This window comes from Mycobacterium sp. NGS69, assembly GCF_059812165.1.
This window is the reverse complement of sequence record NZ_JCALCD010000011.1, coordinates 1-114131: the sequence shown is the minus strand read 5'-3', so window position 1 is coordinate 114131 and position 114131 is coordinate 1. Positions and strand designations below refer to the sequence as shown.

The window sequence follows — 114131 nt, the reverse complement described above, 5'->3', positions numbered from 1 at the left end:
CGAGCGGTCACGCTGCCCTTTTCGCGGCTGACCCCGCCGCGCACCGTTTCGGGTAGACCCCAGTTTCTTCAACCGAGCACTCCTGTCCGTCTAGGTCTAGCGCCGGCTCATCGGATGAAATAGATCACGGTGAACAGCGCGATCCACACGATGTCGACGAAATGCCAGTAATAGGAGACGACGATGCTGGCCGTCGCCTGCGCGGGCGTGAACTTGCTCATCGCGGTACGGGCCAGCAGGAAGATGAACGCGATCAAACCGCCCGTGACGTGCAGGCCGTGGAAGCCCGTCGCCAGGTAGAAGACAGTGCCGTAGGCGCTGCCGGGGATGGTCGTCCCGTGCGACATCAGGTGGTAGTACTCGTACGCCTGGCCGAGGACGAAGAACAGGCCCATCAGGAACGTGATCACGTACCAGCGGCGCAGCCCGAAGACGTCGCCGCGTTCGGCCGCGAACACGCCCATCTGACACGTGAACGACGACGCGATCAGCACGAGCGTCACCGGCACGGCCTGATAGAGGTTCAACTCGGTGGGCGGCGGCGGCCACTTCCCGCCGGCCTGCGCCCGCGCGGTGAAGTACATCGCGAACAGGCCAGCAAAGAACATGAGTTCGCTGGAAAGCCAGACTATGGTGCCGACGGCGACCATGTTGGGCCGATTCAGCGAATGCACTCGCGAAGTGATCGCAGTACCCGAGGTCCCCACAGCGCTGGTCACATCCGCAAGTATGACGCTTTGTAGTTGTCGAACTCTACCCGGGTCGGAAATTTCGCGAATCGGCGTTTCCGGCGCCGCCACCGGCCCCGCGTCCGGCAACGGTTGGGAGCCCGCTGATCCTCGTGGGACCATCGGCGCGTGCCCGCGTCATCCGAACCCGCGTCCGGCCCTCTCGCCGAGGCGCCGAAGTGGTCGCAGGTCCTCGCGCGCCTGACGGGCGGGCGGGAACTGGCGCGGGGCCAGGCCGGCTGGGCCATGGACCAGATCATGTCCGGCGCCGCCAGCCCGGCCCAGATCGCCGCGTTCGCCGTGGCGATGACGATGAAGGTCCCCACCGCCGCCGAAGTAAGTGAGCTGGCCGACGTCATGCTCAGCCACGCCCGCCCGTTGCCCGCCGCGGGGATCCCCGACGACGCGGTCGACATCGTGGGTACCGGCGGCGACGGCGTCAACACGGTCAACCTGTCCACCATGGCGTCGATCGTGGTGGCCGCCGCGGGGGTGCCGGTGGTCAAGCACGGCAACCGGGCGGCGTCGTCGCTGTCGGGGGGCGCCGACACCCTGGAGGCGCTCGGGGTGCGCATCGACTCCGAACCCGACGAGGTCGCGCGCAGCGTCGCGGAGGTCGGGATCGGGTTCTGCTTCGCGCCGCTGTTTCACCCGTCCTACCGGCACGCCTCCGTCGTGCGCCGCGAGATCGGGGTGCCGACGGTGTTCAATCTCCTTGGGCCGCTTACGAATCCGGCGAAGCCGCGGGCGGGTTTGATCGGCTGCGCGTTCGCCGACCTCGCCGAGGTGATGGCCGGGGTGTTCGCGTCGCGCCGGTCCAGCGTGCTGGTGGTGCACGGCGACGACGGGCTCGACGAGCTGACCACCACCACCACGAGCACGATCTGGCGCGTGCAGGCGGGCACGGTGGACCGGCTGACGTTCGATCCGGCCGGCTTCGGGTTCCACCGCGCCGAGCTGGGCGAGCTGGTGGGCGGCGACGCCCAGGCCAACGCCGCGGAGGCTCGTGCGGTGCTGGGCGGGGCCAAGGGCCCGGTCCGCGACGCCGTCGTGCTCAACGCCGCCGGGGCGATCGTCGCCCACGCCGGCCTATCCAGCCGCGCCGAATGGCTGCCGGCTTGGGAGGACGGGCTGCGCCGGGCCTGCGCGGCCATCGACTCCGGGGCGGCCGAAAAGCTGCTCGCGCGATGGGTGCGGTTCGGCCAGCAGCTCTGACTCGACCTGCGCCGGATCCTGTTGCGAGGCCAGCCGCGCAGAGCGGGCCAGCGCGGCCCATGCCGACCACGCGCCGGCCGACCGCAGCGGCGAGGCCCATCCCTCGTCGGAGAGGCCCGAAACCCGGACGATGCGCACCCCGGGCGCCGCCAGCCAGCGTGCGATCAGCGCCGTCTCCTCCACCAGCGCGCCGCCGAGCGGGGCCGCCGCCCGCAGGATCGCCTGTGCGCCAGCGTGAATGGCGTCGATCACCGGCATCGGCGGCACCCCCCGCTTGGCGGTGCCGGCCGCCGCGAGCTGGCCGTAGCGGACGACGGCGAGGTGGTAGCCGCCCTGACCGTCGGGCGCGGCGGCGATCAGCTCGGGCAGCGCGGCCAGCGCCCGCAGCCGCTGGCCGCGCCACAGCGTCTCGATGGCGGCGGCGACGCGGTCGCGCAGCCGCGCCGCGCTCTCGAAGTGACGTTGCTCGGCGAGCGCCGTGACCTGGCGCACGGCGGCGGCCAGAGCGCCGTCATCCAGCCCGTCGAGCAGCGCCGCGACCCGCGCCACCGCCGCCGCGTACTGGGTGGCCGTGACGCCGCGCGGCGCGGGGCAGGGCGACACTTCGACCTCCGGGCAGGCCGGCCCGTGCAGCGCCGAGCGCGCGAGCCGCGCGGTGCACGTCCGGGCGCCAGTGAACCGCGCCAGCACGGCCGCGGTGTCGGCGGCGTCGGCGCGGGACCGGAACGGGCCGACGGCGCGGTCGTGGCGCGGCGCGCGCACCGCCGCCAGCCGCGGAAACGCCTCGTCGGTGAGCGCCAGCCACCACCACCGCTGCGGGAACCTCGACCGCCGGTTGTACGGCGGGGCGTGCGCGGCCAGCATCCGCAGCTCCCGCACCCCGGCCTCCAGCGCATGCGCGCATTCGACGTGGTCGACGGCGCTGGCCAGGGCGACCATTTCCTTCATACGGCCGCGGGGATCGGCGCCGGTGAAGTACTGGCCCACGCGCCGCCGCAGGTCGACGGCGGTCCCGACGTAGAGCACTCCCCAGCTGCGCGGGGGCCCGACACCCGCCGGACCGCGGAACAGGTAGACCCCGGGCCGGTGCGGCAGCCCTTCGGCCAGCACCTTCTTGCGCCGCTGGGCCGGCGTCACGTCGGGCAGGTACGAACGCAGGTCGGCGTAGGTGTGCACGCCCTGGTTGCCGACCCGCTCGATCAGCGCATGCAACACCTCGACGGTGGCGCGGGCGTCGTCGAGGGCGCGGTGCGTCGGCTGGGCGGCGACGGCGAACAGCCGCGCCAACTCGGCCAGCCGCACGCTGGGGGCTTCCTCGCGGCCCAGGACCCGCCTCGCCAGCCGGACCGTGCACAGCACCGGCGGCCGCGGCCAGTCGATGTCGCAGCTGCGCGCGGCGGCCCGCAGGAATCCGACGTCGAACCCGGCGTTGTGCGCGACGAGCACCGCCCCCCGGTCCAAGTCGGCGAACTCCAAAAACATCGGCAGCACGGCGCCGATGGTCGGGGCGTCGCACACCATCGCCGTCGTGATGCCGGTGAGCTGCACGATCTGGGGCGGGATGCTGCGCTGCGGATCGACGAGGGTGGCGAACTCGCCCAGCACGACGCCGCCGCGGACCTTGACCGCCCCGATCTCGGTGATGGCGTCGCACGGCGCGCCGTCGGCGCTCTTGGTGCGCCCGCCGGTGGTCTCGAGGTCCACCACGACGAAAGTGGTCTCGCGCAAGGGGAGTTCGTCGACGGGGGAGGCGGCCGGGCCCAAGCCGGCGAAACTCAGCTGAGTCGCACCGCTCGCACCCATGGCCGCGACGTTAGGCACGTGCACCGACAGCCGCCGGGTTCCCACGCCGGGAGCGGCCGATGGATGTCGGTGGTCGCCGTTAGCGTGCGGGCAAGAGCTTCCCAACGCCAGACCGAGAGGACGGCAACCTGATGGCATACCGCGACGACACGGCGCACCCCGACGGTGCGGCGCCGGTGGTGATCGACTGCGACGATTGCGCGGTGCGCGGCCCGGGCTGCCGCGACTGCGTGGTCAGCGTCCTACTCGGGGTCCCCGAGACGTTGTTGCAGGACGAACGGGCCGCGCTCGAAGTCCTCGCGGACGCCGGGCTGGCGCCGCGCCTTCGGCTCGTGCCGATTCATCGCGGCCGGGGGGCCGGTGTAGCCTAATTGCCTTGTGCGCCAAAACCGCTGGACCGTCTTAGGGGATTGCCATCATTCACAGACGAATGACAGAAATCTTTCTGATTTCTTAACGGTCCCGCTTGGACAAACGTCGATATCGTTTCGTAACCTGTTTGAGACCTAAACTAGCTCGACGGCGCCCCGGCAGTGCCAGGCATAAGCCGTCCTAGGCCCCGTTTAAGGATGCAATTTTGAGGTTCGCTTGTATGTACCCGCGCGCGCGTGTCATTACACGGTCTGCCCTCGGGACGTTAGCGGGCTTGACTATCTTCGCGGGGGCTTTTGCCACGAATTCCGGCGCCGATCCGGCCGAAGACGCGCTGGCGAAACTCAACCAGCTGTCTCGTCAGGCCGAGCAGACCACCGAGGCGATGCACACCGCGCAGCTCGACCTGAACGAGAAGCTCAAGGTCCAGCAGGCGGCGGAGAAGAAACACGCCGATGACCAGGCAGCGGTGGATTCCGCCAAGGCCCGGCTGGCCGCCTTCCAGGGCGCCGTCAACAAGCTGGCCGCCGCCCAGTACATGGGCGGACGCGTTGACGGCATGGAGGCCATGCTGACCGCGGGATCGCCGCAGGGCCTGATCGACAAGCTGGCCGTGCAGCGGCTGATGGCGACCCAGATGCGCACGCAGATGGCGAGTTACCGTATCGCGGGTGAGCAGGCCGCCAAGGCCGAGCAGGCATCCGCCAAGTCCGCCGCCGACGCGAAGAGCGCGGCCGAGCAGGCCGCGGCGGTACGGGCGAGCCTGCAGTCCAAGCAGAGCCAGCTGCAGGTGCAGATCGCGGTCGTCAAGTCGCAGTACGTCTCCCTGACGCCGCAGCAGCGCACCGCGCTGGCCGACCCCGGGCAGCCCCCCGCGGCCGCCCCGCCGCCCGGCGCACCGGCACCGGACGCGTTGCCGCCCGGCGCCCCGCCGCCCGGCGACGGTCCGCCCATCAGCGCGATGATGCCCGGCATGCCCGGAATGCTGCCGCCCGGCGGCCCCGGCGGAGTGGGCGGCGGTGACCGCGCGACCGTCGTGCAGGCGGCGTTGACGCAGGTCGGATCGTCCTATGTATGGGGCGGCGCCTCGCCCGGCGCGTTCGACTGCTCAGGCCTGGTGATGTGGGCGTTCCAGCAGGCTGGCATCTCGCTGCCGCACTCCAGCCAGGCGCAGGCCCAGGGCGGTCAGCCGGTGGCGCTGTCGGACCTGCAGCCCGGCGACGTGATCACGTTCTATAACGACGCGTCACACAGCGGCATCTACGTCGGCGACGGCATGGTGATCCATTCCTCCACCTACGGCGTGCCGGTCCGGGTGGTGCCGATGAATGCCGCAGGTCCGATCCACGACGCGCGTCGCTACTGATCGTTCCGGTTGGCGGCGGCGGTTGCCGATCCTGCTGGCCTGGGTGTTCGCCCTCGAGCTGATCGTGGCCGCGGCCGTGCCCTTCGACGAGGCCAGCGACAGCAAGGCGCGACACGCGCAGCTGGTCACCCCCGCGCGCAGCCAGGCCGGCGCCGCGGCGAAGTCGCTGGTGGTCGGCGATCGCACCGTCCGGTTGGTGGGCCTCGGCGGCCCGGCCGGCGACCGGCTGCTGTCCCGGGTGGCGGCCGACATCGGCGCCGCGATCAAGGCGGTGGAGGCCTTCTGGGGTGTCGAGTGGACGCGCGAGATCACGGTGCTCGCCGCCGGCTCCGACGAACAGTTTCGCGCCGCCGCCGGCGGGGGACCGCCGTCGCAGTGGGCCGACATCGCGGCCGTTACGGTCGCCGAGCGCGTCGACCCCGTGCACCGGGTGGCGCTCGGGCAACGGATCGTGTTCGCGCCGGGCGCCGCCAACATGAATGAGTCCGCGCTGCGAATTGTCTTGACGCACGAGCTTTTTCACTACGCCGCGCGTCCCTACACCGCATCGGACGCGCCCCAGTGGCTCACCGAGGGCGTGGCCGATTTCGTCGCCCGCCCACACACCCCGGTGCCCGCCGACGCGGTGCCGGTGCCGCTGACGCTGCCGACCGACGGTGATCTGGAAGCGCCGGGGCCGCAGCGCTCGTTGGCGTATGACCGCGCGTGGTGGTTCGCCCGCTTCGTCGCCGACACCTACGGGGCACCCAAGCTGCGCGAGCTCTACCTGGCCAGCTGCGGTGTGGGGCACACCGACGTGCCCACCGCCGCCCACCAGGTCCTCGACATCGACCCCGCCGGGCTGCTGGTGCACTGGCACCAGTGGCTGGCCCGCTAGCCTGACGCAGGTGAGCCGGGTCCTGCTGGTAACCAACGACTTTCCACCCCGCCCCGGCGGCATCCAGTCCTACCTGGGCGAGTTCGTCGGCCGGCTAGCCGGCGCGGGCTCGCATTCCGTGCTGGTGTACGCACCGCAATGGAAGGGCGCCGACGCCTTCGACGACGCGGCCGCGGCGGCCGGATACCGCGTGGTGCGCCACCCGGGCACGCTGATGCTGCCCGGCCCGGCGGTGGACGGGCGGATGCGCCGGCTGATCGGCGAGCACGGGATCGACACCGTCTGGTTCGGCGCGGCCGCGCCGCTGGCGTTGTTGGCGCCGCGCGCCCGGCAGGCCGGGGCGACCCGGGTGCTGGCCAGCACGCACGGCCACGAGGTCGGCTGGTCGATGCTTCCGGTCGCGCGGTCAGTGCTGCGGCGCATCGGCGACGGCACCGACGTCGTCACCTTCGTCAGCCGCTACACCCGGTCGCGCTTCGCGTCGGCGTTCGGGCCCGAGGCGAGGCTGGAATACCTGCCGCCCGGCGTGGACACCGACCGGTTCCGGCCCGACCCGGCCGCCCGGGCCGAGCTGCGGGCCCGTTACGGGCTGGGCGAGCGGCCGACGGTGCTGTGCCTGTCGCGGCTGGTGCCGCGCAAGGGTCAGGACGCGTTGATCAAGGCGCTGCCATCGATCCGGCGGCGGGTGGACGGGGCGGCACTGGTCATCGTCGGCGGCGGGCCGTACCTGGACGCGCTGCGCAAGCTGGCCTCCGATTGCGGTGTGGCCGAGCATGTCACATTCACCGGTGGCGTGCAGGCCGCCGAACTGCCCGCCCACCACGCGCTGGCCGACGTCTTCGCGATGCCATGCCGCACCCGCGGCGCCGGCATGGACGTCGAGGGCCTGGGCATCGTCTTCCTGGAGGCCTCGGCGACGGGCGTGCCCGTCATCGCCGGCCAATCGGGCGGGGCCCCGGAAACCGTGCGGCACAACAAGACCGGGCTGGTGGTCGACGGCCGGTCGGTGGACGAGGTCGCCGAGGCCGTCGCCGAGTTGCTGGGCGATCCCGGGCGGGCCGCCGCGATGGGCGTGGCCGGCCGCGAATGGGTGACGTCCCAATGGCGCTGGGACACGCTGGCCGCCCGGCTGGCCGACCTGCTGCGGGGCTAGGCGCGGCTAAGCGAGCGGTCAGTCCTTCTGGTAGATCGATTCGATGTCGGCGGCGAATTTCTCGGCCACCACGTTGCGCTTGACCTTCATTGTCGGCGTCAGCTCGCCGGTGTCCTCGGTGAAGTCGACCGGCAGGATGCGGAACTTGCGGATCGACTCGGCGTGCGAGACGGCCTGGTTGGCGTTCTTGACGGCGGCGTCGATCTCGGCGAACAGGTCGGGGTCGGTGGCCAGATCGCCGACGGACGCGTCGGCCTGTTTGTGGTTGCGTTCCTTCCAGGGGCCGAAGGCCTCGGGGTCGATGGTGATCAGCGCGCCGATGAACGGCTTGGCGTCGCCGACCACCATGGCCTGGCTGATCAGCGGGTGCGCCCGCAGCTGATCCTCGAGCACCGCGGGGGCGACGTTCTTGCCGCCGGCGGTGACGATGATCTCCTTCTTGCGGCCGGTGATCTTCAAAAAGCCGTCCTCGTCGAGCGCGCCGAGGTCGCCGGTCTTGAACCAGCCGTCGGTGAACGCGTCGCGGGTGGCCTGCTCGTTGTGCCAGTAGCCGCTGAACACCACGCCGCCGCGCACCAACAGCTCGCCGTCCTCGGCGATGCGCATGCTGTTGCCGGGCAACAACGTTCCGACGGTCCCGATCTTGACGTGGCCGACCTGGTTGACCGTGATGGCAGAGCTGGTCTCGGTCAGGCCGTAGCCCTCGTGGATGGTCAGGCCCACGCCGCGGTAGAAGTGGCCCAGCCGGGCGCCCAGCGGCGCGCCACCCGAGACGGACGCGTGGCAGTCGCCGCCCAGCGCCGCGCGCAGCTTGTGGTAGACCAGCCGGTCGAACAGCGCGTGCCGGGCCCGCAGCAGCAGGCCCGGTCGCCCGCCGTCGGCGTGGGCCTGGCTCCAGTCGACCGCGGTCTGCACGGCCATCGCGAAGATCCGGCCGTTGCCGTCGTTGGCCGCGTTCTGCTCGGCGGTGTTGTACACCTTCTCGAACACCCGCGGCACCGACACCACCACGGTCGGCTTGAACACCGCGAGCATCGGCAGCAGGTTCTTGATGTCGCTGGTGAATCCCACCGTCACCTTGTTCGCGCACGCGGACAAGGTCAGCGACCGGGCCAGCACGTGGGCCAGCGGCAGGAAGACCAGCAGCCGCTGCCCCTCGTTCAGCAGGGTCGGCAGGCATTCCTTGGCGCCCCGGCGCTCGTAGAGCAGGTTGGAATGGGTGAGCTGGCAGCCCTTGGGCCGCCCGGTGGTGCCCGAGGTGTAGATCAGGGTGGCCGGGTCGGCGGCGCGCAGCGCCTCGAGTCGGGCGGTCAGCTCGGCCGGCTCCACTTCGGCGCCGGCCTCGGCGAGCTGCTCGAGCGCCTTGGGGCCCGACCCGTCGATGTGCAGCACCCGGCGCAGCTCGGGCAGCTCGGCGGTGAGCTCGGTGACCATCGCGGCGTGCGCGTCGGTTTCGGCGAAGGCCACCACCGCCCCCGAGTCCTGCAGCACCCAGCGCACCTGCTCGGCCGAGGACGTCTCGTAGATCGGCACGGTGACCGCCCCCACCGACAGGATCGCCAGGTCCAGGATCGCCCACTCGTAGCGGGTGGCCGAAAAGATGGACACCCGGTCGCCGGCCTGTACGCCGAGCGAGATCAGGCCCAGCGCCGCGGCGCGCACCTGCTTGGCCGCCTCGGCGCAGGTGACGTCGGTCCAAACCCCGTCGATCTGCCGTTGGTAGATGACGAAGCCGGGGTCGTCGCGCTCGTGCTCGAAGACCATGGCCGCGACGTTTTCGTGGTCGCCGACCGTGAACCGGGCGGGGACGCTGTACTCACGCACTGAAAGACCTCGATTGGATTCGTGATGTTGCCTGCCGGCTTGCTGTGGCCCAGCCTAATCCGCGAATTCGCGCAGCATGGCGGAGGTCTGTCGGGCGGTGGCCGCGGTTGCGGCCCGAGCGCCTGCGTACCGGTGATCCGGATCCGTGTGTGAAGCTATGGCGGTGAACAGCATTCAGATCGCCGACCAGACGTTTGTCGCCGCCGACGGTGCGCGGGTGGGCGCGGTGGTCGCCGACCCGTCGAGCTGGCGCCGGTGGTGGCCGGACCTGCGGCTGCAGGTCGTCGAGGACCGCGCCGACAAGGGGATCCGGTGGACGGTCACCGGCGCGTTGACCGGCACCATGGAGATCTGGCTGGAGCCGTCGCTGGACGGGGTGGTGCTGCATTACTTCCTGCACGCCGAGCCCAGCGGCGTGGCGGCCTGGCAGCTGGCAAAGTTGAATTTGGCGAAGATGACGCACCGCCGTCGGGTGGCGGGCAAGAAAATGGCGTTCGAGGTCAAACGGACGGCGGAACGGTCGCGTCCGGTCGGCGTTTCTCCGGTAGCTTAACCGGATCAAGGTCGGGCGGTAGGAGTACCGTTTCGCCCCGAAGGCCGGGGTAGTCCTGCGCATGGCGGGCCTACCCGCTCGCGGGAGAGAGGGCATCAGCCAGGTGGCGGAGAAGACGACGCAGACCATCCACATCGACGCCGATCCGGGCACCGTCCTGGAGGTGATTGCCGACATCGATTCGTACCCGGAGTGGATCTCGGAATACAAGGAAGCCGAGGTGCAGGAGCGGGGCGCCGACGGCTACCCGAAGACGGTGCGATTCGTGATGGACGCGGGCGTCATCAAGGACACCATGGTGATGTCGTATCAGTGGCCCAAGGACCGTCAGTCGCTGAGCTGGACCCTGGTCTCCAGCTCGTTGCTGCGTTCGCTCGAAGGCTCGTATCGCTTGGCGCCCAAGGGATCCGGCACCGACGTCACCTACGAGCTGTCGGTCGACCTGGCCATCCCCATGATCGGCTTGCTCAAGCGCAAGGCCGAGCGGCGCCTGACCGACACCGCTTTGAAGGATCTGAAGAAACGAGTCGAGGCTGAATGAGTCCAGCGCCACCCCGGCCCGGATCAGCCTGTTCGTTGGGAAGGGCGGGGTAGGTAAGTCCACCCTGGCAGCTGCCACCGCGGTCTGCGACGCGGGCACGGGCCAGCGGGTGCTGGTGGTCTCGACCGACCAGGCGCACTCCCTGGGCGACGTGCTGGGCGTGCCGGTCCCGCCCAGCGGCCGGGGCGAACTGGTCCGGGTGCTCGCCGATGACGCGGAGGCGGGCGGAGGCTTCCTCGACGCGCTGGCGCTGGACACCCTGGCCCTGCTGGAGACCCGGTGGCACGACGTCGTCACCACGCTGGACGGGCGGTTTCCCGATTCCGAGTTGAGCACCATTGCGCCCGAAGAACTTTCGGCGTTGCCGGGCGTCCAGGAGGTGCTGGGCCTCTACGCCGTCGGCGAGCTGGCCGCCTCGGGACGCTGGGATCGCATCGTCGTCGATTGCGCCTCGACGGCGGATGCGTTGCGCATGTTGACCTTGCCCGCCACCTTCGGGCTCTACGTGGAACGCGCGTGGCCACGGCATCGCCGGCTGTCCATCGCCGCCGACGACGCCCGCTCGGGCGCGATGGTGGAGCTGCTGGAGCGCATCAGCGCCAGCGTCGACCGCCTCAGCGAACTGCTGACCGACGGCGAGCTCGTCACCGCGCATCTGGTGCTGACCCCCGAGCGGGTGGTGGCGGCCGAGGCGGTGCGGACGCTGGGTTCGCTGGCGCTGATGGGGGTGCGGGTCGAGGAGCTGATCGTCAACCAGGTCCTGACCGAGGACGAGTCTTACGAGTACCGCAACCTGCCCGAGCACCCGGCGTTCTATTGGTACGCCGAGCGCATCGCCGAACAACGCGTCGTGCTCGACGAACTCGACGCGACCATCGGTGACGTGGCGCTGGTGCTTACCCCGCACCTGTCCGGCGAGCCGATCGGCCCCAAGGCGCTGGGCGCACTGCTCGACAGCGCCCGCCGGCGCGGCGGGACGGCGCCGCCGGGTCCGCTGCGGCCCGTCGTGGACCTCGAATCCGGATCGGGGCTTGGGTCGATATACCGTATGCGGCTAACGTTGCCCCAACTTGATCCCGGAGGACTTTCGTTGGGCCGAGTCGACGACGACCTGATCATCAGCGCCGGAGGGCTGCGGCGCAGGGTTCGGTTGGCGTCCGTGCTGCGGCGCTGCACGGTGCTCGACGCGCACCTGCGGGGCGGTGAGCTGACTGTTCGTTTTCGACCGGATCCGGAGGTGTGGCCTAAGTGAGTGGGGCTCATTCCGATATCGGTCCGGAGCTGCGCCGGCTCGCCCAGGCGATCCTGGACGGGATCGACCCGGCGGTGCGAACGGCGGCGGCTTTGACGGCCGGCGGCGGCGTCGGGACCGGCAAGTGCCAGCAGGTGTGGTGCCCGGTGTGCGCGCTGGCCGCCTTGGCCACCGGTGAGCAGCACCCGTTGCTCACCGTGATCGCCGACCACAGCATCGCCCTGCTGGAGGTGATCCGCGGCATCGTCAACGACATCGACCGCTCGACCGAATCGCCACCGGACGGGCCGCCCGGCGGCGGTGGCGGCGCCGAGTCCGGCGCCGGGGCTCCCGACGGTGACGGCACCGTGCGGACCCGATACCAGCCCATCCCGGTCACCGTGGAGGAATGACCCGCCCGGTGTGAAGGTGGTCGGTTGCCCCGGGGATCGGTACAGTTGGCCAGAACACTGCGGGTGGCGGGCGAGAGGGAGGGCCATGTGGTACTGGCTATTCAAGTACATCCTGCTGGGCCCGTTGCTGTCCCTGCTTGGCCGGCCGAAAGTTGAAGGGCTGGAATACGTTCCGACGTCGGGGCCGGTGATCCTGGCGAGTAATCACCTCGCCGTGATGGACAGCTTCTTCCTGCCGCTGGTGGTCCGGCGCCGGATCACCTTCCTCGCGAAGTCCGAATATTTCACCGGCACCGGTCTGAAGGGCTGGTTCAGCCGGTGGTTCTTCACCGCCGTCGGGCAGGTGCCGATCGACCGCACCGACGCCGACGCCGCCCAGGCCGCGCTCAACACCGCCGAGCAGGTGCTGAAGCAGGGCAAGCTGCTGGGCATGTACCCCGAGGGCACCCGCTCGCCCGACGGCCGGTTGTACAAGGGCAAGACCGGGCTGGCGCGGCTGGCGCTGCACACCGGTGTCCCGGTGATCCCGGTGGCGATGATCGGCACCAACGTGGTCAATCCGCCGGGCACCACGATGCTGCGTTTCGGGCGCGTCACCGTCCGGTTCGGCAAGCCGATGGACTTCTCCCGGTTCGAGGGAATGGCCGGCAACCGCTTCATCGAGCGGGCCGTCACCGACGAGGTGATCTACGAGCTGATGGGGCTCTCCGGGCAGGAGTACGTCGACATCTACGCCGCCAGCCTCAAGGAACGCGGCGCCGAATCGGAGGGCGCCGACCCGACGGATGAGGCCGCCGCGCGGATTCCCGAGACGGCCGTCGGCTAGCTGGAAGCAGCGACCGGCGTCGGCGTGGCCGTGGCCGGCGCGGACCGGCTCGTTCGGGCCGAGATCGTCAGCCCCGCCGCGACGATGACCGCCAACGCCCACCACACGTAGGACGCGCCGACGAGCTGGCGCCACCAGTTGGCGGTGGTCTCGTGGTGCTTGGGCAGCAGGTCGATCGGCGTCCACCTCATCAGCGCCACCCCGCCGGCGCTGAGCACGCCCAGCGCGATGTTGCGGCGCCGCCAGGCCAGCACCCCCGTCACCAGCACCGTCGGCAGCGCCCAGACCCAGTGGTGTGACCAGGACACCGGGGAGACCACCAAACCGAACAGGGCGACGCAGATCACCGCCATGATCGGCTCGCCGGCCCGCAGCACCCGCCGCATCGCCCAGATCGTCGCCGCCAGCACCAGCAGGCACGCGGCGACCCACAACGGGAACCGCGCGTGCTCGTCGAGCCCCAGGCGGGCCAGGGCGCCCGCGATGTTCTGGTCGGTGTTCAGCGCGGCCTCACCGATGCGGTCGGTGTGGTGGACCGTGCGCGTCCAGTACTCCCACGAATCGCTCCACGCCAGCGCGAAGCCCAGCAGGGTCATCGCCGCGAACGATGCCATCGCCGTCAGCGCCGCGCGGTTGTCCCGGCGCAGCAGGAAATAGAGCAGGAAAACCGCCGGGGTGAGCTTCAGCGCGATCCCCAGGCCCAGCAGCAGGCCGCGCGGCCACGGCGTGCGGCGCGGCACGCAGTCCGCGATCACCAGCGTCATCAGCACGACGTTGATCTGGCCGAAGGCGAAGTTGGAAACGATCGGCTCCAGCCAGGTCGCCGCGGCGGCCGTGATGAGCACCGCCAACCACAGCCGGCGCAGCCACGCCGGGCCGCCCAGCACGGAAGACGTGTTCCACACGTCGAGGCCGGTCAGCAGGATCGTCGTCGAGACGATCAAAAGGACCAGCGTCAACACCGTGATCGCCACGCTGGCGGCGGGCATGTGCAGCCAGGAGAACGGGCAGAACACGATGGCCGCCAGCGGGGGATAGGTGAACGGCAGGTTCAGCCCGATGGGTGTGTGGAACTTCACGTCGCCGCGGTAGAGGGGATGGTTGTCCAGCCAGGCCTGGCCGCCCATCTGATAGATGTCGATGTCGATGCGGTATGGGGTGTGCCCGAACAGGCCCGAGGCCACGTAGTAGATGGCCGCGGCCGCGACCAGCCAAAGCAGGCACCACAGCACCACCCGCCCGGGTTGACTGCCCACGCCGGGCGCCCGCCATCTACTCATGTCGGATAACAGCGTAATCGGTAGCGGCACCGGCGACGTGTCGCAGCGCGGCTCCCGCGCTGCCCGGAAATGCAGGCGTACGTTTCTAGCGTGCTGCACTGGTTCGTGTTCGGGGTGGCCCACTGGTTCGCGCACGACATCATCGACCGCGGCCGGCTGCCGCTGCTGTGCTGCCTGGTCGCCTTCATCCTGACCTTCTTCGTCACGCGAACGTGCGTGCGGCTTATCCGCCACCGCGCCCGAACCGGGCGTCCGGCCCGGTGGTGGCAACCGCGCAACGTCCACATCGGAGAGGTGCACATCCACCATGTGGCGTTCGGCGTGGTCCTGGTGATGCTCTCCGGGTTGATGCTGGTGACCCTGTCCATCAGTGGGCAGGAGCCCGAGTTCACCTTGGCGGCAAGCCTTTTCGGGATCGGGGCCGCGCTGGTCCTCGACGAGTACGCGTTGATCCTGCACCTGTCGGACGTGTACTGGGAAGAGGACGGCCGCACCTCGGTGGACGCGGTGTTCGCCGCGGTGGCGGTGGCCGGGCTGTTGATGATGGGCCTGCACCCACTGATGTTCTTCCTGCCGTTCTGGCACGGCGCCGACGCGGTGGCGCTGCGCGCCGGGGTGGCCGGTGAGCTGGTGTTCACTCTGCCGCTGGCCGTGGTGGTGCTGCTCAAGGGCAAGGTGTGGACCGGATTGCTGGGCATGTTCATCGTCGTGCTGCTGGTCATCGGCGCGATCCGGCTGTCGCGCCCGCACGCCCCATGGGCCCGCTGGCGCTACACCACCCAGCCCGACAAGATGCGACGCGCGCTGCAGCGGGAACGCAGGCTGCGCCGCCCGGTCGTGCGGGTCAAGCTGTGGGTGCAGTGCGCGATCGCCGGCACCCCGCGCCTGCCCGACGAGCGCCTGATCGACGCCCAGCTCGACCATGACGTGCACGCGGCGCCGCCGCCGACGGGGCCCATCCTGATCAGCCGATAGTGGCGTTCCCCTAGGCTTTTCAGGTGCGGTACTTCTATGACACGGAATTCATCGAGGACGGCCGCACCATCGAGCTGATCTCGATCGGGGTGGTCGCCGAGGACGGCCGCGAGTACTACGCCGTGTCCACCGAATTCGATCCCGAGCGCGCCGGTAGCTGGGTGCGCGCCAACGTGCTGCCCAAGCTGCCGCCGCCGTCGTCGCAGCTGTGGCGCTCGCGCAAGCAGATCCGCCTGGACCTGGAGGAGTTTTTCGGGGTGGGCGGCACCGAGCCGATCGAGCTGTGGGCCTGGGTGGGGGCCTACGACCACGTGGCGCTGTGCCAGTTGTGGGGCGCGATGCCAGCACTTCCCCAGGCGATACCCCGCTTCACCAGGGAAGTTCGGCAGCTGTGGGAGGAGCGCGGATCCCCGCGGATGCCGCCGCGGCCGCGCGACGCCCACGACGCGCTGGTCGACGCCCGCGATCAGCTCCGCCGATTCCGGCTGATCACCTCGGCCGAAGGCGCGGGCGTTCGCCCTGATCAGGCGTGACCGAGCGGTGCCGCGCCCCGGTTACCATGGACCGATGAACTGGACCGTCGACATACCGATCGAGCAGCTGCCGCCGCTGCCGCCGCTCTCGACCGAGCTGCGGGCGCGACTGGACGCCGCGCTGGCCAAGCCGGCCGCCCAGCAGCCCAGCTGGGACGCCGAACAGGCCGCCGCGATGCGCACGGTCCTCGAGAGCGTGCCGCCGGTGACCGTGCCGTCCGAGATCGTGCGGCTGCAGGATCAGCTGGCGCAGGTCGCCCGGGGCGAGGCATTCCTGCTGCAGGGCGGCGACTGCGCGGAGACGTTCGTCGACAACACCGAACCCCACATCCGCGGCAACATCCGGACCCTGCTGCAGATGGCCGTGGTACTGACCTACGGCGCCAGCATGCCGGTGGTCAAGGTCGCCCGCATCGCCGGCCAGTACGCCAAGCCCCGCTCGGCCGACCTCGACGCGCTGGGCCTGCGCTCCTACCGCGGCGACATGATCAACGGCTTCGCCCCCGACGCCGCGGCCCGCGAGCACGACCCGTCGCGGCTGGTGCGCGCCTACGCCAACGCCAGCGCCGCGATGAACCTGGTGCGCGCCCTGACCTCCTCGGGCCTGGCTTCGCTGCACCTGGTGCACGACTGGAACCGGGAATTCGTCCGGACCTCGCCGGCGGGTGCGCGTTACGAGGCGCTGGCCAGCGAGATCGACCGGGGTTTGAAGTTCATGAGCGCCTGCGGGGTCGCCGACCGCAACCTGCAAACCGCCGAAATCTACGCCAGCCACGAGGCTTTGGTGCTCGACTACGAGCGGGCGATGTTGCGCCTGTCCGACGTCGAGGGCGGCGAGCCGCAGCTGTATGACCTGTCGGCGCACACGGTGTGGATCGGCGAGCGGACCCGCCAGCTCGACGGCGCCCACATCGCGTTCGCGGAGGTGATCGCCAACCCGATCGGCGTGAAGATCGGCCCGACGATGACCCCCGAGCTGGCCGTCGAATACGTCGAGCGCCTCGACCCGCACAACAAGCCCGGGCGGCTGACGCTGGTGAGCCGGCTGGGCAACAACAAGGTGCGCGACCTGCTGCCGCCGATCGTGGAGAAGGTGCAGGCCACCGGGCACCAGGTGATCTGGCAGTGCGACCCGATGCACGGCAACACGCACGAGTCGTCCAACGGCTACAAGACCCGCCACTTCGACCGCATCGTGGACGAGGTGCAGGGGTTCTTCGAGGTGCACCGCGCGCTGGGCACCCACCCCGGCGGCATCCACGTCGAGATCACCGGCGAGAACGTCACCGAGTGTTTGGGTGGGGCGCAAGACATTTCGGACACCGACCTGGCCGGGCGCTACGAGACGGCCTGCGACCCGCGGCTGAACACCCAGCAGTCGCTGGAGCTGGCGTTCCTGGTCGCGGAGATGCTGCGCGACTGAGTAAAGGGGCTCAGAGCAGGCCGCTGAGATTGCTTCCGAGAGTCCAGGCCACGGTGGCGACCAGCCCTGTGAGCGCCAGCACGACGGCCACCCACACCAGCACCATCCGCCGCGCGTGCTGGCGGGCCCAGACGAATTCGCTCATCGCGATGCCGGCGAATTCGCCTGCGACGGGCTGGTATTCGCTTACCCGGTCGTCGGTTTCGCGCGGGAGCTGCCGGGTGGGATTGCGAACCGGTGCCGCGGCCGGCGCCGGGGGGCGCGATTGCGGGGCGGCGGGCTGGCGCTGGCTCATCCGGCTGTGGTGCAGCGCCGCCGATCGGTGTTGGGCGGAGTTGCGCGGCGCGGGCACCCGGAAGTCCGGCAGCGCGAGTTCTTCGGCGATCGCCGCGAGGTCGGCGCCCATCTCGATGGCGTCGGCGTACCGGTCGGCGGGGTCGCGCGCGGTCGCCCGCGCCACCAATTCGTCGAATTGCGCTGGCACGCCGTCGATCGCGGCGCTGGGCGGCGGCACGTCGGCGTCCAGGCGGCGGTAGGCGATCGACAACGCCGAGTCGCCGGTGAACGGCGTGCTCCCGGTCAGCAGCTCATAGGTGAGGATCCCGGCGGAGTAGACATCGCTGCGCGGGCCGGCGTTGCCGTCGCGCACCTGTTCGGGCGACAGGTAGGCGGCGGTGCCGAGAATGACGCTGGTGGAGGTGATTCCGGCGGCGGCGACAGCGCGGACCAGCCCGAAATCGGCGATCTTGACGTCGCCGTCGTCGGAGATCAGGACGTTCTCGGGCTTGACGTCGCGATGCACCAGCCCGGCCCGGTGCGCGGCGGCCAGCCCGCCCAACACCGGGCGAAGCACCGCCGCGACGGCGTGGGGCGGCATCGGACCGCGCTCGGCCAGCAGCTCGCGCAGCGTTCCGCCCTCGATGAGCTCCATCACCAAAAACGGATGCCGGGCGTCCATGCCCTGGTCATAGACCGCGACCAGGCCGGGATTTTTCAGGCGGGCGACGGTGCGCGCCTCGAGCTGGAAGCGGATCAGGAATTGGTCGTCGCCGGCATAGCGGGTGTCCATCACCTTCACCGCGACCGGGCGGTCGAGCCGGACGTCGAGGCCGCGATACACCGTCGAGGTGCCGCCGCTGGCGATCCGGGACTCCACGCGGTAGCGGCCGTCCAGCAACGTCCCCTCCAGCGGGTCGCGCGCCCCAGCTCCGGTCACGGGGCCATCGTAGGTGCGGGACGCGAAAACGTAGGCCCGAGGCGCTAAGCAGGGCCTACACTGGCGCCGTGAGCAGTGTTCCGGCCGGCGACGACGTCCTGGATCCCGACGAGCCGACCTACGATCTGCCGGGGGTGGCCGCAATACTCGGCGTGTCGGTGAGCAAGGTGCAGCAGCAGCTGCGGGAGGGTCACCTGGTCGCGGTCAAGCGCGGCGGCGGTGTGGTGGTGCCCCAGGTGTTCTTCACCAACTCCGGTGAGGTGGTCAAGAGCCTGCCGGGGCTGTTGACGATCCTGCACGACGGTGGCTATCACGAGACGGAGATCGTGCGCTGGCTGTTCACCCCCGACCCGTCGCTGACGATCACGCGCGACGGCACCCGCGACGCGATCGCCAATGCCCGCCCCGTCGACGCATTGCACTGCCACCAGGCGCGGGAAGTGGTGCGGCGCGCGCAGGCTATGGCGTACTGACGGATTCCGGCGCCCGGTACAGCGCGTACCAGGCGGCCAGCGCGCAGGCGGTGGCCAGCGAGAACTGCAGCCACGAGTACATGCCGTGCGATCCGTCGGGTTTGAAGATCACCATGACCCAGGTCGACAGGCCGGCGATGGCCGCGACCGCGCGCCGTGACTGGGTCAGCGGGGCCGCCACCGCCAGCGGCCAGGAGTAGTACCAGGGCAGCGCGGCCGGGACGAACAGCACCACGATCAGCATCGACCACGCGATCCCGGTCAGCGCGGCCCGGTCGTCGCGGCGGAACCGCCACCACAACAGCGGCAACGACACGGCGATGATCGCGATGCCGATGAACCGGGTGACGCGCAGCGTCGCGTAGAAGTCGACGTGGAAGAAGCCGCTGCCCAGGGCGTGGATCAGGTTGGCGACCGCGGTCGGCACGGTCAGCCAGTTGATGATCTTCACCGACCCGGCCAACGCGGTCAGCCACCCCAGCCCGACACCGGCGGCCGCCGACAGGATCGCGAACACCACCGCGAAGACCGCCACGGAGGTCGCGGTGGCCGCCAAAAACGCCCGGACCGCCCGGTATCCCCGCCGGTCGCGGAGGTGGCGCATCCACACCCACACCAGGAACGGCAACGAGATTCCGGCGGTGGCCTTGACCGCGATCGCCGCCGTGATCAGCACGACGCCCAGGACGTGGCGGCCCTGGAAGGTGAGCGCGATCCCGGCGGCCATCAGGCCCACCATCAGCATCTCGTTGTGGACGCCGCCCATCAGGTGGATGAGCACGAGCGGGTTGAGAACGCAGATCCACAGCGCCAGTGCGCCGTTGGTGCCCAGGTGATGGGCGAGCCGGGGAGTGGCCCAGATCAGCAGCGCCAACCCGGGCAGCATGCACAGCCGCAGCAGCATCGTGCCGGCGATCACGTGGTTGCCCACCACCATCGTGACCAGCTTGGCGATCAGGATGAACGCCGGCCCGTAGGGCGCCGTGGTGATGGTCCAGATCGGACTCACGTTGTCCAGCAAGGTGTTTGGATTGGCGACCGGGCCGACGGCGTAGGGGTCGAAGCCGTCGCGCAGTAGCGCGCCCTGCGCCAGGTAGGAATAGGTGTCGCGGCTGAAGACGGGCACCGACAACAGCAGCGGCGCCAGCCAGAAGGCGGTGGTCGCCCGCATGGTGAACTCGGTGGCGTTCCCGGCCAGCGCGCGCCGGCCCAGCATCACCCACGCGATCAGCATGACGCCCACGCCCGCCCACAACACGATCGACGACAGCACCAGACCGTGGCCGAAGCGCAGCCAGGACAGGTGCAGCACTTCCAGCAGGGGGTCGTGCGGTTTGGTGCTGCCGGCGCCCAGCCCGCCCAGGGTGATCAGCACGGAGCCCAGGAAGCCGAGCTTCGCCGGTCGCGCGTCGGGGGTGGCGGCGAACGCGACGAGCCGTGAAAGGTATTGCGCCACCCATCCTTTGGTCGCCGACGGCTCGGCGGCGGTGCTCGTGGGACTTGTCATCGGACTAGGCGGACCGATTCGTGGCCATCCTGGCGAGCTCGGCCAGCCCCGCTTTGGCCGCCGCGTTGATCGGTGCCGCCGCGAGCGTGCCGAGCGCGCGTTCGGTCAACGCGGCGATGCGTCGCTCCGCCGCGGCCAGCGCGCCCACCGACTCGATGACGTCGCGCAGTCCGGCGACCTGCGCGTCGGTCAGCTGCGCACCGATCGAGCCGCGTAACCGGTTGGCCGCCAACGGGTCCGACTTGTCCGCCAGCTCCACCGCCTCGGCCAGCAGCACGGTTCGCTTGCCGGACCTCAGATCGTCGCCGGACGGCTTGCCCGTCACCGCGGGGTCGCCGAACACGCCCAGCACGTCGTCGCGCAGCTGGAACGCCACACCCAGGTCGGTCCCGAATTCTTTGAAGGCGGCCTGCACGTCGGGCCGGTCGGCGGCGGCCGCCACGCCCAGCTGCAGCGGCCGCGCCACGGTGTAGCAGGCGGTCTTGAAGGTGTCGACGTTCATCGCCGACGCGATCGACTCGGCGGCGCTGTTCTCGGCGACGATGTCGAGGTATTGCCCGCCGAGCACCTCGGTGCGGATGTCGGCCCACACGTGCTGGACGCGCCCCCGCGCGTCGGGCGGCAATCCCACCCCGAAGACGATGTCGTCGGCCCAGGCCAGTGCCAGGTCGCCGAGCAGGATGGCCGCCGACGTCCCGAACCGCTCCGGCGAGCCGCGCCAGCCCCGGTCGCGGTGCAGCGCCGCGAAGCGGACATGCGCGGTCGGCTTGCCGCGGCGGGTGGAGGAGTCGTCGATCACGTCGTCGTGCACCAGCGCGCAGGCGTGCAGCAGTTCGAGCGCGGAAAACAGCAGCAACACTTCGGGTTCGGGCTCGCCGGTGGCCACCGACCGCCAGCCCCAGTAGGCGAAGGCGGGCCGCAGCCGTTTGCCGCCGTTGAGCACGAAGTCCTCCAGGGCGGCGACCAGGACGTCGTAGTCGGCGCCGATGTAGGCCGTCCGGTCGCGCCGGTCGCGCAGGTATCGCCGAAGTTGCTCGGTGATCGCGCCGGTCAACTCGACGGTTGCCGCTGCCTCCGAAGCTTTCAAGCTCAGCGCGGCGCCCCTTTCTGCTCGTCAGTCCCTGGGCCGACAGTGTATGTCGCTTCCGGGCCCCAGTTGCTTCGACTGCCTCACTATTGCGCCCCTATGCTGGCGATCTGGGAAACAAGTCGTCTGATGGATCCGACCGATAGGAGCCGCGTGACCCTCAACACCATCGCGCTCGAGTTGGTGCCCCCCAACGTCGAAGACGGCAAGGAGCGGGCGCTCGAAGACGCGCGAAAAGTGGTGCGGTACTCGCGCGAGTTCGGCCTCGAGGGCCGGATCCGGCACGTGATGATCCCCGGGATGATCGCGGAGGACGACGATCGGCCCGTGGCCATGAAGCCGAAATTCGACGTGCTGGACTTCTGGTCGATCATCAAGCCCGAATTGCCCGGCTTCCAGGGCCTGTGCACCCAGGTGACCGCGTTCATGGACGAGGTGTCGCTGCGCCAGCGGCTGACCGACCTGTGCGCCGCCGGGATGGAGGGCGTCGTCTTCGTCGGCGTCCCGCGCACCATGAACGACGGCGAGGGTTCCGGCGTCGCACCGACCGACGCCCTGTCGATCTATCGCGACCTGGTGACCAACCGCGGCGTGATCGTGATCCCCACCCGCGAGGGGGAGCAGGGCCGGCTGAACTTCAAATGCAACCAGGGCGCGACGTACGGGATGACGCAGCTGCTGTATTCCGACGCGATCGTGGGCTTTCTGACCGACTTCGCCAAGAACACCGATCACCGGCCCGAGATCCTGCTGTCCTTCGGGTTCGTGCCGAAGGTGGAGAGCCGCGTCGGCCTGATCAACTGGCTGATTCAGGATCCCGGCAACGCCGCCGTGGCCGGCGAACAGGAGTTCGTCCGACGGTTGGCCGGCAGCGAACCGGAGCAGAAGCGCCGGCTGATGGTCGACCTGTACAAGCGCGTGATCGACGGCGTGGCCGGGCTCGGCTTCCCGCTGAGCATCCATTTCGAGGCGACCTACGGGGTTTCCGGGCCCGCGTTCCAGACCTTCGCGGAGATGCTGGACTACTGGTCGCCCTAGGCTGCCTTCGGGCGACCCGCTTCGCCCGGCGAAACGCCGCGCTCGCGATCGCCCTAGCTGGGCGGCTGGTCGCGCGGCGCGGTGAGCCGCGGCGAACGGTCGCGGCTCATCCAGGCCAGCAGCGCCACCACGCCGGCCGCCGCGAAGGACGCGATGCCCAGCCAGACGCCCGCGCCGGTGAAGTTACGGGTGTTCGGATCGGTGTAGCGGGCGTTGGCGCTCATGGCGGTCACCACGCCCGGTTTGAGCTTCCACGACACCACGTCCGGCTCGACGCGGTCGCCGTTGGTGGAGGTCACGACGCCGGGAAACGCGACCGTCAACTCGACGTCGGCGTCGTTGTCGGTCACAGATGTCAGGTCCGCCCGGCCCTCGAGGATCACCAGGTTGCCGTTGCGGCGCAGCGACAGGCTCACCCCCTGGGCGTCGGAGTTCATGTTCGCCAGCTGCGGCAACTCGGCGAACGTCAGGTCGGAGAACACCGCCTGCGAACCCACGTAGCCGTCGCTGTCGTAGTTCGACACCGCCACTTTCTGGCCGAACGGCAGGTTGTTGGTGTCGAGCTGCGGGCCGGTGTCCTTCGGCGTCTTTGGTTTGGCCGCCGCGATGATCTCCCCGGACACCAGGTCGTCGGGCGAGACGGTGAGCGACGCCCGGACCCGCAGGCACCCGCTGGCCAGGGGCACGATCAGCAGCAGCATCGCGATGGCCAGGACGCGGCGCCGGCGGGGCGTGAAGCCGCGGGGCCGGACCGGGGCGGGACTGGCGTGCACGAGGTCATCGTGCCAGATCCGGCGCCCCGGGTGCGCCGCCCCGGGCGGTGTCGCTACAGCGGAAGGGAGCGGCCCAGGATCGCGAACGCGCGTGGGTCCCCGGCGAAGTGATAGCCGCGGATGACGTCGGTGAAGCCCAGTCGCCGGTATAACCGCCACGCGCGGTTGGGCTCTCCGTTGATTTCCGGCGTGGAGAGCAGGACGTTCTTCTCTGGGCGCGCGGCGAGCAGCCGGCGGGCCAACGCCTCGCCGAGGCCGCGGCCCTGCGCACGGGGGTGGATGTGCAGTTCGGTCAGCTCGAAGTAGCTGTTCATCAGCTGGGCGATCTCCTGCGGCGGCGAGCCGCCGCGTTGCAAGCCCAGGACCACCTGCTGCTGCCACCACTGCCCGGGCGCCCCGGGATAGCCGTAGGCCACGCCGAGCAGCGGCGCGTCGCTCAGTTCTGCGGCCGACGGCGCCTGGGCGCCGGGGTCCCCGGGCGCCTCGGCCTCGACGGCGGCCACCCCCTGCCAGCCGTGCCGACGGATGTGTTCGAGCCACATGGCGGCGCGCTGGTTCTCGGTGCCCCGCGGGTATCGCATCGCTTCGACGTACACCCCGAGGGCGTCAGCCAGGCGGCGCTCCATATCGTTCGGCGGCAGATCGATGAGGAATATCGCCAACTCGCGGTGTCCTCCTCATCGGGTGGCTTCAGGTGGGGCTCCGGCCCCGTGCGGCTGTCGCCATTATCCGACCCCCGCGGCTCCGCGCGCCCGGCGGCCGCAGCTAGGAGCCTGCCATGACGGGGCGAAGCGCGCCCCATCGGCAAGCGGGTTGCGGCGCACCGTCGTTGCCGGGTGTGCGGGCGTGGGAGCGCGCCCGGGATAGAATCGCTGCCGAACCAGTGGTACGGCGCAGGTTGACCTCGTATCATTTGTGGTAGTTGCCCTTACACCGGGCATCCGCGTGCTATCGATAGTTACGTGTCAAACTGTCGGCAAGGAGGGACGAATGCCACTCTCCGATCATGAACAGCGGATGCTCGATCAGATCGAGAGCGCCCTCTACGCGGAGGATCCCAAGTTCGCGTCGAGCGTCCGCGGCGGAGGGTTGCGCGCACCGACCGCGCGGCGGCGCCTGCAGGGCGCGGCGTTGTTCGTCGTCGGCCTGGCGATGTTGGTGTCCGGGGTGGCGTTCAAAGCCACGATGATCGGAAGTTTCCCGATCCTGAGCGTCTTTGGCTTCATCGTGATGTTCGGCGGCGTGGTCTACGCGATCACCGGCCCGCGGCTGGCGAGCAGGCCGGATCGTTCCGGATCCGCGCCCGGATCGTCGCGCCAGCGGCGCAACAAGGGCGGCGGCTCGTTCACCAGTCGCATGGAGGATCGCTTCCGCCGGCGCTTCGACGAGTAGCGGAGACGACGAGGCGTCACCAGGGGTAGCCATCACGGCTACCTCTTTTTTTGCGCCCGGGCGAGTGGGTACGCCGGGTGGAGTTCATTTCGACTCCCAATCGAGCCCAAACCGAGCCTTCCCGCGCCCGAGATGCCCCACCGGGCCCCACCGAGACGCCCCACTGCGCCCCACCCGGCGATTCCATGGCCCTGAGGTGCGGTTTTCCGGCGGGAAGATCGGGCGGCAACGGGACGTCCGGAGCCACCGGCCGGCGCCAGGGCCGGGCTCGGTGGCGGACAACGGGGAAAACGCGCCCACGACACCCGAATAATGGGGCGAAGTGGGGGATGGTGGGGTATGGTGGCTGAAGCGTTTGGGTGAGGCGAGAGCCGGGTCTCCATGGGAGGTGAGCTGGTGTTTCTCGGCACCTACACGCCCAAGCTCGACGACAAGGGGCGGCTGACGTTGCCCGCCAAGTTCCGCGACACGTTGGCAGGGGGGTTGATGGTCACCAAGAGCCAGGACCACAGCCTCGCGGTCTACCCCCGGACGGAATTCGAGCAGCTGGCACGCCGGGCCAGCAAGACCTCGCGCAGCAACCCCGAGGCCCGGGCCTTCCTGCGCAATCTCGCCGCCGGCACCGACGAGCAGCATCCCGACGCGCAGGGCCGCATCACCCTGTCGGCCGACCACCGCCGTTACGCGAACCTGACCAAGGACTGCGTGGTGATCGGGGCGGTCGACTACCTCGAGATCTGGGATGCGCAGGCCTGGCACGACTACCAGCAGACCCACGAAGAGAACTTCTCCGCGGCCAGCGATGAAGCACTCGGCGACATTATCTGAGGCGCATGCCCGTGCATCGTGGCCTCTGCCCGAACCGACCCTGGCGTACTTCCCCAACGCCAGGTTCGTACCTTCGGACAGAGACCAGGATGCAAGGGCGGTTCTCAGGGGAGGCGTTGCGGTGGCTGAGAATTCGGACGATTTCGGGCACGTGCCCGTCCTGCTGCACCGCTGCGTCGAGCTGCTCACCCCCGCCCTGACGCGCCGGCACCCCGACGGGAGCGGCGCGGTCCTCGTCGACGCCACGCTCGGCGCCGGCGGTCACGCCGAGCGATTCCTGACCGACCTGCCCGGTCTGCGTCTGATCGGACTCGACCGCGATCCCAGCGCCCTCGACATCGCCCGGGACCGACTGGACCGGTTCGCCGACCGGGTCACCCTGGTCCGGACCCGGTACGACGGTCTCGCCGAAGCGCTGGCCGAATCCGGCTGTGCCGCAACTGAATCCGTCGATGGGATCCTTTTCGACCTCGGCGTTTCCTCCATGCAGCTCGATCGCGCCGAACGGGGCTTCGCCTATGCCCAGGACGCGCCGCTGGACATGCGGATGGACCCGTCGTCGCCGCTGACCGCGGCCGACATCGTCAACACCTACGACGAGGGCGCGCTGGCGGACATCCTGCACCGCTACGGCGAGGAGCGGTTCGCCCGCCGCATCGCCGGCCACATCGTCCGCCGGCGCCGCAGCGCCCCGTTCACCTCGACCGCGCAGTTGGTAGAGCTGCTGTACCAAGCGATTCCGGCACCCGCCCGGCGCACCGGCGGACATCCGGCCAAGCGCACCTTCCAGGCGCTGCGGATCGCCGTCAACGACGAACTGACCTCGCTGCGCGACGCCCTTCCCGCCGCGCTGGACGCGCTGACCGTCGGCGGGCGCATCGCGGTGATGGCCTACCAATCGCTGGAGGACCGGATCGTCAAGCGCGTGTTCGCCGACGCGGTCGCGTCACGCACGCCGGTGGATCTGCCCTTCGAACTTCCCGGCCACGAGCCGAGATTCCGGTCGTTGACGCGCGGCGCCGAACGCGCGGACGCGGCCGAGGTCGAACGCAATCCCCGCAGCGCCGCCGTGCGATTGCGGGCGCTGCAACGGCTGGGACCGAACGCGAAATCACAGCAGGCTAGCGGGAAAGGCGACTCATGAAGGTAACGCGCGAGACGCCCAAGCGCCGCGGCGGCTCGGCCCGCAAGAACAGGCGCGCCGTCGCCGACGGGGCGTCTTCGCGTCGCACGCGGCCCGGGACCGCCTCGTCCACCGCCCGCGAAAGCCGGTCGCACAGTTCGGGACCGCAAACCAGCCCGATTGCCCGGCCGGTCGAACGCTCGGGCCGCCCCAAGAATGCGAGCCAGGCCAAAGCGCGGGCCAAAGCGCGGAAAGCCAAGGCGCCCAAGGCCGTCCGGCCCCGCCTGACCGAGCGGTTGGCCGCCCGGCTCGCGTCGATCGATCTGCGCCCGCGGACGCTGGCGAGCAAGGTTCCGTTTGTCGTGCTGATCATCGGCGCCCTCGGCCTGGGGTTGGGCCTGACGCTGTGGTTGTCCACCGACTCCGCCGAGCGCTCCTATCAGTTGAGCCACGCCCGCGAGAAGAACCGGATGCTGCAGCAGCAGAAGGAGTCGCTGGAACGCGATGTGCGCGAGGCGGAGTCGGCGCCGGCGCTGGCCGAAGCGGCGCGCAAGCAGGGCATGATCCCGACGCGGGACACCGCACACCTGGTCCAGGACCCGACCGGTAACTGGGTGGTCGTCGGCAGCCCGAAGCCGGCCGACGGCGTCCCGCCGCCACCGCTGAACAGCAAGATCTCCGACGCGCCCCCACCGGCTCCGCCGCCGCCCGCGCTGCCGCCGGAGGTCCCGGTCCGGGTGCTGCCGGCGCCCGGGGGCCTGCCGGTGCCGGCGCGGCCGGGGCCGGAGGCGCTGTTGCGCGCCCCGGACGGTTCGTCGACCGTGGGCGGCCAGCACCTGCCCGCGCAAATCCCTTCGCAGGCCATAGCCCCGTTGCCGGGGATGCCGGGCGGCCCGGCCACGGGGCACTTCCAGGGGGTGGTGCCGGTGCTGCCGACGCCTGGTCTGCCGTCCCCGGCGGGCCCCGCGCAGCCTCCGGCGCCCGCCGAGGTCTCGATTCCCATGGGCGGGCTGCCGATCCCGGCTCCCGGACCGGTGCCCGCCCCGCTGCCCGCGGAGGTGCCGGTCCCGGTGCGGCCGGGGTTGCCCGGCCCGGCTGCCCAGGTCCCCCAGGTGCCTCAGGCCGGCGTGCCGGCTAACGGCCAACAGCCCGGCCCGCTGGCCGCCGCGACGCCGGGTGCCCCCCGATGAGCCGCGGCGAGGACGGGCGGGGACGCCGATCGCCGGCGCGACCGACGCGCCGGCCCCGTAAGCCGCAAGAGCCCAAGGACGTGCGGCAACCGAAGAAGCCCCGTAACGCCAAGCAGGCCAAGCAAGCTCGTCCGGCCGAAGCGATGGCGGTCGGACACTCGGCGCGCGACCGGCGCACCCGCCAGATCGTGGAAATGGGCTCGCGCGGCGCGTCGTTCGTCTTCCGGCATCGGGCCGGCAACGTGGTGATCGTGGCGCTGATGGCGGTCGCGGCGGCGCAGCTGTTCGTCCTGCAGGTGACGGACGCGCCGAAGCTGCGCGCGCAGGCGGCCGGGCAGCTCAAGGTCACCGACGTCGAGAAGGCCATCCGCGGCAGCATCGTGGACCGCAACAACCAACAGCTGGCGTTCACCATCGAGTCGCGCGCACTGACGTTCCAGCCCAAGCGGATTCACCAGCAGCTGGAGGAGGCGAAAAAGAAGAACCCCGCGGCACCCGATCCGCAGGAGCGGCTGCGTGACATGGCCAAGGAAGTCTCGGCGCGGCTGAACAACAAGCCGGATTTTGCGACCGTGCTGAAGAAGCTGCAGAGCAACGAGAATTTCGTGTATCTGGCCCGCGCCGTCGACCCCGCGGTCGCCAGCGCGATCTCGGAGAAGTTCCCCGAGGTCGGCTCCGAGCGCCAGGACCTGCGCCAGTATCCGGGCGGATCGCTGGCCGCCAACATCGTCGGCGGCATCGACTGGGACGGCCACGGACTGCTCGGGCTGGAGGACTCCCTGGACTCCGTCCTGTCCGGAACCGACGGCTCCGTCACCTATGACCGCGGATCCGACGGGGTCGTCATCCCCGGCAGCTACCGCAACCGGCACCGGGCGGTCAACGGCTCGACCGTCCAGCTGACCCTGGACGACGACATCCAGTTCTACGTCCAGCAGCAGGTCCAGCAGGCGAAGAATCTGTCTGGGGCGCACAATGTTTCGGCCGTCGTGCTGGACTCCAAGACGGGCGAGGTGCTGGCCATGGCCAACGACAACACCTTCGACCCGTCCCAGGACATCGGGCGCCAGGGCGACCGGCAACTGGGCAACCTGACGGTGTCCTCGCCCTTCGAACCGGGGTCGGTGAACAAGGTCATCACCGCGTCCTCGGTCATCGAGTACGGCCTGTCCAACCCCGACGAGGTGTTGCAGGTGCCCGGCCAGATCCAGATGGGCGGCGTCACCATCCACGACGCCTGGGACCACGGCGTGATGCCCTACACCACCACCGGCGTGTTCGGGAAGTCGTCGAACGTCGGCACCCTGATGCTCGCGCAGCGCGTCGGCCCGGAACGCTTCTACGACATGGTCCGCAAGTTCGGGCTCGGCCAGCGCACCAACGTCGGGCTGCCCGGTGAGAGCGCCGGGCTGGTGCCGCCCATCGACCAATGGTCGGGCAGCACCTTCTCGAACCTGCCCATCGGCCAAGGGCTTTCGATGACCCTGCTGCAGATGACCGACATGTACCAGACGATCGCCAACGACGGCCTGCGGGTACCGCCGCGGATCATCAAGGCCACCATCGCCCCCGACGGCACTCGGACCGAGGAACCGCACCCGGACGGGGTTCGGGTGGTGTCGCCGCAGACCGCCCAGACGGTCCGGGGCATGCTGCGCGCCGTCGTGCAGCACGACCCGATGGGCTACCAGCAGGGCACCGGGCCGGCCGCCGCGGTGTCCGGCTATCAGATGGCGGGCAAGACCGGCACCGCCCAGCAGATCAACCCCGGCTGCGGTTGCTACTTCGACGACGTCTACTGGATCACCTTTGCCGGCATGGCCACCGTCGACAATCCCCGCTACGTCATCGGCATCATGATGGACAACCCCCAGCGCAACGCCGACGGCACACCCGGGCACTCGGCGGCCCCGCTGTTCCACAACATCGCCGGCTGGCTGATGCAGCGCGAGAACGTGCCGCTGTCGCCGGATCCGGGACCGCCGCTCACCCTGCAGGCCACGTAGCCCTCTCCACCGCGCCCTCTTCACCGCGACGGTGCGTGTCTGTACGTCGGCACGCGGGGGAGGTGTACAACTGCGCACGCTCGCCCGGGAACGCCGGCCGGCCGGTGCTCCTCGGTAGGGTGTCATGGCCGATCAAAAGGACCACGCGGGTGGGACGGGAGGTGTGTCGGTGTCCACTGATTTGCGCCCAAGCGCCGGCGCCGGCGCCCGGTTACCTGAGCTGGCGGCCCAGGTTGGTGCGGTGATGGCCGACGGCGTGGCCGTGCCCGACGTCCCGGTCACCGGCGTCACGCTGCGCGCCCAGGACGTGCGGCCCGGGGACCTGTTCGCCGCGCTGCCCGGCTCGGCCACGCACGGCGCCCGCTATGCCGGCGACGCGATCCAAAGCGGTGCCGTCGCGGTGCTGACCGACGCCGCCGGCGTCGCGGAGATGGGCCCGCGCGCCGTCCCGATCCTGGTGCACCCGGCGCCCCGCGGCGTGCTCGGCGGCCTCGCCGCCGCGGTGTACGGAAACCCGTCGGAGCGCCTCACGGTCATCGGGATCACCGGAACGTCGGGCAAGACCACCACGACGTACCTCGTCGAGTCGGGTCTGCGCGCCGGCGGCCGGACGGCGGGGTTGATCGGAACCATCGGCATCCGCGTCGACGGCGCCGACATCCCCAGCGCGCTGACGACACCTGAGGCGCCCGCGCTGCAGGCGATGCTCGCGGCGATGGCCGAACAAGGGGTGGACACGGTGGTCATGGAGGTGTCCAGTCATGCGCTGGCGTTGGGCCGGGTGGACGGCACCGGGTTCGCGGTGGGCGCCTTCACCAACCTGTCCCGCGACCACCTCGACTTCCACCCGACCATGGCCGACTATTTCGAGGCCAAGGCGCTGCTGTTCGACCCCGATTCGCCGCTGTGCGCCCGACGGGCCATCGTGTGCGTCGACGACGACGCCGGGCGCGCGATGGCCACCAGGGCCGGTGACGCCGTGACCGTCAGCGCCACCGGCCAACCGGCCGACTGGCGCGCCACGGACCTGGCGCCGATGGGCGCGGGCGGACAGCAGTTCACCGCCGTGGACCCCGCGGGCGTACACCACCGCGTCGGCATCCGGCTGCCCGGCCACTACAACGTCGCCAATGCCCTTGTGGCGCTGGCGATCCTGGACGCGGTGGGCGTCTCGCCGGAGCAGGCGGCCCCGGGGTTGCAGAACACGCGCGTCCCCGGGCGGCTCGAAGAGATCGACCGCGGCCAGGATTTCCTGGCGCTGGTCGACTACGCCCACAAGCCGGGCGCGTTGCGCGCGGTGCTCGGCGCCCTGACGCGCCCGCAGCGCCGGCTGGCCGTGGTGTTCGGCGCCGGGGGCGATCGCGATCCGGGCAAGCGGGCCGCCATGGGCGCCGTCGCCGCCGAGCTCGCCGACCTGGTCGTCGTCACCGACGACAATCCGCGCAGTGAAGACCCCGCGGCGATCCGGCGCGAAATCCTCAGCGGCGCAGCCGAAGCGGGCACCAAGGCGGAGGTCGTCGAGATCGGCGACCGGCGCGAGGCGATCCGGCATGCGGTCAACTGGGCGGGCCCCGGCGACGTCGTGCTGATCGCCGGCAAGGGCCACGAAACCGGCCAGCGCACCGGCGACGTGGTCCGCCCGTTCGACGATCGCGTGGAGCTCGCCCGGGCCCTGGAGGATCGCGCGTGATCGAGCTGACCGTCGCGCAGATCGCCGAAATCGTCGGCGGCACCCTGGCGGACATCGCACCGCAAGACGCCGCCGAACTGCGCGTCACCGGCACCGTCGAGTTCGACTCGCGGGCCGTGGGCCCGGGCGGGCTGTTCCTGGCGCTGCCGGGGGCCCGCTCCGACGGCCACGACCACGCGGCCTCGGCGGTCGCGGCCGGCGCGGTCGCGGTGCTGGCGGCCCGTCCGGTCGGCGTCCCCGCCATCGTGGTCGCCCCCGAAGGCGCCTCCGGATCGCGGGCCGGCGTGCTGGAGCACGACGCCGACGGCTCCGGCGCCGCGGTCCTGGCGGCGCTGGCCAGGCTGGCCCGGGCGGTGGCGGCCGAACTGGTGGCGGGCGGGCTGACCATTGTCGGGATCACCGGCTCGTCGGGAAAGACCTCGACCAAGGATCTGGTGGCCGCCGTGCTGGCGCCCCTCGGGGAGGTGGTCGCCCCGCCCGGGTCGTTCAACAACGAGTTGGGTCACCCCTGGACGGTGCTGCGCGCGACGCGGCGCACCGACTACCTGATCCTCGAGATGTCGGCGCGCCACCCCGGCAACATCGCCGCGCTGGCCGAGATCGCCCCGCCCTCGATCGGGGTGGTCCTCAACGTCGGGACCGCCCACCTGGGCGAATTCGGCTCCCGGGAGGCCATCGCGCGAACCAAATCCGAACTGGCCCAAGCCGTTCCGCCGTCCGGCGTCGTCATTCTCAACGTCGACGACCCGGCCGTGGCGGCAATGGCCGACGTCACCAGCGCCCGGGTGGTCCGGGTCAGCCGCGCCGGCCGCACGGATGCGGGGCCAAGCGACGTGTGGGCCGATGGAGTGTCGCTGGACGAACTGGCCCGGCCGCGCTTTACCCTGCACGCGATGGACAGCGCTGTTGAGGTGCAACTCAGCGTGTTCGGCGACCATCAGGTCACCAACGCGCTGTGCGCCGGCGCGGTCGCGCTGCATTGCGGAGCCGGCCTCGAGCAGGTGGCGGACGCGCTGGCCGGGGCCGGCCCGGTGTCGCGCCATCGCATGCAGGTGACCACCCGCGCCGACGGCGTCACGGTGATCGACGACGCCTACAACGCCAACCCCGACTCGATGCGGGCCGGGCTGCAGGCGCTGGCCTGGATCGCCCACGGCGGCCCGAGCCCAAAGCGCCGGAGCTGGGCGGTGCTCGGCGAGATGGCCGAGCTCGGCGAGGACGCGATAACCGAGCACGATCGCATCGGCCGGCTCGCGGTGCGCTTAGATGTGTCTCGACTCGTTGTCGTCGGAACCGGGAGGTCGATGAGCGCCATGCACCATGCGGCGGTCATGGAAGGCTCCTGGGGGGGCGAGACCGTCAGCGTGCCCGACGGCGACGCCGCGCTGGCCCTGCTGCGGGCGGAGCTGCGGCCCGGTGACGTCGTGCTGGTCAAGGCGTCCAACGCCGCCGGCCTGGGGGCGCTCGCGGAAGCGCTCGCGGCCGACAGTAGGGCGCGCCCGTGAGACAGATCCTCATCGCGGTCGCCATCGCGCTGACCGTGTCCATTCTGTTGACCCCGGCGCTGATCCGGCTGTTCACCAGGCAGGGTTTCGGCCACCAGATCCGCGAGGACGGCCCGCCGAGTCACCACACCAAGCGCGGCACCCCGTCGATGGGCGGCGTGGCGATCCTGGCCGGCATCTGGGCGGGCTACCTGGGCACCCACCTGGCCGGCCTGGCGTTCGACGGCGAGGGCATTTCCGCGTCCGGCCTGCTGGTGCTCGGCCTGGCCACCGCGCTGGGCGTCGTCGGGTTCCTCGACGACCTGATCAAGATCCGCCGGTCGCGCAACCTCGGGCTGAACAAGACGGCCAAGACGGTCGGGCAGATCGTCGCCGCGGTGCTCTTCGGCGCGCTGGTGTTGCAGTTCCACGGCGCCAACGGCCTCACGCCGGCCAGCGCGAACCTGTCCTACGTGCGCGAAATCGCCACCGTCACACTGGCTCCCGGGCTGTTCGTGCTGTTCTGCGTCGTCGTCGTCAGCGCGTGGTCCAACGCGGTCAACTTCACCGACGGCCTGGACGGGCTGGCCGCCGGTTGCATGGCGATGGTCAGCGCCGCCTACGTGTTGATCACCTTCTGGCAGTACCGCAACGCGTGCGCCACCGCGCCGGGGCTGGGCTGCTACAACGTGCGCGATCCGCTGGATCTGGCGCTGATCGCGGCCGCCACCGCCGGCGCCTGCATCGGCTTTCTGTGGTGGAACGCCGCGCCCGCCAAGATCTTCATGGGCGACACCGGCTCGCTGGCGCTGGGCGGCATCATCGCAGGCCTGTCGGTGACCAGCCGCACCGAGCTCCTGGCCGTCGTGCTGGGCTCGCTGTTCGTCGCCGAGGTCACCTCCGTCGTGCTGCAGATCCTGGCCTTCCGCACCACGGGGCGCCGGGTGTTCCGGATGGCGCCCTTCCACCACCATTTCGAACTGGCCGGCTGGGCCGAAACCACGGTGATCATCCGTTTCTGGCTGCTCACCGCGATCACCTGCGGCCTGGGCGTGGCCCTGTTCTACGGTGAGTGGCTGGCCACGGTCGGAGCCTGACGTGCTTGACCCGCTCGCCCCGGGCGCGCCCGTGCTGGTGGCCGGCGGCGGCGTCACCGGCAAGGCGGTGCTGGCGGCCCTGACCCGATTCGGTGCGGCCCCGACCCTCTGCGACGACGACCCCGCGACCCTGCGCCGGTACGCCGACGGCGGCGTCGCGACGGTGACGACGTCGACGGCCGCGGAAAGGGTCTGCGACTACGCCCTGGTGGTGACCAGCCCCGGCTTCTCGCCGTCCACTCCGCTGCTGGCCGCCGCGGCGACGGCGGGCGTGCCCATCTGGGGTGACGTGGAGCTGGCCTGGCGGCTCGACGCCGCCGGCCAGTACGGGCCGCCGCGCCGCTGGCTGGTGGTCACCGGGACGAACGGCAAGACCACGACGACGTCGATGCTGCACGCGATGCTGGTCGCCGGCGGGAAAAGCAGCGTGCTGTGCGGCAACATCGGCGATCCGGTGCTCGACGTGCTGGACCGGCCCGCCGAGCTGCTGGCCGTCGAGGCGTCCAGCTTCCAGCTGCACTGGGCGCCCTCGCTGCGGCCCGAGGCCGGCGTCGTGCTCAACATCGCCGAGGACCACCTGGACTGGCACTCCACGATGGCCGAATACACCGCCGCCAAGGCCCGGGTGCTAAGCGGCCGGGTGGCGGTGGTCGGGCTGGACGACGCCCGGGCCGCCGCGCTGCTCGACTCCGCGGCCGCCCCGGTCCGGGCCGGTTTCCGGCTCGGCGAGCCGGCCCCGGGCGAGCTCGGCGTGCGCGACGGGCTGCTGGTCGACCGCGCCTTCGCCGACGACCTGGCGCTAATGCCGGCCCAATCGATCCCGGTGCCCGGCCCGGTCGGCGTACTCGACGCCCTGGCCGCGGCGGCCCTGGCCCGCAGCGTCGGCGTGCCCGCCGAAGCGATCGCGGCCGCGATCTCCTCCTTCCGGCTCGGCCGGCACCGGGCCGAGGTGGTGGCCGTCGCCGACGGGATCACCTACGTCGACGACTCCAAGGCCACCAACCCGCACGCCGCCGAGGCGTCCGTGCTGGCCTACCCGCGGGTGGTGTGGCTGGCCGGCGGTTTGCTGAAGGGCGCATCGGTCGACGCCGAGGTCGCCAGGATCGCATCGCGGCTGGTCGGCGCGGTGCTCATCGGCCGCGATCGGGCCGAGGTTGCAGAGGCGTTATCGCGACACGCGCCGGATGTCCCCGTCGTCCAGGTTGTGACAGGCGAGGATGCTGATATGAATGCGACTGCTGTGGTTCCTGATGCTTCTGTGACAGAAGTGAGACCTTCGGACGGCGACCTCGGCGCTCGCGTCATGACCGCGGCCGTGGCCGCGGCCCGGAACCTCGCCAAGCCGGGCGACACGGTGCTGCTGGCACCGGCCGGCGCGTCGTTCGACCAGTTCGCCGGGTACGCCGCCCGCGGCGACGCGTTCGCGGCGGCCGTCCGCGCGGCGATCCAGTAGGCAGGCGTGGCTAACGGACTGACCCGGCGGCTGCGCCGGGGCAAGGGGAGCAAGGAGACCGCCGCCGGGCAGGACGCGGCGGCCGAGGCGGACGTCCCGAACGACGAGGACGCCACCGACGCCTTCGACGCTTACGAGGCCGCCCCGGACGCCAAGGTGGACGCCAAGGCGGGCGCCAAAGCGGCAAAAGCCAGGTTCACGGCCCTGCCGGCCGGCCTGCGCGGCCGGTTCGGCGCCTGGCTGGGCCGGCCGATGACGTCGTTTCACCTGATCATCGCCGTCACCGGGCTGCTGACCACGCTGGGTCTGATCATGGTGCTGTCCGCCTCGGGCGTGCGCTCCTACGGCGCCGACGGGTCGGCGTGGGTGATCTTCGGCAAGCAGGTGCTCTGGACGATCATCGGGCTGATCGCGGCCTACGTCGCGATGCGCGTGTCGGTGCGCTTCATCCGGCGCGTGGCCTTCACCGGCTACCTGATCACGATCATCCTGCTGGTCCTCGTGCTGGTTCCCGGGATCGGCAACCTGGCCAACGGCTCGCGAAAGTGGTTCGTGATCGCGGGCTTCTCCATGCAGCCGTCGGAGCTGGCCAAGATCGCGTTCGCCATCTGGGGGGCCCACCTGCTGGCGGCCCGGCGAATGGAGCGGGCCTCGCTGCGCGAGATGCTGATCCCGCTGGTCCCGGCCGCGGTCATCGCCCTGGCGCTGATCGTCGCCCAGCCCGACCTCGGGCAGACGGTGTCGCTGGGCATCATCCTGCTGGCCCTGCTGTGGTACGCCGGGCTGCCGCTGCGGGTCTTCGTCACCTCGCTGGCGGCCGTCTTCATGGCCGGCGCGGTCCTGGCGATGTCCGCGGGTTACCGCTCGGACCGGGTGCGGTCCTGGATCAACCCCGAAAACGACCCGCAGGACACCGGCTACCAGGCCCGGCAGGCCAAGTTCGCGCTGGCCCACGGCGGCGTCTTCGGCGACGGCCTCGGCCAGGGCGTCGCCAAGTGGAACTACCTGCCCAACGCCCACAACGACTTCATCTTCGCGATCATCGGCGAGGAGCTGGGCTTCATCGGCGCGTTCGGGCTGCTGGCCCTGTTCGGGGTGTTCGCCTACACCGGGATGCGGATCGCGCGCCGCTCGGCCGACCCGTTCCTGCGGCTGCTGACCGCCACCACGACCATGTGGATCCTCGGCCAGGCGTTCATCAACATCGGCTACGTGATCGGCGTGCTGCCGGTCACCGGCCTGCAGCTACCGCTCATCTCCGCCGGCGGAACATCCACGGCCGCAACACTATTCATGATCGGCATCATGATCAACGCGGCCCGGCACGAACCCGAGGCGGTGGCCGCGCTGCGGGCCGGGCGCGACGACAAGGTGAACCGGCTGCTGCGGCTGCCGCTGCCCCAGCCGTACGTGCCCAGCCGCATCGAGTCGTTCCGCGATCGCAAGCGGGTCGGTCCGCAAGCCGCCGGCAAGGGCCCCAAGGCGCCCCCGCGCAAGGGGGCCCGCAACCACGACGCCCCGCTGCGGCAGCCCGCCGGGCGAAAGTCCGCCCGGCCGACGCGCCAGTCTGGGGGCACCCCGCGTGGGCGGGGAGGGCATCATGGATCTGGCCAGCGGTACGCCGGCCAGCGTGCCGGCGAGCGTAAGGCACGGCGGACTCGCGCATTGGAAGGTCAGCGTTACGGGTGAACGGCACGATCAAAGAGCCGGCCGGCGGGCTGCGGGTAGCTACCTGTTGTGGGTTGGGTGGTCGGTGGTGTGCTGTAGGGACTGATGTATGAATCTGGTGGCGTGGGCTGAGCGTGCGGCCGGCAACTCCGCTCAGCGCGCGCTGACGGCTTGGCAGCGCGGTGGTGCCTGATGGCGAAGTTTGACGTGCCCGAGGGCTGGTGTGTGCAGGCGTTTCGGTTCACGCTGGCCCCGACCGAGGAGCAAGCGACCAACTTAGCGAGGCATTTCGGTGCGCGTCGTAAGGCCTTTAACTGGACGGTCGACACCCTGAAAGCCGATATCGACGCGTGGCACGCGATGGGGGTCGAGACCGCGAAACCATCCCTTCGGGTGCTTCGGAAACGCTGGAACGCCGTCAAGAACGACATCTGCGTCGACGCGGACACCGGCGAGGTGTGGTGGCGCGAATGCTCGAAAGAGGCCTACGCCGACGGCATTCGCGGAGCGGTGGACGCGTATTGGAACTGGCAGACCTCCAGATCGGGCAAGCGTGCCGGGCGATTGGTCGGCTTCCCGCGCTTCAAGCGCAAAGGCCACGACACTGATCGGGTATGTTTCACCACCGGTGCAATGCGCGTCGAACGCGACCGCAGGCACCTCACACTTCCCGTGATCGGCACGGTCCGCACGCGCGAGAACACCCGCCGCATCGAACGCCTCATCCGTGCCGGCCGAGCGCGGGTCCTCGCGATCTGCGTGCGCCGCAACGGCACTCGGTTGGACGCGAGCGTGCGGGTGCTTGTCCAACGGCCCCAGCAACCCAACGTCGCGCTGCCTGCTTCGCGGGTCGGTGTCGATGTTGGGGTGCGGCGGCTGGCCACAGTCGCCACCGCCGACGGTGTCGTGATCGAACAAGTCCCCAACCCGAGACCGCTCGACTCCGCGTTGCGGGAGCTACGACAAGTGTGTCGGGCGCGATCCCGTTGTGTGAAAGGCTCGCGGCAGTACCGGGAACGCACCACCCAGATCTCCCGGCTGCACCGCCGGGTCCATGACGTCCGTACGCATCACCTGCACGTCCTGACAACACGATTGGCTCAAACTCACGGCCTGGTCGTTGTTGAAGGTTTGGACACGGCAGGGATGGTGCGGCAAAAGGGCTTGCCGGGTGCCCGCGCTAGACGGCGCGGACTCTCGGACGCGGCCCTGGGCACGCCGCGGCGCCAGCTGTCGTACAAGACGGGCTGGTACGGGTCGGCACTGGTGGTCGCGGATCGCTGGTTCCCGTCATCGAAAACCTGTCACGCCTGCGGGCATGTGCAGGACCTCGGTTGGGACGAACATTGGCAATGCCATGGCTGTTCGGTCACCCATCAGCGTGATGACAACGCCGCAATCAACCTCGCACGCTACGAGGACACCGATAGCGTCGTCGGCCCAGTTGGGGCCGCCGTCAAGCGTGGAGCCGACCGTAAGACCAGGCCTAGCCCGGCTGGTGGCCGTGAAGCGCGGAAGGGAACCAGCCAATCGGCTGGGGAACAACCCCGAGATGGGGTGCGAGTCGCGTGACCACCAAAGATCACTCACTCGTAACGGCAAGCCCCTTGCCCGCCGGTGCCGCATCATCGGCCCTTGATTCCCCGTCGTCGGCCAATTCCGGCCTGTCCGTCGTGCTGGCCGGCGGCGGGACGGCCGGCCACGTGGAGCCCGCCATGGCCGTCGCCGACGCGCTGCGCGCCCTGGATCCGCACGTCCGGATCACGGCGCTGGGCACCGCCCGTGGGCTGGAGACCAGGCTGGTGCCCGAGCGCGGCTATCACCTCGAGCTGATCACCCCGGTCCCCCTGCCGCGAAAGCCCAGCGGCGACCTGGCCCGGCTGCCACCGCGCGTCTGGCGCGCCGTCCGGGAGACGCGCGCGGTGCTCGACGCCGTCGACGCCGACGTGGTGATCGGCTTCGGCGGGTACGTGGCGGTGCCGGCCTACCTGGCCGCCCGCGGCATCCCCGGGCTTCGGCGCCGGGTCCCGGTGGTGATCCACGAGGCCAACGCCCGGGCCGGCATCGCCAACCGCGTCGGCGCGCGCACGGCCGACCGGATCCTCTCGGCGGTGCCGGATTCCGGGCTGCGCGGCGCCGAGGTGGTCGGGGTGCCGGTGCGGGCGGCCATCACCGCGCTCGACCGCGCCGCGCTGCGCGCCGAAGCCCGCAAGCACTTCGGCTTCGCCGACGACGCGCGGGTGTTGCTGGTGTTCGGCGGCTCGCAGGGCGCGGTCTCGCTCAACCGGGCGGTGTCGGCGGCCGCGGCCGACCTGGCCGCCGCCGGCGTCGCCGTGCTGCACGCCCACGGGCCCAAGAACACCCTCGAGCTGCGCACGCCCGAGCCGGGCGACCCGCCCTACGTGGCGGTGCCCTACCTGGACCGGATGGACCTGGCCTACGCCGCCGCCGACCTGGCCATCTGCCGATCGGGGGCGATGACGGTCGCGGAGGTGTCGGCCGTCGGCCTGCCGGCCATCTACGTGCCGCTACCGATCGGCAACGGCGAGCAGCGGCTCAACGCGCTGCCGGTGGTCAACGCAGGCGGGGGCATCATCGTCGCGGACAGCGCCCTGACGCCGGCGCTGGTCGCCCGCGAGGCGGGCGGGTTGCTCAACGACCCGGCGCGGCTGGCGGCCATGACGACGGCCGCCGCGCTGGTGGGGCATCCGGACGCGGCGCGACGGGTGGCCCAGGCGGCGCTCGACATCGCGGCGCGGAGGCGCGGGTGACCGCCGAGCAGTTGCCGCACTCGCTACCCCCTGAGTTACAGAGGGTGCACATGGTCGGCATCGGGGGAGCCGGGATGTCCGGCATCGCCCGCATCCTGCTCGACCGGGGCGGCCTGGTCTCCGGGTCCGACGCCAAGGAGTCGCGCGGCCTGCACGCGCTGCGGGCCCGGGGCGCGCAGATCCGCGTCGGCCACGACGCGTCGGCGCTGGATCAGCTGCCGGGCGGCGTCACCGCGGTCATCACCACCCACGCCGCCATCCCGAAGACCAACCCCGAGCTGGTCGAGGCGCGCCGGCGCGGCATCCCCGTCGTCCTGCGGCCCGCCGTGCTGGCCAAGCTGATGGCCGGGCGCACCACGCTGATGGTCACCGGCACGCACGGCAAGACGACGACGACGTCGATGCTGATCGTGGCCCTGCAGCACTGCGGGCGCGACCCGTCGTTCGCGGTGGGCGGGGAGCTCGGCGAGGCCGGCACCAACGCGCACCACGGCAGCGGCGACTGCTTCGTCGCCGAGGCCGACGAGAGCGACGGCTCGCTGCTGGAGTACACCCCCAACGTCGCGGTGGTCACCAACATCGAGGCCGACCACCTGGACTTCTACGGCAGCACCGACGCGTACGTCGAGGTGTTCGACGCGTTCGTGGAGCGGCTCGCGCCCGGGGGAGCGCTGGTCGTGTGCACCGACGACCCGGGGGCGGCGGCGCTGGCCGAGCGCACCGCCGAGCTGGGCATCCGGGTGCTGCGCTACGGCTCGGCGGGCGACGGCCTGGCCGCCCGGCTGTTGTCGTGGGAGCAGCAGGGCACCGAGGCGGTCGCGCACATTCAACTGGCGGGCGAGGAGCACCCGCGCGTGATGCGGCTGTCGGTGCCCGGGCGGCACATGGCGCTCAACGCGCTGGGCGCGCTGCTGGCGGCAACCGAGATCGGCGCGTCGGCCGACGAGGTGCTCGACGGGCTGGCCGGATTCGAGGGCGTGCGGCGCCGATTCGAACTCGTCGGGACCTCGGGAACCGGCCCGGAGGCGGTGCGGGTGTTCGACGACTACGCCCACCACCCCACGGAGATCGGCGCCACGCTGGCGGCGGTCCGCACCGTCCTCGAGCAGAGCGGTCTCAGCGGCCGGTCCATCGTGGTCTTCCAACCCCATTTATATTCGCGCACAAAGGCTTTCGCGGCCGAATTCGGTCGCGCCCTGGACGCCGCGGACGAAGTTTTCGTCCTCGACGTCTACGGCGCGCGCGAACAACCGCTGACCGGCGTCAGCGGGGCCAGCGTCGCCGAGCACGTCGGCGTGCCGGTGCGCTACCTCCCTGATTTCTCCGCCGTCGCCGAGGAGGTCGCCGCGGCCGCCGGCCCCGGCGACGTCGTCGTCACGATGGGCGCCGGCGACGTGACCCTGCTGGGTCCCGAGATCGTGACCGCGCTGCGGGTGCGGGCCAACCGCAGCGCGCCGGGCCGGCCGGGGATCCCCCGATGACCGAGCCGAACCAGCCCACCCCACCCGACCCGGGCGCCGACACCGCCGACGGCGTGATCACCGAACCGCTCGCGACGGGGGAGCAGGACGGCGCGGCGCCCGAGGACCAGGCCGAGTTCGAGGGGCCGCGGCGACGGGCCCGACGGGAGCGGGCCGAGCGCCGCGCCGCGCAGGAGCGCGCCCGGGCCATCGAGGAGGCCCGTCGCGAGGCCAAGCGCCAGGCCAGCGGGCGCATCGTCAACCAACCCAAACCCGCCACCCGCGGCGTCGTCCGGGGGCTGAAGATGCTGCTGATCAGCGTGGTGCTGGCCGTCGTCGGCGTCGGGCTCGGGCTGGTGCTGTATTTCACGCCGGCCATGTCGGCGCGCGAGATCGTCGTCACCGGGACGGGCACGGTGACGCGCGAGGAGGTCCTGGACGCGGCGCGAGTGCGGCCCGGCACGCCGCTGCTGCAGATCAACACCAACCAGGTCGCCGAGCGGGTGGCCGCGATCCGGCGGGTGGCCAGCGCGCGCGTGCAGCGGCAGTACCCGTCGGCCCTGCGCATCACCATCGTCGAGCGGGTACCGCTGGTGGTGAAGGACTTTCCCGACGGCCCGCACCTGTTCGACCGCGACGGCGTCGACTTCGCGACCGCGCCGCCGCCCCCGGCGCTGCCCTACATCGACGTCGCCGACCCCGGCCCGACCGACCCGGCGACCAAGGCCGCGCTGCAGGTGCTGATCGCGCTGCGCCCCGAGGTGTCGGGCCAGGTGGCCCGCATCGCCGCCCCGTCGGTGGCCTCGATCACGCTGACGCTGGGCGACGGGCGGGTGGTGATCTGGGGGACCACCGACCGCACCGACGAGAAGGCCGAGAAGCTGGCCGCCCTGCTGACCCAGCCGGGCCGGACCTACGACGTGTCCAGCCCCGATCTGCCCACCGTCAAGTAGCCGCGCGGAAGCCACGCCAGGAAAAATTTGCGTGCCGCGCCTCGGCGCGCCTGCGGGATTAGCGCCCGCCGGACCCATACCGTTCTGTTTGCGCGGAACTACTTGACATAACTCTAACTCTATGGTTGAGGTTGAGAGTTTGCCAAGCGGACACACCGAGTCCCACCAGGGAGGAAGAAGTAATGATGACCCCCCCGCATAACTACCTGGCCGTCATCAAGGTTGTGGGTATCGGTGGCGGCGGCGTCAACGCCGTCAACCGGATGATCGAGCAGGGCCTCAAGGGCGTGGAGTTCATCGCCATCAACACCGACGCCCAGGCGCTGTTGATGAGCGACGCCGACGTCAAGCTCGACGTCGGCCGCGACTCCACCCGCGGGCTGGGCGCCGGAGCCGACCCCGAGGTCGGTCGCCGGGCCGCCGAGGACGCCAAGGACGAGATCGAAGAGCTGCTGCGCGGGGCGGACATGGTGTTCGTCACCGCCGGCGAGGGCGGCGGCACCGGCACCGGCGGGGCGCCGGTGGTGGCCAGCATCGCCCGCAAGCTGGGCGCGCTGACCGTCGGCGTGGTCACCCGGCCGTTCTCGTTTGAGGGCAAGCGGCGCGGTAACCAGGCCGAAAGCGGCATCTCCGCGCTGCGCGAGAGCTGCGACACGCTCATCGTGATCCCCAACGACCGGTTGCTGCAGATGGGCGATGCCGCGGTGTCGCTGATGGACGCGTTCCGCAGCGCCGACGAGGTGCTGCTCAACGGCGTGCAGGGCATCACCGACCTGATCACCACGCCGGGCCTGATCAACGTCGACTTCGCCGACGTCAAGGGCATCATGTCCGGCGCGGGCACCGCGTTGATGGGCATCGGCTCGGCGCGCGGCGAGGGCCGCTCGCTCAAGGCCGCCGAGATCGCGATCAACTCCCCACTGCTGGAGGCGTCGATGGAGGGCGCCCAGGGCGTGCTGATGTCGATCGCCGGCGGCAGCGACCTGGGCCTGTTCGAGATCAACGAGGCGGCCTCGCTGGTGCAGGACGCCGCCCATCAGGACGCCAACATCATCTTCGGCACCGTCATCGACGACTCGCTGGGCGACGAGGTGCGCGTCACCGTCATCGCGGCCGGCTTCGAGGCCAGCGGGCCGGGCCGAAAGCCCGTGATCGGGGGCAGCGCCGCGGACAAGTCCGGCGCGCACCGGATCGAGTCGGCGAAGGCCGGCAAGCTCACGTCGACGCTGTTCGAGCCTGTCGACGCGGTGAGCGTGCCGGTGCACACCAACGGCGCGACCTTGAGTATTGGCGGCGACGACGACGACGTCGACGTGCCGCCGTTCATGCGCCGCTGACGCCGTGCGCGTGACACAGCAACGGCCTGGCTTTCCGGATACTGGTCACGTGAGCGTTCGCATCCGGCGGGTGACGACCACCCGGGCGGGCGGGGTCTCGGCGCCGCCGTTCGACACCTTCAACCTGGGCGACCACGTCGGCGACGACCCGAAGGCGGTGGCCGCCAACCGGTCCCGGCTGGCCGCCGCCCTCGGCCTGAGTGTCAAGGGCGCCGCCGACCGGGTGGTGTGGATGAACCAAGTCCACGGCGACCGGGTCGAAGTGGTCGACGGACCGCGGGACACGGCGGTCGACGGCACCGACGCGCTGGTGACGAGCACTCCGCGATTGGCGCTGGCGGTGGTGACCGCCGACTGCGTGCCCGTACTGATGGCCGACGCGCGCGCCGGCGTCGTCGCCGCCGTGCACGCCGGTCGCGTCGGCGCGGCGCGGGGGGTGGTGGCGCGCGCGGTGGAGGCGATGCTGAAACTGGGCGCGCAGGCCGCCGACATCTCGGCGCTGCTCGGGCCGGCGGTCAGCGGTCGCAACTACGAGGTGCCCGCCGCGATGGCCGACGAGGTCGAGGCGGCGCTGCCGGGCAGCCGCACCACCACCGCGGCCGGCACCCCCGGACTCGACCTGCGCGCCGGAATCGCTTGCCAGCTCCGCGATTTGGGTGTCATGGCGATCGACATCGATCCGCGCTGCACGGTGGCCGACCCGACCCTGTTCAGCCACCGCCGGGGCGCACCGACCGGTCGGCTGGCGTCGCTGGTCTGGATGGAGTGACCACCATGGCGGTGGACATGCCGGCCGGGCAAGACCGCGAAACGGAATTGACACGCGCATTGGCGGCGGTTCGTTCGCGACTTGCGGCGGCCGCGGAAGCGGCGGGCCGCAATGTCAGCGAAATTGAACTTCTCCCCATTACCAAATTCTTTCCAGCAACCGATGTAGCGATTTTGTCTCGATTGGGTTGTCGCAGCGTTGGCGAATCTCGCGACCAGGAAGCCGCGGCGAAGGTCGCCGAAGTCGCGCGGTTGGCCACTACTCCGGCCCTTGCGGACTTACCGAATATGCACTGGCACATGGTCGGCCGCATTCAGCGCAATAAGGCGCGGTCGCTGGCCAACTGGGCGCACACCGCCCACTCGGTCGACAGCACGCGGCTGGTGACCGCGCTCGATCGGGCGGTATCGACGGCCCTGTCCGAGGGGCGCCGGCGCGAGCCGCTGCGCGTCTACGTCGAGGTCAGCCTGGACGGCGACGTGTCCCGCGGCGGCGTCGACATCACCGGGCCCGGCGCCCTCGATCAGGTCTGCGCCCAGGTGGCGGACTCCAAAAGCCTGAAACTGCTCGGCTTGATGGGCATCCCGCCGCTGGACTGGGACCCGGGGCGGGCCTTCGACCTGCTGCAATCGGAGCACCGCCGGGTGCTCGAATCGCACCCGGACGCGGTGGGCCTGTCCGCCGGCATGTCCAACGACTTCGAAATCGCCGTAAAACATGGTTCGACGTGTGTGCGTGTCGGTACCGCGCTATTGGGTCCGCGGCGGTTACCGTCACCGTGAGTAGTCACTGTAGTCACACCTTCATCACAGACACCAATAATCCCAGGGGCTAGAAGGGTTTAAGCGATGAGCACACTGCACAAGGTCAAGGCCTACTTCGGTATGGCTCCGATGGAGGACTACGACGACGAGTACTACGACGACCGTGCGCCCTCCCGCGGCTTCCCCCGTCCGCGCTTCGACGAGGGCTACGGCCGTTTGGATGGCCGCTATGACGGGCGCGACTACGACGACCCGCGCGGCGAGCCCGCCGACTACCCGCCGACCGGTGGCTACCGCGGCGGCTACGCCGACGAGGGGCGCTACGGCCCCGTGCATCCGCGCGAGTTCGACCGTCCCGAGATGAGCCGCCCGCGCCTCGGGTCGTGGCTGCGGAATTCCACGCGCGGCGCGCTGGCGATGGACCCACGCCGCATGGCGATGCTGTTCGAAGAAGGCAGCCCGTTGTCCAAGATCACCACGCTGCGTCCGAAGGACTACAGCGAGGCGCGCACCATCGGCGAGCGGTTCCGCGACGGCACCCCGGTCATCATGGACCTGGTGTCGATGGACAACGCCGACGCGAAGCGGCTCGTCGACTTTGCGGCCGGCTTGGCCTTCGCGCTGCGCGGCTCGTTCGACAAGGTTGCGACCAAGGTGTTCCTGCTGTCGCCCGCCGACGTCGACGTCTCACCCGAGGAGCGGCGCCGGATCGCCGAAACCGGTTTTTACGCTTACCAATAGGCGCACCCGTCCCGCCGCCTGGCAGGTCAGCGTCGGTGAGGTGTGTGCCCGCACCCCGGAATCGGTACGCTGGCGGCTGATATTCGGGTCATCTCATCGGTAAGGTCGGGGCTCCAGTTGGTGCTGTTCTTTCAGATCCTTGGGTTCGCGCTGTTCATCTTCTGGCTGCTGCTGATCGCCCGGGTCGTCGTCGAGTTCATCCGTTCGTTCAGCCGCGACTGGCGTCCGACCGGCATCACGGTGGTGATTCTCGAGATCATCATGTCGATCACCGACCCGCCGGTGAAGCTGCTGCGGCGGTTGATCCCTCAGCTCACCATCGGGGCGGTCCGCTTCGACCTCTCGATCATGGTGCTGCTGCTGGTCGCGTTCATCGGCATGCAACTCGCGTTCGGCGCCGCGGCGGGAGCCACGCCGTGACCGCGGCGACGAAGCCGGGAGACGGTTCGGCCACGTTTTAGCGTCGGTTCGGCGGCCGCGATTTAAAAACTTTAAGGGTTTGGATTTTATTGGTCTTAGTGTTTGAAATTGGTTCTTAATTATTGGGCTAATCGGCTACCGCCGGGTCTGGTGTGACAGGATGGACGGCAGTTGCACGACGGCAACCACTCCGTTCTACACTTTCCAGATCGTTTGACAGGAACTCGAGGGGACGAACAATGCCGCTTACACCAGCCGACGTCCACAATGTGGCGTTCAGTAAGCCGCCGATCGGCAAGCGCGGTTACAACGAAGACGAGGTCGACGCCTTCCTCGACCTGGTGGAAAACGAGCTGACGCGGCTCATCGAGGAGAACTCCGATCTGCGTCAACGCATCGAGGAGCTGGACCGCGAGCTGGCCGCCGGTGGCGGTGGTGGCGCCGCCCAGCCCACCCAGGCGATTCCCACCTTCGAGCCCGAACCCGAGCCGGTCAAGCCGGCGCCGGTCGTGGCGGCCCCGCCGCCCCCGGCCCCCGCGCCCTCCGCGGGAACCAACGAGGAGCAGGCCCTCAAGGCCGCCCGGGTGCTAAGCCTGGCCCAGGACACCGCCGACCGGCTCACCAGCACCGCCAAGGCCGAATCCGACAAGATGCTGGCCGACGCGCGCGCCAACGCCGACCAGATCCTCAGCGAGGCCAAGCACACCGCCGAGACCACGGTCGCCGAGGCCCGGCAACGCGCCGACGCCATGCTGGCCGACGCCCAGAGCCGCTCGGAGACCCAGTTGCGGCAGGCCCAAGAGAAGGCCGACGCCCTGCAAGCCGACGCGGAACGCAAGCATTCCGAAATCATGGGAACCATCAACCAGCAGCGCACCGTGCTGGAAGGCCGCCTCGAGCAGCTGCGCACGTTCGAACGCGAATACCGCACCCGCCTCAAGACCTACCTCGAATCCCAGCTCGAGGAACTCGGCCAGCGCGGGTCGGCGGCACCCGTCGACTCCAGCGCCGACGCCGGCGGGTTCGACCAATTCAATCGGGGTAATAACTAGCCTGGCAGCCGTGCCGGGTACTCGCCAAGCCACGACGCGGCACACTAACCTGCACTAGACCTGGCAGTCCCGCTCGTCGCCTGGAGGATGGCCGATGCTGATCGTTGCGCTGGTACTCGCCCTGATCGGGCTCGTCGCGTTGGTGTTCGCGGTCGTCACCAGCAACGAGTTGGTCGCCTGGGTGTGCATCGGCGCCAGCGTCCTGGGCGTGGTGCTGCTGATCATCGACGCCCTGCGGGAACGCCAGCGGCGCGACGCCGAGCCCGAGCCCGAGCCCGAGCCCGCGGACGAAACCGGGGACAAGGACGCGTTGGTCGATTACCCCGAGGAACTCCCGGACCAGGACGAACAGCGGTTGGAGGCCGGGGAGACCACGATCGCCGAGTCGTTGGATGCCGGCACCGAACCGAGCGACGAGCCGGCGGTCCCGGGCGACGACCGCGCCAAGTAACCGTCAGCGCGTCGGCATATTCAGCAGCTCGCGGACCTCGTCGTCACTGACCTGGTTGAAATCGGCGTAGACCTGCCCGACGGCTTCGAATCCGGGCGGCATGGTCACGCACACCACCTGGTCGGCTTCCTGCCCGATCTCGCGACACGTCGACGGGGGACCGACCGGCACCGCGACGACGATCGACTGCGGCCCCGCGGCCCGCAGGGCCCGGACGGCGACCAGCATGCTGGCGCCGGTGGCGATCCCGTCGTCGACCAGGATCACGATCTTGCCGCGCGGGTCGGCGATGGGGCGCCCACCCCGATAGGCCTGCTCGCGCCGGTGCAGTTCGGCCGCCTCGCTGGCGATCACCTCGCGCACCTGCTCGTCGGTGATGTGCAGGCTGGACACCACGTTGTCGTTCATCACCACGGCACCGCCGCTGGCCAGCGCGCCCATCGCGAGCTCGGGCCAGCGCGGCACCCCGAGCTTGCGGACCAGGAACACGTCGAGCGGGGCGTGCAGCGCGGCCGCGATTTCCCACGCCACCGGGACGCCGCCGCGGGCGAGCCCGAAAACCAGTAGATCGTCCTTGCCTCGGTAGGACGCCAACTGCTCGGCGAGCACGCGGCCGGCCTCACGACGGTCGCGGAACGTGCGCGTCGCCGTTCGCCGAAGAAAGCCGCTCGGTGGGGTCATGGGTCGCATTCGGAGGCTACTGGCTTTTACCCAGCCTACGTGCGGCGTCGCGGTTATCGAAGAAGTCCGTCCGGCCGGATTTCGCCGGTGAGATTGATCACTCAGATAGCCTTGTGCGGGAGGGGAATTGGCGGCGACACGAGAGGAACGGCGAAATGGGTCGGCGCACTTACACGTCCTACAGCATTGCCTGCGCGGTGGTGTGGGCCGTCATCTTGATCGGGGTTTCGGCGGTGGCCGGCGCGGATACCCGGCGCACGTTCCTGTTGGTCGGCTTTGGGTGGGGGATCGGCTGGTTGTCGGCGACGATCGCCAGGGCCGTCTACCCGCCGCCGAAGCGGGGTATCGGGTTGTAGTCCGTGCTGCGCTCGACTCACTCTGGCGTCGGGAGGTCGGGCTAGGGATCGAGTTGGGCGGGGGCGACGCGGCACCCGGCGGCTTGGGCTCCGATGTGCAGGCGTCGGTCCCAAACGGCGACGATCAGGCCGGGGTCGCCGACTGCCAACGCGCTGGCCAGATGCACAGCGTCGGCTCCGCGCAAGGCATGGGTTCGGGCGAGGTGGCCGGCGTGCTGTTCAATCGTCGCGGTCAGTTCGATCGGGCGGGTGGCGGCCCAGAAATCTCCCCAGTCACGCTCGGCTTCGGCAAGCTCGGATTCGGTTAGGTCGCGATTGCGGGCTGCTGCGGCGAGTGCGGCGCGGACTTCGGGGTAGGCCAGACGGCTGGACAATGCGGCGTCGCAGCCGTCCCATAGAGCGGTCGCCAGCGAACTCCCTGTCTCGCTGGTGAGAAGTTTGACGAAGGCGCTGGCGTCGAAGTAGACGAGCGGCACCGGTCAGCGCCGCTGGTCGCTGACTCGGTCAGACACCGGCCGCCGTGGTCGGGGTCTGGACCGTCCCGCAGCGACAGGCCGCGGCGCGGTGGCCTTGCCAATCACGCCTTCGGCCGTGAGACGCTCCAAAGTGCCTGCGCTGTCCAGCGCAGCGAGTCGCGCGACCGGAATCCCACGGTCGGTGATGACGACCTCACCACCAGCCCGAACTCGATCGAGCCAATCGCTGAGGTGTGCGCGCAACTCGGTCACAGATACCTCCACACCATGAACTGTACACTCACTGAACCGTGATTTGTACATATAGCTGCTGGCTGCAGTAACGACTCAGCGCGGCGTCCGGTGCCGCCAGCTTTTTACCAAGGGTCTTTCACTCACAAGACCGGGCTAAGGGCCGACTCGGCCCGCCTTCCGCGATATGGTGGTGCGGCGTAGATAAGCGAAAGTGCTTGTACTGCAGGGCATGACGCGCGCGGAACGGTCGATGCCGTGCCAGTCCCGATTGGCGAGCATTTAGTCGCGCTCGGTCTAGCGCGTGAGCTGCCTCGGCGGTGCTGTGCTTGCTGTGTTTACCAGTCCAGTCGCCGCCGGTGGTGTCTGGTTCCTGCCGTACTGGTCGACGACGAACGCTTTCCTCGCTACTTCCTTCGGGTTTGAGCGCGGCTGAGGACGCATGACCGGACCCCGCGGTCAGGCCGCCTAAGGTGAAATGTGTTGTTTGTACTAGCGTTTGAGCAACGACTCGGCGTTGAGGATGCCGGCGGCCAGGATCTCGTCGGACAGCGCTCGGTCCGAGACCGCGCGCGCCAGTTGCAGGGTGCCGACCAAGGCGGTGATCAACCCTAGCGCTTGGGCGCGTGCGCTCGATGGATCGCGCGGACAGATTTTCGCAGCGATCTGATCGACGATGGATTGCATTCCCTGCGTGTATGTTTCGCGAACCGTGTCGTTGCAACGCACGATCTCGTCGAGCAGGGCGGCGTTCGGGCACCCCGATTCGGGGTGGTCGCGGTGTTGCGGTGACAGGTAGTCGCGGATGTAGTCCTCGATCGCCGACCGTTCCGGCGGCAACGCGCTCAGGGTGTCGAACTGCACGCGTAGCTGGTCGGCCACCACGTTGGCCACGAGGTCGTCCTTGGATTCGAAGTGCGCGTAGAACGCGCCGTTGGTCAGTCCGGCATCGGACATGAGCGTGGCGATTCCGGAGCCATCGATGCCACCCCGTTTGAACCGCTCGCTAGCCGTGCCGATGATCCGCTTCCGCGTCGCGGCCTTGTGCTCCGGGTCGTAACGCGCCATGGGCGACCTCCCAGTTGTCTTCGGAATCTCGTGCTTGACCCACGCTATCACTTTAGCTTACGGTCATAATAGTATGATCGTAAGTCAATCGAGGTTCTTCCCAGGGAAAAGCCTTCCTGATGACCACTGCGCACGACCCGCTGACAGACCTTCCCACCGAAAGGTGCACCGTGAGCACGACCTGGAAAGACGCACCGACCCGAACCATCAACGTCAATGGCGTGGGCTTCGCGTACCGCGAACTCGGAACCGGCACAGGCGTTCCTGTGGTGTTCCTGCATCACCTCACTGCCGTCCTGGACGACTGGGATCCACGCGTGGTCGACGGCATCGCCGCCCACCGCCGCGTCATCGCCTTCGACAACCGCGGCGTCGGCGCCACCGGCGGCTCCGTGCCGACCACCGTCGAACAGATGGGCACCGACGCCATCGCGTTCATCCGCGCCCTGGGCCTCGAACAGGTCGACCTGTTCGGGTTCTCCCTCGGCGGCGGGGTCGCGCAGATGGTCGCCCTGCAGGCACCGCAGCTGGTGCGCCGCATCATCCTGGCCGGCACCGGGCCGCGCGGCGGCGGTGGCATCGACAAGATGGCCACGATCGTCGGCGCCGCCTACCTCAAAGCGGCCCTGACCCGCAGCGACCCGCGTGACTTCCTGTTCTTCCCCCGCACCCCCGTAGGCAAACGCGCCGCAGCCGACTACCTGCAGCGGCTACGGGAGCGCACCACAGGCCTCGACAAGAAAATCTCCCTGCAAGCCCGCGTCGCCCAGATCAAAGCCATCCGCCACGCCGGTCAGAGCCAGCCCGACGACCTCTCGGTGATCACCCAGCCCGTCCTGGTGGTCAACGGAGCCAACGACTTGATGGTCGCCAGCGAACACTCCGCCGACATGGCACGCCGGCTGCCCAACGCCCAGCTGGTCATCTACCCCGACTCCGGGCACGGAGGCGTGTTCCAGCACCACCGCGAATTCGTCCCCGCCGCATTGCAATTCCTCGCCGACTAACATCCACCCACAATTCTGAGGACACCACTCATGGCCATTAACCAGCAGCACCCGAACACCGTCACGTCCTACAAGGACGCACCGACGCGCACCGTCACCGCCAAGGGCGTCACCTACGCCTACCGCGAACTCGGAGCCACCGGGGGCATCCCCGTCGTCTTCCTCGTCCACCTCGCGGCGACGCTGGACAACTGGGATCCCGCCGTCATCGACCCCATCGCCGCCGATCACCACGTCATCGCCTTCGACAATCGCGGCGTCGGGGCCTCCACCGGGCGCGTTCCCGACACCGTCGAATCGATGGCCGACGACGCCTACACCTTCATCACCGCGCTGGGATACGACACCGTCGACCTCTTCGGCTTCTCCCTGGGCGGCATGGTCGCCCAAGCTCTTGTGCTCAAACACCCCGACCTGGTCCGCAGGCTCATCCTGACCGGAACCGGTCCCGCGGGCGGCAACGGAATCGACAAGGTCGCCGGCACCACGTACTACGACTCGCTGCGCGCCACCCTCACCCTCAAGGACCCCAAGGAGTACCTGTTCTTCAACCGCGACGACACCGGCAAGCGCGCGGCCCGCGCGTTCGTTGAACGCCTCAAGCAACGCACCACAGACCGCGACGCGAAGATCGCCGTCAAAGCCTTCCAAACCCAGCTCAAGGCCATCAAACGCTGGGGACGCTCCACCCCCGCCGACCTGTCGCGCATCACCAAGCCCACACTCATCGCCAACGGCGACAACGACCGCATGGTCCCCAGCGTGCTCTCCGAGGACATGCACCGACGAATCGCCGGATCCGAACTGATCATCTACCCAGACTCCGGCCACGGCGCGATCTTCCAGTACCATCGCGAATTCAGTGACGCCGCAATCAAATTCCTTGCATAGGGGCCAGGTTCCATCGAATCCGCCGCCAGACCCATCCGATGACGCGGCCTCGGCCGTGCTTGGTGGGGCAATTTCGCTCGCCTCGGTCGCCGGATGTGTGTTCGCGGCTTCGCCGCTCAACACACTCCATCGGCTCGGAAATGAATGCGAGCATTCATTTCGCTCGCCTCAGTCGTGTGTCCGAGGGGGGACTTGAACCCCCACGCCCATTAGTAGGGCACTAGCACCTCAAGCTAGCGCGTCTGCCATTCCGCCACTCGGACCAGACCAACGAGAGTTGGCAGCTAAGGCTATCGGATCCGCCCGTGCGGACCCAAGTTAGCTCGCCGCGCGCCGGGGGTTCCGGCCCGAGCCCGGCGGCGCCGGCAGTGGTAGGAAAGGTGGTTGTGACCGAGCACACCGAGCTGACGTCCGATGCCCGCGACGATGTGGCCGAGGTTGTCAGCCGGTTGATCCGGTTCGACACCACCAACACCGGCGAACCCGAGACCACGCGGGGCGAGGCCGAGTGCGCGCAGTGGGTCGCCGAGCAGCTCCAAGAGGTCGGCTACCTGCCGCAATACATCGAGTCCGGCGCGCCCGGGCGCGGCAACGTGGTCGCCCGCCTGAAGGGCGCGGACAGCTCACGCGGCGCCCTGCTGATCCACGGGCATCTCGATGTGGTCCCGGCCGAGCCCGCCGATTGGACCGTGCACCCGTTCTCGGGCGCGATCCGCGACGGCTTCGTCTGGGGCCGCGGCGCGGTCGACATGAAGGACATGGTCGGCATGATGCTCGTGGTCGCCCGGCAGTTGAAGCGCGACCGCGTCGTGCCGCCGCGCGATCTGGTGTTCGCGTTCGTCGCCGACGAGGAGCACGGCGGCCACTACGGGGCGCAATGGCTGGTCGACAATCGGCCGGAGCTGTTCGACGGCGTCACCGAGGCGATCGGCGAAGTGGGCGGGTTCTCCCTGACCGTGCCGCGCCGCGACGGGGGAGAGCGCCGGCTCTACCTCATCGAGACGGCCGAGAAGGCCATGTCGTGGATGCGGCTGAGCGCCCACGGCCCGGCCGGACACGGGTCGATGGTGCACGACCAGAACGCCGTCACCGCCGTCGCCGAGGCGGTCGCCCGGCTGGGCCGGCACCAGTTTCCGCTCGTGGTGACGGACACGGTCGCGCAATTCCTCGCCGCCGTCAGCGAGGAGACCGGCCTGAGCTTCGACGTCGAGTCGGACGACCTGGCGGGGACGATCGACAAGCTCGGCCCGATGGCCCGCATGCTCAAGGCCGTGCTGCACGACACCGCCAACCCGACGATGCTCAAGGCCGGGTACAAGGCCAACGTCATCCCGGCGACGGCGGAGGCGGTGGTGGACTGCCGCATCCTGCCCGGCCGCAAGGCGGCGTTCGAGGCCGAGGTCGACGAGCTGATCGGCCCCAATGTGACCCGCGAATGGATCAGGGATCACCCGTCGTATGAGACCAGCTTCGACGGCGATCTGGTCGACGCCATGAACGCCGCCGTGCTGGCGCTCGACCCCGACGGCCGGACGGTGCCCTACATGCTTTCCGGAGGGACCGACGCGAAAGCCTTCGCGCGCTTGGGCATTCGCTGCTTCGGCTTCAGCCCGCTGCGGCTGCCGCCCGATCTGGATTTCGCCGCGCTGTTCCACGGCGTCGATGAACGGGTACCCATCGACGCGCTGAGGTTCGGCACCGACGTGCTGGCACACTTTCTAACGCACTGCTGATGACGACACGAGAGGACCGCCCATGACCCTGCCGCCCGACCCGTACGACGCGCTGCCCAAGCTGCCGTCGTTCAGCTTGAGTTCGGACTCGATCACCAACGGGCAGCCGCTGGCCACCCCGCAGATCAGCGGGATCATGGGCGCCGGCGGCGAGGACGTCAGCCCGCAGCTGAGCTGGTCGGGGTTCCCGCAGGAGACGCGCAGCTTCGCCGTCACCGTCTACGACCCGGACGCCCCGACGCTGTCCGGGTTCTGGCACTGGGCGGTGGCCAACCTGCCCGCGAACGTCACCGAGCTGCCCGACGATGCCGGCGACGGCAGCGATCTGCCCGGCGCCGCACTGACTTTGGTCAACGACGCCGGGATGCGCCGCTACGTCGGCGCCGCGCCGCCGCCGGGCCACGGCCCGCATCGTTATTACGTCGCGGTGCACGCCGTGGACGTCGAGAAGCTCGACCTGCCCGAGGACGCCAGCCCGGCGTTCCTCGGGTTCAACCTGTTCCAGCACGCGATCGCGCGCGCCTACATCTACGGGACTTACGAGCAGAAGTAGTTCGAACGTTCGCGGCGCGGGCGGCACAAAGCTACGGCGCGATAGCCTCGGCGATCTGGCGCGGCATGAAGTTCACCAATTCGGGGATCAGGCCGCCGAATTGCGTTCCGCCCAAGGTGACGGTGACGACCTGAAGGGGCTGACCGATACCCGGGGAGACCTCCATTGTCGCCGAGATCGGTTGCGGCGGAGTGAGAATCCCGTCGAAAGGCATGTGCACCACGACCGGCGTGTTGGCGGGGACGATCGTGATGTCCGGCAGGAGTGGGAAACCGCTGATCGTCACCGACTCGGCGACCGGGATTGTCAGGTCGATGACGGTATGGCCGTTCAGGAAGCCGTCCAGGGCGTAGGCGGGTAGGTCGGCGAGGGCGCCGATCGCCGCCACTCCGTTGCCGGTCTGAACGGCCGCCCCGAACGCCGTTGCGCCCGTTGCGAGCCCGTCCAGCGCGGCGATCGGCGGACCGATTATCGAGAAGCCCAATGGAAGGGTGGTCGTGTTGAGCGCACTGAAGAAGTTCTGCGCCATCTGTGCGGGGATGGAGCCCGGCGGTATCAGGTTGACGAGGGACTGTTCCTCCGCGGCCGGGAGGGAGGCCAACGGGAGCAGGTCTCCCGCCGGGCCATTGACCGTGTACGACGGCGCGCTGAGCAGCGTCGGGTTGGTGGGGTCGACTCTGATGACCTTGATGTCGACCCCGCTGAGGAGGAGGTCCAGGAAGGCGCGCGGGACGGCTTGGACCGCGCCGTGGTAATCACCCGTCATCACCGAATTTCCGACCATGCCCATGTCGTGTTCAAAGACCGGGAAGGTTTTCTGCAGGTCCGCGCCGAAGTTCTGCAGGGCCGCGCTGGTCGCCTGGTTGTAGCTGTTCTGCTGGCTGATGAACGATTGCACCGCGGGCAAAAAGGTCGACGTTCCGTCGATACTGATCTGGATGTTCGCCGGGATGTTGGCCAACGTGGTGGGGAAGTTCTGCAGCTGGCTGGCCACCACCGTGCCGACGGTGTGCGCGTACCCGTTCTGGTTGCTGATCACCTGGCGCAGCGCCGGGAACGGGTCGGACATCCAGTCGTTGCCGATGGTTTGCAGGTTGGCGCTGGTGTGGGAGAAGAGCATCTGCCACGGCCCGCCGGCCTGGGAGGCGGTCGTTCCGGTCGCGAACAGGCCCGGCAGCAGCCTGATCTGGATCCCGTTCCACTGCGTGGTCAGGAAAGAACCGATTTGCTGGCCGGCCCCGCCGAAGACCGATCCCAGGGGGCTTCCGCCGAGCAGGCCCCCCAGAACGCCGCCGCCGCCACCGCCACCGCCAAGGATGGGGGCCAGGCCGCCGAGGATCGGATCCGTGGCCGCGGCGGGGGCGCTCATCGCGCTGGCCGCGTTGGCCATGTCGGTGCCGAGGTATGCGGCCGCCCCGCCGTTCAGCAGATTCGAAAATTCGTTGTGAAACGCCGCCGCCTGGACGCTCAAAGCCTGAAATTGCTCACCGTACAAGCCGAATAGGCGCGAGATCGCGACGGACACGTCGTCGGCGCCCGCGGCGGCGACGCTAGTGGTGGAGCCCGCCGCGGCCGAGGTGGCCTCGTTCAGCGTGGAGCCGATCCCCGCCAAACTCCCGGCCGCCGCTGTCACCAGTTCCGGCGTGGCGACTAGAAAGGACATACCTTCCCCCTCGGCTTACGCTGCACGGTACGTGAGCATGGTCGCAAATGCGGGGCCTGCACGTACCCGAAATGCCGAGTTTCGGCGCCTCCCTTAACGGTCCAGCTAGCCGGTGGGTGTGATTGCCGCGGCTATCGCGTCCGGAAGGTCGATCAGCAGCGTCGGGAAGAGGCCGCCGAATTCCGTGCCACCGAGGGTCTGGTTGATGGGGATGCTGATGCCGAGAATGTCCAGCGGAATTGTGACCGTAAGCGGCTCCGGCGGGGTAAGAAGCCCGTCGAACGGCACGTGGGCTATGGCCGGCACTGTGACAGAGCCCAGCCCCGGCACCGACACGGCGATGGGCAGCGGCAGATCCACGAGAAGTTGACCGTTGAGGAGGCCGTTCAGGGCGAAGGCCGGCATATCCCCGAGTGCGTTCAGCATTCCCAGGACGTTGCCGGTCTGCGCTGCCGCGCCGAAGGCCGTCGCGCCATAGGCGATTCCGTTCGCCATGGCGAACGGTGGGCCCATAAGCGCAAAGCCCAGCTGCAACGGCAACCCGAATACGGCGGTGCCCGCCAGGGTGGCGCCTAGAGGCAGAGTCGTGACGTTCAGGGTGAAATTCGCCGTGACATTTGCGTTGACGAGTACGTCGACCGCGTTGGCCACGTTGCCCAACATCATTCCGGGGATGGAGCCGTGCGGGGCCAGGCTGGCCACGCCCACCGGCTGCTGTCCGATGGCGCTCAGGATCGGCAGCAAGTCCGCCACCGGGCCCTCCAACCCGACCGGTCCCGCGATACTGACCTGGAAGCCAGGCGGGATGATGACGGGAGTGGTGTTGATCGCCAACTGGCTGGTATCGAATCCCGTAATGAAGAGATCGATCGGGGCATGCGCCGCGTCCTGTACTGCCAGGAAGTAATTGCCGACGGCTATCGCGTCCCGGGCCTCGGACATGTCGCGGAGCGCGGCGGGCAATGTGCCCTGGAGGTCCGAGCCCATCTTGGCGAGCGACGAGCCGACCGTCCCCCACAAGCCGGTCGTGCCACCGACGAAGTCCTGTCCGATGGCAGCCGGATTGAAGGTGGAAGCACCCGCGATGGCCAGTTGAACGTTCGGCGCCACATTGGCCGGGAACCCCGGCAGGTCGTACGCGATCGCGTTCCCGATGAGCTGCGCGTAGTGACTCTGGTTGGCGATGATCTGGCTCATGACCGGGAACGGATGGCTCGCGAATCGCCCGGCCATCAGGTTCAGGTTGTACACCGTGGTGTCGCCGAGGACCGTGTACGGGTTGGGGTAGGGGGCCGGGCTGCCGGCTGGCAGGGGCCCGAACAGCCCTGGGAACAACTCATTCAGCAGCGGTTGAAGCCCCTGCAGTGCCGGCACGTCCTGGAACAGCCCGGGGACGGTACCGACAAGGTTGGACAGCGTTATCCCGTTGCTCAGCTCGTTGGAGAAGAAGTTGCCGAGGTCCAGCCCGACGCCGTTGAGGGTCGGACCCAACGCGGCGAACGGTCCGCTGGTGAGGCTGAGGCCAGGGGTTATGTTGCCCAAATTGATGGGCCCGGTGAAATCACTCAGGGTCGGGAAGGCACCGAGAAAGGCAAGCGGGTTGCCAAAGCCGTTGGCGAATTGGCTGGCGATGGTGTTGAAGGGGCCGAAGAGCTGGCTCAAGCCGGTGTTCAGGCCGCCGATCAGCCCGCCGCCTCCGGTGCCCAGGCCGAGCAGTCCGTCGAGTCCACCGAGCAGGCCGCCGCTGCCGCTCGAGCCGCCCAGGCCGAGAAGGCCGCCCGAGCCGCCGCCGAGCAAGCCGCCGAGAAGGGGGTCGGACGCGGCAGCCGCGCCGCCCGCGGCCATCATCTGCTGTGCATTGGCGATCTCGGAGCTGAGGTAGGCCTCAGCCCCGCCGGACAACAGGCTCACAAACTCGTTGTGAAACGCCGCGGCCTGAGCGCTCATCGCCTGGAATTGCTGCCCGTACGTGCCGAACAATCTCGAGATGGCGAGCGACACATCATCCGCCGCAGCGGAAGAGATGGCGGTCGTCTGGCCCTCTGCGGCCGCGGTGGCCTCTCGCAATGTGGAACCGATGCCCGCCAATTCTCCGGCGAAAGCCCCCATCGCTTCCGGTGCAGCAACTACCAATGACATCGTCGTCTCCCCTGTTGACTAGCCCGATTTGCCAACGTCGTTATAGCAGTCACATTGTTACCCATTTTGTGATCCGCTAAACACCGACTTTAGCGCCCTTTGTAGCAGGTCGTTCCGGAACCGCACAACTTCGTGTGAGCGAGGCGTCACGCGCCGTTAATTGACATGCGCACAATAAGAAATTTGCTAGAACGGCCCCGGCGCCAGCCTGATCTACCCCCGTGGTCCGTCTGTGTCGATGGCCGCGGACCCCACCGCATCGGCCAACGAAGCGAACCCGCCGTCGTGCAAGCGGCGGGCGATGCCGTCGTGAATGTGCTTGGGCCACAAGCCTCCTCCATAGATGAAGCCGGTGTAACCCTGCAGCAGCGACGCGCCGGCGGTGATCCGTTCCCACGCGTCGTCGGCGGTCTCGATGCCTCCGACGCTGATCAACGCCAGGCGGTCGCCGACCCGGCCGTAGAGCCGGCGCAGCACTTCGACGGCCCGGCGCGCGACCGGTGGCCCCGAGATGCCGCCCGCACCGAGTTTTTCCACCCCGGGAGTGCTCAGGCCGTCGCGCGACACCGTGGTGTTGGTGGCGACGATGCCGGCCAGGCCGAGCTCGACGGCCAGGTCCGCGATGTCGTCGACGTCGGAGTCGGAGACGTCGGGTGCGATCTTCACCAGCACCGGCGTCGACGTGGGGAAGGCTTCCAGGAGGACGCCCTGGAGGATGGGCCGCAGCGACTCGATGGCCTGTAGGTCACGCAGCCCCGGCGTGTTCGGCGAGCTGACGTTGACCACCAGATACGACGCCAGCGGCGCGACCAGGCGGGCGCTGGCACGGTAGTCGCCGACGGCGTCGGCGGCCGCGGTCGCCTTGGTCTTGCCGATGTTGACCCCGATCGGCACGTCCGGCCGGCGGTGCGCGAGCCGGATCGCGAGCGCACCGGCGCCGCGATTGTTGAACCCCATCCGGTTCAGCAGGGCCCGGTCGGCGGGCAGCCGGAAGAGCCGCGGGGCGGGGTTGCCGGGCTGGGGCCGCGCCGTAACGGTGCCGACCTCGGCGTAGCCGAAACCCAATGCGCCCCAGGTGAGTAGGCCCTTGCCGTCCTTGTCGAAGCCGGCGGCCAGCCCCAGCGGCGCCGGGAAACGCACGCCGAACACCGTGCTGGCCAACATCGGATCGGTCGGGCCGAGCCGTCGGCGCAGCAATCGCCGCGTCACGGCCAGCGCGGTGACCCCGCGCAGAACCTCGAACACCAGCGTGTGGATGCGCTCGGGTGGGATCAGGAACAACAGCCGGCGGGTAAGCCGGTACATCACAATTCCGGTTGGTCGGGCCGTCGGCTATCCAGACGAGATTTCTTGCGGCGCAACAACACCCGTCGGCTGCCGTCGGTGTAGAGCCGCACCCGGGTGAGTTCCCAGCCGCGATATTCGGCCTCGATGGACAGTCGGATGGACGCGCTGACCCGCGTCACGTCGGGCGGCAGGCGCAGCGGAATCCATTCGTATTCGTCGGACATCTCCGCTTCCCAGCCCGCGGGTAGCCGACTCCATCGCGGCGCGGGCCTCGTCACGGCGCACCCCGCGCGTGCTCGATGATCTGGACGCCCGCACCCGACCCCGACACCACGAACAAGGTGCCCGACGCTTCGTCAAAAACCAGCGAGTTGGGTTGCTGCACGGTTGGGTATCGCACCCTTTCGACGGGAATTCCGGTTGACAGATCGTAACCAATGACGACGTTCGACGCGGTTAGGGACACCCAGGCCAGCTCGCGGGACCCGGCCAGGCCGTAGGGGGACTGCCGCACCGGGTAGGCCTGCCGCAGGATCAGCGGGTCGACGCCGTAAACCAGCAGCTGCCCGCCGCGGGTGTCGGCGACCAGGACGCGGCCCAGCGGATCGGCGGCCAGGGTCGTGGCACCCTGCCCGGCCCGCAGCGCCTGCTCGGCGCGACCATCGGCGCCGATCGTCGTCACCGAGGTTTGGCCCCGATCCAGCACGACCGTCGTATTCCCTTGTGTGGCAAGGGCATCCACTCGCGCGAAGATCTTGTTCCGGCTGCTGATGGTGGCGCTCTTGACCGAGGCCGGCGTCCGGGAGGCAAAGGTGTAGACGGCGCCGTCGGCGCTGCCCAGCACCAGCGTGCCGTCGGCGCGCTGGGCGACCGCGGTGAAGTCGATCTGTTGGGCGTTGGCGACGGGCACCCGGGCTGCCTGACCGGCGGACAGGTCGACCGTGATGTAGCCGCCGCGGGTGGCCAGGAAGGCCGCGCCCCGGCCGTCGCCGGTCAACGCGGTCGCGGGGCCCGGCAGCTCGACCACCCGCGGCGGGGCCTGCGGATCGCCGAATTCGGTGAGGGTGGCCGGCGCGTCCGGGTCGGCGCCGGGAGCCAGGACGGCCAGTTGACGGGTGGCGTTGTCAAAGATTGCCGCCGCGGCGTGGCCGGCCAGCGGTCGCACCGTCCCGGCGGGGTTCTGAGACGTCGGCGGGGAGGCCGCGGCCTGGGCGGGTTCGATCGTCGGCGGCGCGCTTGTGAGCGGATTGCCGGAGCAACCGGCGCAGACCGTGATCAACGCCAGCAAAGACAACAGGCCAACAAACCTGTGCTGAGCCCTGTCTCTATATCGTCGCAGCAATTATTTTCCCTCGCGTCACCAACATGACAGTCAAAGTTTAGGGAACGGTTTCGCATCCAATATGGCCATGTTGCCTGCATGGGGTCGGACTGGAGAGGTATGGTCGCGTCATGACCGTCATCGTTGACCGGCATGTCGCGGACAAGGAGTTTGCTGTCGAGGATATCTCGACGGGAATCTTTGCCAGTGGGTACGGGCAACTCGGGGATGGGCGCAGTTTTTCCTTCCACATCGAGCACCGATCGCTCGTCGTCGAAATTTATCGGCCGCGCCTTTCCAGCCCCGTTCCGCAGGCCGAGGACGTGGTCGCGCGGGCGATCCGCGGCCTGGTCGACATCGACCTCACCGACGAGCGCAGCCTGACCGCCGCGGTACGCGACTCCATCGCGCACGCGGTGCCGGTCTCGCGCTAGCGAACCAGCCACGCCCTACCGAGTACGGTCGTCCTGGTGACCGTCATCCTGCTCAGGCACGGCCGCTCCACCTCGAACACCGCCGGCGTCCTGGCCGGGCGCTCGGAGGGCGTCGACCTCGACGACAAGGGCCGCGAGCAGGCCGCCGGGCTGATCGACCGGATCGGCGACCTGCCGATCCGCGCGGTGGTCACCTCTCCGCTGCTGCGCTGCCGGCGCACCGTCGAGCCGCTGGCCGAGGCGCTGTGCCTCGAGCCGCTGATCGACGAGGAACTCGCCGAGGTGGACTACGGAGACTGGACGGGCCGCAAAATCGGCGAGCTGACGAAAGAGCCGCTGTGGCGGGTGGTCCAGGCCCATCCCAGCGCCGCGGTGTTCCCGGGCGGCGAGGGCCTGGCGCAGGTGCAGGCGCGCGCGGTCGCGGCCATCCGCGCGCACGACCGGCGGCTGGCCTTAGAAATTGGCGGAGCGCAGGGCGGAGCAGACGGCGGCGACGCGCTCTGGGTGGCGTGCACCCACGGCGACGTCATCAAGTCCGTCGTCGCCGATGCGTACGGCATGCACCTGGATGGCTTCCAGCGCGTGACCGCCGACCCGGGGTCGGTGACGGTGATCCGCTACACCCCGCTGCGGCCGTTCGTGTTGCACGTCAACCACACCGGCGCGAAGCTGTCCGCCGCGTTGCGGGCGGGGCCCCCGCCGAAAAACGAGTCCAAGGGTGATGAGGCTCACGATGAGTCGAAGGGGGAGTCGCAAACCGGGCCGGCCGAAGCGGTGCCGACGAGCGACGCGGTGGTCGGCGGTTCGACTGATTAGTTTCCCTGGGGCGGGGCAATCGAATCGCACGGCAACGGCAACAGCCGGTATTTTGGAGGTGCCATGGCCCGCGCAATTCACGTCTTCCGCACGCCCGACCGCTTCGTGGCCGGGACCGTCGGCCAGCCCGGAAATCGCACGTTTTACATACAGGCCGTGGGCGATTCGCGGGTGGTGTCGGTGGTCTTGGAGAAGCAACAGGTCGCGGTGCTGGCGGAGCGCATCGGCGCGCTGCTGCTCGAGGTGAACCGCAGGTTCGGCACGCCGGTCCCGCCGGAGCCCGCCGAGGTCGACGACCTCAACCCGTTGATCACACCCGTCGACGCGGAGTTCCGGGTCGGGACCATGGGCCTGGGCTGGGATTCGGAGGCGCAGACGGTGGTGGTCGAGTTGCTGGCCGTCACCGACGCCGAGTTCGACGCCTCGGTCGTGCTGGACGACACCGAGGAGGGTCCCGACGCGGTGCGGGTGTTCCTGACGCCCGAGTCGGCGCGCCAGTTCGCCACCCGCTCCAACCGCGTCATCTCGGCGGGCCGTCCGCCGTGCCCGCTGTGCGACGAACCGTTGGACCCCGAGGGCCACATCTGCGCGCGCACCAACGGTTACAAGCGCAGCGCGCTGCTCGGGCCCGACGATGAACCAGAGGAATAACGAGCAGCGTGCGGTGCTACGGGACGGCGAGCTGACGGTCCTCGGACGCATCCGCTCGGCCAGCAACGCCACGTTCCTATGCGAATCCACGCTGGGCGAAACGAGCGTGCACTGCGTCTACAAGCCGGTCTCCGGCGAGGCGCCGCTGTGGGACTTTCCGGACGGAACCCTGGCCGGCCGCGAACTCGCCGCGTATTGGATCGCGGCGCAATTGGGGTGGAACATCGTGCCCTACACGATCATTCGGCACGGGCCGGCGGGCCCGGGCATGCTGCAGCTGTGGGTGGAGCAGGCCGGCGACGCGGCTGACTCCGACCCGCCGCCGGGCCCGGACCTGGTCGACCTGTTTCCCGCCAACAAGGTGCGGCCGGGCTACCTGCCGGTGCTGCGGGCCTACGACTACGCCGGCGACGAGGTCGTCCTGGTGCATGCCGACGACATTCGGTTGTGGCGGATGGCGGTGTTCGACGTGCTGATCAACAACGCCGACCGCAAGGGCGGCCACGTCCTGCGCGATCTCGAGGGCCACATCTACGGCGTCGACCACGGGGTGTCCCTGCACGTGGAGAACAAGCTGCGCACGGTGTTGTGGGGCTGGGCTGGCAAGCCGATCGACGACAACACGTGCGAGGCGATCGCCGCGCTCGCCGAGGCCCTCACCGGCTCGTTCGCCGACGAACTGGCCGAGCACATCACGCGGGCCGAAATCGCGGCGCTGCGCGGGCGCGCGCTCGCGCTGCTGGACAACCCGGTCATGCCCGGGCCCAACCGGCACCGCCCCATTCCGTGGCCGGCGTTCTGAACCAGCCCCCGTCGTCGGCGATACTGAACCGGTGACGAGCGGCCCGGACGAGATGACGGACGCCGCCTTGGCCGCCGATCTCGCCGCGGACGCGGGGGAGCTGCTGCTCAAGGTGCGCGACGAGGTCGGTTTCGGTCACCCCTGGGCGCTCGGCGACGCCGGCGACAGCCTGGCGAACGCGTTGATCCTGCGCCGGCTGCGGGCCGAGCGGCCCGGTGACGCGGTGCTCAGCGAGGAGGCCTACGACGATCTGTCCCGCGTGAATCACGACCGGGTGTGGATCATCGACCCGCTCGACGGCACCCGCGAGTTCTCCACGCCGGGCCGCGACGACTGGGCGGTCCACATCGCGCTGTGGCAGCGCCCCACCGATGGGCAGCGCGAGATCACCGACGCGGCCGTGTCCTTGCCCGCCCGCGGGAACACGGTGTATCGCAGCGACACCGTGACCGCCGGCTCCGCGCGCACCGGCGTCCCCGCGACCATCCGGATCGCGGTCAGCGCCACCCGGCCACCCGCGGTGCTCTACCGCATCCGCCAGACGCTGCACATCCAGCCGGTCGCGATCGGATCGGCGGGCGCCAAGGCGATGGCCGTCATCGACGGCGACGTCGACGCCTACGTGCACGCGGGTGGCCAGTGGGAGTGGGACTCGGCCGCCCCGGCCGGGGTGCTCATGGCCGCCGGCATGCACGCGTCGCGGCTCGACGGCTCGCCGCTGCGCTACAACCAGCTCGACCCGTACCTGCCCGACTTCGTCATGTGCCGCGCCGAGCTGGCGCCGATCCTGCTGGGTGCCATCCGCCAGGAATTTCGCTGATCCCGTCCGCGTTTAGAGTCGACGTTATGCAGACGTGGTCTTCCGCACAGGTCCCGGTGGTGCCCGGGCGCGGCCCGGAGCTGCGGCTGTACGACACCTCCGACCGGCAGGTGCGTCCGGTGGCGGCCGGGTCGAAGGCCACCATGTACGTCTGCGGGATCACGCCCTACGACGCGACGCACCTGGGTCATGCGGCCACCTACCTGGCGTTCGACCTGGTGCACCGGCAGTGGCTGGACCTCGGCCACGACGTGCACTACGTGCAGAACGTCACCGACATCGACGACCCCCTGCTCGAGCGCGCCGAGCGCGACGGCATCGGCTGGCGCGAGCTGGGCGATCGGGAGGTCGCCCTGTTCCGCGAGGACATGACGGCGCTGCGGATCCTGCCGCCGCGGGAGTACGTCGGGGCGACGGAGGCGATCGCCGAGGTGGTGGAACTCGTCGAGAAGATGCTGGCGTCGGGCGCGGCGTACGTCTTGGAGGGCGACTATCCGGACGTCTACTACCGGGCGGACGCCACCATGCAGTTCGGCTACGAGTCCGGCTATGACCGGGACACCATGCTGGCGCTGTTCGCCGAGCGCGGCGGCGATCCGGGCCGCTCCGGCAAGACCGACGAACTCGACGCCCTGTTGTGGCGGGTCGCGCGGCCCGGCGAGCCCAGCTGGCCCTCGCCGTTCGGGGACGGCCGGCCCGGCTGGCACGTCGAGTGCGCGGCGATCGCGCTCAGCCGTATTGGTAGCCCCGTGGACATCCAGGGCGGCGGCAGCGACCTGATCTTCCCGCACCACGAATTCACCGCCGCCCACGCCGAGTGCGTGCGCGGGGAGCGGCGGTTCGCCCGTCACTACGTGCACGCCGGGATGATCGGCTGGGACGGGCACAAGATGTCCAAGAGCCGCGGCAACCTGGTGCTGGTGTCGGAGTTGCGCGCCCAAGGCGTCGAGCCGGCGGCGATCCGGCTGGGGCTCTTGGCCGGGCACTACCGCGCGGACCGGTTCTGGAGCCCGCAGGTGCTCGACGAGGCGACCGAGCGGCTGCGGCGCTGGCGTGCCGCCACCGCGCTGCCCGCCGGCCCGGACGCAGCCGACGTCGTCGCCCGGGTGCGCCAATATCTCGCCGACGACCTGGACACGCCGAAAGCCCTTGCCGCGCTGGATGGTTGGTCGACCGACGCGCTCGAGTACGGCGGCCATGACGACGGGGCGCCGCAGCTGGTGACGGCCGCGGTCGACGCGCTGCTGGGAGTGCAGCTGTAAACGGGGTACGTTTCGCCCATGATGTCGCTGCAGGACAAGGTCGTCTTCATCACCGGCGGTGCCCGCGGGATCGGCGCCGAGGTCGCCCGCCGGTCGCGCAACAAGGGCGCCCGGCTGGTACTCACCGACCTTGACCAGGCCGAACTGGCGGCGGTCGCCGCCGAACTCGGCGAGGAGCGCGTGCTGACCGCGGTCGCCGACGTGCGCGACCTGGCCGCCATGCAGGCCGCGGCCGCGAAGGCCGTCGAACGCTTCGGCGGCATCGACGTCGTGGTGGCCAACGCCGGCATCGCCAGCTACGGGTCGTTGTTGCACGTCGACCCGGAAGCGGTCAAGCGGGTGCTGGACGTCAACCTGCTCGGCGTCTTCCATACCGTGCGCGCCACGCTGCCGGCCGTGATCGACCGGCGCGGCTACGTGCTGGTCGTCTCGTCGCTGGCCGCATACGCGGCGGCCCCGGGGCTGGCGCCCTACAACGCCACGAAGGCCGGCAACGAGATCCTCGCCAACGCGTTGCGGCTCGAGGTCGCCAACCTCGGCGTCGGCGTCGGCTCGGCGCACATGTCCTGGATCGACACCGCCCTGGTCCGCGACAGCAAGGCCGACATACCCGCCTTCGGCGAGATGATCTCCAGGCTGCCGTGGCCGCTCAACAAGACCACGACCGTCGATAAGTGCGCGGACGCGTTCGTCAAGGGCATCGAGGGCCGCCAGAGCCGGATCTACTGCCCGCAGTGGGTCGGACTGCTGCGCTGGCTCAAGCCGGCCCTGTCCAGCCCGGCCGGCGAATTTCCCATTCGCCGCATCGCCGACGAGCTGTTGCCCCGGATGGACGCCGAGGCCGCCGCGCTCGGCCGGTCCATGTCCGCGCACAACGTCGCGTCGTTGCGCGAAACGCCCGGTTCGGTCCCCGAGTAGTCGGCGGACTATTTGCGCCGACGGCGCAGGTAGCGCTCGAACTCCGCGGCCAGCGCGTCGCCGTCGATCTTGCCCAGCGCCTCGTTCATGTCCACCTCGGCGTCGCCGCGCTGCTCCAGCGACGACACGTACTCGGCCAGGTCCTCGTCGTCGGCGGCCATCTCGGTGATCGCCTGCTCCCACTCCTCGGCCTGCGCCGGCAGGTCACCCAGCGGGACCTCGATGTCCAGCACGTCCTCGACGCGGCGCAGCAGCGCCACCGTGGCCTTGGGGTTCGGCGGGTTGGACACGTAGTGCGGCACCGCGGCCCAGAACGTCACGGCGGGGATCCCGGCGGCCACGCAGGCGTCCTGGAACACCCCGGCGATCCCGGTCGGGCCCTCGTAGCGGGTCTCCTCGAGGCCGAAGCGTTTGGCCGACTCGGGGGAGTAGGCCGCGCCCGACACCGGCACCGGCCGGGTGTGCGGGGTGTCGGCCAGCAGGGCGCCGAGGATGACGACGGTGTCGACGTTGAGCTTGTCGGCGATGGCGAGCAACTCGGCGCAGAACGTGCGCCAGCGCATGTTGGGCTCCACCCCGTGCATCAGCACGACGTCGCGGTCGCTGCCGGGGGGCCGGCAGTGGGTGATCCGCATCGCCGGCCACACCAGCTCCCGGGTCACCCCGTCGATTTGCCGGATGACGGGGCGATTGACCTGGTAGTCGTAGTACGCCTCGTCGTCGATCTCGATGATCGGGTCGGCCTCCCAGATGGCATCGAGGTGTTCGAGCGCGTCGCTGGCCGCGTCGCCGGCGTCGTTCCAGCCCTCGAACGCCGCCACGACGATGGTGTTGTGCAGTTCGGGCAGCGCAGGGGCTTCCGGGCCACGATCCGGCAATGTCACAGAATCAGCGTACGGCCTGCCGCCAACCTTCGGCCTGACACTGGGCGAGCCTGTCAGACAGCTGTAAACCGCTGGGCGTATTGCATAGGACGACTATCCTTGTGGAGTGACTTCCGCCGACGAACACCGCTCAGAAATTCGTTCGGCTGCAAACTGGTTAACCTTGGTAACTACCACGTCGCCGGCACGATCCGCGAGCTCTCGATCGCGGCGACGGGTTGGGCGTCCAGACGTCGATCGGGGGACGACGTAGACTTTTCCGGTCGAGAGGCGTTGCAACGGTTCCCGGTTCCTCGCCGGTACCGCCACGCTCGGCAGAGTCAAGGACGCCTTCCGTAACGGAAGGAACGCACGTGAACGCCTCTGAGCCGAAAACCTTCGCGCCGAACATCCGCCCCGACTGCACCGACGAACTGACGGCTGCGCTGCGCCAACGGATCATGGTGATCGACGGCGCGATGGGCACGGCGATCCAGCGGGACCGCCCGGACGAGGCGGGCTACCGCGGCGACCGGTTCACCGAGTGGCCGACGGCCCTGCAGGGCAACAACGACCTGCTCACCCTGACGCAGCCGCAGATCATCGAGGGCATCCACCGCGAGTACCTCGAGGCGGGCGCCGACATCATCGAGACCAACACTTTCAACGCGAACGCGATCTCGCTCTCCGACTACGGCATGGCGGACCTGGCCTACGAGCTGAACTATGCCGGCGCCGCGCTGGCCCGCAAGGCGGCGGACGAGTACAGCACCCCGGAGAAGCCCCGCTACGTGGCCGGCGCCATCGGGCCGACGACGCGCACCGCGTCGATCTCGCCGGACGTCAACGACCCCGGAGCCCGCAACGTCTCCTACGACCAGCTGGTCGCCGCCTACCTCGAATCCGTCAACGGCCTCGTCGACGGCGGTGCCGACCTGATCATCATCGAGACGATCTTCGACTCGCTGAACGCCAAGGCAGCGGTGTTCGCCGTCGAGACGCTGTTCGAGGAGCGCGGGCGCCGCTGGCCGGTGATCATCTCGGGCACCATCACCGACGCGTCCGGGCGGACGTTGTCCGGTCAGGTCACCGAGGCGTTCTGGAACTCGATCAGGCACGCCAAGCCGATCGCGGTGGGCCTCAACTGCGCCCTGGGTGCGCCGGAGATGAGGCCGTACATCGCCGAGGTGGCGCGGATCGCGGACACCTTCGTCTCGTGCTACCCGAACGCCGGCCTGCCCAACGCCTTCGGCGAGTACGACGAGACCCCGGAGCGTCAGGCCGGCTACATCGCCGACTTCGCCGAGGCCGGCCTGGTCAACCTGGTCGGCGGCTGCTGCGGAACCGCACCGCCGCACATCGCCGAGATCGCCAAGGTCGTCGAGGGTAAGGCGCCGCGCGAGCTGCCGCAGATCGAGGTGGCCACCCGCCTCTCGGGCCTCGAGCCGCTCAACATCACCGACGAGTCGCTGTTCGTGAACATCGGGGAGCGCACCAACATCACCGGCTCGGCCCGGTTCCGCAACCTGATCAAGGCGGAGGACTACGACACCGCGCTGTCGGTCGCCCTGCAGCAGGTCGAGGTCGGTGCGCAGGTCATCGACATCAACATGGACGAGGGCATGATCGACGGCGTCGCCGCGATGGACCGGTTCACCAAGCTGATCGCGGCCGAGCCGGACATCAGCCGCGTCCCGGTGATGATCGACTCCTCCAAGTGGGAGGTCATCGAGGCGGGCCTGAAGAACGTGCAGGGCAAGCCGATCGTCAACTCGATCTCCATGAAGGAGGGCGAGGAGAAGTTCATCCGCGAGGCCCAGTTGTGCCGCAAGTACGGCGCCGCCGTGGTCGTGATGGCATTCGACGAGCAGGGGCAGGCCGACAACCTGGAGCGCCGCAAGGAGATCTGCGGGCGCGCCTACCGGATCCTGACCGAACAGGTCGGCTTCCCGCCCGAGGACATCATCTTCGACCCGAACTGCTTCGCGCTGGCGACCGGCATCGAGGAGCACGCGACCTACGGGATCGACTTCATCGAGGCCTGCGCCTGGATCAAGGAGAACCTGCCCGGGGTGCACATCTCCGGCGGCATCTCGAACGTGTCGTTCTCGTTCCGGGGCAACAACCCCGTCCGCGAGGCGATCCACTCGGTGTTCCTGTTCCACGCCATCAAGGCCGGCCTGGACATGGGCATCGTCAACGCCGGGGCGCTGGTGCCCTACGACTCGATCGACCCCGAGCTGCGGGACCGCATCGAGGACGTCGTCCTGAACCGTCGCGAGGACGCGGCCGAGAGGCTGTTGGAAATCGCGGAACGGTTCAACAAGTCGGAGAAGTCCGAGGATCCGGCGGCAGCCGAGTGGCGCAGCCTCCCGGTCCGCGAGCGGATCACGCACGCCCTGGTCAAGGGCATCGATGCGCACGTCGACGCCGACACCGAGGAATTGCGCGCCGAGATCGCCGCCGCGGGTGGTCGCCCCATCGAGGTGATCGAGGGCCCGCTGATGGACGGCATGAACGTCGTCGGTGACCTGTTCGGCTCGGGCAAGATGTTCCTGCCCCAGGTGGTGAAGTCGGCCCGTGTGATGAAGAAGGCCGTCGCGTACCTGCTGCCGTTCATCGAAGCGGAGAAGGAGCAGAGCGGCACGACTGCGGCGAAGGACACCAACGGCACGATCATCATGGCGACGGTCAAGGGCGACGTCCACGACATCGGCAAGAACATCGTCGGAGTCGTCCTGCAGTGCAACAACTTCGAAGTGATCGACCTCGGCGTGATGGTGCCCGCGAGCAAGATCCTCGACGCGGCGAAGGAGCACGACGCCGACATCATCGGGCTGTCCGGCCTGATCACGCCGTCCCTGGACGAGATGGTCAACTTCGCCGCCGAGATGGAACGCGAGGGGCTGGAGATCCCGCTACTCATCGGCGGCGCCACCACCTCGCGCGCGCACACGGCCGTCAAGGTGTCGCCGCGCCGCAGCGGTCCGGTGGTCTGGGTCAAGGACGCGTCGCGCTCGGTGCCGGTCGCCGCCGCGCTGCTCGACGACAAGCAGCGTCCAGCCCTGCTGGAGGCCACCGAGAAGGACTACGCATCGTTGCGTGAACGGCACGCCCAGAAGAACGAGCGGCCGATGCTGACGCTGGAGAAGGCCCGCGCCAACCGGACGCCGATCGAGTGGGACGGCTACACCCCGCCGGTGCCCGCGATCGGTGCGGGAGTACGGGAATTTCAGGACTACGACCTCGCCGAGTTGCGCGAATACATCGACTGGCAGCCGTTTTTCAACGCCTGGGAGATGAAGGGCCGCTTCCCCGACATCCTCAACAACCCGGCCTCGGGCGAGGCCGCCCGCAAGCTGTACGACGACGCCCAGGAGATGCTCGACACCCTGATCAAGGAGAAGTGGCTGACGGCCAACGGCGTGATCGGGTTCTTCCCGGCGAACGCGGTCGGCGACGACATCGAGGTCTACACCGACGACACCCGCACCGAGGTGCTGACCACGCTGCACAACCTGCGCCAGCAGGGCGAGCACCGCGACGGCATCCCGAACCGGTCGCTGGGCGACTACATCGCGCCCAAGGACACCGGCCTGGCCGACTACGTCGGCGCCTTCGCCGTCACCGCGGGGCTGGGCAGCCAGGAGAAGATCGCGGAGTTCAAGGCGGCCCTCGACGACTACAGCGCGATCCTGCTGGAATCGGTCGCCGACCGGCTGGCCGAGGCGTTCGCCGAGCGGATGCACCAACGGGTCCGCAAGGAGTTCTGGGGATTCCAGCCGGACGAGCAGCTGGACAACAACGCACTCATCGACGAGAAGTACGTCGGAATCCGCCCCGCCCCCGGCTACCCGGCCTGCCCGGAGCACACCGAGAAGGTGACGCTGTGGAAGCTGATGGACGTGAAGGAGCGGACCGGCATCGAGCTCACCGAGTCGATGGCGATGTGGCCCGGTGCGGCCGTCAGCGGTTGGTACTTCTCGCATCCGCAATCGCAGTACTTCGTGATCGGTCGGATCGCCCAGGACCAGGTCGCCGACTACGCGAAGCGCAAGGGCTGGACCTTGCAGGAAGCCGAGCGGTGGCTCGCCCCCAATCTCGGCTACAACCCGGAGGACTGACGCTCGCGGACGTCTCTCCCGCGAGCGACCGTGTTTGTACGCCGACACGCCGCGAATCGCGACAGTTTGCGGTCGCTCGCGGGCGAGGCCACCAGAAACCGCCGTGACTTCGCTGGCCGGCACGTGAAACAATCGCTGGCCGTGAAGACCTTCGAGGATCTGTTCGCCGAACTCGGCGATCGTGCCCGCACCCGGCCGGCGGGCAGCGCCACGGTCGCCGCCCTGGACGGCGGCATCCACGGGCTGGGCAAGAAGATCCTGGAGGAGGCCGGCGAGGTGTGGCTGGCCGCCGAACACGAACCCGACGACGCGCTGGCCGAGGAGATCAGCCAGTTGCTGTACTGGACGCAGGTGCTGATGATCGCGCGCGGGCTGTCCCTCGACGACGTCTACCGGAAGCTATGAGCATGCAGGGGGCTTTCTTAAGGGTCGCGGTTCCCAACAAAGGCACGCTGAGCGAGCCGGCCAGCGAGATCCTTTCGGAGGCCGGCTACCGTCGCCGCACCGATTCCAAGGACCTCACCGTCATCGACCCCGTCAACCAGGTCGAGTTCTTTTTCCTGCGGCCCAAAGACATTGCGATCTATGTGGGTTCGGGGGAGCTGGATTTCGGCATCACCGGGCGGGACCTGGTGCGGGATTCCGACGCCCCGGTGCGCGAACGCCTGGCGCTGGGTTTCGGCTCCTCGAGCTTCCGCTACGCCGGGCCGGCCGGGCGCGACTGGACGACGGCCGACCTGGCCGGCAAACGGATCGCCACCGCCTACCCGAACCTGGTCCGAAAAGACTTGGCGGAAAAGGGCATTGAGGCGACGGTCATCCGGCTCGACGGCGCGGTGGAAATCTCGGTGCAGCTCGGAGTGGCCGACGCCATCGCCGACGTGGTGGGGTCCGGGCGCACCCTGAGCCTGCACGACCTGGTGGCCTTCGGTGAGCCGCTGTGCGATTCCGAGGCGGTGCTGATCGAGCGGACCGACGAGGACGGCCACGGCGCGACGAAAGCGGTGCGCGATCAGCTGGTCGCGCGCGTCCAGGGTGTGGTGTTCGGCCAGCAATACCTGATGCTCGATTACGACTGCCCGCGTGCGGTGTTGGACAAGGCGACGTCGATCACGCCGGGATTGGAGTCGCCCACGATCGCGCCGCTGGCCGATCCGGATTGGGTGGCGATCCGCGCCCTGGTGCCCCGCCGCGGCGTCAACGAGATCATGGACGAGCTCGCCGCCATCGGCGCCAAGGCGATCCTGGCCTCCGACATCAGGTTCTGCCGGTTCTGATCGAACGGGTGCCGCGGCGGCGGCTGTGTTAGCGTCCGCCTAAGGGCTGTCGCCCGTTTTATCTCCATGGGCCGTCATCCCTTCCGTTGCCGGGCTGTCTAGTCCCCAGGAGGGATCTTCGTGACACACGCGCTAATTCTGCTGCTGGCTTTACTGATCGGTGTCGTCGCCGGGTTACGTTCGCTGACGGCTCCCGCCGTCGTCGCCTGGGGCGCCTACCTCGCTTGGATCGATCTGCACGGCACGTGGGCGTCGTGGATGGGCAACATCATCACGGCCATCGTCTTCACCGTTCTCGCCATCGGGGAACTGGTCAACGACAAGCTGCCCAAGACGCCGGCCCGCACGGCGCCACCGATCTTCGCCGCGCGGATCGTCACGGGCGGGTTGGCCGGCGCGGTGCTGGGCGCGTGGCCGCACTGGACCTTCTCCGCGCTCGGCGCCGGCATCATCGGTGCGGTGCTCGGCACGTTCGGCGGCTATCAAGCGCGCAAACGTCTGGCCGCCGTGGCCGGCAAGGACCTGCCGATCGCGCTGCTCGAGGATGCGGTCGCGATCTTGGGCGGGTTCGCCATCGTCGCGGTGACGGGTCACGTGCTGACCGAATACATCCTGACGGCGGTTAAGTGACGGAGCGCTTCGACGCGATCATCGTCGGCGCCGGGCAGGCCGGCCCTCCGCTGGCGGGCCGGCTGACCGCGGCCGGGCAGCGCGTCGCGATCATCGAGCGCAAGCTGATCGGCGGCACCTGCGTCAACACCGGATGCATCCCGACCAAGACGCTGGTGGCCAGTGCGCACGCCGCCCACCTGGCGCGCCGCGGCGCGGAATACGGCGTGGGGACGGGGCCGGTGAGCGTCGACATGGCGAAAGTCAAGGCGCGCAAAGACGAAATCATGCTCGGCGACCGCAACGGCGTCGAAAGCTGGCTGGAGGGCATGGAGGGCTGCACGGTCATTCGCGGTCACGCCCGCTTCGAGGACCCGCACACCATCAGCGTTGACGGCGACCTGCTGCACGGCGAGCGGATCTTCCTCAACGTCGGCGGGCGCGCCGTCGTGCCCGAACTCCCGGGACTGTCCGGCATCGATTACCTCACCAACGTGTCGATCCTCGAACTCGACACGCTGCCAGCGCATCTCGTCATCCTCGGGGGCAGCTACATCGCGCTGGAGTTCGCGCAGATGTACCGGCGCTTCGGGGCGCGGGTGACCGTGGTCGAGCGCGGCCCGCGGCTGGCGTCCCGCGAAGACGAGGACGTCTCCGCCACGGTCAGGGAGATCCTCGAGGCCGAGGGCATCGACATCGTCGTCGGCGCCGATGACGTGCGAATCGCCAAGACGGACAACGGTTTTGAACTGACGCCGCGGGCCGGCGCCGAGCCCATCGCCGGGAGCCATCTGCTGATGGCGGTCGGACGCCGACCCAACACCGACGACCTCGGCCTGGATGCGGCCGGGGTGCAGACCGATGCGCGCGGCTACATCGTCGTCGACGACCAGCTCAAGACCAACGTCGATCACATCTGGGCGATGGGCGACTGCAACGGCAAGGGCGCGTTCACCCATACCTCGTACAACGATTTCGAGATCGTCGCCGCCAACCTGCTCGACAACGATCCCCGCCGGGTGAGCGACCGCATCACCACCTATGCGCTCTACATCGACCCGCCGCTCGGGCGGGCCGGGATGAGCGTGAGCCAGGTCCGCGCGTCCGGGCGCAAGGCGTTGCTCGGCAAGCGGCCGATGACGCGGGTCGGCCGCGCGGTGGAAAAGGGTGAGACGCAAGGCTTTATGAAGGTGGTGGTGGACGCCGAAACCGACGAGATCCTCGGCGCCGCCATCCTCGGCGTCGGCGGCGACGAGGCGATTCACGCCATTCTGGATGTCATGTCGGCCAAGGCGCCGTACACGACGCTGTCGCGCACGATGCACATCCACCCCACCGTCAGCGAGCTGATTCCCACAATGCTGCAGGAGATGTCGCCGCTCGATTGAGCGTGCGGTTACGGCGCTTTGGCGTACCTGCGGACGACGTCGTCCTCACCGAACGAGCTCGTCTGCTGCTGGCCCTGAGCGTCGCGGCCGAAGAACGTCCACCGCTGTGGGCTTGTCTGCGGACCGCCGATCATCTTGACCGTATAGCGGAGGTCGGTGCGCTTCGCCGTGCCGATGACGTCACCGACGCGAACCTTGGACGGATGAATCTGCTGTTCGGCCATGATTTCCCTAACGGTGGGTGGTCGCTGCGGGTCGCCGAGACCGGCGGCGTCTGCTGCGCGCCGCGGGCGGACGGTTGGAGGGCGTCGCGACGGGTGCGACGGCCTTGCGGGGCCCGGCCGGGCCGACGAGGGCGTGGATGGCGGGGGAGGCCGCGCTGACCCGCTGCGGCACCGCACGAATGGCCGCCTTGCGCATCATCGACTCGGTTTCCCGGCGCTGCTCGGGCAGCACGATGGTGACGACGTCACCGGAGGCGCCGGCCCGGGCCGTGCGGCCGGACCTGTGTAGATAGGCCTTGTGCTCGGCGGGTGGGTCGACGTGCACCACAAGTTCGATGTCGTCGACGTGCACGCCGCGGGCGGCGATGTCGGTCGCCACCAGTACCCGGGCATGGCCGGCGGCGAAAGCCGCCAAGTTTCGGTCGCGCGCGGGTTGGGAAAGGTTGCCGTGCAGCTCCACCGACGCGATGCCCGACTGGGTGAGCTGGCGGGCCAGCTTGCGCGCCTGATGCTTGGTCCTCATGAAGAGGATCCGCCGGGACTCACCCGAGGCCAACCGGTGCACCAATTCCTTCTTGGCTTCGACCCCGTCGACGCAGAAGACGTGATGCGTCATCTCGGGGACCGACGACGTCGCTTCCACCACCGACCGTGTCACCGGATCGTTGAGGAATCGCTTGACCAGGGTGTCGACGGCGCCGTCCAGAGTGGCCGAGAACAGCATCCGCTGGCCGGTCGCGGGCGTGGCCGCCAAGATGCGGGTGACGGTCGGGAGAAAACCGAGATCGGCCATGTGGTCGGCTTCGTCGATGACGGTGACCTGAACGGCGTCCAGGCGGATCACGCGTTGCTTCATCAGGTCGTCGAGGCGGCCCGGGCAGGCCACGACGATGTCGATGCCCGCCCTCAGCGCCGCGGCTTGCCTGCTCTGCGAGACGCCGCCGAAGATCGTGGCGACGCGCAGGCCCCGCACCTTGGCGAGGGGCTCGATGGTCGCGGCGATCTGGGTCGCCAGTTCACGGGTTGGTGCCAGCACCAGCCCCGTGGGCCGGCCCGGTTGCCGGTCGGCCGGATCAAGCCGACTGACCAGCGGGATCGAGAACGCGAGCGTCTTGCCGCTACCCGTCTTGCCGCGGCCCAGGACGTCGCGGCCCGCAAGGGTGTCCGGCAAGGTCTCTACTTGAATTGGAAACGGCTGGCAGACGCCTCGCGCGGCGAGTGCGTCGACCAATGGGGGGCTCACGCCCAGGTGGGCAAATGTTTTGTTTTCCAGCATATTTCGATGTCCCTAAAGCTTCGATGGTGACGAGATCGCCGGTTTGGCAATATCGGTCGCCGCGACTCGAGCTTCCGCAGGCACGCCTGGTCGTCTTGGACTCGGCGCCCCGCAGGGATCTGAGCTAAAGAAAACAAAGAATCGATCACGACTCGTCGGCAACCCACTCGGTCGCCGACGCTTTAGACAGGATACCGCACTCGGGGCGAAATCCGCGTCTTCGACGGTTTCGTCGTTAGCCGGTGCGTTATGCCGCCGGTTCGGTCGGATGCGAGATGGGTTGCGCCGCAGTGACATCCGGCCAGCCCGGGTAGGGCGGGGGTGTTCCGCCGAAGGTCGGGCAGAGCTGCTGGTGCGGGCACCAATCGCACAATCGCGACGGGCTGGGGCGGAAATCGCCCGTCGGCGCGGCGGACTGGATGGCGCGCCAGATCGCCATCAGCGTCTTCTCGAAGCGCAGCAGCTCGTCGTGGTCGGGCGCGTAGTCCAACACCTGCCCGTCGGCCAGGTAAATGATGCGTAGCCGGGTGGGGAGCACGTCACGGGAACGCAGCAACGCCACCGCGTAGAACTTCATCTGGAACATCGCCTTGAACTCGGCCAGCGCCCGCGCTTCCGGTGGCGCCTTGCCGGTCTTGTAGTCCACCACCCGCAGCTCGCCGGTCGCCGCGACGTCGATCCGGTCGATGAAGCCGCGCAGCAGCGTGCCGTCGGCGAGCTGCACCTCGACGCGCTCCTCGCAGCTTTGCGGGTCGAACCGGGTCGGGTCCTCCAGCCGGTAATAGCCGGTGAGCAACGCGCGGGCCTCCGCCAGCAGTTCGGCTCGCTGCTGCGGGTCCAGGTCGCCGGTTAGGTCGGGCTCGGCGGCGATAACCCGGTCCCAGGCGGGCTCTACCAGCGATGTGGCGGTGTCGGGGCCGCGCATGTCGGCGGGCAGGCCATAAAGCTGCTCCAGCGCGGCGTGCACCACCGAACCGCGCAGCTGCGCGGCCGACGGCGCCTCGGGAAGCCGGTCGATCGCCCGGAAGCGATACAGCAACGGGCATTGCTTGAAGTCCGCCGCGCGCGACGGTGACAGTGCCGGTTTGGAAGCCGGCCGGCTGCGCTCCTCCGGCTGGTCCGTCATGTGCGCAGCGTAGAACCGGGTGCCGACAACCCCCAAGCACCGGCCGCGGCGCGTCGGCTGGCACGCTAGACGGCGTGTCCGCGACCGGCCCATTCAGCGTTGGCGAACGGGTCCAACTCACCGACGCCAAGGGTCGGCACTACACGATGTCGCTCACCCCGGGCGCGGAGTTCCACACCCACCGCGGGGCCATCTCGCACGACGCCGTGATCGGGCTGGAGCAGGGCAGCGTGGTCAAATCCAGCAACGGCGCCGACTACTTGGTGCTGCGCCCGCTGCTCATCGACTACCTGATGTCGATGCCCCGCGGGCCGCAGGTGATCTACCCGAAGGACGCCGCCCAGATCCTGCACGAGGGCGACATCTTCCCGGGAGCCCGGGTGCTGGAGGCCGGGGCCGGATCCGGCGCGCTGACCTGCTCGCTGCTGCGCGCCGTCGGGCCCGAGGGGCGGGTGGTCTCCTACGAGCAGCGCGCCGACCACGCCGAACACGCCCGCCGCAACGTATCGGTGTTCTTTGACGGCGAACCCGACAACTGGCAACTGATCGTCAGCGACCTCGTTGACTCCGACATGCCCGACGGCTCCTTCGACCGCGCCGTGCTCGACATGCTCGCGCCGTGGGAGGTGCTCGACGCGGCGGCGCGCCTGTTGATCGCCGGCGGGGTGTTGATGATTTACGTCGCCACCGTCACCCAGCTGTCGCGAACGGTGGAGGCGCTGCGGGCCCAGCAGTGCTGGACCGAGCCCCGGGCGTGGGAGACGCTGCAACGCGGCTGGAACGTCGTCGGGCTGGCCGTCCGGCCGCAGCACTCGATGCGCGGGCACACGGCGTTCCTGATATTCACGCGACGGCTCGCGCCGGGCGTCGTCGCCCCGGCGCCGCTGGGCCGCAAGCGCCCGGGCCGCGACGGCTAGGCGCTCAGTCCTCGCTGCGGTGCAGGCCCCGCCGCGCCGACAGCAGCTCGAACTCGGGATGCGCCGCGACCAGGCGTTCGGCCGCATCCAGCACGTCGACCACGTGGCCGCGGTCGCCGGACACGACGGACACGCCGATGCCCGCCCGTCGATACAGGTCCTGCGCGCCGGTTTCGGCGGCCGACACGCCGAGCTTGCGCTGCAGCTCCGCCACGACGGGACGAACGACCGACCGCTTCTGTTTGAGGGATCGCACCCCAAGCTCCGGGCCCAGCAACACGTCGAACTCGAGCCAGCCGATCCACATGGCTAGCCCGGCGGCGTCGTAGCCGGGGGTGGGGCGGGCGCCGGGCTGGCGGGCGGTGTCGTCCCGGTGGCCGAGTTGCCCAGTGCCAGCAGCATTTCCGCGGTCCGGCGGGAGAGTTGCCATCCGCCTTGGAAAGGGGCGAACTCCATCGGGAACGTGAAGTTGCCGTTGTTCGCCTGCGCGGTTTTGACGGCGACGGTGGCCATCACGTGGGACGGATTCTTGTCCGACCACGCGACGTCGTTCGCCGCGAAGGTCATCGGGAGGTAGCCGTTGTCCCGCAGCGCGGTGGTGAACTTGTCCAGGGTGCCCGCACTGTCCGGGGTCGCGCCCTCGACGAGGTTCACCTTGTTGATGCCCGGCACGTTAGGGTCGGCGAGCCGGTTCAGGACGTCGATCAGGGCGTCGGGCGGCGGCAGCGGAGCGGTCGGGGGAGCGGCGACGATCAGCGGGGTCGACGTCACCGGGACCGCCGAGGAGGAGGACGACACGACCTTGGGTCCGGTGTGCGCGCACCCGGCGAGCGCGGCCGCCACCACCGCGGCGCTCAGCGCAACGAACCACCGTCGGGGCGTCCGGTTCGTTCTGGGGCTAGGCGTGCGCGCCCGCCGTCGGGCCAACGGGTGCAATGGAAGTCACACCGGGCCTGCCACGCCGAAGAAGACGGTGCCGGCGGAGCCCATGGCAAGGGCTTTTAGGGCCACGGCCGTCCTTTCGCTCGGCAAGATTCGTGGCCGAGATTACCAGTGGAACCAAAGTCTTAACTTTTCGTGAGCATTTGACTCCGCACATCAACCGGCAATCGCCGGTAGCGTTGAACTACCACCGCACATTTCGGGGCGGGAAAGGAGCGCAAAATGGGTGACTCAGAGCGTTCTGAAGCATTCGGCAATGCCGGTGAAACTGGCATGTCCAGCGGCGATGCTGCCGAATTGGAACAGTTACGCCGTGAGGCAGCGGTGCTGCGCGAGCAACTAGACCACGCGGTCGGATCGGCCGGCGGCACTCGATCCGCACGCGACGTTCATCAGCTCGAGGCCCGCATCGATTCCCTGGCGGCGCGAAACTCAAAGTTAATGGAGACCCTCAAAGAGGCCCGTCAGCAACTGTTGGCGCTGCGCGAAGAGGTCGACCGCCTCGGTCAGCCGCCCAGCGGCTACGGCGTGTTGTTGGGGTCGCACGAGGACGACACGGTCGACGTGTTCACCTCGGGCCGCAAGATGCGCCTGACGTGCTCGCCCAACATCGAGGTCGGTTCGTTGCGCAAGGGCCAGACGGTCCGGCTCAACGAGGCCCTGACCGTCGTCGAGGCCGGCACGTTCGAATCCGTCGGCGAGATCTCCACCCTGCGCGAGGTGCTCAACGACGGTCACCGGGCCCTGGTCGTCGGCCACGCCGACGAGGAGCGCATCGTGTGGCTGGCCGAGCCGCTCGTCGCCGAGGACCTGCCGGACGGCGTTCCGGACGCCCTCAACGACGACACCAAGCCGCGCAAGCTGCGCCCGGGTGACTCCCTGCTGGTCGACACCAAGGCCGGCTACGCGTTCGAGCGCATCCCCAAGGCCGAGGTCGAAGACCTGGTCCTGGAAGAGGTGCCCGACGTCAGCTACCAGGACATCGGCGGCCTGACGCGCCAGATCGAGCAGATCCGCGACGCCGTCGAGCTGCCGTTCCTGCACAAGGAGCTCTACCGCGAGTACGCGCTGCGCCCGCCCAAGGGTGTGCTGCTCTACGGCCCGCCCGGCTGCGGTAAGACCCTGATCGCCAAGGCGGTCGCCAACTCGTTGGCCAAGAAGATGGCCGAGGTGCGCGGCGACGACGCCCGCGAGGCGAAGTCGTACTTCCTCAACATCAAGGGCCCGGAGCTGCTGAACAAGTTCGTCGGCGAGACCGAGCGGCACATCCGCCTGATCTTCCAGCGGGCCCGCGAGAAGGCGTCGGAAGGGACGCCGGTGATCGTCTTCTTCGACGAGATGGATTCGATCTTCCGCACCCGCGGCACCGGGGTCTCCTCGGACGTCGAGACGACGGTTGTTCCCCAGCTGCTGTCCGAGATCGACGGTGTGGAGGGGCTGGAGAACGTCATCGTGATCGGCGCCTCCAACCGCGAGGACATGATCGACCCCGCGATCCTGCGGCCCGGGCGCCTCGACGTGAAGATCAAGATCGAGCGCCCGGATGCCGAAGCGGCGCAAGACATCTTCTCGAAGTACCTGATCGAGTCGCTGCCCCTGCACGCCGACGACCTCACCGAGTTCGACGGCGACCGCAGCGCCTGCATCAAGGCGATGATCGAAAAGGTCGTCGAGCGGATGTACGCCGAGATCGACGACAACCGGTTCCTGGAGGTCACCTACGCCAACGGTGACAAAGAGGTCATGTACTTCAAGGACTTCAACTCCGGGGCGATGATCCAGAACGTCGTCGACCGGGCGAAGAAGAACGCGATCAAGTCGGTGCTGGAGACCGGTCAACCCGGTCTGCGCATTCAGCACCTGCTCGACTCGATCGTCGACGAGTTCGCCGAGAACGAGGACCTGCCCAACACCACCAACCCCGATGACTGGGCGCGGATTTCGGGCAAGAAGGGCGAGCGGATCGTCTACATCCGCACGCTGGTCACAGGCAAGTCGTCGAGCGCGTCCCGGGCCATCGACACCGAGTCGAACCTGGGCCAGTACCTGTAGGCGCTTAGTTCGCGCCACCGCGCGGCCTGAGCGGCCGTCAGGTCTCCAGCGAATAGCTGTTGGTCAGGTTGTCCTGCAGCACCTGGGCGGCTTCGGTTCTGGTGTCCACGCGCAGCTCCTCGGTGAGCACGCGCGGCTGATAGCTCCACCCGTCGGGCAGCTCGAGCCGGCTCGCCAGCCCGGGCAGGTCTTCCCGTTTGAGGTTGGGGTCGGTGATCTGGCTCCAGGTCTGCATGACCCAGCGTTTCCCGTGGGGATCGATGAGCTCGTAGACCTCTTCGCCGGCGTTGAAGACGAAAACCGTATGGCGGCTCACCTTGTTCACGCTGAAGGGCGCGGGGTTCATCGAGGACAGCAGGACGGTGGCCTGCAGGATCATCTCGATGCCCCCGAAGGTCTTCGTCACCTGCGGGCCCTGCCGCTCCTTTTCGATGGAGTTCATCAGCCAATAGCGGGGGCCGTTGAGCAGCGCCGCGGCCGCGCCGTTTTCGGCGGCGATCGCGTGCGGATCCAGCGCCGACCACAACTCGGCGGGACAGTCGTTGAGCGGGAAGCTGTTGTAAACCGAAGCCTGCGGGCCGGCCTCGCCGGGAGTCACGAGAAGCACTTCCCCGTAACGTTTCCCGGCCAGGTCGCTCACCGGTTCATGCAATTCATCTTCGGCGCGGTGGCGAGACACCCTGTGAAATTAATCACTGCCCTGGTCGGCGTCAACTTCACACGCCGGGGCGGCCACGGCTCCGCGGTAGCGGTTGCGCGCGATCAGGGTGGTGTGCAGGTCGGCGATGAGCGGGTCGAGGAACGTCGATCGGTACTCGGCGTCGCCGGCCGCGCGAGCACTGATGTACATGAACGTCAACGCGCCGAGGAACAACGTCATGTGGATCAGCGAATCGGGCACCGGCAGCGTGAATCCCAGCACCGTCGCGGTGCTGGTGTAGGTGTGCGTCCATTCGTTGAGCAGCGACGGGCTGAGCACGATCAGCCCCAGGATCAGGTAGATGGTGGCCGTGACCACCGCCACCACCAGGATCTGTGCCAGCTGCGAGGCCGCTAGTACGAAGACGACGTTGAGGCGTTCGGCTCGTTTCAGCGGCGGGCAGTCGGGCGTATCCGGCATGGCCGCGAAGGGCGTGCCGGCAAGGCCTTCGGCGTCCCGGGGTAGCGTCGCCGTCGACCGCAGCATCGGCCTGGCCCGATCGTGGGTGGCGGAGACGACGAAGGCCGCGGCGATGGAGACGAGGAATGCCATTGCCAGTCCCAGCCGTTCCCCGCTGATCGTCGCCGCCATGAGCCAGACGTAGGTGTTGAAGAACACCAAGGCCGTCAGGAGCACGACGGGCAGCGCACGCACGGCCAGGGCGCCGACCGTCGTCAGGTGCGACAGCATCATGCGCACCGCCCACCCGACGACCGACCCGACGCCGCAGCCGGTCAGCATTAGCACCGCGGCCACCACGACGGCTTCCTGCGCCAGTTGCCCGAGCCCGCCCACGGTGGCCCCCACGCAGGCCACCAAGATCACCGCGATCGTCGACACGGTCGCGCGGGTGCGGCCGCTGTGTGACCGCGACACCAGCCAGCCCGCGATGGCCATCAGCGGAAGGGCCAGCCCGATGATCGTCAGGAGAACCACTTCGGACGTCGTCGGCTCGCCGTTTATGTGGACGTCGCGCCCGCCGGTGATCAAGTAGATGGGCAGGACGCAGGCCTGCAGCGTCGCGTACGCCGCCAGCATGGGCGCCGACCGCGGCCAGAGCCGTCGCCAGCGCGACCGCCTCGTCAGCACCGACGGCAAACCCCGGTTCAGGAACCAGCTTTCGGCCGCGGCGTTCGCCGTCCCGCGCGCCGGGCGGAGGGAAAGCCCCATGCGGGCAAACCCTAGTGGCATCGCGCAGCCAAATGGCGCTTATCGCACCCGATTCGGGCCGCATTGTCGCTGGCCCGGAGTCGATCGCGCGGCCCGTCGTAACCCCGCCTCGGGGGCTACATCGTCACCGGGCCTATCTTGAAGTAATGCAAAGGATTATCGGGACGGAGGTCGAGTACGGCATCTCGTCGCCGTTGGACCCGACCGCCAACCCGATCCTCACCTCGACGCAGGCGGTCCTGGCCTACGCGGCCGCCGCCGGCATCCAGCGCGCCAAGCGGACCCGCTGGGACTACGAGGTGGAATCGCCGCTGCGCGACGCCCGCGGCTTCGACCTGAGCCGCTCGGCCGGGCCCCCGCCGGTGGTCGACGCCGACGAGGTCGGCGCGGCGAACATGATCCTGACCAACGGGGCGAGGCTCTACGTCGACCACGCGCACCCGGAATACTCCTCCCCGGAGTGCACCGACCCGCTGGACGCGGTGATCTGGGACAAGGCCGGTGAGCGGGTGATGGAGGCCGCCGCGCGGCACGTCGCCAGCGTGCCCGGCGCCGCGAAGTTGCAGCTCTACAAGAACAATGTCGACGGCAAGGGCGCCTCCTACGGGTCCCACGAGAACTACCTGATGTCGCGGCAGACGCCGTTCTCGGCGATCATCGCCGGCCTGACCCCGTTTCTGGTGTCCCGGCAGGTCGTCACCGGTTCGGGCCGGGTCGGGATCGGGCCGGCCGGAGACGAGCCCGGCTTCCAGCTGTCCCAGCGCTCGGACTACATCGAGGTCGAGGTCGGGCTGGAGACCACGCTCAAGCGCGGCATCATCAACACGCGCGACGAGCCGCACGCCGACGCCGACCGGTATCGCCGGTTGCACGTGATCATCGGTGACGCGAACCTGGCCGAGACGTCGACGTATTTGAAGCTCGGCACCACGGCGCTGGTGCTCGATCTGATCGAGGACGGCCCCGCCCACGGGATCGACCTGAGCGACCTGGCGTTGGCGCGCCCGGTGCACGCGGTCCACGCCATCAGCCGCGACCCGTCGCTGCGCGTCGCGGTGGCCCTGGCCGACGGGCGCGAACTGACCGCCCTTGCGCTGCAACGGATTTATCTCGACCGGGTGGCGAAGCTCGTCGACAGCCGCGACCCCGACCCGCGCGCGGCCGACATCGTCGAGACTTGGGCCGACGTGCTCGACAAGCTCGAGCGCGACCCGATGGACTGCGCCGAGCTGCTGGACTGGCCGGCCAAGCTGCGGCTACTCGACGGCTTCCGGCAGCGCGAGAACCTGAACTGGTCGGCGCCCCGGCTGCACCTGGTCGACCTGCAATATTCCGACGTCCGGCTGGACAAGGGCCTGTACAACCGGCTGGTCGCGCGCGGTTCGATGAAGCGTCTCGTGAGCGAACACCAGGTGATCGATGCTGTCGACAATCCGCCGACGGACACCCGCGCGTACTTCCGCGGGGAATGCCTGCGCAGGTTCGGCGCCGACATCGCCGCGGCCAGCTGGGACTCGGTGATTTTCGACCTCGGCGGCGATTCGCTGGTGCGGATCCCGACGCTGGAGCCGCTGCGCGGCAGCAAAGCCCACGTCGGGGCGTTGCTGGACTCCGTGGACAGCGCGGTGGAACTGGTGGAACAACTGACCAGCTGACGGACCTTCGACCGGGCAATGTCGGTGTTGACCGGTACTGTAGAGAGAACCAACGGGCGTGTGAGCGGCCGATAACTAAGCAGGAGGCGGCGATGGCTCAGGAGCAGACCAAGCGTGGTGGTGGCGGTGGCGACGAAGACGACTTCGGCGACGCCACGGCCGCGGGCCAGGAGCGTCGCGAGAAGCTAGCCGAAGACACCGACGACCTGCTTGACGAGATTGACGACGTCCTTGAGGAAAACGCCGAGGACTTTGTCCGCGCGTATGTCCAAAAGGGCGGACAGTGACCTGGCCGTTCGCCGATCGACTGTCCATCAACTCCCCACTCTCCGGGAATCCGGCGATAAACCTGTCGTCGTTTGCTGACCACCTTCGCCGCAACGCGCCCGAGTTGCTGCCGGCCAGCCTGAGCGGGGGCGCGCAAGGCGGTGCCGCCGGGGACCAGCTGCCGCACGGCACCACGATCGTCGCGCTGAAATACCCGGGCGGCGTCGCCATGGCGGGTGACCGGCGCTCCACGCAGGGCAACATGATCGCCGGGCGCGACGTGAAGAAGGTGTACATCACCGACGACTACACCGCCACCGGCATCGCGGGCACCGCGGCGATCGCCGTCGAGTTCGCCCGGCTTTACGCCGTCGAACTCGAGCACTACGAGAAGCTCGAGGGCGTGCCGCTCACGTTTGCCGGAAAGGTCAACCGGCTCGCGATCATGGTGCGCGGAAACCTGGCCGCGGCGATGCAGGGGCTGGTCGCTCTGCCGCTGCTGGCCGGGTATGACATCCACGCATCGGACGAGGAAAGCGCGGGCCGCATCGTGTCTTTCGATGCCGCCGGCGGTTGGAACATCGAGGAAGAGGGCTACCAGGCGGTGGGATCGGGGTCGATCTTCGCCAAGTCGTCGATGAAGAAGCTGTATTCGCAAGTGTCCGACATCGATTCGGCGCTGCGTGTGATCGTGGAGGCGCTTTACGACGCCGCCGACGACGATTCGGCCACCGGCGGCCCGGACCTGGTCCGCGGCATCTACCCCACGGCGGTCACCATCGGTGCTGAGGGGGCGGCCGAAGTGCCGGAGAGCCGTATTGCCGAACTGGCCCGGGAGGTCATCGAAAGCCGCTCGCGGGCGGACACTTTCGGACCCGACGCCGAACCGCGGGGTAAGAAGAAGTGAGCTTCCCGTATTTCATCTCGCCCGAGCAGGCGATGCGCGAGCGCAGCGAGCTCGCGCGCAAGGGCATCGCACGGGGCAAGAGCGTGGTGGCGCTCGCCTACGCCGACGGCGTGCTGTTCGTCGCGGAGAACCCGTCGCGGTCGCTGCAGAAGATCAGCGAACTCTACGACCGCGTCGGCTTTGCGGCCGCGGGCAAGTTCAACGAGTTCGACAACCTGCGCCGCGGGGGCATCCAGTTCGCCGACACTCGCGGGTATGCCTACGACCGCCGCGACGTGACGGGCCGGCAGCTGGCCAACGTGTACGCGCAGACCCTGGGCAGCATCTTCACCGAGCAGGCCAAGCCCTACGAGGTCGAGTTGTGCGTCGCCGAGGTGGCGCACTTCGGCGAGACGAAACCGCCTGAGCTGTACCGCATTACCTATGACGGCTCGATCGCCGACGAACCGCATTTCGTGGTGATGGGCGGCACCACCGAACCGATCGTCACCGCGCTCAAGGACTCCTACGCCGAAAACGCGCACCTGCGTGAGGCTTTGGGCATCGCAGTCGCGGCGCTGCGGGCGGGCAGCTCGGATGCCTCCAACGGCGACCAGCCCGCCCTCGACGTGAGCAGCCTCGAGGTGGCCATCCTGGATGCCAACCGGCCGCGGCGGGCGTTTCGGCGGATCAATCGCCCCACCCTGGAGAACTTGCTGAAGAAGTCGGGTGGCGCGAAGTCCAAGGACGCGAAGTCGGGCGGAGAAGAGTCGGAAGCGACGGGCGGGTCCTCGGACTAGATCCGCCCGAAAACATCCCTGGGCGCGGCTTCTGCACCTTTGCGGCGCGACAACCAGTACGCTCGATTACGTGCAGCGACGAATTATGGGCATCGAGACCGAGTTCGGTGTCACCTGCACGTTCCACGGCCATCGCCGGCTGTCTCCGGACGAGGTCGCCCGGTACCTGTTCCGGCGGGTGGTGTCGTGGGGCCGCAGCTCCAACGTCTTCTTGCGAAACGGTGCCCGCCTTTACCTCGATGTCGGCAGCCACCCCGAGTACGCCACGGCGGAGTGCGACAGCCTGGTGCAGCTGGTCACCCACGACCGGGCCGGTGAATGGGTGCTGGAAGACCTGCTGGTGGACGCCGAGCAGCGGCTCGCCGACGAGGGCATCGGCGGCGACATCTACCTGTTCAAGAACAACACCGACTCGGCGGGCAACTCGTACGGCTGCCACGAGAACTACCTGATCGTGCGGGCCGGTGAGTTCTCCCGGATCTCCGACGTGCTACTGCCATTCCTGGTCACCCGGCAGCTGATCTGCGGCGCCGGCAAGGTGCTGCAGACCCCCAAGGCCGCGACCTTCTGCCTTTCCCAACGTGCCGAGCACATCTGGGAGGGCGTCTCCTCGGCCACCACCCGCAGCCGCCCGATCATCAACACCCGCGACGAGCCGCACGCCGACGCCGAGAAGTACCGGCGCCTGCACGTCATCGTCGGCGACTCCAACATGTGCGAGACGACCACCATGCTCAAGGTGGGCACCGCGGCGTTGGTGCTGGAGATGATCGAGGCCGGCGTTCCGTTCCGCGACTTCTCGCTGGACAACCCCATCCGCGCCATCCGCGAGGTCAGCCACGACGTCACGGGCCGGCGGCCGGTGCGGCTGGCGGGCGGGCGGCAGGCCAGCGCCCTGGACATCCAGCGCGAGTACTACAGTCGCGCCGTCGAGCACCTGCAGACCCGGGAGCCCAACGCCCAGATCGAGCAGGTCGTCGACCTGTGGGGCCGGCAGCTGGACGCCGTCGAGAGCCAGGACTTCGCCAAGGTGGACACCGAGATCGACTGGGTGATCAAGCGCAAGCTGTTCCAGCGCTACCAGGACCGCTACAACATGGAGCTGTCCGACCCGAAGATCGCCCAGCTGGACCTGGCCTACCACGACATCAAGCGTGGTCGCGGCGTGTTCGACCTGCTGCAGCGCAAGGGGCTGGCCGCGCGCGTGACCACCGACGAGGACATCGCCGAGGCGGTCGACAACCCGCCGCAGACCACCCGCGCCCGGCTGCGCGGGGAGTTCATCAGCGCCGCCCAGGCGGCGGGCCGCGACTTCACCGTCGACTGGGTGCACCTCAAGCTCAACGACCAGGCGCAGCGCACCGTGCTGTGCAAGGACCCGTTCCGGGCGGTCGACGAGCGGGTCAAGCGGTTGATCGCGAGCATGTAGCCAAGCGGCGCGCGCCGGAAGCGCCCGCCGCGGCTCATCGAATAACCTGGTACAAATGGCGACCTCGAAAGTCGAGCGGCTGGTTAATCTCGTCATCGCCCTGCTGTCCACCCGCGGCTACGTCACCGCCGAAAAGATCAGGTCCAGCGTCGCCGGCTATTCCGACAGCCCCAGCGCCGAGGCGTTTTCGCGGATGTTCGAGCGCGACAAGAACGAATTGCGCGACCTCGGGATCCCGCTGGAGGTCGGCCGGGTGTCCGTCATGGATCCCACCGAGGGCTACCGGATCAACCGCGACGCCTACGCGCTGGCGGCGGTCGACCTCAGCCCGGACGAGGCGGCCGCGGTGGCGGTCGCCACGCAGCTGTGGGAGTCGCCCGAACTGATCACCGCCACCCAGGGCGCCTTGCTCAAGCTGCGCGCCGCCGGGGTCGAGGTCGACCCGGACGCCCCGGTGGCCATCGCGTCGCCGGCGGGCGTGCCGGGCCTGCGCGGATCGGAGGAGGTGCTCGGAATCCTGTTGTCCGCCATCGGTTCCCGACAGGCGGTGCAGTTTCCGCACCGGCCATCGCGGGCCGAGCCCTACACGACGCGCACCGTCGAGCCGTGGGGTGTGGTCACCGAGAAGGGCCGCTGGTACCTGGTCGGCCACGACCGCGACCGCGACGCCACCCGCACCTTCCGGCTGTCCCGGATCGGTGCCGATATCACCCCCATCGGGCCGCCCGGCGCGGTCACCGTGCCCGACGGCGCCGACTTGCGCAGGATCGTGGCACAGACGGTCACCGAGTGGCCGGCCGGCGGGCAGGCCCGGGTGTGGGTCGCCGACGGGCGGGCCACCGCGCTGCGTCGCGCCGGGAGGTCCGTCGGGGCGCAACAGTTGGCCGGCCGCGACGGCGAGGTGATCGAACTCGGCATCGGCTCCGCCGACCAGCTGGCGCGTGACGTCGCCGGCTATGGCGCCGACGCCGTGGTGCTCGAGCCGCAGTCCCTGCGCGACGAGGTGGTGGCCAGGTTGCGAGCGCACGTGGTGGTGCCATGACTCCTGTGTCCACCCGCTTGGTTCGGCTGCTCAACATGGTCCCGTATTTCCAGGCCAATCCGAAGGTCACCCGGGCCAAGGCCGCCGCCGACCTCGGGGTGTCGGAAAAGCAGTTGGAGGAGGACCTCAACCAGCTGTGGATGTGCGGCCTTCCCGGCTACTTCCCGGGTGACCTCATCGACTTCGAGTTCTCCGGCGACACCATCGAGGTGACGTTCTCCGCGGGCATCGACCGGCCGCTCAAGCTCACGTCCCCGGAGGCCACCGGCCTGCTGGTGGCGTTGCGGGCGCTGGCCGACATCCCCGGCGTGGTCGACCCGGAGGCGGCACGCAGCGCGATCGCCAAGATCGAGGCCGCCGCGGGCGCCGTCGGGCACGACGCCTCGGCTGCCGTGGCGGCGGTGGACGAGCCCGCACCCGTCGAAAGCCGCGCCGCGGCCGCCGTCCGCACGGCGGTGCAGTACAAGCGCGCGCTGGCCATCGACTACTACTCCGCCTCGCACGACACCCTGACCAGCCGGGTCGTCGACCCCATTCGCGTCCTGCTGATCGGGGGCCACAGCTACTTGGAGGCCTGGTCGCGCGAGGCCGAGGGCGTCCGGCTGTTCCGCTTCGACCGGATCGTCGACGCCACCGAGCTGGGCGAGCCGGCGGCCCCGCCGGAACCGGCGCTGCACGCGCCGCCGGACACGTCGCTGTTCGACGGCGATCCGTCGCTGCCGTCGGCCCGGCTGTGGGTGGCGCCCGCGGCGTCGTGGATGTTCGAGTACTACCCGATGCGGGAGGTGGTCGAGCTGGCCGACGCGTCGTGCGAGGCCGTCATGACCTACGCCTCGGAGAACTGGATGACGCGCCTGGTGCTGGGCTTCGGGTCGGCGGTGCGGGTGCTTGAACCGGAGTCGCTGGCCCGACGTGTACGGGATGCCGCGGCCGCGGCCCTGGAGTCCTACCAGGTCGCGGCGCGGCCCGACTAGCTGGGACCGTCGCTGCGGTAGCATCGGGTGGACGTCTGGAGGTAATCAAAGTGGGCAGTCTAAGTCCGTGGCACTGGGCGATCCTCGCTGTCGTGGTGATCCTGTTGTTCGGTGCCAAGAAGCTCCCCGATGCCGCGCGCTCGTTGGGCAAGTCGATGCGCATTTTCAAGTCCGAGATGCGGGAAATGCAGACCGAAGGCAAGTCTGAAACGCCCTCGATCGAGACCCCCCAGCCCGTGCAGTCGCAGCGGGTCGACCCGCCGGCGGCCACCGAGCAGGGCCACACCGAAGCGCGCCCGGCCTAGCCGCGCCGCCGCGGTGCCCGAGCGCCACTGACCGACCGCAAAGACCACCGTGAAAGGTTTCAAGGTTTCAGCGCGCACCGCTGGCCTGCTAAAGCGGCTCAACCCTCGTAACAGGCGCAGCCGCACCAACCCGGACGCGACGATGTCGCTGGTCGACCACCTGACCGAGCTGCGCACCCGGCTGCTGATCTCGCTGGCCGCCATCCTGGTCACCACGATTTTCGGGTTCTTCTGGTACTCGCATTCGCTCTTGGGGCTGGAAAGCCTCGGCGAATGGCTGCGCCATCCGTATTGTTCGCTGCCGCAATCGGCGCGGGCGAGCATCAGCGCCGACGGGCAGTGCCGGCTGCTGGCCACCGCCCCGTTCGACCAATTCATGCTGCGCCTCAAGGTCGGGCTGACGGCCGGCCTCGTGCTGGCCTGCCCGGTGTGGCTCTACGAGCTGTGGGCGTTCATCACGCCCGGGCTCTACCAGAAGGAGCGCCGCTTCGCGGTCGGGTTCGTGGTGCCCGCGGCGGTGCTGTTCGTCGTCGGCGCCGTGCTGGCCTACTTCGTGCTGTCGAAGGCGCTGGGGTTCCTGTTGACCGTCGGCAGCGACGTGCAGGTGACCGCCCTGTCCGGGGACCGGTATTTCGGCTTCCTGATCAACCTGCTGGTGGTCTTCGGGGTCAGCTTCGAGTTCCCGCTGCTGATCGTCATGCTCAACGCGGTGGGCGTGCTGAGCTACGAGCGGCTCAAGTCCTGGCGGCGTGGGCTGATCTTCGGCATGTTCGCCTTCGCGGCCATCTTCACGCCCGGATCCGACCCGTTTTCGATGACGGCGCTCGGGATCGCGCTGTCGGTGCTGCTCGAGTTCGCCATCCAGATCTCCCGACTGCACGACCGCCGCAAGGCCAAGCGCGAAGCCCAGGTCACGATTCCCGACGACGAGGCGTCGGTCATCGAGCCGCCCGAGCCGATACCGGGGCCGATACCGGAGCCGTCCTTCACGGCCGGGCAACATGACGACGTCACCTAGATGTCGGCGTCGCATGGCGGCGGCGTGACGGAGCTGACCGAGCTGCCCGAGCTCGCGCGGTTCGCCGCCGATCTGAGCTTCACGCTCGACGACTTTCAGCGGCGCGCGTGCGAGGCGCTGGAACGCGGCCACGGCGTGCTGGTGTGCGCGCCGACCGGCGCCGGCAAGACGGTGGTCGGCGAATTCGCCGTGCACCTGGCGCTGGCCTCCGGCGGCAAATGCTTCTACACCACGCCGCTCAAGGCGCTGAGCAACCAGAAGCACACCGACCTCTGCGAGCGCTACGGCCGCGACCGGATCGGGCTGCTGACCGGCGACATGTCGGTGAACGGCGACGCACCCGTCGTGGTGATGACCACCGAAGTCCTGCGCAACATGCTCTACGCCAATTCGCCTGCACTGCAAGGGCTTTCCTATGTGGTGATGGACGAGGTGCATTTCCTGGCCGACCGGATGCGGGGTCCGGTGTGGGAGGAGGTGATCCTGCACCTGCCCGACGAGGTGCGCGTGGTCAGCTTGTCGGCGACGGTGAGCAACGCCGAGGAGTTCGGGGGCTGGATCCAGACCGTCCGCGGCGACACCACCGTCGTCGTCGACGAGCACCGCCCTGTTCCGTTGTGGCAGCACGTGTTGGTCGGCAAGCGGCTGTTCGACCTGTTCGACTACTCGCACGCGCAGCCGGACGCCGGTGCCAAGCCGCGCGTGGACCCGGACCTGGTGCGCCACATCGCGCATCGCCGCGAGGCGGACCGGATGTCGGACTGGCAGCCCCGGCGACGAGGAGCCGGACGGGCCGGTTCCGGCCGGCCGCGCTTCTACCGGCCGCCCGCGCGGCCGGACGTGATCGGCATCCTGGACTCGCAGGGGTTGTTGCCTGCGATCACGTTCGTGTTCTCCCGCGCCGGCTGTGACGCCGCCGTCGCGCAGTGCCTGCGCTCGCCGCTGCGGCTGACCACCGAGGAGGAGCGCGCGCAGATCGCCGAGGTGATCGAGCACCGCTGCGGTGACCTGGCCGACGCCGACCTGGCGGTGCTCGGGTACTACGAGTGGCGCGAGGGGTTGCTGCGCGGGTTGGCGGCCCACCACGCGGGGATGTTGCCGGCGTTCCGGCACACGGTCGAGGAGCTGTTCACCGCGGGCCTGGTCAAGGCGGTGTTCGCCACCGAAACCCTGGCGCTGGGCATCAACATGCCCGCCCGCACGGTGGTGCTCGAGCGGCTGGTCAAGTTCAACGGCGAGCAGCACGTGCCGCTCACGCCGGGGGAGTACACGCAGCTGACCGGGCGCGCCGGCAGGCGCGGCATCGACGTCGAGGGCCACGCGGTGGTGCTGTGGAATCCCAGCGAGGAAACCACCGAACCCTCCGCGGTGGCCGGGCTGGCGTCCACCCGCACCTTCCCGCTGCGCAGCTCGTTCGCCCCGTCGTACAACATGACGATCAACCTGGTGCAGCACATGGGTCCCGAGCAGGCGCACCAGTTGCTCGAGCAATCGTTCGCCCAGTACCAGGCCGACCGCTCGGTCGTCGGCCTGGTCCGCGGCATCGAGCGCGGCGAGCGGATGCTCGACGAGATCGCCGCTGAGCTCGGCGGGCGCGACGCGCCGATCTTCGAATACGCGCGGCTGCGGGCGCGGATCTCCGAGCTGGAACGCGCGCAGTCCCGCGCGTCGCGGCTGCAGCGGCGACAGGCCGCCAGCGATGCGCTGGCCGCGCTGCGCCGGGGCGACATCATCACGATCACCCACGGCCGGCGCGGCGGGCTGGCGGTGGTGCTGGAGTCCGCGCGCGACGGCGACGATCCGCGCCCGCTGGTCCTCACCGAAAACCGTTGGGCGGGAAGGATTTCGTCGGCCGACTATTCGGGCGCGACCGCGCCCGTCGGCTCGATGCCGTTGCCCAAGCGCGTCGAACACCGCCAGCCGCGGGTGCGCCGCGACCTGGCGTCGGCGCTGCGGTCGGCGGTCGCCGGGCTGGCTGTTCCGGCCACCCGCCGCGGCGGTCGCGGCGACGGGGACGGCGCGTTTCACGACCCGGAGCTGGCGTCGTTGCGCGCGGAACTGCGTCGGCATCCCGCGCATAGCGCCCCCGACCTCGAGCCCCGGATGCGTCAGGCCGAGCGGTACCTGCGCATGGAACGCGACAACGTGCAGCTGGAGAAAAAGGTCGGCGCCGCCACCAACTCGTTGGCCCGGACCTTTGACCGGATCGTCGGGCTGCTCACCGAGCGCGGCTTCATCCAGGGTCCGGCCGCCGATCCCCACGTCACCGACGACGGCCGGCTGCTGGCCCGCATCTACAGCGAAAGCGACCTCTTGGTCGCCGAATGCCTGCGCACCGGCGCGTGGGCGGGGTTGAAACCCGCCGAGTTGGCGGCGGTGGTCTCGTCCGTGCTGTACGAGTCCCGCGGCGGCGACGGGGCCGGTGCCGCATTGGCCGCCGAGGTGCCCACCCAGAAGCTGCGGCAGGCGCTGCAGCAGACCTCGAGGCTGTCGATCGAGCTGCGCGCCGACGAGCAGGCGCACCGGATCGGCCCGAGCCGCGAACCCGACGACGGCTTCGTCAACGTCATCTACCGGTGGGCCCGAACTGGCGACCTGGCCGCGGCGCTGGCCGTCGCCGATGTGGCCGGCGCCGGCTCGCCGTTGTCGGCGGGGGACTTCGTGCGCTGGTGCCGCCAAGTCCTCGACCTGTTGGACCAGGTTCGCAACGCCGCGCCGGATCCGGAGCTGCGTGCCGCCGCCAAGCGCGCCATCAATGACGTCCGGCGCGGCGTCGTTGCAGTTGACGCCGGGTAGGCTGGGCCCGAGCTACCGTTACAGGGCGCTAACAGGGCCAGACACAAGGCAACTGAGGAGAAAGTAATGAGCGGACCGCAGGGGTCGGACCCGGGTCACCAGTGGCAACCGCCCGGACAGAGCGGCGATCAGTCCTCGGAGCCCACCCAGGTCGCGCCGACGCCCTGGCAGCCGCCGCAGCAGCAGCCGGGCCAGGAGCAGACATGGCAGGCCCCGGCCTACACGCCACCTGCCGAGTACCCGCAATACCAGCAGCCGGCCGAGCAGGCGTACCCGCAGCAGTACCCCCAGCAGCCCGGCTACGGCCAGCCCCCGCAATACGGCGAGCAGCCCCCGCAGTACGCCCCGCCCGGCCAGTACGCGCCGTATGGCCAGCCGGGCCAGTATGGACAGCCCGGTCAGCCCGCCCAGCCCGGCCAGTACGGCCAATACGGTCAGCCGGGTCAGTACGGTCAGCCCGGCCAGTACCCGCAGCAGTACGCGCCCTACGACCAACAACAGCCGGCGAAGAAGCGCTCGATGGCGCTGATCGGGGGCGTGGTCGGCGTGATCGCCTTCCTGGTGATCGCCGTCGTGCTGGTGCTCGGCTTCTGGCAGCCCGGGTTCTTCGTCACCACCAAGCTGGACGTCAACAAGGCGCAGGCCGGTGTCCAGCAGGTGCTGACCGACGAGACCAACGGCTACGGCGCCAAGAACGTCAAGGACGTCTCCTGCAACCACGGCCAGGACCCCGTCGTCAAGAAGGGCGGCACGTTCGACTGCGACGTCAACATCGACGGCGCCAAGAAGCGCGTGACGGTGACCTTCCAGGACAGCAAGGGCACCTACGAGGTCGGCCGGCCCCAGTAGGGGCCGTCAGCCGGGCAGCGCGTCGAGCGCCTTTTGCAGCCGGGTGACCGGCGACCCGACGCCCAGCTCCGTCGCCAGCTTGGCGGTGCGTTTCGGATGGGCCGCGGCCAGCGGCAGCGTGTCGGTGGGCGTCGACAGCGTGACCGGCGCGTCGGTGGCCACCCGCACCACCTTGCCGGCGGCCTCGATGTAGTCGGTCGCGCCCAGCAGCTTCGCGCGTAAACCCTTGGCCATCTTGGACTTTGGGTCGTGGGCGGCGGCCAGGATCGCTTCCAGCGAACCGTGCTGGGCCAGCAGCGTGGCCGCCGTCTTCTCACCGACGCCCGGCACACCGGGCAGGCCGTCAGACGGATCGCCGCGCAGCAGCGCGAGTTCGGCGTAGGCCGGGCCCGCCCGTTCCCGCGGCACGCCATAGTTTTCGGCCACCTCGGCCGGCCCGAACAACGTGGCCTTGGTCAGGCCCCGGCCCAGGTAGAGCACCCGAACCGGAACGGGGTCGTCGGCGACCACCTGCAGCAGGTCGCGGTCGCCGCTGACCACGACGACCGGGTCGGTGCGTTCCCGCGCCGCCAGCGTGCCCAGCACGTCGTCGGCCTCGAAACCTTCCGCGCCCGCCGTCGGGATCCCGAACGCGTCCAGCAGCTCCATGATCATGTCGATCTGCGGCGTCAGGTCGTCGGGCACTTCCTCGATGTCGGGCTGGCCTTGCGGCTCGGGCTCGGCGACGCGGTGCGCCTTGTAGGACGGGATCAGGTCCACCCGGAACTGTGGCCGCCAATCCAGGTCCAGGCACACCGCCAGTCGGCCGGGCCGCTGCTGGCTGATCACGACGGCCATCGAGTCGAGGAAGCCGCGCACGGCGTTGACGGGCCGGCCGTCGGGCGCGGTGATCGACGACGGCACCCCGAAGTACGAGCGGAACCACATGCTGGCGCCGTCGAGGAGCACGAGCGGTTCGGGCATGCGGGCTATGGTCTCACGTCTTCTCTGGCGCCCAGCGTCGAGTTGTTGTCGCCTTTCCTGTGGAATCGGCGCAACAAGTCGACGTTCGGCCGACGCCGTTAACCTGGCTGCCATGGACTCGCACCGATTCGACGCGGCGGTGTACGCCCGCCGGCTGGCCGCGGCCGCCGCGGCGACCGCCGACGCCGGGCTGGCCGGCCTGGTGATCACCCCCGGCTACGACCTGCGCTACCTCGTCGGCTCCCGCGCGCAGACCTTCGAGCGGCTCACGGCGCTGGTACTGCCCGCCTCCGGCGACCCGACCGTCGTGGTGCCGCGGCTGGAGCTGGCCGCGCTCACGGGGTCGGCCGTTACGGAACTGGGCCTGGCGGTGCGGGATTGGGTCGACGGCGAAGACCCGTACCGGATGGTGAGCGAGGCGCTGGGCGGCGGACCCGCCGCGACCGCCGTCACCGATTCCATGCCCGCGCTGCACCTTGTGCCGCTGGCCGGCGTGCTCGGGGTGTCACCGGTGCTGGCCACCGACGTGCTGCGCGAGCTGAGGATGGTCAAGGAGGAATGCGAGGTCGACGCGCTGCGCAAGGCCGGCGCGGCCATCGACCGGGTGCACGCGCGCGTGCCGGAGTTTCTGCGGCCGGGCCGCACTGAGGCCGACGTCGCCGCCGACATCGCCGAAGCGATTGTGGCCGAAGGGCATTCGGAGGTGGCGTTCATCATCGTCGGCTCCGGACCGCACGCGGCCGACCCTCATCACGGCTACTCGGATCGGGAACTGCAGGCGGGCGACGTCGTCGTCGTCGACATCGGGGGATCCTACGAGCCCGGTTACCACTCCGACTCGACCCGCACCTACAGCATTGGCGAACCCAGCGCCGATGTGGCGCAACAGTATTCGGTGCTGCAACGTGCCCAGCGCGCCGCGCTCGACGCGGTCCGCCCCGGCGTCACCGCCCAGCAGGTCGACGCCGCCGCCCGCGACGTGCTGGCCGCGGCGGGGCTGGCCGAGTTTTTCGTGCACCGCACCGGGCACGGCATCGGGCTGTCGGTGCACGAGGAGCCCTACATCGTCGCCGGGAACGACCTGCCGTTGGCGGCGGGCATGGCCTTCTCCGTCGAGCCCGGCATCTACTTTCCCGGCCGGTGGGGCGCCCGGATCGAGGACATCGTCGTCGTCACCGAGGACGGCGCGTCGGCCGTCAACAACCGGCCGCACGAACTGATTGTGGTGCCCGCGTCCTAGCTGGCATGACGGTGCCGCCGCGTAGGTTGGGCGACGTGTCGATCCTGGACCTCACGCTGCTTCCGCTGCGCATCGCGCGCCATGTCGCCGACGCGGTGCTGCACCCGGCGGCGCCCGCGCCGGCGCCGCCCGGCGAGCTCGTCGTCGTCGACGGGATGCCCGAGGGCGTGCCGCCGGCCGCCCGGCGTCCGGAGCCGCGGCTGCCCGCGCCGTCGAATTGGCCGTTCGGGGAGGAGTTTCCGCGCACGTGCGGCGCGGGCCGGCTGGCCGGCGGCGCGTTGTTCTGGACCGACTTCCTCTACGACGACCACGGCGCGACGGGCATCCCGGTCGGGGACCTGAAAATCCAGGCGCCGCCGCGGGGAACCTACGTCTATCCCGACGGCCCCGCCGCCCGCAACGGCGCGGACATCTTCCGCGTCGCCGTCGGGCTCACCGACACCCACACCTGGTGGCGGGTCGACTGGAACACGCTGCTGGACGCGTCGGTGCCCATCGCGCTGTTCACCTTTGACACCGACCCCGCCCGCCCTGGCGCCCCGGACTGGCCGGCCGGCGCGGGCGTGCGTTCGAAGGGCATCGACACCGCGCTGCTGCTGTCGGGGCGCGGCGCCGCGTTGATCGACCTGACCACCCAGGTGAGGACGCCGGTCGAGCACAGCGTCGACATGCAGTCGCGGTCGTTTCTGGCGCAGGTCCCGCGGTCGCTGGTGGAACCGGACGGAAGCTGGACGGTGCGGCTGGCCGCCGGGCTGGCCAACGGGGCGGGGGACGGGTTCGCCGACGTGCCCGCCGAACGGGGTGCGCTGCCCGGGCAGCCCAACGTCTACAACGTCGCGTTTCGCACCAACGAGCAGGAGCCGCCGCACCTGAACTTCTGGTCGGACTCGGCCCAGGCCGTGGCTTTGACTCATGGCGACGTGTCGGAATTCGCGGTGACGGTGCCGTGGGCCCGGCTCGCGGCGCGCGAGACCGAGCCCGAGCCGGTATTCACCGGCCCGTCGACCCGCTGGTACGTGTCCTCGGTGGAGCTCGGTCAGGGGATCGCGGCCGACGACATCTTGAGCACCAAGCCGCAGTTCCTCGGGCGGGTGCAGCCGTATTCGATCTGCCTGCCGTCGACATACGCGCCGGGCCGCACGCTGCCGCTGACGCTGTTGCTGCACTCGCTTGCGTTGGGGCAGAGCCAGTTCGCGGCGATCGACCCCCGGCTGTTGCACGAGGTGTGCGAGGGCCGGGGCTCGGTGGTGGTCACGCCGCTGGCCCGGGGCCCGTCGACCTGGTACTTCGACACGGGAGAACTCGACGTGTGGGAGGTGTGGGCTCGGGTCGCCGAGCAGCTGGGCACCGACCCCAATCGCACTGTCATATCGGGCTATTCGATGGGCGGGTACGCGGCTTACAAGCTCGGGTTGAGCTATCCGCAGGTGTTCTCGCAGGCGGTGGTGCTGGCCGGGCCGCCGGCGTGCGGGGTGCGGCTGATTCCCAACGTCGACATTCCCGCGGACCTCGACCTGGATTCGCCCTGCGCCCGCGAGGGCGACACCTGGAAGTTGCTGGTGAACGCCCGCTGGCTGCCGTACGTCATCGCCCACGGGCTGGTCGACGAACTGGTGCCGTTCGCGTCGGCGGCCGAGCAGGTGCTCGAACTCGACCGGCTGGGTTACCGCCACCGGTTCACCGTGTATCCGCTCGAGGATCACATCGCCTGGGTGCTGCAGGACAAGTTCGAGGACCCGATCGCGCACATGGGAACCGTTCTGCGCCAAGCCGATCCGGGACACATCACCTTCGCGTGGTACCCGCAGTCGGTGCGGGCGGATCTGGGTATCGGGCCGCACCAGGTGTGGTGGCTCTCGGAGCTCACCGCCGATCCCTCGGTAACCGCGCGGCGCGGGGCCGTCGCCGAGGTCGACGCGCGGTCGTATGCCCGGCCGGACCCGACGCACGCGATTCGCCACCGCCGCGGCGTGGTGTTGAACTTCGAGCCGACGCCGGGGCTGTACAGCGAGCTGGACTGGCAAGTCGGACGGCCGGTCGCGCCGCTGCCGTATCTGACGCTGCGCCTGATCGGGGTCGCCGGCATCACGGTCAACGTCGCGCGCGCCGGGCTGGCCGGGTTGCCGTCGTCGACGATCACGGTGGTCAGCGACACCGCCGCGCAGATCACGCTCGGTGGGTTGCCCGACGGGGTGTCGGTGCAACTCGACGGTGAGCCCGCCGGGGCCGCCGTGGCGGTGCCGTCGGGGCGGCACCGGATCACCTTGCGCATGGCCTGACCTGGGTGAATAGCGGCGCGGGTCGGCCTGGGCGAGAATTTGGCGCGTGGTGCCCTTGGTCGTCGATCCTCAGGCGCTGTTCGCCGTGGGCAGCGCCGTGGTCGCCGCCGGAGAGGGTCTGGCCGCCAATCTGACGGTGTTGACGGCGGGTTTCGCGGCCAACACCGGCCATGACGCGGCCGGCGAGGTGTTCGGCCTCGGGTATCAGGACGCGGCCGAGAAGCTGTTGCAGGCCGCGACCGCCGCGGTCAACGCGTGCCGGCAGAGCGGCGCCAGAATTCAACAAGGCGCGGCCAACTATTCGAATGTCGAAGCGGCATCGAACATTCGCGGCGGTGAGCGCGTCTTGTCTGCGCCGCCGGAGCCGGCCGAGATCGCGCCGCCCGGGCCTCCCGGGACGCTCGGGCCGGGCCCGCCGCCGCCGCTGCTGTGGGCGGTGGTGCAGTCGTTCGTCGACGACGTGTGGCCCGACGGTGACGTGGCGGGGATGCACGCGGCCGCGGCTCGGTGGCGGGGCTTCAGCGCGGGAGTTGCCGGGATGCGTGACTCCCTCAACGCCGCCATGGTGCTGATGGATGCGCATCAGATTCCCGAAGGCGGCAAGATCGACGTCGCCTTGTCGCAGATCCGCGACTGCATTGCCAAGATCAGCGACGCGAGCGGAGAGTTGGCCGCAGGCCTCTCCAATTTCGCCAACGAGGTGGGTCGGGCCCAGAACGCGATCCGCGACCTGCTGAACCGGCTGGGGTCGCTGACCGACCTGGGGCACGATCTGATGTTGATCGTCAAGGGCGACGCGCTCGACGAGATCAAGAAGATCGCCAAGGACGTCAACGACGTGCTGCACAACCTGGGGCGCGAAGCCCGGGCCTCCGAACAGGCGATCAAGGTGGGTTTGGGGGTCGTCGACGGCTTGGTCGTCAAGCTCGAGAAGTACGTGCGCGGCGAGCTCAAGCAATATCTGGGTGATGCCGTCGGCAACCAGGTGGCAACGGTTTTCGACGTTTTCGCGAACGCGAACGAGGGGGTATTGAAGGGCGCCGTCGGGATGGCGCTGTCGATCGCGGACCTCGACCCGCGGTGGTTTGCGCTAGATCCGCACGGCGCGGCCGAGACCTGGGCGGGCCTCGGGAAGGGCATGTGGAAAGGCAGCGTGATCAATGGCTTGGCCAACCCACAGGAGTTTGTCGAATCGAACTGGCAGCAGATCAAAGGCCTTCTGCACCTTGATGATTGGAGTACGGCCCGGCCGGGATTAGGCCTGGGGGAGAACATCTTCGACGCCGCGACGTTGCTAATACCGGGAGGCGGCGAAGCGGCCGCCGCGGTCGATGGAGCCGGGGCCGCCGCGCGTGGCGCCGAGGCCGCCGCGCAGGCGGAGCGTGCCGCCGGCAGAGCGGCCGATGGGATCGCGGGTGTCGTTGGTCCCCGCGGTGCGCTGGCCGATATCGCCGGGACGGGCAGCAGCCTCACCAAAGACCTCGAAGGCGTGACCGGGAAGCTGCCCAAGATCGAGCCTCCGGTCGGTGGCCAGCCCGTCGCGTTGCCTCCGAAGCCGCTTGAGGCGCCGGTAGCGCCGGCACCGCGTGCGACGGAAGGCGCGCCCGGTGCTCCTCACGAGCCAACTGCCGCGCCGGGGCCGGCCCATGCTTCGCCGGGCGGTCCGCACGATCCCGGTGGCCCGCCGCCGGCGCCGGCACCGCCGGGTGGTCCGCACGATCCCGCGGGTGGCCCGCGCGAACCGGTATCAGCGCCCGCAGGTGGTCCGCATGATCCGGTCCCGGTGCCTGCGAGCGGTCCGCGTGAGCCCATACCAGCGACCGCGCCCGCATCGCATCCGCCAGCTGCTGCCGCTGCGGTAGCCGAACGCGCGCCGTCGACCATTCCGCAACTGGTGGATCATTCGCCGGCTCCGATGCAGGCAGTGCCTACTGGGGCTCCCGCTGAACTCGCACCCGTCGCGTCGCACTCATCGACGCCGTCGCTCTCTTCTGCAGCTCCGCATTCCACGCTGCCGGAAGGTCGTGCGACTGAGCTGCCGGGTGGCGGCTGGCACGGGCCCGGTCACGGCGGTCCCGCGGGCGCAGGCACAGCGCACGGAGGGCCCCCGCATGGTGGGGGACCGCATGGTGCGGGTAATGGGCGTTCCCCCGCCGGCCACACCCACGGATCACCAGGTGATCACGCGCCCTACGGGCACGAGTCTCACGGCGAAGACCGATCATCCGACGGGATAAGCGCCGAGAAGCGCGATGAAATCATCGACACGCCGAAGGGTAGCCGCCCTGACCCTTCCGAATACCTATCTCCAGAATATATTCACAACCATCTTGGAAAATTCGCTGATGGTGCGACTAGATTTATGCCGGAAAGCAACCTTGAGAAGTATGGTATTGCTCAACGAGACGGTACTTCATTTGTAATGCCTAAGATCGAAGCTGATGCAATGGTAGAGGCAACCGGAGGCGACATGCGTGCACTGGAGAATGAACTTGGTTTGCCCGAAGGTATCCTCGACTCGAACAAGATCGTTAGAATCGACATCCCCGGCCCTGAGAAATTTAATCTTCGGATTCCCTCCGGTAATGAGGCTGGCGCCAATGAACAATGGATTCCCGGTGGGCACCTGCCTAACGGTGCCTCCGAGGCAGTCGTTGATGGCGGACAGATACCGCCAGACGGCTACACTGTAACCGACGTCTTCAACTAGAAAAGAGCGGAAATGAAATTTGACGACACATACTTTTCAAGAGAAGACAGATACTCGATCGGTGTCGAGTCTGGTTCAGGCAGCTATTATGCATCGATACCCGTTAGCAACGGTATCGTCGACTACGAAGAATACTACGAGCTGACTGCGGACCAATATCATGATTTCCTGCGCGATAGAGATGCGGCGATCGAATTCGTCGAAGCCTGCCGTAGGCGGGAACACGACGATTTGCTTTTGCAAAGACCGGGGAATAACCGTGGAACTCCGGTGTAGGAATCCGCGGGCCTATGCGGAGACACGCGGATGAGTAAGAGGATAGCGGGCAAAACTTTTTCCACGCCGGAAGAAGCGGGCGTTACTCCTCCGACAAAAGAGGAATTAGCGGAGATACAAAAGAAATTTGATGAGTTTGAAGAAAAGATAAATGCTGTGGCACCGGAAGATCGTGTGAAAGAAGTGTCGCCAAAATTCTGGGATGATATTGGGGGCACTGAGTATGATCCTCGGCGTCAGAAGTAGCGGTTTGCTCCCAACAAGATCAGTCGCGTCCTGATCTAGTTCAACTATTCGCCCCGGTCCAGCAAATCCGACGACCCCAGCACCCGCTCCACTTGCACCTCGATGACGACCCGCCTCGGATTGGGCCTGGGAGTCCGATAGCGCTGGGCGTAGCGCAGCTCGGCGTCACGAACCGCGTCGGCGTCGCTGTTCACCTTCGACCGGCCCTCCAGCGACAGCCACCGCGCGCCGTCGACCTGACTGAGCACGGCCACCCCGGCGCGGTCGGCGTTCACGGCTTTCTGCGACCCGCCGGTCGTGATCACCCGCGCGATGTGAGTCTTGGGATCGAAGGTGAAACCGACGGCGACCACATGTGGGGAATTGTCGGCCCGCAGCGTGGTCAGCATGGCCAGGTGACGTTCTGACAGGAAAGCCAGCGCATCGTCGGTCAGCCGCGTAGTGGTATTCGCCATCACCGCCCACGCTAGCGCAGGTCATAATCGCAGCCGTGGACGACACGGGCGCAGGTCCGGTACTAATCCTGGGCGGCCGCAGCGAAATCGGCATCGAGCTCGCGCGCCGGCTGGCCCCCGGGACGACGGTGGTAATTGCCGCGCGCAGGTCCGATCAGCTCGACGACCAGATCGCCACCCTCAAAGCCGCCGGCGCCGCGGCGGTGCACACCACGGAATTCGACGCCGACGACCTGGCCTCGCACGGCCCGCTGGTCGCCTCGATCGTCGCCGACCACGGACCCATCGGCACCGCGGTGCTGGCCTTCGGGATCCTCGGTGACCAGGCCCGCGCCGAGACCGACGCCGCGCACGCGGTCGCCGTCGTGCACACCGACTACGTCGCCGAGGTCAGCATCCTCACCCATCTGGCCGCGGCCATGCGCAAAGCCGACAGCGGCCAACTCGTGGTGTTCTCCTCGATCGCCGGCGCCCGCGTGCGTCGCGCCAACTACGTCTACGGCTCCGCCAAGGCCGGCCTGGACGGCTTCGCCAACGGCCTGGCCGACGCGCTGCACGGCACCGGGGTCCGGCTGCTGCTCGTGCGCCCGGGCTTCGTCATCGGGCGCATGACCCAGGGCATGGAGCCCGCGCCGCTCTCCATCACCCCGGAGCAGGTCGCCACCGCCACCGCGCGGGCCCTGGCCAAGGGCCGCCGTATGGTGTGGATCCCGTGGGCATTGGGTCCCGTGGCGTTTGTGTTCCGGCTGTTGCCGCAGTTCGTCTGGCGCAGGATGCCGCGATGATCGTCGTTGTCGGCATCGGCGCCGACGGCATGGCCGGGCTCGCCGAAACCTCGCGCTCCGAATTAAACAGGGCCACGGTCATTTACGGATCCCGACGCCAGCTCGACCTGCTCGATGACACGGTGGCGGCACCCCGTCGGGAGTGGCCGTCACCGATGCTCCCGGCCCTGCAAGCACTACCCGCAGACGACGAAATCCACATCGTCGCCAGTGGCGATCCGCTCCTGCACGGCATCGGCGGCACACTGATCCGGTTGTACGGACCCGAGAAAGTCAGGGTGCTGCCGCATGTGTCGTCGGTGACGTTGGCGTGCGCGCGGATGGGCTGGAACGTCCACGACACCGAGGTGATCAGCTTGGTCACGGCCCCGCCCCACACCGCTGCACGCCGCGGCGGCCAAGCGATCGTGCTGTCGAAAAACGCGGCCACACCCAAGGAACTGGCGGAACTGCTCAGCGCACACGGGCGCGGCGACTCCGAGCTCAGTGTGCTCGAAAACCTCGGCGCCCCAACCGAACGACGCCGCGACGGCACCGCGCGCCACTGGGCCGACGACCCTCCGCAAGTCGACGACCTCAACGTGATCGCCCTCCGCTACCTGCCCGACGAGCGCATGTCACCATACCCGGACGACGCTTTCGTCCACGACGGGCAGATCACCAAACACGGGATCCGGGCGGTGACCCTGGCCGCGCTGGCACCGCGACCGGGGGAGCGGCTGTGGGACGTCGGCGCGGGCTCGGGCAGCATCAGCGTCGAGTGGTGTCTGAGTTGGCGGGGTTGCAGCGCGGTGGCGTTCGAGCGGGACGAGCGGCGCCGCCGCAACATCGCGTCCAACGCGGCGGCGTTCGGCGTCACCATCGACGTCCACGCCGAGGCACCGCAGGCGTTCGACAGCATCGAAGCACCATCGGCGATCTTCATCGGTGGCGGCCTGACTCAACCCGGCCTGCTCGACGACTGCCTCGACAAGCTGGTCGAGGGGGGACGCCTTGTCGCGAACGCGGTCACCGCGGAGTCAGAAGCGGTTCTGGCACAGTCTTATTCCCGTTTCGGGGGCCAGCTGCGGCGCTTCCAGCACCATCACGGGGAGCCATTGGGCGGATTCACCGGTTGGCGCCCTCAATATCCGGTCACCCAGTGGACGATGACGAAATGACGGTGTACTTCATCGGCGCGGGCCCCGGCGCCGCGGACCTGATCACGGTCCGCGGCCAGCGGCTGCTACAACGCTGCGGAACGTGCCTCTACGCGGGCTCCATCATGCCCGACGACCTGCTGGCGCTGTGCCCGCCCGACGCGAAAGTCATTGACACCGGCCCGCTTACGCTGGACCAGATCGTCACCGAAATCGCCGACGCCGACACCGCGGGTCATGACGTGGCGCGCCTGCACTCCGGAGACCCGTCGCTGTACAGCGCGCTGGCCGAACAATGTCGTCGACTCGACGCGCTGAGCATTGGCTACGAAATCGTACCGGGCGTACCGGCTTTCGCTGCCGCCGCCGCCGCGCTGAAGCGCGAGCTCACCGTCCCCGGGCTGGCGCAGACGGTGACGTTGACCCGGGTCGCCACCCTCTCGACACCCATGCCGCCCGGCGAGCAGCTGCAAACCCTCGCCCAAACCGGCGGCACCCTGGTCCTGCACCTGGCGGCGGCGCAGATCGACGCCATCGTCCCGCAGTTACTCAAGGGTTACCGCCCCGAAACACCTGCTGCGGTGGTGGCTTTCGCGAGCTGGCCGCAGCAGATCGTGCTGCGTGGCAGGCTGGCCGACATCGCCGGCCAGATGCACGACGCCAGTATCACCAAGACCGCCGTGATCATCGTCGGCGATGTCCTCGCGGCCGAGGGATTCACCGACAGCTACCTGTATTCCACCGGGCGGATCCGGGGGAGCCGGCACTGATGCGGGTCCTGCTGCTTGGCGGCACCGGCGAGGCTCGCGCGCTGGCAAAAACGCTGCACCCGCGCGTCGATATCGTCAGCTCGCTGGCCGGCCGCGTCCCCGACCCCGCCCTGCCCGTCGGCCCAGTGCGCGTCGGGGGTTTCGGCGGCGTGGACGGACTAAAACGCTGGCTGCAGGACGAACACATCGACGCGGTCGTCGACGCCACCCATCCGTTCGCGGCGACCATGACTGCCCACGCGGCCGAAGCGTGCGTCACACTACGGTTACCGCACCTGGTGCTGGCACGCCCGGCCTGGGCGACCGGCGACGCCCTCGTCGCTGACTCGGACACCGAAGCAGCGGAAATCGTTGGAAAGCAACAATATTCACGGATATTCCTCACCACCGGCCGCTCAAGCGTGCAAGCCTTCGCCGACAGCGACGCATGGTTTTTGATCCGCGTGGTCACCGCGCCGGACACCGGGCTGCCGCGTCACCACCGGCTGCTGTTGTCCCGCGGGCCGTATCGCTACGACGACGAACTCTCGCTGTTGCGTGACCACCGCATCGACGCGCTGGTCACCAAGAACAGCGGCGGCGACATGACCCGAGCGAAGCTGGATGCGGCTGCCGCGCTTGATATTCCGGTGGTCATGATCGCGAGACCGAAACTTCCGGCGGGCGTGTCAGCGGTGGGCACCGTGGACGAGGCCGCCGATTGGGTTGCGGCGCTGGGCTAGCCGGTGAGGTCTTCGCGTTCCGCGTCGGCCAGCAGCGCGTCCCGGGCGCGGGCGACACGGGATCGGATGGTGCCGACCGGGCATCCGCAGACCGCCGCGGCGTCGGCGTAGGGCAGCCCGAGCAGCTGCGTGAGCAACAGTGCTTCGCGCTGCTCGGTCGAGAGGTTCGCGATCATCGTGGTCACCTCGACCAGGTCTTCGAAGCCACGGGCGTGGCGGTCGCCCGTGATGAAGTGAGCCGGATCTGTGCCGGCGGCCGTGCGCGGCCGCGATTGCGCGTGGCGGATGTGATCGGCCACAACACGGCGCGCGATGGCCAGCAGCCAGGTTCGCGCGCTGGACCGTCCGGAGAACCGCTCGATCGCGCCGATCGCCCGCAGGAAGGTCTCTTGCGTCAAGTCGTCTGCGGTCCCGGTGTCGGACAGGTAGGCGACGAACCGCCAGACGTCTTGTTGGGTCGCCTTGATGAAGGCCTCGAGCGCTCGCGGGTTCCCGCGTGCGGCGGCCAACGCGAGGTCGGTGACGGCCTCGTCGTCGCTTGACGCGGTCATGGCCGACAACCTTAGTTGGGCGGGCATGGCCCGTCTACGACGGGTCGTCGTAGAGGCGGCTCGGTTGATCGGCCAGAGATGCCGATGCCGCCGACCGCCGGGCGCCTCCGACGGCCACTCGCGGTAATCGGCATCCTGCCCGGAGGAGCGCGGTCGCCGTGTCCGCACATGTTCGCGCGCCACCAGCAGCGCGAAAACCAGCCCCAAGAGAAGGGGCATGTGGCTTGCGATGCGTGTCGCGGTCACCTCGCCGGCGAACGCGTCGACGACCACGTAACTCAACAGCGCGACGGAATACACGCCGGTAATCGCGGCCACGCCGATCGCGGTCGCGGGCCAAACCCCCGCGGCGATCATGGCCAGACCCAACGCCAGCAACCACGCGGTGGACTCGTGCATCAGGTGCTCGCCCGACATGGCGCCATGCATGTGGCTCGACACCATGCCGAAATTGATGCCGCTGATCTGAGCAGCCGCGATTGCCACCTGGAAGACGCCGACAGCGATCAGCCCCCAGCGCCGGTAGCGCGACCGCAGCCAACGCATCGAGCGGTGATGCGGCGGGGACTGCTGATCCAGGCTCGCCATGATCTTGTCGACCAGGTCTGGTCCCTCGCCGGGCGCGATGGAGGACAGCCGGCGCGACTGGACCGCCGCGCCGATCAGCCAGGTGCGGCAACCCCGGCACGACTCCAGGTGGGCGTCGACCTGTTGTGCGAGCACCTGCGGACGCTCGCCGTCCAGCCGCGCAGAAAGCGCCTCACGCGCAACTTCACACCGCATCCCTGCATCGTTGCGCATGCCAGGTCGCGCCGCAAAGACACCCCGAAAGCGGGGGACGGGAACCAAACCGTCCGGCAAACCGACCACTGAAGACAAGCCCGCCACGACGTCCACCGAAGAGGTATTCGTGTCCCTGCCCGAAGGCCCCCGACGATGACCGCCCCCATCTGGATCGCCTTGCCGCCCGAGGTGCACTCCACACTGTTGAGCAATGGCCCGGGTTCCGGGCCATTGCTCGCCGCTGCGGAGGCGTGGTCGTCGATGGGCGCCGAATATGCCGCCGCGGCAGACGAACTCATCGGCGTGCTGGGCGCGGCGCAGGCCGGATGGGATGGTCCCAGCGCCGAACGGTACGTCGCTGCCAACGCTCCGTATCTGAGCTGGTTACTCGAGAGCGCGTCGGCTAGCGCGCTCGCCGCGTCATCGCATCGAACGGCCGTGGCCGCCTACGCCACCGCGCTGGCCACCATGCCGACGCTCGCCGAACTCGCGGCAAACCACGCCACTCATGCGGCGCTGGTGGCTACCAATTTCTTCGGCATCAACACCATCCCCATCGCGGTCAACGAAGCCGACTACGCGCGCATGTGGCTACAGGCCGCCGAAACCATGACCAGCTACCAAGCCGTCACCGACTCGGCCCTGGCGGCGGTCCCGACGGCCACCCCGGCTCCGCAGATCGTCGCGACCGGTGGCGAGACCAGCGCCCCGGCGGCCGCCAATGCCAGCGTGTCTTGGCAGGATCAGCTCGCGGCGCTCCTGCAGCAATACACCAAAAATTTCGCGTGGCCGGTATCGAAGGACCTCAATCCCGCGGGATGGCCCATTCCCGCCGTCCCATTCGCCAACGGCCTCACCTCGGCACTGATGCAGATCCCCGGGATGTCGCCGGCCCTGGCGAGCGCCCTCGCCTGGGCCACCTTCCACACGTTGATGATCTTCTGGCCCTCCGGCCAGCAGGCGATCCAGTTGGCGGTTTCGCTTGCCCCGGCGTTGGCCGCCGTTGTTCCCGCCGCGGGCGTGGCGGCTGGCGCCGCGGTGGCAACCGGCATCGCGGTCCCGGTGTCGGTGGCCAGCTCCGTGCCGACGGCCGCGGCAGCGCCGACGCCCGGCTCTATGCCTGCCCCTCCGACCGCCGCCGCGCCTGCCAGCGCCAGCAGCGCCGAAACCGTGCCCGGCCCCGCGGCGCCGAGCCCAACCTCCGCCATCGGCGGGGGACCGGCCGGTGGCGGGCCGGGGGTGGGGTTCGGTCCATCGGCGTCAACGGGCATGAGCGCGAGCCTCTCCGACGTCCTCTACGCCGTCGACCTCTCCGGGTTGTCGGTGCGCGGCAGCGCCAGCTCTCGCGCGCGTCGTCGCTGGGAGGAACCGGCGCCGGAGGACGCCGACGAGCCGGCGGCCGCCTCAGCCGTGGCGAACGGCCGAACGCGGCGGCGCCGTCGGGGCGCGACCATCAAGGATCGCGCCCATCGCCACGAGTTCATGGAAATCGACGACGACGGGAGCCCCCGTCCGGAGACTTCGGACAAAGGGGGCGGGCCACTCGGATTCGTCGGTACCACCGTTACGCCCGCCGCCGGCCGTCCGGCCGGGCTGGTGACACTGGCCGATGACGGAAGCAACGGTGCCCCGACCATCCCGCTGCTGCCGAACAGTTGGGACGACAGCGCGACCGAATAGCGCAGCGCGACAACATGGTTCGTGCCATGCCGCCGAACTATTCCGCTGACGGGCCCGTCGCGGAAGGCGCCAACGGCGTCCTGGAGCGGTTTACCCGGCCCGCCGACGCACCACGATTAACGGCGACGAACGGGTCCGGGCGAAGCGTAAACCGACCGAGTCCAGTTTATAGATCGGACCGAATCCACTTCATAATTCGGACCGATTCCAGTTTTATTTGATTGTTCCGACCTGATCCAGTTCGTAATTCCGACCTGATCCAGTTCATAAATTCGACCACTTCCAGTGTTAGCGAAACTATTTCGATGACCGACCGCGTGCGGTAGGTTTCGTTTCGGTTGCTCGAATGCAGGCTCGCATTAACGCCCTTCCGTAGGGCTGGCGATGAACATAAGGGTGGAATGTCATGAGTTCTCCATTTTTCATTGACCCCGCCGTCGTCCAGTGGGTGACTGCGAACCTTGACAGCATCGGCGCGAATGTGGCCAGCGCCGGTGCGGCGGCGGCTGTTCCGACGACCGGGGTGATGGGCCCGGCGGCCGATGAGGTGTCGACGGCGATCGCTTCGCTGTTCTCCCAGGCTGGGGATGAGTATCAGGCGCTGGTCGCAAAGGCAGTGGCGTTCCACGACCAGTTCACCCAGAACATGGCGGCCGGCGCGGCTGCGTATTCGGGTACTGAGGCGGCCAACGCGGCTCAGATGGTGGAAGCTGCGATGCGCTCGCCGGCCGCGACGGTCAACGGGGTAGTCGCGGCGGCGACGGGACGTCCGTTGATCGGAGACGGCGCGAATGGGACCTCTGGGGTGCAGGGGACGGCCGGTGGCGCCGGCGGGTGGTTGTTGGGCAACGGCGGTGCCGGTGGTAATAGCACGGGAGCGGGCAACGCCGGCGGTGCCGGCGGCGCGGCGGGGTTGATCGGTAATGGCGGGGCTGGCGGCCTAGGCGGTCCCGGCGGTGCCGGTGGTGCCGGCGGCCGCGGTGGCTGGCTGTGGGGCAACGGTGGTGTCGGTGGTGCCGGTGGTTCGGCCATTACGCCCGGCACGACGGGTGGTGCCGGTGGCGCCGGTGGCGCCGGCGGGTTCTTCTTCGGCCATGGCGGTGCCGGTGGTCCTGGCGGCGCGGGCGCTCCGGGTGCTAATGGCCTTCTCCCTGGCGTGAGTGGTAGCCCCGGTGGTATGGGTGGTGCCGGTGGTGCCGGCGGTGCCGGCGGGCTCTTCATGGGCGCTGGCGGTGACGGCGGAACCGGCGGGCAGGGTGGCGCCGGTGGTGACGGCGGTCTTCTCGCTCCCGGCGGTACCGGCGGCGTCGGCGGTCAAGGCGGTCAAGGCGGTCCCGGCGGCATCTTGGGTGCCTCGGGTGCACAGGGCGCCCAGGGTGCTCAGGGTGCCCACGGCGCGACCGGGTAGCTATTCACCCGCTGTGGCTGTGATTTGACTGGCGATGCCGACTACGTTGACCCTGTCGACTTCAGTTGACCTCGTGGCTTGCGAATCTTGTCGCGGTGGACGCCGATCCGTGTTCGTCCTGTAGTCAGCTAGTCGCCTTGGTTCGGCGGCAGGCGGATCGGATCGTGCAGCTGGGAAAACCGTTGCGTGGCAGGCGGATCTGATCGCGGAGCTGCAGCGCCGGCTGCGGGCGGCTTGATCGAATAGCCTGAACCGCCGTCCGCCGCACGCGACACCAGCCATCACACACCCGGTCACGGCGTGCGCGACATGCCAAACCGGCATGCGACACCGCGCCACGGCCGTCCGCCGACCCTTTGACCCGACAAACGCCGCGCTACTCTTCAGCTAAAAAGTGCCCTCTCGCTCGGAATGTAGACCTTGAGCATTCTCGTGTCCCTTGCCGGACAGCCACTTTCGCTGATTTGCGTCGTGTCCCACCAAGTTGCAAGGTCGGGCTAACGGCGGACGTTCGAGGCCGAAGCGCAGCGGGCAGGCGGTGTTTTGTCACGGCGATACGCCCGACGAACCGTCGCGTATCGTCGGCCTTGACCCGATGGGGTGGTTCGCCAATAGCTCGACCAATGATCCACAGTCGCCGCTTTTTACCGCGTGCAACCCGATCCGTGATACGCGATCGCTATGTAAACTTTGAGCGGTGTCCAAGCCAGTGACAGCGCGCGCCGCGATCTGCCTGAACATGATCGTGAAGGACGAGGCCGACGTCGTCGTGGAGACGCTTGATTCGGTCGCGCCCTACATCAGCTCGTGGGTGATCGTCGACACCGGTTCCACCGACGGAACCCAGGCCGTGATCCGCAAACACATGGCCCGCCTGGGCATCCCAGGCGAGCTTCACGAACGACCATGGCGCAATTTCGGCCACAACCGCACCGAAGCACTCAACCTCGCCCAAGGCCACGGCGACTACATCTGGGTCATCGACGCCGACGACATCGTCGTGGGCACACCCGACTTCACCCAACTAAGCGCCGACATCTACCGCATGCGCCTCGGAGATGCCTCCTTCACCTATTGGCGCCCGCAGTTGTTCCGCGACGGGGTGCGGGTGCGTTATGAAGGCGTCGTCCACGAAACGGCCGTATGGGAGTCTGGCTGCTTTGTTGGGCGCCTCGAGGGCGACTACTACGTCGAATCGCGTCGCCTCGGTGCCCGCAGTCAGGATAGCGAGAAGTATGCGCGTGACCGCGATCTGTTGCTGGCCGAGGTCGAACGCAACCCCGAGGATGCGCGGTCCGTGTTCTACCTGGCCCAGAGCTACTTCGATCTGGAAGATTTCGTCAACGCGCACAAGTGGTATGAGCGGCGGATCGAGATGGAGGGCCGGGAGGAGGAGGTCTATTACTCGATGCTCCGGCTCGCGGAGTCGGTGACGAGACTCGAATGGCCGTGGCTGGTCGTCCAGGACATCTACCTGCAGGCGTGGGAGTTTCGACCGACCCGCGCCGAGGCGCTGTATGCCATCGCTCGACGGTATCGCGAAGATGAGCGCTACCTGCCCGGCCACTTGTTCGCCCAGCGCGCCGCCCAAATCCCATTTCCCGAAAACGACCTCTTGTTCATCGGCGCGGACGTCTATGCCTGGCGTGCGATCGATGAGCAAGCGGTGTGCGCCTCCCAGCTTGGCAAGCATGCGGAGGCGTTTATGCTCTGCCGGCGCCTGCTGGCCCGGTCCGACATCCCCAACGGTGATCGGCAACGAATCGCGGTCAACCGCGACGTCAGCGTGCCGGTCATGCTTGAGGCGGCGTCACTGTATCCCGGCGCGCTGGTCCAGCGCCTGGTCGCCGCGCCAGGTGAGGCCAAGGTGGTCGTTAGCCTGGTCGCGGGACCGGACCGCGAGACCACCGAGCAGGCCATTAACTCGTTTCTGAACTGCTGCCTCGATCTTCCGCTTTGGTTCGGGCGCTTCTTCGTGGTCGATGCCGGCCTGTCGACCTACGATCGCGCACTGCTGCGTGAGCGTTACCGGTTCCTCGAGTTTGTCGATTGCAGCCCCGGCGACGGGCCCGGAGCCCAGCTCGCGCTGCTTCGCAAGCAGATCGTCGGACGGTTCTGGCTGCACCTGGGGCAGGGCTGGCGGTTTTTTGCGCCCGAAACCTACATCACCCGCCTGATCGCGGTGCTCGAATCCGAACCACAGGTGTTTCAGGTGGGCGTCAACTTCGCTGATGCGGTCAAGCTGACCGGCGTCTGCGCGGCCGAGCAGGAGGTGCGCCGCGCACCCGACGCCGGCCGCTACGTCCTGTCCGAGGTAGTGGCCGGTGGCCCGGCGATGTTCGACACCGCACGCCTAGATCGGGCCGGCAGCATATCGGGCAGCGACCCAGATCCCATTGCCGAACTCGGTTGGCGGGCAGGCGCTGTCGGACTGCAGACCGCCAGCCTCGACGAGGTGCTCTGCATCGCC

The 114131-nt window shown here is 69.2% G+C and carries 104 protein-coding genes, 1 tRNA gene and 5 pseudogenes (1 of these 110 running past the window's edge); 78 read left to right on the top strand and 32 right to left on the bottom strand.

The features are described from left to right. Together qcrC and ctaE are read right to left on the bottom strand one after the other, a co-directional pair. Window positions 1–72, bottom strand: partial view of a cytochrome bc1 complex diheme cytochrome c subunit gene (gene qcrC, locus AC5Y2S_RS26270; protein WP_499959361.1) — the beginning only. Its footprint begins 795 nt before the window's first position; the window shows 72 of its 867 coding nt (coding positions 1–72); it begins with the start codon at window positions 70–72; its stop codon lies off the left edge, out of view. A gap of 35 nt (window positions 73–107) precedes the next feature. Next, window positions 108–719 (bottom strand): aa3-type cytochrome oxidase subunit III, encoded by a 612-nt coding sequence (gene ctaE, locus AC5Y2S_RS26265; RefSeq protein WP_066937831.1) that lies wholly within the window; start codon window positions 717–719, stop codon window positions 108–110. Between the two features lie 138 nt (window positions 720–857). Here ctaE and trpD point away from each other — a divergent pair, with 138 nt between their 5' ends. Continuing rightward, window positions 858–1943, top strand: a complete 1086-nt coding sequence (gene trpD, locus AC5Y2S_RS26260) for an anthranilate phosphoribosyltransferase (RefSeq protein ID WP_499959359.1) — start codon at window positions 858–860, stop codon at window positions 1941–1943. Here the strand turns inward: trpD and AC5Y2S_RS26255 are convergent. Further along, window positions 1881–3746 (bottom strand): annotated as a pseudogene (locus AC5Y2S_RS26255) (DEDD exonuclease domain-containing protein); the annotation flags it as partial. The gene trpD and the pseudogene AC5Y2S_RS26255 overlap by 63 nt on opposite strands. 131 nt (window positions 3747–3877) lie before the next feature. On the opposite strand from AC5Y2S_RS26255, the gene AC5Y2S_RS26250 reads away from it, so the two are divergent. From AC5Y2S_RS26250 to pimB, 4 genes are all read left to right on the top strand, one after another. Next, window positions 3878–4117 (top strand): hypothetical protein, encoded by a 240-nt coding sequence (locus AC5Y2S_RS26250; RefSeq protein ID WP_499959357.1) that lies wholly within the window; start codon window positions 3878–3880, stop codon window positions 4115–4117. A 221-nt stretch (window positions 4118–4338) separates the two neighbouring features. Beyond that, window positions 4339–5484: a peptidoglycan hydrolase RipC gene (gene ripC / locus AC5Y2S_RS26245; RefSeq protein WP_499959356.1), complete on the top strand. Its 1146-nt coding sequence runs from the start codon at window positions 4339–4341 to the stop codon at window positions 5482–5484. A gap of 43 nt (window positions 5485–5527) precedes the next feature. Then, the gene (locus AC5Y2S_RS26240) at window positions 5528–6361 is read left to right on the top strand and encodes a hypothetical protein (protein WP_499959385.1); all 834 of its coding nucleotides are present in this window, start codon (window positions 5528–5530) and stop codon (window positions 6359–6361) included. A 10-nt stretch (window positions 6362–6371) separates the two neighbouring features. Next, window positions 6372–7514 carry a GDP-mannose-dependent alpha-(1-6)-phosphatidylinositol monomannoside mannosyltransferase gene (pimB, locus tag AC5Y2S_RS26235; RefSeq protein WP_499959354.1) on the top strand — a complete coding sequence of 381 codons (1143 nt, stop codon included), beginning with the start codon at window positions 6372–6374 and terminating at the stop codon, window positions 7512–7514. Between the two features lie 18 nt (window positions 7515–7532). Here the strand turns inward: pimB and AC5Y2S_RS26230 are convergent, their stop codons facing one another. Then, window positions 7533–9338 (bottom strand): AMP-dependent synthetase/ligase, encoded by a 1806-nt coding sequence (locus tag AC5Y2S_RS26230; protein WP_499959352.1) that lies wholly within the window; start codon window positions 9336–9338, stop codon window positions 7533–7535. 163 nt (window positions 9339–9501) lie between these two features. Between AC5Y2S_RS26230 and AC5Y2S_RS26225 the strand changes: the two genes are divergently transcribed. From AC5Y2S_RS26225 to AC5Y2S_RS26205, 5 genes are all read left to right on the top strand, one after another. Further along, entirely contained in the window at window positions 9502–9891 is a 390-nt protein-coding gene (locus tag AC5Y2S_RS26225; protein ID WP_499959351.1) for a polyketide cyclase / dehydrase and lipid transport, read from the top strand. 103 nt (window positions 9892–9994) lie between these two features. After that, window positions 9995–10432 carry an SRPBCC family protein gene (locus AC5Y2S_RS26220; protein ID WP_067004662.1) on the top strand — a complete coding sequence of 146 codons (438 nt, stop codon included), beginning with the start codon at window positions 9995–9997 and terminating at the stop codon, window positions 10430–10432. Next, entirely contained in the window at window positions 10425–11684 is a 1260-nt protein-coding gene (locus AC5Y2S_RS26215; RefSeq protein ID WP_499959384.1) for an ArsA family ATPase, read from the top strand. The genes AC5Y2S_RS26220 and AC5Y2S_RS26215 overlap by 8 nt, the downstream gene beginning before the upstream one ends. Beyond that, complete coding sequence (locus AC5Y2S_RS26210; RefSeq protein ID WP_499959349.1) at window positions 11681–12076, top strand: hypothetical protein; 396 nt, start codon at window positions 11681–11683, stop codon at window positions 12074–12076. The genes AC5Y2S_RS26215 and AC5Y2S_RS26210 overlap by 4 nt, the downstream gene beginning before the upstream one ends. Window positions 12077–12161: 85 nt before the next feature. Further along, window positions 12162–12902: a lysophospholipid acyltransferase family protein gene (locus AC5Y2S_RS26205; protein ID WP_499907055.1), complete on the top strand. Its 741-nt coding sequence runs from the start codon at window positions 12162–12164 to the stop codon at window positions 12900–12902. On the opposite strand, the gene AC5Y2S_RS26200 is transcribed toward AC5Y2S_RS26205, so the two are convergent. After that, window positions 12899–14182, bottom strand: coding sequence for a glycosyltransferase 87 family protein (locus AC5Y2S_RS26200; protein ID WP_499959347.1), 1284 nt, complete (start codon window positions 14180–14182; stop codon window positions 12899–12901). The two genes, AC5Y2S_RS26205 and AC5Y2S_RS26200, sit on opposite strands and share 4 nt — an antisense overlap. A gap of 90 nt (window positions 14183–14272) precedes the next feature. On the opposite strand from AC5Y2S_RS26200, the gene AC5Y2S_RS26195 reads away from it, so the two are divergent. From AC5Y2S_RS26195 to AC5Y2S_RS26185, 3 genes are read left to right on the top strand one after another with little or no spacing between them, the layout of a single operon-like run. Then, the gene (locus tag AC5Y2S_RS26195; RefSeq protein WP_499959345.1) at window positions 14273–15157 is read left to right on the top strand and encodes a hypothetical protein; all 885 of its coding nucleotides are present in this window, start codon (window positions 14273–14275) and stop codon (window positions 15155–15157) included. Between the two features lie 23 nt (window positions 15158–15180). After that, a complete protein-coding gene (locus AC5Y2S_RS26190) occupies window positions 15181–15690 on the top strand; it encodes a polyadenylate-specific 3'-exoribonuclease AS (protein WP_499959343.1) in 510 nt (169 codons plus the stop codon). 34 nt (window positions 15691–15724) lie between these two features. After that, complete coding sequence (locus AC5Y2S_RS26185; protein WP_499959341.1) at window positions 15725–17113, top strand: class II 3-deoxy-7-phosphoheptulonate synthase; 1389 nt, start codon at window positions 15725–15727, stop codon at window positions 17111–17113. A gap of 10 nt (window positions 17114–17123) precedes the next feature. On the opposite strand, the gene AC5Y2S_RS26180 is transcribed toward AC5Y2S_RS26185, so the two are convergent. Beyond that, window positions 17124–18329 carry a protein kinase domain-containing protein gene (locus AC5Y2S_RS26180; protein WP_499959340.1) on the bottom strand — a complete coding sequence of 402 codons (1206 nt, stop codon included), beginning with the start codon at window positions 18327–18329 and terminating at the stop codon, window positions 17124–17126. A gap of 68 nt (window positions 18330–18397) precedes the next feature. Here AC5Y2S_RS26180 and AC5Y2S_RS26175 point away from each other — a divergent pair, with 68 nt between their 5' ends. Next, window positions 18398–18802, top strand: a complete 405-nt coding sequence (locus tag AC5Y2S_RS26175) for an Rv2175c family DNA-binding protein (RefSeq protein WP_499907043.1) — start codon at window positions 18398–18400, stop codon at window positions 18800–18802. Here the strand turns inward: AC5Y2S_RS26175 and AC5Y2S_RS26170 are convergent. Next, window positions 18789–20309: an alpha-(1->6)-mannopyranosyltransferase A gene (locus AC5Y2S_RS26170; protein WP_499959338.1), complete on the bottom strand. Its 1521-nt coding sequence runs from the start codon at window positions 20307–20309 to the stop codon at window positions 18789–18791. The genes AC5Y2S_RS26175 and AC5Y2S_RS26170 overlap by 14 nt on opposite strands. 4 nt (window positions 20310–20313) lie before the next feature. Then, the gene (gene idsA2, locus AC5Y2S_RS26165) at window positions 20314–21363 is read right to left on the bottom strand and encodes a bifunctional (2E,6E)-farnesyl/geranyl diphosphate synthase (RefSeq protein WP_499959383.1); all 1050 of its coding nucleotides are present in this window, start codon (window positions 21361–21363) and stop codon (window positions 20314–20316) included. Between the two features lie 186 nt (window positions 21364–21549). On the opposite strand from idsA2, the gene AC5Y2S_RS26160 reads away from it, so the two are divergent. After that, a complete protein-coding gene (locus AC5Y2S_RS26160) occupies window positions 21550–22434 on the top strand; it encodes a mycobacterial-type methylenetetrahydrofolate reductase (RefSeq protein WP_499959337.1) in 885 nt (294 codons plus the stop codon). Window positions 22435–22487: 53 nt separating this feature from the next. Here the strand turns inward: AC5Y2S_RS26160 and lppM are convergent, their stop codons facing one another. Together lppM and AC5Y2S_RS26150 are read right to left on the bottom strand one after the other, a co-directional pair. After that, on the bottom strand, window positions 22488–23135 hold the full coding sequence (gene lppM / locus AC5Y2S_RS26155) for a lipoprotein LppM (RefSeq protein ID WP_499959382.1): 648 nt from the start codon (window positions 23133–23135) through the stop codon (window positions 22488–22490). A gap of 125 nt (window positions 23136–23260) precedes the next feature. After that, the gene (locus tag AC5Y2S_RS26150; RefSeq protein WP_499959336.1) at window positions 23261–23869 is read right to left on the bottom strand and encodes a GNAT family N-acetyltransferase; all 609 of its coding nucleotides are present in this window, start codon (window positions 23867–23869) and stop codon (window positions 23261–23263) included. 328 nt (window positions 23870–24197) lie between these two features. Between AC5Y2S_RS26150 and AC5Y2S_RS26145 the strand changes: the two genes are divergently transcribed. From AC5Y2S_RS26145 to AC5Y2S_RS26045, 21 genes are all read left to right on the top strand, one after another. Further along, window positions 24198–24599, top strand: a complete 402-nt coding sequence (locus AC5Y2S_RS26145; RefSeq protein ID WP_499959335.1) for an SCO2097 family morphological protein — start codon at window positions 24198–24200, stop codon at window positions 24597–24599. Window positions 24600–24995: 396 nt separating this feature from the next. Beyond that, window positions 24996–25427, top strand: a complete 432-nt coding sequence (gene mraZ / locus AC5Y2S_RS26140; RefSeq protein WP_499907221.1) for a division/cell wall cluster transcriptional repressor MraZ — start codon at window positions 24996–24998, stop codon at window positions 25425–25427. Continuing rightward, entirely contained in the window at window positions 25402–26571 is a 1170-nt protein-coding gene (gene rsmH / locus AC5Y2S_RS26135) for a 16S rRNA (cytosine(1402)-N(4))-methyltransferase RsmH (RefSeq protein WP_499959333.1), read from the top strand. The genes mraZ and rsmH overlap by 26 nt, the downstream gene beginning before the upstream one ends. After that, window positions 26568–27740, top strand: a complete 1173-nt coding sequence (ftsL, locus tag AC5Y2S_RS26130) for a cell division protein FtsL (protein ID WP_499959331.1) — start codon at window positions 26568–26570, stop codon at window positions 27738–27740. Before rsmH ends, ftsL begins: the two co-directional genes overlap by 4 nt. Then, window positions 27737–29746 (top strand): peptidoglycan D,D-transpeptidase FtsI family protein, encoded by a 2010-nt coding sequence (locus AC5Y2S_RS26125; RefSeq protein WP_499959330.1) that lies wholly within the window; start codon window positions 27737–27739, stop codon window positions 29744–29746. The genes ftsL and AC5Y2S_RS26125 overlap by 4 nt, the downstream gene beginning before the upstream one ends. A 124-nt stretch (window positions 29747–29870) precedes the next feature. After that, on the top strand, window positions 29871–31436 hold the full coding sequence (locus AC5Y2S_RS26120; RefSeq protein WP_499959328.1) for a UDP-N-acetylmuramoyl-L-alanyl-D-glutamate--2,6-diaminopimelate ligase: 1566 nt from the start codon (window positions 29871–29873) through the stop codon (window positions 31434–31436). Beyond that, window positions 31433–32941, top strand: coding sequence for a UDP-N-acetylmuramoyl-tripeptide--D-alanyl-D-alanine ligase (locus AC5Y2S_RS26115; protein ID WP_499959326.1), 1509 nt, complete (start codon window positions 31433–31435; stop codon window positions 32939–32941). Before AC5Y2S_RS26120 ends, AC5Y2S_RS26115 begins: the two co-directional genes overlap by 4 nt. Further along, the gene (gene mraY / locus AC5Y2S_RS26110) at window positions 32938–34017 is read left to right on the top strand and encodes a phospho-N-acetylmuramoyl-pentapeptide-transferase (RefSeq protein WP_499959325.1); all 1080 of its coding nucleotides are present in this window, start codon (window positions 32938–32940) and stop codon (window positions 34015–34017) included. Before AC5Y2S_RS26115 ends, mraY begins: the two co-directional genes overlap by 4 nt. A gap of 1 nt (window position 34018) precedes the next feature. Continuing rightward, window positions 34019–35470 carry a UDP-N-acetylmuramoyl-L-alanine--D-glutamate ligase gene (gene murD / locus AC5Y2S_RS26105; RefSeq protein ID WP_499959323.1) on the top strand — a complete coding sequence of 484 codons (1452 nt, stop codon included), beginning with the start codon at window positions 34019–34021 and terminating at the stop codon, window positions 35468–35470. Between the two features lie 6 nt (window positions 35471–35476). Then, window positions 35477–37159, top strand: a complete 1683-nt coding sequence (gene ftsW, locus AC5Y2S_RS26100; protein WP_499959322.1) for a putative lipid II flippase FtsW — start codon at window positions 35477–35479, stop codon at window positions 37157–37159. Between the two features lie 171 nt (window positions 37160–37330). Beyond that, window positions 37331–38710, top strand: a complete 1380-nt coding sequence (gene tnpB / locus AC5Y2S_RS26095) for an IS607 family element RNA-guided endonuclease TnpB (protein WP_499959320.1) — start codon at window positions 37331–37333, stop codon at window positions 38708–38710. A gap of 143 nt (window positions 38711–38853) precedes the next feature. Further along, window positions 38854–39909, top strand: a complete 1056-nt coding sequence (gene murG / locus AC5Y2S_RS26090) for an undecaprenyldiphospho-muramoylpentapeptide beta-N-acetylglucosaminyltransferase (RefSeq protein WP_499959381.1) — start codon at window positions 38854–38856, stop codon at window positions 39907–39909. A gap of 50 nt (window positions 39910–39959) precedes the next feature. Beyond that, window positions 39960–41390: a UDP-N-acetylmuramate--L-alanine ligase gene (gene murC, locus AC5Y2S_RS26085; protein ID WP_499959380.1), complete on the top strand. Its 1431-nt coding sequence runs from the start codon at window positions 39960–39962 to the stop codon at window positions 41388–41390. Continuing rightward, window positions 41387–42322: a cell division protein FtsQ/DivIB gene (locus AC5Y2S_RS26080; RefSeq protein ID WP_499959318.1), complete on the top strand. Its 936-nt coding sequence runs from the start codon at window positions 41387–41389 to the stop codon at window positions 42320–42322. Before murC ends, AC5Y2S_RS26080 begins: the two co-directional genes overlap by 4 nt. 185 nt (window positions 42323–42507) lie before the next feature. Then, complete coding sequence (gene ftsZ / locus AC5Y2S_RS26075; protein WP_499881242.1) at window positions 42508–43659, top strand: cell division protein FtsZ; 1152 nt, start codon at window positions 42508–42510, stop codon at window positions 43657–43659. A gap of 49 nt (window positions 43660–43708) precedes the next feature. Continuing rightward, window positions 43709–44428 (top strand): peptidoglycan editing factor PgeF, encoded by a 720-nt coding sequence (gene pgeF, locus AC5Y2S_RS26070; protein WP_499959317.1) that lies wholly within the window; start codon window positions 43709–43711, stop codon window positions 44426–44428. A 5-nt stretch (window positions 44429–44433) separates the two neighbouring features. After that, on the top strand, window positions 44434–45210 hold the full coding sequence (locus AC5Y2S_RS26065) for a YggS family pyridoxal phosphate-dependent enzyme (RefSeq protein WP_499959379.1): 777 nt from the start codon (window positions 44434–44436) through the stop codon (window positions 45208–45210). Between the two features lie 66 nt (window positions 45211–45276). After that, window positions 45277–45933, top strand: coding sequence for a cell division protein SepF (locus tag AC5Y2S_RS26060; RefSeq protein WP_499959316.1), 657 nt, complete (start codon window positions 45277–45279; stop codon window positions 45931–45933). 117 nt (window positions 45934–46050) lie between these two features. Further along, entirely contained in the window at window positions 46051–46353 is a 303-nt protein-coding gene (locus AC5Y2S_RS26055) for a YggT family protein (protein ID WP_066937558.1), read from the top strand. A gap of 239 nt (window positions 46354–46592) precedes the next feature. Beyond that, window positions 46593–47405: a DivIVA-like cell division protein Wag31 gene (gene wag31, locus AC5Y2S_RS26050; RefSeq protein ID WP_499959314.1), complete on the top strand. Its 813-nt coding sequence runs from the start codon at window positions 46593–46595 to the stop codon at window positions 47403–47405. A 94-nt stretch (window positions 47406–47499) separates the two neighbouring features. After that, window positions 47500–47856, top strand: coding sequence for a hypothetical protein (locus tag AC5Y2S_RS26045; RefSeq protein WP_499959313.1), 357 nt, complete (start codon window positions 47500–47502; stop codon window positions 47854–47856). Between the two features lie 3 nt (window positions 47857–47859). On the opposite strand, the pseudogene AC5Y2S_RS26040 reads toward AC5Y2S_RS26045, so the two are convergent. After that, window positions 47860–48546, bottom strand: a pseudogene (locus tag AC5Y2S_RS26040) (phosphoribosyltransferase); the annotation flags it as partial. 146 nt (window positions 48547–48692) lie between these two features. Here AC5Y2S_RS26040 and AC5Y2S_RS26035 point away from each other — a divergent pair. Further along, window positions 48693–48893 carry a hypothetical protein gene (locus tag AC5Y2S_RS26035; protein ID WP_499959311.1) on the top strand — a complete coding sequence of 67 codons (201 nt, stop codon included), beginning with the start codon at window positions 48693–48695 and terminating at the stop codon, window positions 48891–48893. A gap of 41 nt (window positions 48894–48934) precedes the next feature. Here AC5Y2S_RS26035 and AC5Y2S_RS26030 read toward each other — a convergent pair whose 3' ends face one another. The 3 genes and pseudogenes from AC5Y2S_RS26030 to AC5Y2S_RS26020 all read right to left on the bottom strand — a co-directional run bounded on the left by AC5Y2S_RS26030 (window position 48935) and on the right by AC5Y2S_RS26020 (window position 50668). Next, window positions 48935–49369 carry a type II toxin-antitoxin system VapC family toxin gene (locus AC5Y2S_RS26030; protein ID WP_499959309.1) on the bottom strand — a complete coding sequence of 145 codons (435 nt, stop codon included), beginning with the start codon at window positions 49367–49369 and terminating at the stop codon, window positions 48935–48937. A 3-nt stretch (window positions 49370–49372) separates the two neighbouring features. After that, window positions 49373–49678: pseudogene (locus AC5Y2S_RS26025) on the bottom strand (type II toxin-antitoxin system Phd/YefM family antitoxin); the annotation flags it as partial. A 414-nt stretch (window positions 49679–50092) separates the two neighbouring features. After that, window positions 50093–50668 carry a TetR/AcrR family transcriptional regulator gene (locus tag AC5Y2S_RS26020; RefSeq protein ID WP_499959308.1) on the bottom strand — a complete coding sequence of 192 codons (576 nt, stop codon included), beginning with the start codon at window positions 50666–50668 and terminating at the stop codon, window positions 50093–50095. Between the two features lie 119 nt (window positions 50669–50787). Between AC5Y2S_RS26020 and AC5Y2S_RS26015 the strand changes: the two genes are divergently transcribed. Together AC5Y2S_RS26015 and AC5Y2S_RS26010 are read left to right on the top strand one after the other, a co-directional pair. Then, window positions 50788–51675, top strand: a complete 888-nt coding sequence (locus tag AC5Y2S_RS26015) for an alpha/beta fold hydrolase (RefSeq protein ID WP_499959306.1) — start codon at window positions 50788–50790, stop codon at window positions 51673–51675. Between the two features lie 30 nt (window positions 51676–51705). Next, window positions 51706–52566 (top strand): alpha/beta fold hydrolase, encoded by an 861-nt coding sequence (locus tag AC5Y2S_RS26010; RefSeq protein WP_499959304.1) that lies wholly within the window; start codon window positions 51706–51708, stop codon window positions 52564–52566. Window positions 52567–52743: 177 nt separating this feature from the next. Here AC5Y2S_RS26010 and AC5Y2S_RS26005 read toward each other — a convergent pair. Next, window positions 52744–52829 (bottom strand) — tRNA-Leu (locus tag AC5Y2S_RS26005). 123 nt (window positions 52830–52952) lie between these two features. Here AC5Y2S_RS26005 and AC5Y2S_RS26000 point away from each other — a divergent pair. Further along, on the top strand, window positions 52953–54299 hold the full coding sequence (locus AC5Y2S_RS26000) for a M20/M25/M40 family metallo-hydrolase (protein WP_499959302.1): 1347 nt from the start codon (window positions 52953–52955) through the stop codon (window positions 54297–54299). A gap of 22 nt (window positions 54300–54321) precedes the next feature. Beyond that, window positions 54322–54852, top strand: coding sequence for a YbhB/YbcL family Raf kinase inhibitor-like protein (locus AC5Y2S_RS25995; RefSeq protein ID WP_499959300.1), 531 nt, complete (start codon window positions 54322–54324; stop codon window positions 54850–54852). 31 nt (window positions 54853–54883) lie between these two features. Here AC5Y2S_RS25995 and AC5Y2S_RS25990 read toward each other — a convergent pair whose 3' ends face one another. From AC5Y2S_RS25990 to AC5Y2S_RS25970, 5 genes are all read right to left on the bottom strand, one after another. Then, complete coding sequence (locus AC5Y2S_RS25990; RefSeq protein ID WP_499959298.1) at window positions 54884–56515, bottom strand: PE family protein; 1632 nt, start codon at window positions 56513–56515, stop codon at window positions 54884–54886. 105 nt (window positions 56516–56620) lie between these two features. Continuing rightward, on the bottom strand, window positions 56621–58654 hold the full coding sequence (locus AC5Y2S_RS25985) for a PE family protein (protein WP_499959297.1): 2034 nt from the start codon (window positions 58652–58654) through the stop codon (window positions 56621–56623). 213 nt (window positions 58655–58867) lie between these two features. Then, window positions 58868–59959 (bottom strand): quinone-dependent dihydroorotate dehydrogenase, encoded by a 1092-nt coding sequence (locus tag AC5Y2S_RS25980; protein ID WP_499959295.1) that lies wholly within the window; start codon window positions 59957–59959, stop codon window positions 58868–58870. Beyond that, window positions 59959–60165: a DUF5703 family protein gene (locus AC5Y2S_RS25975; RefSeq protein ID WP_499959293.1), complete on the bottom strand. Its 207-nt coding sequence runs from the start codon at window positions 60163–60165 to the stop codon at window positions 59959–59961. The genes AC5Y2S_RS25980 and AC5Y2S_RS25975 overlap by 1 nt, the downstream gene beginning before the upstream one ends. Window positions 60166–60215: 50 nt before the next feature. Next, window positions 60216–61283 carry a YncE family protein gene (locus AC5Y2S_RS25970; protein ID WP_499959291.1) on the bottom strand — a complete coding sequence of 356 codons (1068 nt, stop codon included), beginning with the start codon at window positions 61281–61283 and terminating at the stop codon, window positions 60216–60218. Window positions 61284–61393: 110 nt separating this feature from the next. Here AC5Y2S_RS25970 and AC5Y2S_RS25965 point away from each other — a divergent pair, with 110 nt between their 5' ends. The 7 genes from AC5Y2S_RS25965 (at window position 61394) to AC5Y2S_RS25935 (ending at window position 66965) form a co-directional block, all read left to right on the top strand. After that, on the top strand, window positions 61394–61696 hold the full coding sequence (locus AC5Y2S_RS25965; protein ID WP_499906983.1) for a hypothetical protein: 303 nt from the start codon (window positions 61394–61396) through the stop codon (window positions 61694–61696). Window positions 61697–61732: 36 nt separating this feature from the next. Beyond that, on the top strand, window positions 61733–62512 hold the full coding sequence (locus tag AC5Y2S_RS25960; RefSeq protein ID WP_499959289.1) for a histidine phosphatase family protein: 780 nt from the start codon (window positions 61733–61735) through the stop codon (window positions 62510–62512). Window positions 62513–62575: 63 nt separating this feature from the next. Continuing rightward, window positions 62576–63163: a DUF3090 domain-containing protein gene (locus AC5Y2S_RS25955; RefSeq protein WP_499906979.1), complete on the top strand. Its 588-nt coding sequence runs from the start codon at window positions 62576–62578 to the stop codon at window positions 63161–63163. After that, on the top strand, window positions 63147–63965 hold the full coding sequence (locus tag AC5Y2S_RS25950) for an SCO1664 family protein (protein ID WP_499959288.1): 819 nt from the start codon (window positions 63147–63149) through the stop codon (window positions 63963–63965). The genes AC5Y2S_RS25955 and AC5Y2S_RS25950 overlap by 17 nt, the downstream gene beginning before the upstream one ends. Window positions 63966–64017: 52 nt before the next feature. After that, window positions 64018–64785 carry a 3'(2'),5'-bisphosphate nucleotidase CysQ gene (locus AC5Y2S_RS25945; RefSeq protein ID WP_499907217.1) on the top strand — a complete coding sequence of 256 codons (768 nt, stop codon included), beginning with the start codon at window positions 64018–64020 and terminating at the stop codon, window positions 64783–64785. A gap of 26 nt (window positions 64786–64811) precedes the next feature. Continuing rightward, window positions 64812–66047 carry a cysteine--1-D-myo-inosityl 2-amino-2-deoxy-alpha-D-glucopyranoside ligase gene (gene mshC / locus AC5Y2S_RS25940; RefSeq protein ID WP_499959287.1) on the top strand — a complete coding sequence of 412 codons (1236 nt, stop codon included), beginning with the start codon at window positions 64812–64814 and terminating at the stop codon, window positions 66045–66047. Between the two features lie 18 nt (window positions 66048–66065). Continuing rightward, window positions 66066–66965 (top strand): SDR family oxidoreductase, encoded by a 900-nt coding sequence (locus AC5Y2S_RS25935; RefSeq protein ID WP_499959286.1) that lies wholly within the window; start codon window positions 66066–66068, stop codon window positions 66963–66965. An 8-nt stretch (window positions 66966–66973) separates the two neighbouring features. Here AC5Y2S_RS25935 and AC5Y2S_RS25930 read toward each other — a convergent pair whose 3' ends face one another. Then, the gene (locus AC5Y2S_RS25930) at window positions 66974–67849 is read right to left on the bottom strand and encodes a PAC2 family protein (RefSeq protein ID WP_499906967.1); all 876 of its coding nucleotides are present in this window, start codon (window positions 67847–67849) and stop codon (window positions 66974–66976) included. A 353-nt stretch (window positions 67850–68202) separates the two neighbouring features. Here AC5Y2S_RS25930 and metH point away from each other — a divergent pair, with 353 nt between their 5' ends. The 5 genes from metH to AC5Y2S_RS25905 all read left to right on the top strand — a co-directional run bounded on the left by metH (window position 68203) and on the right by AC5Y2S_RS25905 (window position 75226). After that, entirely contained in the window at window positions 68203–71952 is a 3750-nt protein-coding gene (gene metH / locus AC5Y2S_RS25925) for a methionine synthase (protein WP_499959285.1), read from the top strand. Window positions 71953–72075: 123 nt separating this feature from the next. Further along, complete coding sequence (locus tag AC5Y2S_RS25920) at window positions 72076–72357, top strand: phosphoribosyl-ATP diphosphatase (protein WP_066937487.1); 282 nt, start codon at window positions 72076–72078, stop codon at window positions 72355–72357. Window positions 72358–72359: 2 nt separating this feature from the next. Then, window positions 72360–73229 carry an ATP phosphoribosyltransferase gene (gene hisG / locus AC5Y2S_RS25915; RefSeq protein WP_499959284.1) on the top strand — a complete coding sequence of 290 codons (870 nt, stop codon included), beginning with the start codon at window positions 72360–72362 and terminating at the stop codon, window positions 73227–73229. A 120-nt stretch (window positions 73230–73349) separates the two neighbouring features. After that, window positions 73350–73859 (top strand): DUF4126 domain-containing protein, encoded by a 510-nt coding sequence (locus AC5Y2S_RS25910; protein ID WP_499959282.1) that lies wholly within the window; start codon window positions 73350–73352, stop codon window positions 73857–73859. Next, entirely contained in the window at window positions 73856–75226 is a 1371-nt protein-coding gene (locus tag AC5Y2S_RS25905; RefSeq protein WP_499959281.1) for an FAD-containing oxidoreductase, read from the top strand. The genes AC5Y2S_RS25910 and AC5Y2S_RS25905 overlap by 4 nt, the downstream gene beginning before the upstream one ends. An 8-nt stretch (window positions 75227–75234) precedes the next feature. On the opposite strand, the gene AC5Y2S_RS25900 is transcribed toward AC5Y2S_RS25905, so the two are convergent. From AC5Y2S_RS25900 to AC5Y2S_RS25890, 3 genes are all read right to left on the bottom strand, one after another. Beyond that, window positions 75235–75450: a hypothetical protein gene (locus AC5Y2S_RS25900; RefSeq protein ID WP_499959280.1), complete on the bottom strand. Its 216-nt coding sequence runs from the start codon at window positions 75448–75450 to the stop codon at window positions 75235–75237. Window positions 75451–75457: 7 nt separating this feature from the next. Continuing rightward, the gene (locus AC5Y2S_RS25895; protein ID WP_499959278.1) at window positions 75458–76726 is read right to left on the bottom strand and encodes a DEAD/DEAH box helicase; all 1269 of its coding nucleotides are present in this window, start codon (window positions 76724–76726) and stop codon (window positions 75458–75460) included. A 247-nt stretch (window positions 76727–76973) separates the two neighbouring features. Continuing rightward, the gene (locus AC5Y2S_RS25890) at window positions 76974–77852 is read right to left on the bottom strand and encodes a RecB family exonuclease (protein ID WP_499959276.1); all 879 of its coding nucleotides are present in this window, start codon (window positions 77850–77852) and stop codon (window positions 76974–76976) included. Window positions 77853–77926: 74 nt separating this feature from the next. Between AC5Y2S_RS25890 and trmI the strand changes: the two genes are divergently transcribed. Beyond that, window positions 77927–78769, top strand: coding sequence for a tRNA (adenine(58)-N(1))-methyltransferase TrmI (gene trmI / locus AC5Y2S_RS25885; RefSeq protein ID WP_499959275.1), 843 nt, complete (start codon window positions 77927–77929; stop codon window positions 78767–78769). 4 nt (window positions 78770–78773) lie between these two features. On the opposite strand, the gene AC5Y2S_RS25880 is transcribed toward trmI, so the two are convergent. Together AC5Y2S_RS25880 and lppK are read right to left on the bottom strand one after the other, a co-directional pair. Continuing rightward, window positions 78774–79076 (bottom strand): DUF503 domain-containing protein, encoded by a 303-nt coding sequence (locus AC5Y2S_RS25880; RefSeq protein WP_499906948.1) that lies wholly within the window; start codon window positions 79074–79076, stop codon window positions 78774–78776. Between the two features lie 2 nt (window positions 79077–79078). Continuing rightward, window positions 79079–79696, bottom strand: a complete 618-nt coding sequence (gene lppK, locus AC5Y2S_RS25875; protein WP_499959274.1) for a lipoprotein LppK — start codon at window positions 79694–79696, stop codon at window positions 79079–79081. A 237-nt stretch (window positions 79697–79933) separates the two neighbouring features. Between lppK and arc the strand changes: the two genes are divergently transcribed. Then, window positions 79934–81763 carry a proteasome ATPase gene (arc, locus tag AC5Y2S_RS25870; RefSeq protein WP_499959272.1) on the top strand — a complete coding sequence of 610 codons (1830 nt, stop codon included), beginning with the start codon at window positions 79934–79936 and terminating at the stop codon, window positions 81761–81763. Window positions 81764–81800: 37 nt separating this feature from the next. On the opposite strand, the gene AC5Y2S_RS25865 is transcribed toward arc, so the two are convergent. Continuing rightward, window positions 81801–82415 carry a hypothetical protein gene (locus AC5Y2S_RS25865; RefSeq protein WP_499959378.1) on the bottom strand — a complete coding sequence of 205 codons (615 nt, stop codon included), beginning with the start codon at window positions 82413–82415 and terminating at the stop codon, window positions 81801–81803. A gap of 36 nt (window positions 82416–82451) precedes the next feature. Further along, entirely contained in the window at window positions 82452–83633 is a 1182-nt protein-coding gene (locus AC5Y2S_RS25860; RefSeq protein WP_499959270.1) for a hypothetical protein, read from the bottom strand. Window positions 83634–83779: 146 nt separating this feature from the next. On the opposite strand from AC5Y2S_RS25860, the gene dop reads away from it, so the two are divergent. From dop to AC5Y2S_RS25805, 11 genes are all read left to right on the top strand, one after another. Further along, window positions 83780–85288, top strand: coding sequence for a pup deamidase/depupylase (dop, locus tag AC5Y2S_RS25855; RefSeq protein WP_499959268.1), 1509 nt, complete (start codon window positions 83780–83782; stop codon window positions 85286–85288). A 92-nt stretch (window positions 85289–85380) separates the two neighbouring features. Beyond that, window positions 85381–85575, top strand: coding sequence for a ubiquitin-like protein Pup (locus AC5Y2S_RS25850; protein ID WP_068237096.1), 195 nt, complete (start codon window positions 85381–85383; stop codon window positions 85573–85575). After that, entirely contained in the window at window positions 85572–86462 is an 891-nt protein-coding gene (gene prcB / locus AC5Y2S_RS25845; RefSeq protein WP_499959267.1) for a proteasome subunit beta, read from the top strand. Before AC5Y2S_RS25850 ends, prcB begins: the two co-directional genes overlap by 4 nt. Then, window positions 86459–87241, top strand: a complete 783-nt coding sequence (gene prcA / locus AC5Y2S_RS25840) for a proteasome subunit alpha (RefSeq protein WP_499959265.1) — start codon at window positions 86459–86461, stop codon at window positions 87239–87241. Before prcB ends, prcA begins: the two co-directional genes overlap by 4 nt. 70 nt (window positions 87242–87311) lie before the next feature. Then, window positions 87312–88670 carry a Pup--protein ligase gene (pafA, locus tag AC5Y2S_RS25835; RefSeq protein WP_499881352.1) on the top strand — a complete coding sequence of 453 codons (1359 nt, stop codon included), beginning with the start codon at window positions 87312–87314 and terminating at the stop codon, window positions 88668–88670. 55 nt (window positions 88671–88725) lie between these two features. Then, window positions 88726–89712: a helix-turn-helix transcriptional regulator gene (locus AC5Y2S_RS25830; RefSeq protein WP_499959264.1), complete on the top strand. Its 987-nt coding sequence runs from the start codon at window positions 88726–88728 to the stop codon at window positions 89710–89712. Further along, the gene (locus AC5Y2S_RS25825) at window positions 89709–90686 is read left to right on the top strand and encodes a helix-turn-helix transcriptional regulator (RefSeq protein WP_499959263.1); all 978 of its coding nucleotides are present in this window, start codon (window positions 89709–89711) and stop codon (window positions 90684–90686) included. The genes AC5Y2S_RS25830 and AC5Y2S_RS25825 overlap by 4 nt, the downstream gene beginning before the upstream one ends. A gap of 50 nt (window positions 90687–90736) precedes the next feature. After that, a complete protein-coding gene (gene tatA / locus AC5Y2S_RS25820) occupies window positions 90737–90991 on the top strand; it encodes a Sec-independent protein translocase subunit TatA (protein WP_066932188.1) in 255 nt (84 codons plus the stop codon). Between the two features lie 49 nt (window positions 90992–91040). Next, on the top strand, window positions 91041–92009 hold the full coding sequence (tatC, locus tag AC5Y2S_RS25815) for a twin-arginine translocase subunit TatC (RefSeq protein WP_499959261.1): 969 nt from the start codon (window positions 91041–91043) through the stop codon (window positions 92007–92009). Between the two features lie 33 nt (window positions 92010–92042). After that, window positions 92043–94805, top strand: coding sequence for a DEAD/DEAH box helicase (locus AC5Y2S_RS25810; protein WP_499959376.1), 2763 nt, complete (start codon window positions 92043–92045; stop codon window positions 94803–94805). 66 nt (window positions 94806–94871) lie between these two features. Next, a complete protein-coding gene (locus tag AC5Y2S_RS25805; RefSeq protein WP_499959260.1) occupies window positions 94872–95654 on the top strand; it encodes a DUF4333 domain-containing protein in 783 nt (260 codons plus the stop codon). Between the two features lie 6 nt (window positions 95655–95660). Here the strand turns inward: AC5Y2S_RS25805 and AC5Y2S_RS25800 are convergent, their stop codons facing one another. Continuing rightward, the gene (locus AC5Y2S_RS25800; RefSeq protein WP_499959259.1) at window positions 95661–96617 is read right to left on the bottom strand and encodes a 5'-3' exonuclease; all 957 of its coding nucleotides are present in this window, start codon (window positions 96615–96617) and stop codon (window positions 95661–95663) included. 112 nt (window positions 96618–96729) lie between these two features. Here AC5Y2S_RS25800 and AC5Y2S_RS25795 point away from each other — a divergent pair, with 112 nt between their 5' ends. The 5 genes from AC5Y2S_RS25795 to AC5Y2S_RS25775 are packed head-to-tail and all read left to right on the top strand — an operon-like array spanning window position 96730 to window position 103368. Continuing rightward, window positions 96730–97857 carry a M24 family metallopeptidase gene (locus AC5Y2S_RS25795; RefSeq protein WP_499959258.1) on the top strand — a complete coding sequence of 376 codons (1128 nt, stop codon included), beginning with the start codon at window positions 96730–96732 and terminating at the stop codon, window positions 97855–97857. Between the two features lie 5 nt (window positions 97858–97862). After that, complete coding sequence (locus AC5Y2S_RS25790; protein ID WP_499959257.1) at window positions 97863–100136, top strand: alpha/beta hydrolase-fold protein; 2274 nt, start codon at window positions 97863–97865, stop codon at window positions 100134–100136. A gap of 46 nt (window positions 100137–100182) precedes the next feature. Then, window positions 100183–102846: a WXG100-like domain-containing protein gene (locus tag AC5Y2S_RS25785; protein WP_499959256.1), complete on the top strand. Its 2664-nt coding sequence runs from the start codon at window positions 100183–100185 to the stop codon at window positions 102844–102846. Between the two features lie 12 nt (window positions 102847–102858). After that, entirely contained in the window at window positions 102859–103122 is a 264-nt protein-coding gene (locus AC5Y2S_RS25780) for a hypothetical protein (RefSeq protein ID WP_499959255.1), read from the top strand. A gap of 30 nt (window positions 103123–103152) precedes the next feature. Further along, complete coding sequence (locus tag AC5Y2S_RS25775) at window positions 103153–103368, top strand: hypothetical protein (RefSeq protein ID WP_499959254.1); 216 nt, start codon at window positions 103153–103155, stop codon at window positions 103366–103368. A 44-nt stretch (window positions 103369–103412) separates the two neighbouring features. Here the strand turns inward: AC5Y2S_RS25775 and AC5Y2S_RS25770 are convergent, their stop codons facing one another. Beyond that, window positions 103413–103823 carry a F420-dependent biliverdin reductase gene (locus AC5Y2S_RS25770; RefSeq protein ID WP_066913250.1) on the bottom strand — a complete coding sequence of 137 codons (411 nt, stop codon included), beginning with the start codon at window positions 103821–103823 and terminating at the stop codon, window positions 103413–103415. Between the two features lie 35 nt (window positions 103824–103858). On the opposite strand from AC5Y2S_RS25770, the gene dprE2 reads away from it, so the two are divergent. The 4 genes from dprE2 to AC5Y2S_RS25750 are packed head-to-tail and all read left to right on the top strand — an operon-like array spanning window position 103859 to window position 107239. After that, complete coding sequence (gene dprE2 / locus AC5Y2S_RS25765; RefSeq protein ID WP_499959253.1) at window positions 103859–104608, top strand: decaprenylphospho-beta-D-erythro-pentofuranosid-2-ulose 2-reductase; 750 nt, start codon at window positions 103859–103861, stop codon at window positions 104606–104608. Then, entirely contained in the window at window positions 104605–105768 is a 1164-nt protein-coding gene (cbiE, locus tag AC5Y2S_RS25760; protein ID WP_499959252.1) for a precorrin-6y C5,15-methyltransferase (decarboxylating) subunit CbiE, read from the top strand. The genes dprE2 and cbiE overlap by 4 nt, the downstream gene beginning before the upstream one ends. After that, window positions 105765–106517, top strand: coding sequence for a precorrin-4 C(11)-methyltransferase (cobM, locus tag AC5Y2S_RS25755; protein WP_499959375.1), 753 nt, complete (start codon window positions 105765–105767; stop codon window positions 106515–106517). The genes cbiE and cobM overlap by 4 nt, the downstream gene beginning before the upstream one ends. Beyond that, window positions 106517–107239, top strand: coding sequence for a cobalt-precorrin-6A reductase (locus AC5Y2S_RS25750; protein ID WP_499959251.1), 723 nt, complete (start codon window positions 106517–106519; stop codon window positions 107237–107239). The genes cobM and AC5Y2S_RS25750 overlap by 1 nt, the downstream gene beginning before the upstream one ends. Here AC5Y2S_RS25750 and sigC read toward each other — a convergent pair. Both sigC and AC5Y2S_RS25740 read right to left on the bottom strand, forming a co-directional pair. Then, on the bottom strand, window positions 107236–107790 hold the full coding sequence (gene sigC / locus AC5Y2S_RS25745; protein WP_499959374.1) for an RNA polymerase sigma factor SigC: 555 nt from the start codon (window positions 107788–107790) through the stop codon (window positions 107236–107238). The genes AC5Y2S_RS25750 and sigC overlap by 4 nt on opposite strands. A gap of 165 nt (window positions 107791–107955) precedes the next feature. Then, window positions 107956–108573, bottom strand: a pseudogene (locus AC5Y2S_RS25740) (DUF2275 domain-containing protein); the annotation flags it as partial. Between the two features lie 153 nt (window positions 108574–108726). On the opposite strand from AC5Y2S_RS25740, the gene AC5Y2S_RS25735 reads away from it, so the two are divergent. From AC5Y2S_RS25735 to AC5Y2S_RS25725, 3 genes and pseudogenes are all read left to right on the top strand, one after another. Further along, the gene (locus tag AC5Y2S_RS25735) at window positions 108727–110253 is read left to right on the top strand and encodes a PPE family protein (RefSeq protein ID WP_499959249.1); all 1527 of its coding nucleotides are present in this window, start codon (window positions 108727–108729) and stop codon (window positions 110251–110253) included. Between the two features lie 406 nt (window positions 110254–110659). Continuing rightward, a pseudogene (locus tag AC5Y2S_RS25730) lies at window positions 110660–111658 on the top strand (PE family protein); the annotation flags it as partial. Between the two features lie 700 nt (window positions 111659–112358). Further along, window positions 112359–114131: tetratricopeptide repeat-containing glycosyltransferase (locus tag AC5Y2S_RS25725; protein WP_499959247.1), on the top strand; the 1773-nt coding region annotated here is incomplete at its 3' end.

Excerpts from the sequence above, each read along its gene's own strand:
- AC5Y2S_RS25985 (WP_499959297.1), bottom strand. The coding sequence starts at position 58,654 with ATGTCATTGGTAGTTGCTGCACCGGAAGCGATGGGGGCTTTCGCCGGA.
- AC5Y2S_RS25990 (WP_499959298.1), bottom strand. The coding sequence starts at position 56,515 with ATGTCCTTTCTAGTCGCCACGCCGGAACTGGTGACAGCGGCGGCCGGG.
- hisG (WP_499959284.1), top strand. The coding sequence starts at position 72,360 with ATGCAGGGGGCTTTCTTAAGGGTCGCGGTTCCCAACAAAGGCACGCTG.
- AC5Y2S_RS25830 (WP_499959264.1), top strand. The coding sequence starts at position 88,726 with ATGGCGACCTCGAAAGTCGAGCGGCTGGTTAATCTCGTCATCGCCCTG.
- AC5Y2S_RS25900 (WP_499959280.1), bottom strand. The coding sequence starts at position 75,450 with ATGGCCGAACAGCAGATTCATCCGTCCAAGGTTCGCGTCGGTGACGTC.
- AC5Y2S_RS26045 (WP_499959313.1), top strand. The coding sequence starts at position 47,500 with ATGCTGATCGTTGCGCTGGTACTCGCCCTGATCGGGCTCGTCGCGTTG.
- dop (WP_499959268.1), top strand. The coding sequence starts at position 83,780 with ATGCAAAGGATTATCGGGACGGAGGTCGAGTACGGCATCTCGTCGCCG.
- AC5Y2S_RS26120 (WP_499959328.1), top strand. The coding sequence starts at position 29,871 with ATGGCCGATCAAAAGGACCACGCGGGTGGGACGGGAGGTGTGTCGGTG.
- AC5Y2S_RS26250 (WP_499959357.1), top strand. The coding sequence starts at position 3,878 with ATGGCATACCGCGACGACACGGCGCACCCCGACGGTGCGGCGCCGGTG.
- AC5Y2S_RS26010 (WP_499959304.1), top strand. The coding sequence starts at position 51,706 with ATGGCCATTAACCAGCAGCACCCGAACACCGTCACGTCCTACAAGGAC.
- AC5Y2S_RS25825 (WP_499959263.1), top strand. The coding sequence starts at position 89,709 with ATGACTCCTGTGTCCACCCGCTTGGTTCGGCTGCTCAACATGGTCCCG.
- AC5Y2S_RS26035 (WP_499959311.1), top strand. The coding sequence starts at position 48,693 with ATGGGTCGGCGCACTTACACGTCCTACAGCATTGCCTGCGCGGTGGTG.
- sigC (WP_499959374.1), bottom strand. The coding sequence starts at position 107,790 with ATGACCGCGTCAAGCGACGACGAGGCCGTCACCGACCTCGCGTTGGCC.
- ftsZ (WP_499881242.1), top strand. The coding sequence starts at position 42,508 with ATGACCCCCCCGCATAACTACCTGGCCGTCATCAAGGTTGTGGGTATC.
- cobM (WP_499959375.1), top strand. The coding sequence starts at position 105,765 with ATGACGGTGTACTTCATCGGCGCGGGCCCCGGCGCCGCGGACCTGATC.
- AC5Y2S_RS25995 (WP_499959300.1), top strand. The coding sequence starts at position 54,322 with ATGACCCTGCCGCCCGACCCGTACGACGCGCTGCCCAAGCTGCCGTCG.
- AC5Y2S_RS26205 (WP_499907055.1), top strand. The coding sequence starts at position 12,162 with ATGTGGTACTGGCTATTCAAGTACATCCTGCTGGGCCCGTTGCTGTCC.
- AC5Y2S_RS26145 (WP_499959335.1), top strand. The coding sequence starts at position 24,198 with ATGCCACTCTCCGATCATGAACAGCGGATGCTCGATCAGATCGAGAGC.
- AC5Y2S_RS25965 (WP_499906983.1), top strand. The coding sequence starts at position 61,394 with ATGACCGTCATCGTTGACCGGCATGTCGCGGACAAGGAGTTTGCTGTC.
- AC5Y2S_RS25950 (WP_499959288.1), top strand. The coding sequence starts at position 63,147 with ATGAACCAGAGGAATAACGAGCAGCGTGCGGTGCTACGGGACGGCGAG.
- AC5Y2S_RS25775 (WP_499959254.1), top strand. The coding sequence starts at position 103,153 with ATGAGTAAGAGGATAGCGGGCAAAACTTTTTCCACGCCGGAAGAAGCG.
- AC5Y2S_RS26185 (WP_499959341.1), top strand. The coding sequence starts at position 15,725 with ATGAACTGGACCGTCGACATACCGATCGAGCAGCTGCCGCCGCTGCCG.
- AC5Y2S_RS25805 (WP_499959260.1), top strand. The coding sequence starts at position 94,872 with ATGAGCGGACCGCAGGGGTCGGACCCGGGTCACCAGTGGCAACCGCCC.
- AC5Y2S_RS26015 (WP_499959306.1), top strand. The coding sequence starts at position 50,788 with ATGACCACTGCGCACGACCCGCTGACAGACCTTCCCACCGAAAGGTGC.
- rsmH (WP_499959333.1), top strand. The coding sequence starts at position 25,402 with ATGAAGCACTCGGCGACATTATCTGAGGCGCATGCCCGTGCATCGTGG.
- mshC (WP_499959287.1), top strand. The coding sequence starts at position 64,812 with ATGCAGACGTGGTCTTCCGCACAGGTCCCGGTGGTGCCCGGGCGCGGC.
- AC5Y2S_RS26065 (WP_499959379.1), top strand. The coding sequence starts at position 44,434 with ATGGCGGTGGACATGCCGGCCGGGCAAGACCGCGAAACGGAATTGACA.
- AC5Y2S_RS25975 (WP_499959293.1), bottom strand. The coding sequence starts at position 60,165 with ATGTCCGACGAATACGAATGGATTCCGCTGCGCCTGCCGCCCGACGTG.
- AC5Y2S_RS25955 (WP_499906979.1), top strand. The coding sequence starts at position 62,576 with ATGGCCCGCGCAATTCACGTCTTCCGCACGCCCGACCGCTTCGTGGCC.
- wag31 (WP_499959314.1), top strand. The coding sequence starts at position 46,593 with ATGCCGCTTACACCAGCCGACGTCCACAATGTGGCGTTCAGTAAGCCG.
- AC5Y2S_RS25735 (WP_499959249.1), top strand. The coding sequence starts at position 108,727 with ATGACCGCCCCCATCTGGATCGCCTTGCCGCCCGAGGTGCACTCCACA.
- AC5Y2S_RS25945 (WP_499907217.1), top strand. The coding sequence starts at position 64,018 with ATGACGGACGCCGCCTTGGCCGCCGATCTCGCCGCGGACGCGGGGGAG.
- AC5Y2S_RS26200 (WP_499959347.1), bottom strand. The coding sequence starts at position 14,182 with ATGAGTAGATGGCGGGCGCCCGGCGTGGGCAGTCAACCCGGGCGGGTG.
- tnpB (WP_499959320.1), top strand. The coding sequence starts at position 37,331 with ATGGCGAAGTTTGACGTGCCCGAGGGCTGGTGTGTGCAGGCGTTTCGG.
- lppM (WP_499959382.1), bottom strand. The coding sequence starts at position 23,135 with ATGCTGCTGCTGATCGTGCCCCTGGCCAGCGGGTGCCTGCGGGTCCGG.
- murC (WP_499959380.1), top strand. The coding sequence starts at position 39,960 with ATGGTCGGCATCGGGGGAGCCGGGATGTCCGGCATCGCCCGCATCCTG.
- AC5Y2S_RS25890 (WP_499959276.1), bottom strand. The coding sequence starts at position 77,852 with ATGACGGACCAGCCGGAGGAGCGCAGCCGGCCGGCTTCCAAACCGGCA.
- AC5Y2S_RS25750 (WP_499959251.1), top strand. The coding sequence starts at position 106,517 with ATGCGGGTCCTGCTGCTTGGCGGCACCGGCGAGGCTCGCGCGCTGGCA.
- arc (WP_499959272.1), top strand. The coding sequence starts at position 79,934 with ATGGGTGACTCAGAGCGTTCTGAAGCATTCGGCAATGCCGGTGAAACT.
- AC5Y2S_RS25795 (WP_499959258.1), top strand. The coding sequence starts at position 96,730 with ATGGACTCGCACCGATTCGACGCGGCGGTGTACGCCCGCCGGCTGGCC.
- AC5Y2S_RS25980 (WP_499959295.1), bottom strand. The coding sequence starts at position 59,959 with ATGTACCGGCTTACCCGCCGGCTGTTGTTCCTGATCCCACCCGAGCGC.
- murG (WP_499959381.1), top strand. The coding sequence starts at position 38,854 with ATGGCCGTCGCCGACGCGCTGCGCGCCCTGGATCCGCACGTCCGGATC.
- AC5Y2S_RS25800 (WP_499959259.1), bottom strand. The coding sequence starts at position 96,617 with ATGCCCGAACCGCTCGTGCTCCTCGACGGCGCCAGCATGTGGTTCCGC.
- AC5Y2S_RS25780 (WP_499959255.1), top strand. The coding sequence starts at position 102,859 with ATGAAATTTGACGACACATACTTTTCAAGAGAAGACAGATACTCGATC.
- AC5Y2S_RS25860 (WP_499959270.1), bottom strand. The coding sequence starts at position 83,633 with ATGGGGCTTTCCCTCCGCCCGGCGCGCGGGACGGCGAACGCCGCGGCC.
- AC5Y2S_RS26170 (WP_499959338.1), bottom strand. The coding sequence starts at position 20,309 with ATGACAAGTCCCACGAGCACCGCCGCCGAGCCGTCGGCGACCAAAGGA.
- cbiE (WP_499959252.1), top strand. The coding sequence starts at position 104,605 with ATGATCGTCGTTGTCGGCATCGGCGCCGACGGCATGGCCGGGCTCGCC.
- AC5Y2S_RS25895 (WP_499959278.1), bottom strand. The coding sequence starts at position 76,726 with ATGCTGGAAAACAAAACATTTGCCCACCTGGGCGTGAGCCCCCCATTG.
- AC5Y2S_RS25770 (WP_066913250.1), bottom strand. The coding sequence starts at position 103,823 with ATGGCGAATACCACTACGCGGCTGACCGACGATGCGCTGGCTTTCCTG.
- AC5Y2S_RS25935 (WP_499959286.1), top strand. The coding sequence starts at position 66,066 with ATGATGTCGCTGCAGGACAAGGTCGTCTTCATCACCGGCGGTGCCCGC.
- AC5Y2S_RS25880 (WP_499906948.1), bottom strand. The coding sequence starts at position 79,076 with ATGTGGATCGGCTGGCTCGAGTTCGACGTGTTGCTGGGCCCGGAGCTT.
- AC5Y2S_RS25790 (WP_499959257.1), top strand. The coding sequence starts at position 97,863 with ATGACGGTGCCGCCGCGTAGGTTGGGCGACGTGTCGATCCTGGACCTC.
- ftsL (WP_499959331.1), top strand. The coding sequence starts at position 26,568 with ATGAAGGTAACGCGCGAGACGCCCAAGCGCCGCGGCGGCTCGGCCCGC.
- AC5Y2S_RS25850 (WP_068237096.1), top strand. The coding sequence starts at position 85,381 with ATGGCTCAGGAGCAGACCAAGCGTGGTGGTGGCGGTGGCGACGAAGAC.
- AC5Y2S_RS26080 (WP_499959318.1), top strand. The coding sequence starts at position 41,387 with ATGACCGAGCCGAACCAGCCCACCCCACCCGACCCGGGCGCCGACACC.
- AC5Y2S_RS26020 (WP_499959308.1), bottom strand. The coding sequence starts at position 50,668 with ATGGCGCGTTACGACCCGGAGCACAAGGCCGCGACGCGGAAGCGGATC.
- AC5Y2S_RS26125 (WP_499959330.1), top strand. The coding sequence starts at position 27,737 with ATGAGCCGCGGCGAGGACGGGCGGGGACGCCGATCGCCGGCGCGACCG.
- ripC (WP_499959356.1), top strand. The coding sequence starts at position 4,339 with ATGTACCCGCGCGCGCGTGTCATTACACGGTCTGCCCTCGGGACGTTA.
- AC5Y2S_RS26060 (WP_499959316.1), top strand. The coding sequence starts at position 45,277 with ATGAGCACACTGCACAAGGTCAAGGCCTACTTCGGTATGGCTCCGATG.